Genomic DNA, 115,343 nt, shown 5'->3' with positions numbered 1-115,343 from the left:
CAAATAAGCCAATAAATGGAGCGGTTGCTCCGGTAGACCCCAAGAAGGTCAACCCTTTTTGTAATTTAGCTGCAACCCCGTCAATACTATTCTTTAAGCTTCTCGCCATCCACTCTGAATAGTTTAGGGTTTGCAATAGCTCTCGATGATTGGTTGCTTGACTCTGATGATGGGCGGACGCTGTGGCTGCTGATTTAGCGATTTGATAATAGGGATTGCCGGCATGATCGCTAAATACGTTGAGACCCTGATCATATGAAGTAGCGCGCCAGAATTGATCTAGTTGTGGGCTTAATTTGCGTAGGTTGCGTAGATCCCAGAAGCGACTGAGCAAAATCACCCAAGTAATGATGGAGCAAGTTAATAATGCCAAGGCAACAAAGCGAGTAATAAAGTCGCCTTCAAGCCATAAATTGGCTATACCAAATGGTGTGTTCATGATTAATTGTTCTTTAAGTTAAATTTAATTAAAAGGTTGGTTGAAATTCGGTTTGCTGAGCCATTTACTACAAAAGGTTTAAAGCGATAACGTTGCCCAATTTCCATGGCAGCACGATCTAATCTGGGGTAATTGCTCGACCTCAATAAGGCAACGTCTTCTACGTTGCCGGCTTGATCAATGATGAGTCTGACCACCACTTCACCTTGTTCGCCTGAGCGTTTTGAGAAAGAGGGGTAGTACGCATCCGCATCTGGTTGGTAGACCACGATCAATTTACCGATATCCGTTTGAATAGGTGTGCCACTTGAACCACCGCTACTTGCTGGGGCGACTGCAGCATTTGGCATGGGGGTGCTACTGCTTGATTGTTGGCTCTGTTGTGCAGGAGCTTTTTGACTGGGCTGCTGATTCTTTTCAGTGGGTTGTTGCTCTACCTTCTTCTGTTCTTGCTTTTTGGGCTCAGGTCTTTTTTTGTTCTTCTTGTTTTGGTTTGGGTGGTGGTGCTGCAGGCGGCTGTTGTTGTTGAGCCGATTTGGCAGCATCTGGGCTAACTAAGTTAGCCATTACACGCTCATCATCGGGTTTGGGTGCAGATGGGTTCCAATGCAGTAGCTCAATGATGGCAGGCAGTGCATGGAGCAACACCACAATGGCAATAATGATCCGCTCAGTTTTAGAAAACGGCAGGGATGCGTCAAGACGATGAATGAGATTACTCATTCAAGATCTCGCAATAATTTCGCATCAATGGCATGTGCGTTTAAATCACTACGCATCAATTCTTTAGCCATTTTTAGTAAGGTCTTTTCATCTTTGCTGCTTAAAAAAGTAATCGAACCTGCTTTTACGATTTGATCTTTTTTTTCTGGATTGTTGAGTTGGCGTTTTAGTTGACGAACAACGGCTTCACTAGTGTCTATTAGTGTAATAGATTCACCCAAAATTTGATGAATCGCCTTATTGAGGAAGGGGTAGTGGGTACAGCCCAAGACCAGGGTATCAGCTCCCGCTCTCTGTATCGGCTCTAGGTGCTTAGCCAAGAGGGCCAGGGTCTCGTCCGCATTGGCCTGGCCTGCCTCGATCAAAGGAACTAGACCAGCACCAGCCTGCTTGATTACAGTGCAGTTTGGTGAGATTGCATGCAATAGGGCATTGAACTTATCGCTATTAAGGGTTGCTTCAGTAGCCAACACCCCTAAAACACCATTTTGGGATTGCATGACAGCCGGCTTGATCCCTGGTTCTACTCCCACGATGGGGATGGTGTCCAGTTCGATCCGTATTTGCGCAATTGCTTCTGCTGTGGCGGTATTGCAGGCCACCACGATGGCATCGCATCCTTGTGAAGCCAGATAGGTGCATAAGGCAAGGCTGCGACTGGCAATCCATGCACCTGATCTCTCTCCGTAAGGCGCATGAGCAGAGTCGGCTAAATAAATAAAGTCGTGCTCAGGGAGCTGACGCAGAGCTTCATCCAAAATGGATAAGCCTCCAACGCCAGAATCAAAAACTCCGATGAGTGCCAAGTATTAAGCCGGTAAGAGGGTCGTTAAACGTTTAAGCAATGTGGACTGGAATATTGCCAATCTTTGCTTGCCATTCTTTTGGGCCTGTATCGTGCATTGAGACGCCTGTTGAGCTGACAGCAACCGTCACTGGCATATCTTTCACATCAAACTCATAGATCGCTTCCATGCCAAGATCAGCAAAACCAACTACTTTTGCGGATTGGATGGCTTTGGATACGAGGTAAGCAGCGCCTCCTACCGCCATTAAATAGGCGGATTTGTGCTTCTTGATGGCTTCGATGGCCACTGGACCGCGTTCGGCCTTGCCAATCATGGAGATTAAGCCGGTTTTAGCAAGCATCATTTCAGTGAACTTGTCCATTCTTGTAGCGGTGGTCGGGCCTGCAGGTCCTACGACCTCATTGCCAACTGGGTCAACTGGACCGACGTAGTAGATCACGCGGTTTTTAAAGCTTACCGGTAGTTCTTCACCTTTTGCCTGCATATCTTGGATGCGTTTATGCGCAGCATCACGACCAGTCAAAATTTTGCCATTGAGCAAGAGGGTTTCGCCTTCCTTCCAGCCCGCTACTTCTTCGGCAGTTAAGGTATCCAAATTAACGCGTTTGGATTTTTTAGTATCTGGTGTCCAAGTCACATCCGGCCAGTCTGAGAGAGAAGGGATTTCTAATTTGGCAGGACCATCACCATGTAAGTGGAAGTGGACATGACGCGTGGCTGCGCAGTTTGGAATCATCGCCACTGGCAATGATGCTGCATGGGTTGGGTAGTCCATGATTTTGATATCGAGAACAGTCGTTAGACCGCCTAAACCTTGGGCGCCAATACCGAGTTTGTTGACCTTGTCGTAAATCTCCAGGCGTAATTCTTCGATGCGGTTTTGTGGACCACGAGCAATGAGTTCCTGAATATCTACGGGACCCATTAAAGACTCTTTGGCCATGAGCATGGCTTTTTCCGGGGTGCCGCCAATACCTATACCAAGAATTCCAGGGGGGCACCAACCAGCACCCATCGTAGGCACCGTTTTTAATACCCAATCGACGATCGAATCCGATGGGTTGAGCATCGTCATCTTGGCCTTGTTTTCAGAGCCGCCACCTTTGGCCGCGCAAATCACTTCAACATCATCACCAGGAACGATTTCATAATGAATGACTGCTGGGGTGTTATCGCCCGTATTTTTGCGTTTACCAGCGGGATCACTCAGAACTGAGGCGCGCAACATATTATCGGGATTGAGATAGGCGCGTCGTACACCTTCATTCACCATGTCGCTCACACTCATGGTTGCGTCTGGCCACTGTACATTCATGCCAATTTTTAAAAAGACAACTGCAATACCGGTGTCCTGGCAAAGTGGGCGGTGGCCTTCTGCGCACATTCGACTATTTGTCAGAATTTGGGCGATCGCATCCTTCGCAGCCGGTCCTTGCTCCTGCTCATAAGCCTTACCCATTGCAGAAATAAAGTCCTTGGGATGGTAGTAAGAGATAAATTGGAAGGCATCTGCAACACTTTGAATGAGGTCGTTTTGTTTGATATTTGTCATGGTTTGGACTTTATTAGTAAAGGTTTCCCCTATTTTAAGGGTTTGCCATAGAGCAAATCCCCAGTGTTTTCACTTATCTTCATAACTCTTGAGGGAGCAATCTCGCTATTCTGCTGCAATTTTGCAGAAATAGACCACTGATTATTAGAAAGAGGGCTGTATAGCATGGAACCATCAATGCAAGAAAATCGCGTTTTTAACCCACCGGCAGACTTTGTAAAAAATGCCGCAATTCCCGGCATGGAAGCCTATAAGCAACTTTGCGCCGAAGCTGAAAGAGATTTTGATGGGTTTTGGGGGCGTCTTGCACGTGAAAATATCTACTGGAAAAAGCCATTTACGCAGGTCTTAGATGAATCCAAGGCGCCTTTCTATAAATGGTTTGAAGACGGCACCACTAATGCCTCTTATAACTGTTTAGATCGCAATATTGAAAAAGGCCTTGGATCTAAAACCGCAATTATTTTCGAGGCGGATGATGGTGCCGTTACCAAAGTAAGCTATCAAGAGATGCATGATCGCGTTTGCAAAATGGCAAACGCGCTTCGCAAGATGGGTATCCAGTCTGGCGACCGCGTCATTATTTATATGGCGATGACAATTGAAGGAATTGTTGCCATGCAGGCATGTGCGCGGATCGGTGCCATTCATTCGGTAGTGTTTGGTGGCTTCTCAGCTCAAGCATTGCGCGATCGCATTATCGATGTTGGGGCAGTAGCAGTGATTACTGCAGATGGACAGTTCCGCGGCGGTAAATCATTGCCCTTGAAGGCTATCTGTGATGAAGCCCTCTCAACCGGTGAGTGCGGCAATGTCAAGCATGTCATCGTCAGCAAGCGCACTGGCACTGAGGTTTCCATGACGGCCGGTCGCGATGTATGGATGCAAGAAATTGTTGCTAATGAAGCAACTACTTGTGAACCTGAGTGGGTGAGCGCTGAGCATCCTTTATTTATTCTTTACACCTCTGGCTCAACAGGTAAGCCAAAGGGCGTGCAGCACTCCACCGGCGGTTATCTGCTGTGGGCTATTTTGACAATGAAGTGGACCTTTGATATCAAGCCAGAGGATGTGTTCTGGTGTACAGCGGATATCGGTTGGGTAACTGGCCACTCTTATATTACTTATGGCCCCTTGGCTGTTGGCGCTACTGAGATTGTTTTTGAGGGTGTGCCAACCTATCCAAACGCAGGTCGTTTCTGGGACATGATCCAAAAACACAAAGCAACGATCTTCTATACAGCGCCAACGGCGATTCGTTCTTTGATCAAAGCGTCTAGTAATGATGAGTCTGTTCATCCGAAAAGCTATGATTTATCTTCCTTGCGACTCTTGGGTTCAGTAGGTGAGCCAATCAACCCTGAGGCCTGGATGTGGTATTACGAAAACGTGGGAGGCTCTCACTGCCCCATTGCAGATACCTTCTGGCAAACGGAAACAGGTGGCCATATGATTTCTCCATTGCCTGGTGCAACGCCGATGATTCCTGGTTCATGCACATTGCCATTGCCTGGCATTATGGCGGCGATCGTCGATGAGGCAGGGCATGATGTGCCAAATGGTAATGGCGGTATTTTGGTTGTGAAGCGACCATGGCCTTCCATGATTCGTACGATTTGGAATGATCCGGATCGTTTCGTCAAATCGTATTTCCCGGAAGAATTGGGCGGCAACCTATATCTTGCAGGGGATGGCGCAATTCGGAATAAAGATACTGGTTACTTCACCATCACAGGCCGAATCGATGATGTCTTAAACGTTTCTGGTCACCGCATGGGAACCATGGAAATTGAATCTTGCTTGGTTGCCAATCCTTTGGTTGCTGAGGCGGCGGTAGTAGGGCGCCCAGATGACATGACGGGTGAAGCGATTTGCGTCTTTGTGGTCCTGAAGGGCGGTCGCCCCACTGGTGATGAAGCCAAGAAAATTGCTACTGAGTTGCGTAACTGGGTTGGTAAAGAGATTGGACCGATTGCCAAGCCTAAGGATGTGCGTTTTGGGGATAACCTACCCAAAACCCGCTCTGGAAAGATTATGCGTCGCCTCTTGCGCGTCATCGCTAAAGGCGAGGAGGTTACACAAGACACTTCCACTCTTGAAAATCCAGCGATTTTGGATCAATTGAAAGAGGCGTTGTAAGCATTTACGCTGCCACTCTCCGTTAACCGTATAATCATGGTCTTCACGGAAGGGTGGATGAGCGGTTTAAGTCACACGCCTGGAAAGCGTGCGTAGGTTAATAGCCTACCGCGGGTTCGAATCCCGCCTCTTCCGCCAAGTATCAAGAAAGCCACCTTCGGGTGGTTTTTTCTTTCGCTCACATACTCTGTCGTTAATGATTTAGATTCTTTTAGTTCAATAACTGTGCGCTCTAGCGATCATAAGGATGTAGAATGGCCCGCATAACTTTGAGCTGTCTTTGTATTTCGCTAAGACTACCGCCCTAGATTTCTATCACGGGGCTCAAATGATTCCATTTAAAGCATTACCTATAGCATCTTGCTTGCTTGCAATTGCTAGCTATTCCGCTTTAGCAAATGCGCAACCAGTTTTAACTTCTCTAGTTCCGGAATCGGGGGCTTATATTGGCCTGGGTTTTGATGCAAACTCCACGCAATTTAATGGCCAGCAACTCCAGGCAACAGGCATTTCAGTGGCGACTCCTCCTGGATCTGTTGGAACTGCTGGAGGGCCTCCTGTTGGTATTGCTATGAGCAATACCAACGCAATTGCCCCGGTTATTCAAGCCGGCTATTTTCAGAAGTTTAAAGATTCAAGCTATTTGTGGGGTGCAAAATTTTCATATAGCTACATGGGGGGCTCTAGCTCTACCACTGGCCCAATTCTTATTCCTCAGTTTGGTACATACCCAAATGGAACCACATTTACGGGCAATGCTGTAGCTAGCTCTTATCAAAAAACTATCCAAAATCAAATTTCCTTTATTCCTTACTTTGGACAGTCTTTTGAGAGAAGCACCATTTACTTTGGTGTTGGTCCTACGATTTCGCAATCCAACACAAAGATCAATAACTTGGTTGGATTTGCTGATATCCGCGGTGTTCCACAGACTAATGTGTCAGGGGCCCCTCAAACCTTTTCGCAATCTCAATGGGTTTATGGTGGTGCAGCGATTCTTGGTGGCACTTATTTCCTTGATCAAACTTGGTTCTTAGACTTTAGTTATAAATATGCGATGACCCAAAATAAAACATCTAATTACTATTCAACCTTTAATAATCCCGGAACGCCTTATAGTTATAGCGGCTCCTTAATTGGTAGTAGTACCGGTACGGCCACCACCCAAAGCCTTGGGATCACGATTAATAAGCTGTTTTGATAGGCTAAAGACTGAGTGCAAAAAGGCTGCTGAACCTCGCATCCCTCCACCTTGCCTTAAGAAAACCACCTGCGGGTGGTTTTTTCTTTATGACTTCCCGTAATATCTCGGTATTAACAAAAAACAAAATCAATCAAAAAATGGAGAAAAAATGATCTATGCAATTTTGTTGATGGACAAACCTGGTACAGCAGATTTACGGATTCAAATTCGCCCAGAGCATCGCGCTTATTTGGCTCAAATTTCTGATCGCATGGCTTTTGCTGGGCCCCTCACTTCAGAAGATGGCAAAACTACGCTCGGCAGTTTGATTGCGATTGATTTTCCAAGTAGGGCAGATGTTGATGCTTGGTTAAAGGATGAGCCTTACACTAAGGCTGGTGTTTATGAAAAGCCAATCATTCATGTTTTTAATAATATGTGGGAGCAAAAGGCAGGTTTTCCGCCAGCATCCTGATCTTTTTTTCGTCTAAGGTATTCACCTCTCAATTAATGCAGGCCGATTTGTATGAAGAAAACGTTCCCCAAGCTTTTTATCACCTTGTTCTTTGCTATCGCAATGAAAGGCGCATTGGCTCAACAGGTCTCTGTACAGGCTCAAAGTGCTGAAACTCCTAAAGCTAATAGTTTGGCCCCCATGCCTACTTCAAATGGCAAGCTGACTTTGGATCCGAATAGTGCTGAGAGTAAGGCTGAAATTGCGAAACAATTAGCCAACCCTTTGGCCAATATGATTTCAATGCCCACTCAGTGGGAGTTCAGTCGTGGCATGGGCAAGAACCAAGCGGGTTCGGATCAAACGCTGCTGCTTCAGCCAGTTGCACCTTTTAGCCTTAGCGGTGGCGATATATTTCTTGTGCGCCCCATCATTGCGAGCACTCGTTTAGTCAATGTAGATGGCAATTCAGGCTATGGCGTTTCTGGTGTGACGATTGAATCCTTCTATGCCCCTAATACCGGCTCATCTTGGATTTGGGGTGTTGGACCCTATGCTTCTTCTCCTTCTGGCAATAGTGGTCTATATGGCACTCAGCAAACAGGTGCCGGGGTCACGGCGGTTGTGCTTAATCGTGATGGTGGATTTACTTATGGCTTGCTTGGGTTTCAGTCTTGGAATGTGGGCGGCAATCCAAGCTTTGGAACTCAAAATAACCTATTCGGCCAACCCTTTTTGGTTTATACCAATAGGGAGGCTTGGTCATTTGGCGCAAATATGCAGGCCAATTACAACTATGACGCTCGCAGAACAACAAATCCTTTGAATCTCACAGTAGGTAAGCTCGAGGTATTTGATGGTGTTCCCGTTTCGTTCAGTGCAGGTCCAATCTATTACCTTAGTAACACCCCTGGCGGTCCATCAGGCTGGGGTGCAAGAGCAACTCTCACAATGGTGTTTTTGAAGTAAGGCCGAGTTGCCTTTTTTGCTTGTAGCCCATCTTTTAAATTTGGATCAAATTGAAGTATCACACTTAATAGCAAGTGGCCAGGTCTACAATTTGGATGATCCTGCCCGGTTTTCTGGACGTTACTTTTTAATTTCAGGAGGTATTGATGGAAACAATGGACAGTCTAAACTTAGAAATCAGAATGATGTTTGGGTGCATTTAGGGGGCTAGTCCAATGGGCCGGTGATCCTCTCTCCTGAAGGTGCAGATCTTGAGTTTTCGAAGTAAATTTATTTACAAAAAGGTATAGAAATGATTTATGTAATTTTATTGATGGATCGTCCAGGTACTGCTGACTTACGTGTACAAGTGCGCCCAGAGCATCGGGCCTATCTTGCCCAGTTGGCCGATCGTATGGCATTTGCAGGACCATTGACCTCTGAAGATGGTCAGACAACCGTGGGTAGCTTATTGGCAATTGATTTTCCCAGTCGCGCAGCTGTAGATGCTTGGTTAAAAGATGAGCCATTTACTAAAGCGGGCGTCTACGAGGCACCGGTTGTGCATGTCTTCAATAATATGTGGCCACAAAAAGTCGGTTTTCCACCAACCTAATTGGGTTTGTTTAACAGAACATCAAAATAGCCACCTCGGGGTGGCTATTTTGTTAATTGCGAAGCTAAATTTAAATGGGCTTAATTTGCAACTTCCTGAATTTGATAATCCCACCAGCAGATTGAAGTGCAATTCTGCCTTGTGAGAAGCGCTCATCTTGCCCATCCGCTACAGTAACCACGCCATTGAGTATGACCTTAAAATGCGATCCATTGGCAACGATTTCCATCACGTTCCAATGACCACCCGCATGCGGTACAGGGTTAACCTTGGCAATATCAACGATCGCACCTGTGGCATATTCTTGGCCTGGGCGCGTATCCCAAATATTGACTTCATAAGCATTCTTAGTGGCGATGATCTGGCTTGGATCCTGGCAGCGAATAAAAATGCCGCTATTGGTAGTGGGCTCGACCCAGAATTCAGCGCGAATAATGAAGTTTTTATAAGATTTCGTGCTGACCAAAAACCCAGTTCCTTTATCGCTCATAACCTGCCCATCGGAAATAATCCAATTTGCGTTGCCTACGAAGTTCCAGTTACTGAGATTGACTCCATCAATTAATTCAATAAAGCCATCTTGACTTTGGGCTTGGCAAGTGGCGATACCAAAGCATAAGGCGAGGGCAGCTAGGCTGCGGGTAAGTAATTTCATAAGGGTCTCCTGAGGGTTATTGGTATTTTTCTAGTCTTGATTGTTGCTGATTTCTGGCTAAATAGACAAGCTCACGCTTTCCCTTAAGTAAGGTCAAGACTAAAAATCATCAAAAAGACGGAAACTAGGCATTTCCGAGTGTGGAATCTAGTAGACTTGAGTTATGAATTCATCAAAATTACACCCAATTTTTGTATTTTCCCTGTTTGCAGTGATTAGTTTGACCGCATGCGGCTCGATTCAATCGGCAGCCGAAGACGATTGCAAGAATGTGGGCTGGCAAGCTGGCACTAAAGGCTACAACGATTGCGTCAAGGCTCGTATTTATGAACGCAAGCTAGATTACTCACTTCCGCCAGGCGATCAGCCATCACCCTCATTGCTTTAGGGTTAACCCGAGCCGTAATCACTTGAGCGCCGTCAAGGACTTAGGTCTAGAATTAGCCCAAAATCACCTTTTAGTTGCTTATCAATCTTCTAGTTTTTTGTAAAAAAATTAGAGGTATTTGACTTACCGATCACCGTAGTGATTTGAAAATTACATTACAAGCATTCAATTGCGCCAAAAATTAGAGATATAAGACCATGAATCATCCAAAGCCCTCCGGAGAAATAAAGGCGGTTGCCCTTGCTACAGCGGATGACTTAAGAGAGACCATTCGTCGCAAGAGTAAGTTAAAAGGTCGTCAGGCCGATGACATCTCCTTGGCAGAGGTACGTTTACTAATTGGTGAGGCTCCTCACCGCCGTGATTTATTAATTGAGTACCTGCATCTGTTAAATGACGAATATCGCGCATTGCACGATCGTCATTTGGTGGCGCTAGCTAAAGAGATGAATATTCCGATGGCTGAGGTGTATGAGGTTGCTACTTTCTATCATCACTTTGAGGTGGTGCGTGGCAATGATCCGGTTGCTGATATTCTGATTCGTGTATGCGACGGTATTGCTTGTGAGTTAGCGGGCGCGCAAAATCTCTTGGCTAAATTGCCAGCTATCCTTGGCAACACTAATATCAAAGTCGCAGCAGCCCCATGTGTAGGCCGTTGTGAGCAGGCTCCTGTGGCCGTAGTGCATCAGTATCCAGTCCTGTTTGCTACATTAGATAAGGTGTCGGCTGCGGTTAAAAATAATTTAACCACTCAGCCTATGGCTAAGGATGATGCCGTCTTTGATCCTGTGGCTTTAGCAGAGCAGGGCGTTTCCCCTCAGGGAGAAATGCAAGCGGTATCACCAAACTATGTGGGCTACGAGTCTTATCGCAAACAAGGTGGCTACGCTTTAGCGAAAGAAATCTTTGAGGGCAAGCAAGATGCCGAGAGCATCATCAAAGCAATGGAAAGCTCGGGCCTCCGTGGTTTAGGTGGAGCTGGTTTTCCAGCAGGTCGTAAATGGCGCATCGTAAAAGATCAAGTTGCTCCAAAGTTGATGGCAGTAAACATTGACGAAGGCGAGCCTGGCACATTTAAAGATCGTACCTATTTAGAGCGCGATCCACATCGCTTCTTAGAAGGTCTCCTGATTGCTGCCAGCGTAGTTGGCATTGATGCTTGCTATATCTATTTGCGTGACGAATACCACGGTTGCCGTGAGTTACTAGAAGCAGAGTTGGCAAAGCTTAAAGCCAATCCGCCATTTAAATTACCGAATATTGAATTACGTCGTGGCGCTGGCGCCTACATCTGCGGAGAAGAATCCGCCATGATTGAAAGTATCGAAGGTAAACGTGGTGAGCCACGGATGCGTCCTCCATATATTGCCCAAGTGGGTTTGTTTGGACGTCCAACTTTAGAGCATAACTTTGAGACCTTGTATTGGGTGCGAGATATTGTTCAGCGCGGACCAGAATGGTTCAGTTCATTCGGTCGTCATGATCGCAAGGGCTTGCGAAGCTTTAGCGTGAGCGGGCGCGTGAACAAACCTGGTGTGAAGTTAGCCCCAGCAGGCATCACGATTCAAGAATTGATTGATGAGTACTGTGGTGGCATGCAAGATGGCCACAAGTTCTACGGCTATTTGCCTGGTGGCGCATCGGGCGGTATTTTGCCGGCGACCATGAATGACATCCCGCTCGACTTTGATACTTTGCAACCTTATGGATGCTTTATTGGTTCTGCTGCAGTCATGGTGTTTAGCGACAAAGACAAAGCGCGCGATATGGCATTGAACGTGATGCATTTCTTTGAACATGAGAGCTGCGGTCAATGTACACCTTGCCGTGTTGGCACAGGTAAAGCAGCCAAGTTGATGCAAGCCAAGTCATGGGATCAAGAAACCTTAGAGGACTTAGCCACCGTGATGGTTGATGCTTCTATTTGTGGTCTTGGCCAAGCGGCACCAAACCCTATTCGTTGTATTCATAAATATTTCCCTGAAGAAGTTGCATAAGGAAGTCACTTAAATAATATTCAGGGAATAACGAGACAAACATGAACGCACCCACAAATCCAAAAGAACTCGAATTACAAACCGTTGAGTTCAAGCTAGACGGCAAGACGATCGTTTCGTATGAAGGCGAAACGATTCTCAAGGCTGCCAAACGACACGGTATTGATATTCCACATCTATGCTTTAAAGATGGTTACCGTCCTGACGGTAACTGCCGTGCATGCGTAGTGGAAATTAATGGCGAGCGTACATTAGCGCCAAGCTGCTGTAGAAGTGCTACTCCAGGAATGGAAGTGAAGGCTAATAGCGAGCGTGCTGTTAAGAGCCAGAAGCTGGTTCTGGAGATGTTGCTCTCCGATATGCCTGATGAAGGCTTTAAGTGGGTTGGCGATAGCAAAGAAGAAGAGCAACAGAACCAGCATGGTGAGCTGAGTACTTGGGCTGCCCGCATGGATGTGACTGTTCGTCCGGAACTCAAAGCATTGCGTCGCGAAAAAGTTAGTAGTGATATTTCCCATCCAGCGATGGCTGTGAATTTGGATGCATGTATTCAATGCAATCGTTGCGTGCGCGCTTGTCGTGAAGAGCAAGTTAATGATGTGATCGGTTACGCCATGCGTGGCGGTCATAGTGAGATCGTATTCGATTTAAATGATCCAATGGGTGACAGTACTTGCGTTGCCTGTGGCGAATGTGTACAGGCTTGCCCAACTGGTGCATTGATGCCTAAAGGTTTGATTGGTTCACAGACAGTGGATCGTAAAGTCGATTCTGTTTGCCCGTTCTGTGGCGTAGGTTGTCAAATCACTTATAACGTTAAGGATGAAAAGATCGTCAGCGTTGAAGGTCGTGATGGCCCGGCTAATCACAATCGTCTCTGCGTTAAGGGTCGTTTTGGTATGGACTACATCCATAACCCACAACGCCTTACTAAACCATTAATTCGTAATGCAGGCGTTCCTAAGGATGAGTCCATCCTGGAGGGTAAGCAAGACTGGTCGGATATCTTCCGTGAAGCGACTTGGGAAGAGGCTTTAGAAGTCGCCGGTGGCGGCTTGAAGAAACTCAAAGATCAATACGGCAATAAAGTATTGGCTGGCTTTGGCTCTGCAAAGGGCAGTAACGAAGAAGCTTACTTATTCCAGAAACTGGTTCGTACTGGTTTTGGTAGCAATAACGTAGACCATTGCACACGCCTTTGCCATGCTTCGTCTGTAGCAGCGCTTCTTGAGGGTGTTGGTTCTGGTGCGGTAAGCAACCAAGTGAATGACGTTGAGCACTCAAGCATGATTTTCTTGATTGGATCCAATCCAACTGCAAACCACCCGGTTGCTGCTACCTGGTTTAAGAATGCCGCTAAACGTGGTGCCAAAATTGTCTTGTGTGATCCACGTGCGACTGAAATCAGTAAGCATGCATGGCGCACGATGCAATTTAAGCCAGACACTGATGTGGCGATGCTCAATGCCATGATCTATACGATTATTGAAGAAGGCTTGGTTGATAAAGACTTTATTCAAAATCGCTCGAATAACTTTGAAGCCTTAAAAGAAAACATTAAGGGCTATAGCCCTGAAGCAATGGCGCCAATCTGCGGTATTCCAGCAGAAACCCTGCGTGAAGTAGCAAGGGAGTTTGCAACTACGAAATCAGCCATGATTTTGTGGGGCATGGGCGTAAGTCAACACGTGCATGGCACTGATAATGCGCGCTGCTTAATCGCTCTAGTCAGTATCACCGGTCAAATTGGTAAGCCTGGATCAGGCTTGCATCCATTGCGTGGTCAAAATAACGTACAGGGTGCCAGTGATGCTGGTTTGATTCCGATGATGTTCCCGAACTATCAGCGCGTTGATAATCCAGAAGCGCATGCTTGGTTTGAGAAGTTCTGGGATACGCCATTAGATAAAAAACCTGGATATACCGTGGTAGAGATCATGCATAAGATCACTGCCCCCGATTCCGATCCGGACAAGATTCGGGGCATGTTTGTCGAAGGTGAAAACCCGGCGATGAGTGATCCGGATTTAAATCATGCGCGTCATGCATTAGCGGCTCTTGAGCACTTAGTTGTACAAGATATCTTCATGACTGAGACAGCATTGCTTGCTGACGTAGTCTTGCCTGCAAGTGCTTGGCCTGAAAAGGTTGGTACGGCTAGCAATACTGACCGCATGGTTCAGATGGGCAAGAAAGCAATCAATCCTCCTGGTGATGCAAAACCTGACTTGTGGATTATTCAAGAGATTGCCAAGCGCATGGGTCTGAACTGGAATTACCAAGGTCCTGATGCTGGTGTTGCTGAGGTTTATGATGAAATGCGTCAAGCAATGCATGGTGCGATTAACGGCATTACTTGGGAGCGCTTGGAAAAAGAATCTAGCGTTACCTATCCATGCTTATCTGCCGAAGATCCAGGTCGCCCAATTGTCTTTAATGACAAGTTTGATACCAAAGATGGACGAGTGAAGTTAGTGCCGGCCGATATCATTCCTGCGAATGAACGTCCTGATACTGAATATCCATTTGTATTGATTACTGGTCGTCAGCTAGAGCATTGGCATACCGGCAGTATGACGCGCCGCGCCACTGTGCTGGATGCCATTGAGCCTATGGCTACTGTATCGATGAACGGTGAGGACATGACCCAGCTAGGCGTATCTGCTGGTGACGTCATTACCGTTCAGTCTCGTCGTGGTGAAGTCGGTATCCACGTAAGAAGAGACGACGGAACACCAAGAGGGGTGATCTTTATTCCGTTTGCCTACTATGAGGCTGCTGCTAACTTGATTACCAATTCAGCACTAGATCCATTTGGCAAGATTCCTGAATTTAAGTATTGCGCTGTGAAGCTCGCTAAAGGCGGTGAAGTGGCCAAGATCATGGGATATGGTACGAATGCTCCAGGCGGATCTAAGGAAATGTCTAACGTTTAATTAGGATTTGGCAATTCACAAAAAAGCTCCCAGATGGGAACTTTTTTGTTTAAAGACCTTGTTTTCAGCAGTACTGCTTTTGTAGTAAAAAGGCTTTACGGGGGAAATCATGAGTAGATCAGTCAAAATTAATGATGATTTATATGAGGCGGCAAAAGTTGAGGCTAGAAAAGAACGCCGAACTATTGCGGCTCAAATTGAATTTTGGGTAAAGTTAGGGCGGGGAGTGATTGATAATCCCGACTTACCTACATCCTTCATTGCTGACTCATTGGCATCACTTTCAGAGCCAAGGCCAGCAAAGCAGCCTCAATATAAGTTAGAAGAATTGCTGGCAAATTGGAATCCAGGGGAAAGGCGCTCGAAAGAGGATGATGCATGGCTGGAGATGAAGCCCATGGGTAAAGAGGTTTGGTAGCGTTTTAGGCATATTTGTACCTCGTTTTGCTTGATATCTTCGCAGTTTTTTTTGGTTGCTATGGACTCATTTAAAGTCGTGTGAGAACAAGATTCCTAATGCCCTTTAGAATGTTCCTTCTATGGCCAGTTCCAAACCCTCCCAAAACACCACTGCAAACGCTGAGCTTCCCGTCCTGATTATTGGGGCTGGATTAGCTGGGCTGACTGTCGCCTTACATATGGCCGAATCTCAGCCGGTCATTCTGATGGCGAAGCGGGGCTTAGGTGAGGCTGCTACAGCTTGGGCACAAGGCGGTATTGTTGGGGTTGTAGATAAAGAACATGACAGTATTGATTCTCATGTGGCCGATACCTTGGATGCAGGCGCTGGCCTCGTGGTTGAATCTACAGCACGTTATATCGCTGAAGAAAGCGCTGATGCAATTCGTTGGTTGGTGGATCAAGGCGTTCCATTCACAGAAGATAAATCCGGTCCAATGGGTTTGCACTTAACGCGTGAAGGCGGGCATAGTCATCGCCGTATTGCTCATGCCGCGGATGCTACTGGTAAAGCCATTCATGAAGTGCTGCTTGATAAAGCAAGAGCCCATAAAAATATTCAGATCTTGGAGCATTGGATTGCACTCGATCTCATCACCAATCGTCAGCTAGATGCCAAGACGCAACGCAGCAAACCCAATCGTTGTTATGGTGTGTATGCACTCGATATTAAAAATAATCGTGTAGAAACCATCGAAGCAAAGTCAGTGGTATTGGCTACAGGTGGCGTTGGTAAGGTTTACCGCTACACCAGCAATCCCGATACTGCAACCGGTGACGGTATTGCCATGGCTTGGCGTGCGGGTTGCCGAGTGGGCAATATGGAATTCATTCAGTTTCACCCAACTTGTTTGTATCACCCGAGCGATCGCACCTTCCTGATTACCGAAGCAATGCGCGGTGAGGGTGGTTTACTGAAGTTACCTGATGGCACGCGTTTTATGCCAGAGCATGATGACCGAAATGAATTAGCTCCACGTGACATTGTTGCTAGAGCCATCGACTTTGAAATGAAGAAGCACGGCTTGGACTATGTCCATCTAGATGCCACACATTTAGGCGAAGCATTTATCAAAGAGCATTTCCCGATGATCTATGCGCGTTGCATGAGTCTCGGTTTAGATATCACCAAGGAGCCTATTCCGGTGGTGCCTGCTGCGCATTACACCTGTGGTGGTGTAGTGACTGATCTCAAGGGGCGTACTGATTTGCCAGGACTCTATGCAGTCGGCGAAGCAACCTATACCGGCCTACATGGCGCTAATCGTTTGGCAAGCAACTCCTTATTGGAATGCGTCGTCATTGGTAAGGCTGCTGCAGAAGACATATCTAATCTCAAGACACCAGTAATGCCTGCTCTCCCTTTATGGGATGAGAGTCAGGTTGAGGATGCGGATGAGCAAGTGGTCATTGCCCACAATTGGGATGAGCTGCGTTCTTTGATGTGGAATTACGTAGGTATTGTGAGAACCAATCGCCGCCTTGAGCGAGCCCTACATCGCATTAAGTTGCTGCGTTATGAGGTGCAAGAGTATTACGCTAACTTTAAGGTCACACGTGATCTCATTGAGCTCAGAAACTTATTGGAATGTGCAGAGTTGATCGTACGTTCAGCGCTCATGCGTAGGGAAAGCCGTGGTCTTCATTACAGCCGTGACTACCCCGGCACTTGGGCTGTCTCTTACCCAACCATCCTGACTCCTCAAGCAGAGGGTGCTGAGACGGATTCCGCCTCCTAGGCCTTCAAAGCTATAAAACTTCGTTTTTTGGTGATAAGCTAACCCAACATCACGAGGAATGACATGGCCAGCTTTAAAGAGGAAGTCAGCGAACATATCTCTGCGGTTTATCAAACGGCAGCTGATGAGATCAAAAATTGGGTTAGTGCTTTAAGAGAGGTCTGGCCACTTGTTTTCTTATTAATTCTTGCTCTATTTATTCTAGTTTGGTTTGCAAAGCCTGCACCACCCAATAAAGTATTAATGGCAACTGGTACCGGCGGCTCCTACAAAGTATTGGGTGAAAAATATAGGAGCTATTTTGAGAAAAAAGGTATTGAACTTGAATTAGTAGAGACCCACGGCTCTAAAGAAAATCTTCAACATCTCATTGATCGAAAAGATCCAATCCAAGCAGCCCTTGTTCAGGGTGGAATGATTGCTGTAGACAATCTTTCTGGTGTGGAATCCCTCGGTAGTGTTGACTATGAACCAGTATGGATGTTCTATCGTAAGAATGCCTTTAACGAAAGTATTCACGTATCTGATAGAGATATTGCTAAGCTAAAAATCAATATCGGCCCGGTGGGGAGTGGAACACGTACGCAGGCTCTTGGAATATTTAAACTCAATGGCTTAAAAAGCGATGCCCCTAATTTACTTAGTCTTGGGAATGCTGAAGGTGTTAGTGCTTTGGAGCGTGGCGAAATTGATGCAGTGATTTTGGTAGATGGTTTTGATTCACCAAACGTGCAAAGACTCATTAAAAATCCAGGCATTAAGTTAGCTTCATTTACGCGTGCAGACGCCTATACCCGTTTATTGCCGTATTTCGAGGAGGTATCAGTGCCTATGGGCGGCTTTGATCTCGGGAAAAATATCCCGGATCATCCAATTGAGCTGATTTCGACTACGACCAATCTCTTAATTGATAACCGCCTGCACCCAGCAATTCAGGTCCTATTTCTAGAGGCTGCGCGAGAAATCAACGGTAACAAATCCTATTTTGCTAAAACCGGGGAATTCCCTGCTTACATGAACACTGAGGCCCCTTTAAGTGAGGAGGCTAAATTTTTCTATGAAAAGGGTACCCCTACCTTAATGAAGTATTTGCCATTTTGGCTCGCCGAGTTCTTGGAGCGCATGTTCTTCCTTCTGCTTCCCTTTGCTGCTTTTGCTTATCCGATTATTAAGTCAATTCCAACATATAGAACCAACCTGGCTAAGAAGCAAATTAACTCCATTTATAAAGAGTTGGATAAATTTGAGCAGAACACAATTCAAACCTTTGACCCTAATCGTCGCAGTGAATATATTGAGGTACTCAATGAGATGGAGCGCAGAATACTTAGATCAAAAGCAGCAAAGCTAGCCACTGCTGAATGCTATAGCCTGCGAAGCAATATTGAATTTATTCGTAATGCCCTGGAGAAGCAGATCATTTACAAGGGTAGGGAAGGGTAATTTAGTGCGCTTGCTCGTAAGCGTAGTTAATGTATTAAATCCCAGGACGCCCTGGCCCATTGGGTTCCAGGGTTGCGTCTTGGGCTCTAGCTATATCGTCCAATGCTCTTGCTATAAATTCAACATCTCCATTTGATTCCTCAATGCATGCTTGAAGATAGAGGGCCATCTCCTGGGGTGTGCGCAAATGTTCTGCCACATCATAGGGGCTTGTAGTTTTGTTTTTCATCTTCCCTCTTGCGTTGTAGATACCAGGCTTCTCACATGACGCTCATAGCTTGTGTGATTTAACTCTATAGATTTGCACGGAATTCTTCTATAAAAGCCGGCTACTTGCAACCCTAATTCATTGTCGGATACAATTTTATAGCACTGAGTGCTATACATTAAAATATCGACTATGAAAATAGTCTTAAAAACAAAAACATTCGATCGTTGGGCAAGAAAAATTATTGGAGCTATAGAACTTTGTAATGCTGCTAGAGAGATTGAGCGAGGAGTTTATGAGGCTGACTTAGGTGGTGGGGTATGTAAAAAGAGAATCCCACTTCCAGGTCAGGGCAAAAGTGGGGGCATTCGCACTATTGTTGCCAAGAAAAATAAGGAAGCAATTATTTTTATCGTTGGCAGGGAAAAGAGTTATCCCGGCTCTGACTTTAGTAATGTGGAGCAAGAGGCGGCAACGATTATTGCTAAGTCATTCGAAAAGGCAGATAGAAATAGATTGCGGGTACTAGTTAGGGCTGGGATATTGAAGGAGCTAAATTGCAATGAGTAAAAAATTAAAATCTGAAGATAGAAGGGTGCTTGACGAGTTATTGGAAATGGCGCAGGCATTGGAGGAGCACGGTCTTTTAACTAAGCATGATTATGCAAAAATGAAGACCCTTTGCTTAGAAAAGCCACCTTTATTTACACCTAAAAAAGTGACGGATATACGCATTCATCAAGCAAGAATGAGTCAATCCATTTTTGCCTCACTACTAAATGTAAGCGTCTCTACAGTTCAAAAATGGGAGTCGACAGGTTCTGGAAAACACCCTAGTGGTGCCGCTGCCAAGCTACTTCAGCTAATTGAAACTAAGGGTATTCAAGTGCTATTGGTATAGCCAAATTGCTACAAAATGCGCATTGAGAAATCAACCGCATGTACATCCTTGGTGAGTTTTCCAAGAGAGATGCGGTCAACACCAGTGCCTGCAATAGCGCGCATTTGATCTAAATTAATGCCGCCAGAGGCTTCCAGCAAAGCACGTCCAGCAGTAATAGCAACAGCTTGCTTCATTTGATCGGTATTGAAGTTATCGATCAAGATACTTTTAGCGCCAGCAGCTAAAGCCTCTTCAAGTTCAGCAAAGTTTTCTACTTCAATCTGAATATCCACTCCAGCATTCAGTGCTTGAGCATTCTTTAGGGCTGCCGTAACACTGCCAGCAGCAGCAATATGATTCTCTTTAATCAAAATGCCGTGCCACAGTGCTAAACGTTGATTTTTCCCGCCACCAACGAGCACTGCATACTTCTGAGCCTGACGTAATCCAGGAATAGTCTTGCGTGTATCTAGTACAGCACAACCTTTAGGATTCGGGCTAGCGCCTGCAATTGCATCCACGTGTTGTCGTGTAATGCTTGCTGTCCAAGAAAGTGTTTGTAAGAAATTAATACAAGTACGTTCAGCAGAGAGTAGGGCTTGTGAGTCAGCCTCAATATCGCAAACCTTGGTATCAGGCTTCATCATGTCGCCCTCTAGGTAATGCCAGGTAACTTTCGCATTGGGATCGAGCCTCTTGAGTGTTCCCTCAAACCAGTCAACCCCACATAGAACGGCCTCTTGACGAACGATTAACAGCGCATGAACAGGTTTACTAGGAACGAGTTTGGCTGTCCAATCACCAGTGCCAATATCTTCCATCAGTGCATCATGAATATTGCGTTGGCGAGCTTGCTCTAAGGTTTCGTTATATTCAAACATAATTAAGCTGCACCAATATTCTTTACAAAGCCATGTTGCGCTTTTGCTAAGAGGTCAGGGTGGTTTTTAGTGAAGTCGAGCATGCGCTCTATACAGCCCAATGCTTGAACGCGAATAGGTTCTTCGATGAAGATTTCACCAGAAGCGTTTTCTAGGCAATTCAAAATTCCTTGTAAGCCATTCATGGCCATCCAAGGGCAGTGTGCACAACTCTTGCACGTTGCACTATTGCCAGCAGTTGGCGCTTCAATCAGCTTCTTATTGGGGGCTAGTTGACGCATGCGATGCAAGATGCCGTTATCGGTAGCAACAATGTACTCAGTAGCGGTGCCTTCAACCACAGCTTTAATCATGGCGGAGGTAGAGCCCACAACGTCTGCAAGGTCAACTACTGCTTGCGGAGATTCAGGGTGCACCAAAATCATGGCGTTAGGATGAGCCGCTTTAAGCATCTCTAATTCAACCGCTTTAAATTCATCATGAACAATGCAAGCACCATTCCATAGCAACATATCGGCGCCAGTTTGTTCTTGGATATAGCGACCCAAATGCCGATCGGGTGCCCAGAGAATTTTCTTGCCCTCAATTTTGAGTTGATGCACGATCGCTAATGCACATGAACTGGTCACCATCCAATCTGCTTGCGCTTTGACTGCGGCACTAGTGTTGGCATACACAACGACAACGCGATCAGGATTCGCAGCTCTAAAGGCAGCAAAGTCAGAAGCATCACAACCTAAGTCTAATGAACAAGTAGCATCGAGATCAGGCATGAACACGCGTTTTTCTGGGCTGAGAATCTTTGCAGACTCACCCATGAAGCGCACGCCAGCAACAATCAAATTCTTAGCGGAATGATTTTTACCAAAACGCGCCATCTCTAATGAATCAGCAACGTACCCACCAGTCTCCATCGCCAAATCCTGAATGTCACCATCTACGTAGTAGTGAGCAACAAGGGCAGCGTCTTTCTCAACCAGCAATTTCTTGATGCGAGCAATAACAGCAGCCTTTTCGGAACCATGAAGCTGAGGAGGGGTTTTTGCCCAAGCTTGGGCGGTACAGGTGGCGCCAGCAGCATTTTGCTGTGGGTAATCAAAGGAGATAGGTGAGCTCATAAGCAATTTTAGCTTGCATAAAGAATTGGCAAATATCCTTAAATTGGTGCATTTTAGGGCTGATTTACCCTTAGAAGGCAAGCTTCAAACTGAGCCTGCAATGTCATCAATAAGGTGGTGCAATATCTCAAAAACTACCCTTTTTTTGATATTTTTTTCTGCCCAATTATTAAGCAACAATAAAAACTATATAAATCAATAGCTTAAAGATTTTTAGAGGGGCTATTTCTGAAGCTAAATAGCCATTAAAAGTATCATAAATAGCGCCTATACAGTAAAATCACGCGTATTTATGTACGCGCGCGATCTATAAAGCAAGTATTCCTTGCAGGCACCCTGGGACTCATCCTTGCGGGCATTCTTTTGGCTAGCCCAATGGCTAATGCCCAAACTTCAGCCGGCCAACTATTGCAGCAAAACCGTGAACTCGAACCTTCAGCACCACTCCTTCCAGATGCAACACGCAATGTTGCCCCGTTAGAGGTGAAGCCAAGTGCTCCACCTCCAGGGCAAATGACTTTTGACTAAAGGGCTAAAACCTTCGAAAAGCCGATTAATAGCAGCTATTAGAATGATCTCCACTTATCGAGAGGTAAGCATTCTTCTTCAGTAATTCGATTGTATTCACTGATAAATTTTGCATTCTCTAATTTCCAGAGGCGCTCTTTCTCCTGTTTAACAAGCGACTCCAAAAAAGCATCACATGCTTTAGAAATATTGATGCCTCGTTTTTTACCCTCTGCAAGCACAATCACATTTAAAGATAGGCTTGTTGCCTTGTTGTTGGCCTTGTGCCGACCTTTCCTTGAGTCATTGTTAAACATGACTAAATCATACGCATAATTTACTCGCAATCAATAGGCGCATAAATTATGTTGGCATTACATTAGGAGCCTAAAACGGTAGCTTTGCACCTGGCTTGGCTGCCAATAATACGGCCTTAAACTCCCCCTGAATACGTTTAATCGCCTCTTCACTATCAGCCTCAAAACGCATCACCACTACTGGTGTTGTGTTTGAAGGTCTAGCCAAGCCAAATCCATCAGCATATTCCACGCGCACACCATCAATGGTGTTGATCGATTCAGAAGTAGGGAACTTGGCATTTGCCTTAATAGTCTCTAACAAAGCAAATGGTTCGCCTTCTGCGCAAGCTAATTGCAATTCTGGTGTGCAGATCGCATTTGGTAAGTCATTGAGTGTCTGATTGGGATCTTTTTCTTTAGAGAGGATTTCCAATAAACGAGCGCCTGTATAAAGACCGTCATCAAAACCAAACCAACGGTCCTTAAAGAAGATGTGACCAGACATTTCACCGGCTAATGGTGCGCCAGTTTCTTTAAGTTTGGCCTTCACCAAGGAGTGACCGGTTTTCCACATCAAAGGCTCGCCCCCATGCTGTTTCACATAGGTTGCAAGATTGCGGGTGCACTTAACGTCATAAATAATCTGTCCGCCAGGATTTCTGGAGAGAACATCTTTAGCAAAGAGCATCATTTGACGGTCTGGGAAAATCACCTGACCATCTTTAGTGACTACACCCAAGCGATCTGCGTCACCATCAAAAGCAAGACCCAATTCATTATCAGTAGTCTGAAGGTTCTTAATGAGATCTTGCAAGTTCTCAATATGCGCTGGATCTGGATGGTGGTTCGGAAAATGACCATCAACCTCACAGAAGAGCTCTTGTACTTCGCAGCCTAAGGCCCTGAAAAGTTTGCCAGCAAAGGCGCCACCAACACCATTGCCACAATCCACCACAATCTTCATCGGACGAGCTAACTTAACGTCGTTCACAATGCGCTCTAAGTACATTGGGAAGATGTCAAAGGTGTTTCTAGTGCCTTGGCCAGTAGCAAATTGCTTGGCTTCAATGCGTTTACGCAGCGCCTGAATTTGATCGCCGTAAATGGCTGCGCCACCCAGAACCATCTTGAAGCCGTTGTAGTTCGGTGGGTTATGGCTGCCGGTAATCATGATGCCGGATTTTGGCTTCTTGCCATTGAGTGTTTGATTGGCTCCAAAGTACACCATGGGTGTAGCAACCATCCCTAGATCAATCACATTGATGCCGGTAGATAACAGGCCTTCGGTCAATGCTTCAATGAGGCTAGGGCCTGATAAACGACCGTCACGACCGATCACAATTTCAGTTTCACCAAGTTCACGCATCTCCGTGCCAAAAGCTTGACCAATCAGTTTAGCTATCGATGGATCTACAGTCTCATCAATAATGCCGCGAATGTCATAAGCTTTGAAAATAGATGGAGAGAGTTGCATGAGTCTTCTTTCGATGTCTAGGCTGAAGCTAGAGCTAATAAAACTATTGATTAAATAAATTAATGCGGGCTGCAGTTACTTCATCAATACCAGAATCCGCATGAACAGAGCCACCATTCTTTAAGGCGGCTTCAATTGGTTTGGCAAGGACTTTGCCAAGCTCTACACCCGGTTGATCAAAGCTATTAATGTTCCACAAAGCACCGAGTGCAGCAGTGCGATTTTCATACAGCGCTAAAAGAGCTCCTAAATAGAAGGCATTGAGCTTAGGCAATATCAGTAGGTTGCTAGGGCGTTTGCCTGGGTAAGTGTTGTTTGGGTTATCCGTCTTCTTGCCATTAGCCAGCGCCTGGGCTTGAGCCAAGCAGTTAGACAAGAGGATGCGGTGATGTTCTTTTGCCTCTGGCAAATGACTCATCGGCTCACGAACCGCAATAAAATCTATTGGAATGATTTCTGTACCTTGATGTAATAGTTGGAAGTAGGAATGCTGCGCATTACTGCCGGAGCTACCAAACACTACAGGACAAGAAAACTTGACTGGCTTGCCATCGCGATCGACGCTCTTGCCATTGCTTTCCATATCTAGCTGTTGTAACCACTTCGGAAACCAATCCAAGGCATCAGCATACGGAATGACTGCATAGGACTTGATGTTGTGCTTCTCCTGCTGATAAAGCAAGCTCAACGCCATGATTACTGGAATATTGTCTTCCAGAGGAGCAGACTTAAAGTGCTGATCCATTGCTTGGGCACCAGCTAGGAACTTCTTGAAAGTATCAAATCCATATTGCAAGGCAATTGGTAATCCAACTGCAGACCAAACGGAGTAACGACCGCCTACCCAATCCCAAAAGGGATAAATATGGTCTTGGTCAATGCCAAATGCTTCTGCAGCAGGAACGTTGGCTGTTACAGCAAAAAGTGATTTGCTTACTTGACTATTAGTAAGGCCGTTATTTTTAAGCCACTTCACCACAGCTTGTGCATTCATGGTGGTTTCCAGTGTTGTAAAGGACTTGGAAACAATGATGACCTTGGTGCTGTGCGGTAAAGCGCGTTGCAATATGCGATTCAGTTCTGCGGTATCAATATTGGCCAAGAAATGCATGCGCATGCCACGACTCTCAATGTCGGGAACATGTGCTAAGGCCTCAATCGCTAAACGGGGACCAAAGTCAGATCCACCAATACCAATGTGAATGACATCAGTAACACCGACCCATTTATTGCATAAAGCTTCAATGCGATGCCAAACTTGCGCAACATCTGGCATGACATCTTTGCCATTTACCAAAACCGGAGTTTTATCTAGGTTACGCAGGGCAGAGTGAAGGGCGGGGCGATTCTCAGAATTATTCACTGGCTTACCAGCGAATAGATCAGCAATAAATTGCTCTAAATGAGCTTCTTTAGCCTGCTTGAAGAGGGATTTCCAGCTAGCAGCATCAATGCCTTGATACGCGCTATCTAAAACGATATCTTGGGTGCTAAATAGGGTTTTCGGGTTATCTGCAGCTGGTTTTGAAGACATCTATAGATTTTATCAAGAAGTGCCCCAAAACCCACTAAAACACTGAAAATGTTACGATTTCAGGATGCAGATAACAAAAATTCAAGGCTTGGGCATATAAATGGATCAAGTCGACTGTGTCGTCATCGGAGCCGGGGTAGTTGGATTGGCCGTTGCCAGAGAAATGGCACTTCAAGGCAGTGAAACGATTTTGCTCGAGCGCGAAGCTTCTTTTGGCACGATTAGTAGCGCGCGTAATAGTGAAGTCATTCATGCGGGGATTTATTACCCCAAAGATTCACTCAAAGCCAAACTTTGCGTTGAAGGCAATCGCATGCTCTACGAGTATTGCCGCACTCACCATGTTGCCACTCAACCTTATGGAAAATTGATCGTAGCCAGTGATGACTCTCAATTAGATGATCTCCAGGCAATTCTGTATAAAGCACAGCAAAACCAAGTGCCAGAGATCAAGATGATTACTGGGGAAGAGGCTAAGCAATTAGAGCCACAGCTTAATTGTGTAGCAGCCATTCTGTCGTCAAGTACAGGGATCGTCGATAGCCATGGATTCATGCTTTCCCTCTTGGGTGGCTTTGAGGATGCGGGTGGCATGGTGGCTTATCAGTCACCGCTGATCAGTGCAAAGCCTATCGGTGAAAACGCCAAAGAGGGCTTTGAATTAGAAATTGGTGGCGCTGATGGAATGAAGATTCAAACAAAGCTTCTCATTAATTGCGCAGGTATGAGTGCTCCAGCAGTGGCACAAAAAATTGCATCATTAAGCAAAGATCAAATTCCAAAAGCCTATTTTGCTAAAGGCAATTATTTTTCTCTTTCCGGAAAATCACCATTTAATCATTTGATTTATCCCATTCCAGAGCCTGGTGGTCTAGGAGTGCATCTCACTTTAGATATGGGCGGACAAGCTAAATTTGGCCCCGATGTGGAATGGCTTGAAATCGATGAAGAAAGCCAAATTGATTACACGGTCAACCCCAAAAGAGGTGAGGGCTTTTATGAAGCAGTAAGGCGCTATTGGCCAGAACTTAAAGACCAGGCATTACAGCCCGATTATTCAGGTGTCAGAGCCAAAATAGTCCCACCAAATGCCCCGGCAGGTGACTTTTGCTTTAACACCCCTAATGACCATAGACTCCAGGGCCTCTTTAATCTATATGGCTTTGAGTCCCCCGGGTTAACCTCTAGCCTTGCAATTGCCAAGCATTTAGAAGGCTTAATTAAGGGGTCTTAATCTGCCTGGGATAGATATTCGAATGGGTTCAGTAAATTAATCTTAAATCGTTTGAAGTCTTTTATATTTCTACTGACTACGATGAGCTTCTGATCAATAGCTGTCGCTGCGATCATGGCATCTTCCCAGACGGTATTACTTTCTTTATGCATGAGCTTTGCCCACAACCTAAAGGTTGACCCTGTCATCGGTAAGACATGATGTGCATTTGAAACTTGTTGCAACCAACTTTCTAAAGACTCTGCTTTATTTTTATCTTGCTCGCGAGTCAACTCAATGCCCGCTTGAATTTCACCGATCGAGACTGCGGATATATAAAGGTCATTATCTGAAATATTGTCATACCACTCTAATACTGCTCCATGCGGTTTTGGTTTACGTAGTTCTGAAATAATATTGGTGTCTAGTAAGTACATGAGTTGTCTTACAGTTTGATGGATTTGCGAAATGCACCTTGGCCACGCTTTGGCAGTACTAGGTCACCCTTAGCTTGCTCTGAAAGCAAAAGCGATTTAAGAGAAGGTTTAGCTAACTTTTTCAATGTATTCCACTCCTGGATGGTGATTAATACGGCTGCTTCATGCCCCCGCTTAGTAACCACTTGAGGGCCTTCTTCAAGGCAGGCGTTTAGTAACTCGCTAAATTTTGCTTTGGCATCTTGAACTGCCCAGTGCTTATTCATCACCCTTGCTCCTGACTAGTTATCTGACTAGTTTATCAGAGAAAAGGCTATATCGGTTGGTGCACATAGAGTATTTAAGCCAATGGAAGCAATCTTTAGAAGGGTGCTTATTGCATTTTTACGTAGGGGTTCACCGAATTCCTTATAATCTAGGACTCAATTCGCAAAGGAAGAGTGGCAGAGCGGTTGAATGCACCAGTCTTGAAAACTGGCGAGGATGAAAGTCCTCCGTGAGTTCGAATCTCACCTCTTCCGCCAAAGTCAATGGTTTTATAAGGGTTTGCAGAGATACAACACCCTTGTTACCAAAAGTGTTACCAAAAAGCCATCCCGCAGGATGGCTTTTTACTTGGCGTCAACCGTCTGCTATCTAAACTGGAGCAGCCCTTCAAGACCGTTTATTTTCGGGGTTCTAGGGGGCAGAGAACGGCCAATAAGAGGCTTTTGTTCTGATGGTGATTTAGAAGTGTTGTATTTCAGGCGATTACTTATGAAATCTGTATGCACCAGCTTGGTGAGAAGGCATAATGCGAGTTGCTAAAAATTAGCCCTAAAGCTGATTTACATAACCCACCTGTAAAGATTTATGAAATTACTTAATATTAAAAAAATCGCATTTGCTTCCGCTTTAGTTGCTGGAAGCGTGTTTTCTGTAAACGCTAGCGCACAATCAGTCAATGTTACCGTTGGGGGCATTAACTATACGGTTACTGAAACAGCACTACAGCCCGTCCTAACCAGCCTTGCGAACCCTGCATATGCGTTAACTAGCCAGCCTTGGTACGGTCAATCGGCGATAGCGTCCCAATTTGCGCAACAAGTTCAATATAGGTTGGGAAATTTTAATGGCGTAACAAGTTCCACGTCACCTAGCGTTATATTTATAACATCAACAACCCCTCCTGTTGGAGCTCCTCCTGGCGATCTCAATACTGTTACTTTTTGGAATAATGGGGCTGTCGTGAGTAATACGGGAGGACCTCCAAACATAATGAATTCCATATATGCTTACATTTCTGGTTATATTCCAGCCCCAACAGGACCATCCCTAGCCAACACTCAAGCCTCCGTACAAAACACCGCCCAAGCATTGCAAGGCACTTACACATTGCAAAACTCTGTATTAGCTAATAGCTTCTCTTATGACTGTACAGTCTTTGGTGAGAATGATGTGTGCGTATCAGCGGGTGGTCGCAATACTGCTGTGTCTGCTGCTAATGGCTTGAACAACACTAGCGCATTGTTAATTGCCGCATATCGTGCAATGGCAAATGTGCGTGTTGGTGCTTATGCTGACCAGAACTTATCCGTTAATAACGGTGGTTCTACTGTGAACTTGGGCAACAACACACCATTGCTTGGTTTGTTTACTGCTTGGAATGAAAACTTAGATGGCACTGGTACAGAAGTTAAAGCGACTATTGCTTATGGTCAAAAGAACACAACAATGAATCGCTCTGTAGTTGGTACTGGTGCTACCGCATCCGAAGCGGGTTCAGGCAGCTCTACATTGAACAGTCAAGGCGCACAAGTTACCGCTAAGTATGGCTTTGGTATTGCTGATCAAGTCATCGTTTCACCATATGTCGGTATTCGTTATACGCAGAACAATATGGGCGGCTATACAGAAGCGACTTCTACTTCTGTAACAACCCCATTGTCCTACTCAGCACTCAATACCAATGCCACAACAGCATTAGCTGGTGTTGGTGTTAGTTACAGCGGTATTCCGCAAACTAACTTGTTTGCTAGTGCTGGTGTAGAAACTGATACCAATACAGCTAATGGTTCATACAATGCAACTGGCTTGACTGGTTTAACGCCTGTTAACTTCAACCCTAATCCTGTAAAAACTCGTCCAACAGCAATGCTTGGCGCATCTTACGATGTTGAGAAGAATCAGCGTTTAGGTGTAACTGGTATTTACAGACAAGAAGCGTATCAAGCAACAGCAAGTACCACTGTGATGGCAACATATACGGTTGGTTTCTAATACAAGCCAATGCTGTCTTACGCAATTAACCCGCCTGGTGCGGGTTTTTTGTTGCCTCGATAGTCTGCTATGGGTCGATATTTGCCTGCGGTGACTAAGCTGTATTAACGTCTGCTTTGGGTTCGTTAGCTGCCGTTGATTGCGGAGGTATCCGCCAATGGCTCTTGCTTTACGACTCTATGCGGCGAGTATTTGGGCGGTTATTAATAAAAGTTACCAAAAGGTTAGTTTAAATTGGGCTAATTTCTTGATATTTTCTGATTACTTCAATAGCAGCTTCTAATTCATCATCTGTTAAAGCTCTAAATTCACTTGCCCCATTGAATCCCTTGTACTGCGGATTGGTTCCTAGCTGTAGTAGCTTAGATTCCAATTCACTTGCGTGCACTGTTACTTTAATCAATATAACAATATCGAAATCCATGCCAGCAAACCGCGCTACTTCGCTAATGCGCCTATCTTCTAGTCGTGCAGAAGTTGTTCCAAATTTATATACCTGTAGGCCATTGAATACATGACCAATAGCTTTCCAAATGTAGACTGCATCACTATCGCTTGAAGGGTTGAAATCCATATGGCTACAAATTTCATCTAACCACCCATTCACATCTGCCCCATGATATGCGCTTGAGTTTGCTAACGAAAATGCACGGCGATTCATATATTTCCGTGCCTCAGCAGCGCAATTATCTTTGTTTAGCCAATGACCGTTAGGTAATTTGCCAGCTTCCATATGACTGCATATTTGATCTAACAATCCTCTTCGTGAGGCGGTGAGAAATGCTGGATTAGATCTTTGACGAAAATCAACTTTATTATTGTATTTGAGCGCTTCAGCATGGAGTGTTTCAGGAGTCCAATATCCTTTGGGGTTCTTGAGTTTAATCATATGTCCACATATGGCATCACGCAGTTTTAGTAATCCAGCCGCTTTGTATGCTGCACCGTTCTTTTGCTGAAATTCTTGGCGTGTTTGGTATTTGAGCGCCTCAACTCGCAGCGTCTCAAGATTCCAATATCCGTTGGGGCGTTTAGCTTGTTTCATCGTCAATAATTTAAATTTAACACTTGCTGTGTGACTGTGATTAAATTAATGTGGAGGAGGCACCGTCCGCCAAGGGGCGTTGAATACTATTGCTCGCAGCGCATTTGCTCTATTGTTACCAAAGAAGTTACCAATTGTGTAGTTTGGAGTACATCGGTTTGCGGAACTAATTTCAGATCAATTGAGATAGCGGGGTAGGCCCCCACCTTCTTTATAAGTCGATACCCCATTTTTACTCGAAGGGCTTACCTCCCCTAGATGGTACCTATGAAAGCAAGCCCGTTTCTTTTTAGTCAAATACACCTAAATGCTCTGCAATTCGTTCAGTTGACTCCTTTGTAATGAACGCGTTTGGTTGCGGCGCATTTAATTCCTCTCCTAATGATTTCGCTTGGTTTAGCATCCATTGCACATGCCTTGCAATTTGCAATCTATAGGCGGCGGGTAGGTTAATTTGAGAGATTGTTAACCTGAGGCGGTTTGCTGATATGTGAAACACGTAGGCAAGCTCTGCAATTTCGGCATTAGTTGTCAACTTGTTGCGTTTCTTAGTTCTTTTTTCCATCATTTCCTACCTTTTTATTAAGTTTTTGCCAGTTTTAGGTTGTTTTTGAACCATTTTTTATCTGACAATTTTTATTTTTTAAAACATAACCACCAAACCCAATGAACTTTTGAGAACATTGTTGGGTTGGTGATGTGCCTATTTGTTAACTATTGAGACAAGGGCCTAAAAATCATGTCCAAACCTGACCTAGACCCTCACGCGCGCGTAGCACTAAGAGTTCAGGTCCGGAAAGATCTCATACGCCTCTTCTATTCCCGCATCTAATGCATCCAGAACAAAGCGGGTACCTGCCAGCATTCCGCTATTGAATCCGTGCTGCCAATTGCCGAATAATGGTGAATTCAGGGATGTCACCTCTTCGGGGTAGTCTCTAGTCACTTCATCGGCTGCAATACGCACACCTTCGATTGTTGCAATTTGCTGCTCTGATTTTCTGGCGTACCAGACAAGCATTTCGTACTTGCGCTCGAGTAGTTTGATCTCATTAATAAGTTGTTGTTTTGTTGCTTTCATTCTGATTTCTTTCAATTGGTAAAATTAGTTATTTGGTGTCGACGGTGTCGAAATAAGGGTTGTTTCCTAAAAGTGCCTCATGAGAAATTTACTTAGAAGACTTTTGGGAAATGATTGTTAAATCGTCACCATCGTCACCGCTAGAGCTATCCGTTATTTACAGATCAAAGTCGGGCCATCTGGCCTTCGATGCCTGAGTGAGGGAGAGCCCCAAATAGAACCGCTTCGTATCACCATTTGTCTTAACTCTTTTGGTATCGATACCCCGACTACCAAGTTGGCGAGTTAAAGACTTTTGGGTCACAGAGTGAATTCCGTTTGATGCCGCCCATTGTCTGTAGGTGTGATAGGTCGTCTTTTGAGTTTCAGACTTTCCAGCTCCCACTTCGCAGCAGTCTTCCAAGAACTCGCCCAGCATGTCAGACTCCTCTCGGTAGACCTTGCTAGCATCCTCAATACGTTTACAGGCTCTTAGACGTTCCTGTTGCCAGCGATGACAGCCATCGACCATCCAAGCCAAAATCCCTTCCTTTTCAGTCAGTAGTTTTGTTTCAAGGTCATGATCGGTTTTCTCTGGGGCAATCTGGTTTTCAAAAGGAACTAGACGCATTCGTCGCCACGCACCTTCACTGCAATCAGTAATAATGGGTTTGTAGTTACCTCTAAGCCAAATCTTGAACTGGGGCCAGAACTCAAAAAACTCAGCGTACATAAACCGTGCTGCAATCTTCTCGGTCGATACAAGCGCCTTGAGCTTTTGGTCGTCTAGGCGCTGGTTTTCGCGAGTTTCATTCGCCATGACTAAGCGAGCTCCAGCCAGACGGGCAATATCGTTTGTAGCGCCAGATTCCTTTTGGGCTAGCAGGTCAAAGTTTGCTGTTTGAACGTAATCACCCATTATCTTGACGATCACATTAGCCATAACTGATTTGCCGTTCTTCCCATGTCCATAGCAAAAATGGAGAACTTCTTCACTAACGTCCCCAGTTAATGAGTAACCCAAGGCTTTTTGAATGTAGTCAATGAGATCTTGATCGCCCAAAAACGTTTCATTCAAGAACTTGAGCCAAAGAGGGCAGGTAGCTGCAGTGTTGAACTCGGCGTTGACTTGGCGGCTTACTAATAGCTTTGGATCGGCGGGTAGTAAAACCATTTTCTGGAGGTCTAGGACACCATTACGAACTCCCAGAAGCATGGGATGACTGTCAAGCTCGCTTATATCCGCAATATTCATGCCATGCTCACTAGTGGCCAGATCTAGCATCGCTAAAATACGACCATTGCTACGTATAGCCTTGGCATGAGAGAGCCATGCTTTTGATACCGCGCTGCTTGGATCAATTTTCAGTAGCTCTACAGCCTTATCCATGATCTGTTGAGCAACTAGCTTCGCCGCTCCAATTTCCTCGCCTTTCTGGCACCATTCCCAGCGCATACCTGTAAAACGAAGCCATTTGCGATTAGATCGGCAGTAAAGCAATTCACCCTCGAACATGGATGCAAAGTGCCGGGCGTTATCAAGGTCACCCAAGATGTGGTTATCCCGTTGCGTAATCTGCTGGCGTACTAAATATAGAAGCCATCTAAAGGTTTTATTCAGGCGCTTTGGATCCCGTTTAATACTTTTCCACAAATCTTCAACTTCTTTGGGGTTATACATTTCAGGAATTCGTGCACTGTATTCGTGCGCTAGTTCAAGACCCTCCTCATTACCATTGGTTTGGTGGTGCAAGGCAAATAGCACATCCCGCCAGTTATCCCGATCCTCAAAATCCTTTAGCCTAGGAAATAGTTCTGCCCTTATGCGTTGTACATCCCATCCGGCTACAGGCAAATTGTGGTCAAACGGAATATCTTGATTGATAAAGCTCGTACTATTTTCGGTACCACTTAGTAGCTCACGCCATTTGTGTAGAGTAGAAAAGTCTTGCTCCTCGCTAATGGTGTATGAAGCCTCATCTATGATGTCACCCGTGACCATCACAAAGGTTCCATTGCATAAAACATCAATGCCAGACCCATCTGCGAACTTACCCCTTTTTGTTCCTATACTCCAACCATGCTCTTTTACAAAAATATGTAAACCGGTTTTGCTTATAGACTTTTCAACAAACCCATGAAGGCTTGTCAATATATCTTTAGCAAATGGCTTGAGACCCTCATCATCAAACGCCCTATCCAGATCGACACAAAGGTAACCTGTTTCATTAAGAACGAAGCCAACTCCGTGAAAGCGCCTTTGATTGGGCTCTAGTCGTTGTTCCTCATCCCATAGGGATTTAACTGTTTCATAGGACGATAAGTTAGAGGGTTTGCTCCATCCTAGTTTGTTTGCGCTGCCTTGATGAAGACGAACTGGTACCTTATCGAACTTCCCATCGCCCTTGGGTTCCAGCTTTACAAGTACCCAGTTATTAATTGTCTTGAGTTCTTGTGGCATGTTATCTAAGTTCATGCTGCCTCCTTATGAGAAGAAGGGTTGCAAAAACTCTCAATCCACGCATCCACATCAGACTCTTTCCAGACGCTAATAGCTGGGGAAATCTTTATTGGCTTTGGAAACTGCCCCTTGGATATTTTGATCCAAAGGGTACTTTTAGCGAGGGTTGTTTTATTTGCTACGTCGCTAATCCGTAGCAGTTTGATGCTTGACTCCATTTATGTTTACTCCTGTTTGGTTGAACATAAATAGATTTTCAAGTTCACATACTGTTTGCGGCCCTCATCACTTAAGTGATGATTATTTCTTCAAGGTTGTTGCTATAGCCCCACTAAATTTCCTAAAAGCTGCTCTCACTGTTGCATCACTCCATGTATATCTAGCCTTCAGATCCCTATCTTCATTTTGAATTTGTATTGATTGCTGCTTTTCTTTTGCGGTTAATCTAGCTTCAGGAATAAAAGGTGGGTGAGGGTAGAGCTTCAATAAAAATCTCTTATACGCTGGATAATCAATTGGACGCACGGAAGCTTCTAGCGTCTTAGAAAAGGCTTTATAACACTGCTCGAGACAGTCATTATTGCTTTTATATGTTTTTTCTTTGCCCTTTTGCTTACTTTTATTTTTCTCGATCCTTCCTCGTTGATGCTTATCGTAAAACTCATCAAGTACAGTAATTTTTTGTTTTTGAACGCGGATTCTTAGCTCATGTCCCTCAATGAGGAGTCGTGCTTTTACGAGCTCCTCTATTAACTCTGCTTTATTGAATTTTGAATAGTGATCATTTATTTGTTTGATTTTTCTCTCTTGTGTTTCCGGATTGATAAGCTCTCTAAATAAACTTAATTCATCAGTTATTAATTTGCTGTATGACATCATTTTCTGCTGAGTTTCAGCAATGTCCTCCAATAGGCTTGGCCCTTTTTTCTTTTTATTCTTTTTAATATATTCAACGAGTTTGTCCATAAGTTGCTGAACCTCCTCAACACCTTTAACCCCCTCGGCTAAGTCGTCGATTTTGTAGTTTTTCATCTTCAAGCCACTTTCAATTCAAGAACATTTTGATTTGTCGTATTGCAATACTCTTCCCAGTCATTTAATAACAAACGACGTTTATCAAGCAAGTCCTTTCTTCTATATGCCCTTTCTACCGTATTGGCTATGGTGTGAGCTAATGCCATTTCAGCTACCTCAGAGGGGTGATTAGTTTCTTCGCTCACCCAGTCTCTAAAAGATGAGCGGAATCCATGTACGGTTGCCTCAAGATCAAATTTCCTAAGCGCCATAGGCATAGCCATATTGCTAAGCTTCTTTCCTTTGTGTGAGAACAAGTATTGACTACCCTCATCTTTGACCTTCGCGATTGCCAGTATTTCTATAGATCTTGTGCAAAGCGGTACCCGATGTTCCTTTTTAGCTTTCATGCGATTCCCGGGGATGACCCAAACGTCATCATGAATTTCATTTCTTAATCCGCCAATGACCTCACCTGTTCTTGAGGCATTCAAGATAGTAAATTCCAAAGCCAAGGCGCCAATTGTGTCCATCCCTCGCAGTTGGGCTATTAAGTCTGGCACTTGGCGATAGGGAAGGGCTTTGTGATGTTCAACTGTTTTGATCTTATTAGGAGCCGGCAGAATAGTTTGTAAAAAGCCTCTCCAAAGGGCTGGATTAATCCCAGAGCGTAACTTTCTTGTTGTTGCGGATGCCAAAATCCATTCGAGTCGTCCGCGCAGTCTTGATGCCGTCTCAGTTTTGGTTGTCCAAATCGGCGTCAGGATTTCAAGCACATCTTCCATAGTGATTTGATCCAGATGTTTATCGCCAATGACGGGATAGGCAAACTCTTCTAACGTGTATTCCCATTGATCACCATGCTTCTGATTTGTCCATTCAGCTCGCTTGGTCTGGATGCAGGAGTGGGCAAATTCTTTGAAACGGATCTTTTCAGTTTTTGGAGCTTCTTTAAGTGTCTTAGAGGTATTTTTAGTTGCTACTGGGTTCACGCCTTTATCAAGCTCATCCCGGGCTTTTTGAGCCTTAATACGGGCCTCCGCTATGGTTAGGGCCGGGAAGGGTCCTAGACTAATGTTGTGCTGTTTACCTTGGTGTGTGTATCGAAAGATCCAATACTTATTGAGGTTTGGTTTTACCCAGATATGTAGGCCTTTTACCAATGCGTCGGTATACCGGCCAGCAGCTTTGATATTCTTGACTGTTTGATAGTCGAGCTTGATTGTCATTTAATACTCCATTAGTTACCAAAGTTTGTTACCAAGATTTGCCTCTGTAATGAGGTAAACCGCTTTAGATTCCAATGTATGACTTCAAGCCTTTTTAGGGCATTCATCACTTAAGTGATGAATATTTCTTTATTTAAAACAATGCGATACGTTGTCTATTACAATCTAAGATAGTCCGATAGGGTTTAAAGCCATACACCCCTAGGCTAAGCCACCTCTTCCGCCAATCGAATCGCAGTTGGCCTATTTGCTAATCTGCGTGATCTTGTTTCCCTGAATCCCTATTCCCGCCATCAACCCTTGTTGGTTGAAAATAAAAGCATAAATATCTTTTTGGTAGTTCATTGAAGTCAGGCTTGTACCTGCGCCTTGGTCTAACACCACTACGCTTGGGCCAGTTCCAACTTCAAAGCCTTGGGTTGAGTAGAGCGCTTCCAGCGCACTTTCTTTCATGAAAAACATGGCGTAACCATACTGCTGTGCTCCAGCCTGAAAGCCAAACGATCCACCGGCATTGTTAAAGTAAGCACTTGGCCTACCCTCCTTAAAAAGCACTCCCTCTCCATATTGGCCTGCGACCATAAAGCCGGCCTTAGTAATGCTAGGGAAAACCAGTATAGCGACTGCCTTTTTACTTAACTCTCTTGCTTGCTCGTTAGTGTCCAATAGCTTCTTCAAAACTTGCTGCGCATTTTGGTTTAACTCCGCTTTGCTATCAGCACGGCAGATAGTGGAGAAAAGGAGTGTTGACAGAACAACTAAGAAGAGGGGGGCTAACTTTTTGGAAAATAATGACATAGTGAATTAATCAGTGGTTAAATAATCGTTATTAATACTAATACAGTTTCGGCCTAATTGAAGTTTTTCTGTTTTATCGGAATCCTATGCACACCAAACTACCCCTTGTTGCACTCACTTTAATTTTTATCCTTGCAAACTCTGCAATCGCTGCAGGTGGCGGTGGGGTAGTTGCGGATCCTGGTGCAATGGAAGGAAAACATTTTGACCCAAAAGGAAACTCTCCTTCGCAATTCACCATTGAACTGCAAAACGGCTTACGCAAAACTCTGCCATTTGAGGATAAGCGTGATTTTGAGGAAGCTCAGCGAGGCTTTATAGCCGCTCCAGCCTATAAACAAATCATGGCTGATGCCGGTAATGTAGCTTGGGATATGGGTAGCTATGAATTTTTATTACAAGGCAAGGACTTTGATAGCATCAACCCTTCATTGCAACGCCAGGCTATTCTGAATATGGCCTATGGTTTATATGAAGTTGTGCCAGGGGAAATCTATCAAGTACGTGGTTTTGATTTGGCCAATATTAGTTTTATTAAAACCAATACCGGTTGGATCATATTTGATCCCTTAACCTCAAAAGAAACGGCACGTGCCGCCCTTGAACTCGTCAATGAAAAATTAGGCAAGCGTCCTGTTGTGGCGGTAGTGTATTCACATTCGCACGGTGATCACTTTGGTGGTGTACGTGGTGTAGTGGACGAAGCCGATGTGAAGAGTGGTAAGGTAAAAATTATTGCTCCCGCTGGCTTTATGGAGCATGCCATCGCAGAAAATGTTTACGCTGGTAATGCCATGACGCGACGGATGTATTTTCAGTATGGAGTATTGCTACCGCGCAGTCCATTCGGACATGTTGATCAATCCATTGGTAAAAATACCGCGGCTGGTAATTTGGGTTTGATTGAACCCAATGTCTATATCACTGAACCATTTGAAAAAATGACAGTCGATGGCGTTGAAATGGAGTTTCAAAATACCCCTGGTACAGAAGCGCCTGCTGAGATGAATACCTATTTTCCTCAATACAAGGCTTTTTGGGCAGCTGAAAATATTACCGGCACCATTCACAACATCTACACCTTGCGGGGCGCATTAGTGCGCGATCCTTTGGCTTGGTCTAAGAATATTAATAATGCTTTGTATCGTTATGGTAATAATGCGCAGGTGATGTTTGCATCTCATTCATGGCCACGTTGGGGCAATGAGCGCATTCAGGAGGTGATGCGAACCCAGCGTGATGCCTATGCACACTTAAATAACGAAGTACTGCATTTGGCTAATAATGGCGTAACCATTAACGAGATTCAAAACGTATATCAGTTGCCCGATAGTTTAAAGAAGCAGTGGGCAGCCCATAGCTACCACGGGTCTGAAGAGCACAATAGTCGTGCGGTGATCAATCGCTACTTAGGCTATTGGGATGCAAATCCCGCTACCTTGATACCTTTGTCCCCTAAAGATTCTGCGCCTTTATATGTTGAGATGATGGGGGGCTCGTCCAAGATTCTTGCTAAAGGTAGGCAACTTTATAAGCAAGGAAAATATCGCGAAGCAATGGAAATCGTGAATAAGCTGGTCTACGCCCAACCTGACAATACGGCTGCCAAGGATTTGCTTGCCGATATTTTTGAGCAAATAGGCTATCAAAAAGAAAGCCCGAGTGTGCGCAATAGTTTTTTAGGGGCAGCTTACGAATTGCGCCATGGTATGCCTACGGGGGCTTCACCAAAGTCTAATGGCCCCGACATAATTCGGGCGATGACCACTGAGCTTTGGTTGAACTCCTTGGCAATCAGCATGGATAGTAAGAAAGCTGCTGGTATGCATTTTGTAATCAACTTATCAACACCCGATAACGGTGAAAAGTTTGTTGTTGAGATGAGTAATTCTGCTTTAACCAATATCAAGGGTCAGCAAGCTGCTAATCCCACCCTTGCAATCACCATCAATCGTAGTGATTTAGAGCAAGTGATGGGTGGTCAAACTACTTTTGACCAGCTATTAGCTCAAGGCAAGGCTCAGTTTGATGGCGATCGCAAGGCCTTTGACCAACTCAAAAGCACCTTAACGGTATTTAAGCCTGACTTTGAATTAATGCCAGGTACCAAGCCAAAGGTAGACGTGCCAATGAAGCCCCGCGATCCATTTGAGGTGCAGGATTTAGCCGTGACTGGTGGCGAGTAAAGCGCTAGTTTAAAAAAAGTTCTTGCAGATTATTGAGGTAGCGCAGACCCAGTTCGCTCGCTTTCAAGCTTGCCGGATTGGGATCGAGTAAGCCTTTATTGCTGGCCATATCGAGATTTTTTGAAATAGTGCTTAAGGCTAGGCCGGTACGCTCTGAAAAGGTGTTGGTGGCCACCCCGTTGGTTAGGCGCAAGGTATTGAGCATGAACTCAAAAGGCAAATCACTTGCAGGAATCTCTTTAGACTCAATGAGTGCATTGCCTTTGGTCTCGATTGCTTGCATATACGCGTCAGGATGGCGTTCTCGAATCTGACGTGTAATTTTGTCTGGGAAAGAAATCTTCCCATGGGCCCCGGCACCAATGCCAATGTAATCGCCAAAACGCCAGTAGTTCAGGTTATGTTTACATTCCTGATCTTTTTTGGCATACGCTGAAACCTCATACCGTTTGTAGCCGGCTTCGCTAAGGAGTTTGAGGTTCTGCTCAAAGATGGCGTCGATCGTATCCTCATCGGGGAGCTTTGGTGGAAAACTGGCAAAGTAGGTATTGGGCTCTAAAGTCAGGTTGTAAAACGAGAGATGGGGTGTTTTAAACGACAGCGCTGTTTGAACATCCGTTCTAGCATCTTCAAGGCTTTGATTGGGCAAGCCATACATCAAATCAAGGTTCACGGATTTGAAATGCTTTAGGGCAATTTCCACAGCCTGCTTGGCTTCCTCGCCATTGTGAATTCTTCCTAAAATTTTCAGTTTTTCATTATCAAAACTTTGAATGCCTAAGGAAACACGATTAATTCCGGATGTTGCAAAGGCGGCAAATTTATCGGCCTCTACTGATCCCGGATTGGCTTCCATCGTGATTTCAGCATCAGGCTCTAGGTTCACGCGCGCCCGCACTGCGCAAAGCAATTGATCCATACCTTCGGGCGATAGAAGGCTGGGCGTACCACCTCCAATAAAGATGCTATGGACTTGTCGACCCCACACACGAGGTAGCTCTGTTTCTAAATCTGTGATGAGTGCATTAATGTAGCGCTGCTCATCAAAACCATTCGTACCAATAGTTGAGCCATCAAGCAACTTCGGTTTAATCTGATGGGAGTTGAAGTCACAATAGGGGCATTTCTTTTCGCACCAGGGAAAATGGATATACAAAGACAGCGGAGGCAAGGCGGTTAACTGCGGCTTACTGGCAAGTGCGGTAATTGGATTAGACACTTTGATTTGCTTGGCTTTGAAGTTGTGCAATCAGCTCGCGCAAGGCTTGACCTCGGTGACTCACTTGATTTTTATGGGAGGAGTCTAATTGAGCTGCTGTTTGATTTAATTCGGGTAAGTAAAAGTAGGGGTCATAACCAAAACCATTGCTACCCTGGGCTTCTTTCAGTATTTGCCCATACCAGCGTGTTTGCACAATGATAGGCTCTGGATCATTTGGGCTTTTGACAAATGCCAAGGCACACACGTAATGTGCCGAACGATTTGGATTTTCACCAAGCTCTAAAATTAGTTTTTGATTATTGGCCGCATCATTACTATGTTCACCAGCATAGCGAGCTGAGTACACTCCAGGCGCACCCGCCAAGGCATCAACACAAATCCCTGAGTCATCCGCTAAAGCTGGTAAGCCAGTGGCCTCGCTAGCATGTCTTGCTTTAGCAAGGGCATTTTCAATAAAGGTATGGTGCGGCTCTTCAGCCGCTGGAATACCAAGCTCACCTTGAGAGATGACCTCAAAATGTAAAGGTGCCAGTAAGGCCTTAAATTCTCGGACCTTACCGACATTATTGGAGGCAAGAACTAGTTTTTGCATCTGCTTAAATGATGGATTGATTGATCAGTGCAGCGTACTGAGCTTGAGTGCATCTATTTGGAGGGCGGTGAGCTCTTGAATACCTTGTTCGGCTAAGTTCAATAAGGAGTTCAGCTCCTCGCGCGAGAAAGCCGCACCTTCGGCGGTGCCTTGTAGTTCGATCATGCCGCCTTTCCCAGTCATCACCACATTCATGTCCGTATCGCATGAAGAGTCTTCGGGGTAATCCAAGTCAAGTACTGGAACTCCTTCATAGATGCCCACTGAAATCGCTGCCACACTATCTATGATGGGATCTTTGTTTAAGGCGCCACTTTTTAGTAGGCCGTTCACTGCATCGCGCGCTGCAATATAGGCACCAGTAATAGCAGCCGTACGCGTTCCACCATCTGCTTGCAATACATCGCAATCTAAATGAATCGTGCGCTCACCTAATGCGGCTAAGTTAAAGACACTGCGCAACGCACGCCCAATTAAGCGTTGAATTTCTTGGGTACGTCCTGTTTGTTTGCCACGCGCTGCTTCACGATCGCTGCGGGTATGGGTAGAGCGGGGCAGCATGCCATATTCGGCGGTTACCCAGCCCTCACCAGAGCCTTTTTTATGGGGCGGTACTTTTTCTAAAACACTAGCTGTGCAGAGCACCTTGGTATCCCCGAAAGAGATTAGCACTGAGCCTTCTGCATGCTTGGTAAAGGAGCGGGTAATGCTGACGGGGCGTAATTGATTCGGGCTGCGGCCGCTAGGGCGATTTACGGAGGGGGTGCTCATTGGGTTTATTCCTAAGGGTTGAGTATCAATCTACAATATCCATATGATATCGAGCATGACTGGTTATGGCAGCGCTTCTCGCCAAGTCTCCCTAGGAGGCGGGGTGGTTGCAGATCTGCAGGTGGAGTGTCGGGCGGTCAATAGCCGCTTTTTGGACTTGGGCTTTCGCTTGCCAGATGAGTGCCGCGGTGCTGAGCCAGCCTTGCGCGAGATGGCGAGCCAAAGTCTCTCGCGCGGAAAAGTGGAGTTTCGGGCAGCCTGGCGTGTCAATGCCAACGCTGCTGGCGCTGCCAAAGCCAATCCCCATGCGCTTGGCGCTCTTAATGCAGATCGCCTGGATGCTTTGTATACGCTTCAAGAAAAAGCCCAAGCAGCCTTTCCTAAGGCCGATCCTTTGCGAATTGCAGATATTTTGCGCTGGCCCGGCATTGTTTCTGAACCACGCGGTGAAGAAGAGGGTTGGATTACAGCGACAGTGGAGGCAGGGCGGGCAGCTTTGGCGGCCTTAATGGATAGTCGCCAAGCCGAAGGTAAGGCCTTAGTAGGCGTGTTGACGGCCATTACAAGCAAAATGCGCGACATCGTGGGCGTAATCGAACCCAAGGTTCCAGGTTATGTATCCCAATATCAAGAAAAGCTGACAGAGCGCCTTTCTGAAGCGTTGGCCAGTCAAGAGCAGTCAAGGGGTGGTGCCGAGCTGATGGAGCGTATTCGTCAAGAGGTAGTGCTCTACGCAGTGCGCATCGATATTGCCGAAGAATTTGCACGTCTCAAAACACATCTGCAAGCAGTCGATAAGGCCCTGGCTGGAAATGGCCCTGTCGGTAAGCGCCTGGATTTCTTGATGCAAGAGCTCGGTCGTGAAGCGAACACCTTGGGCTCTAAATCGGTTTCCGAAGAATGCACTCAGGCCGCTTTGGAATTGAAGTTGCTCATTGAGCAACTGCGTGAACAAGTGCAAAATTTAGAGTAATCAGTCACATCTAGATGAATACACCGACTCTCTCCTCTCCATATCAAGGCAGCATGTTCATGATTGTGGCGCCATCTGGTGCTGGTAAGTCATCCTTGGTTAACGCTCTATTACAAGGTGATAAGGGTTTGCGCCTTTCTTTATCAACCACCACCCGTGCGCCCAGACCCGGTGAAGTTGATGGTAAAGATTATCGCTTTACCAGTCCTGAGGAGTTTATTGCTGAACGTGATCAGGGGTTTTTTCTGGAATGGGCGCAAGTGCATGGTCATTTTTATGGAACTTCGCGTGCTTGGATAGAGGCGCAAATGAAGGTTGGGTGCGATGTCATGCTTGAGATCGATTGGCAGGGTGCGCAGCAGATTCGTAAGCTCATTCCTGAAGTGCAGTGGATCTTTATCTTTCCACCTTCAATTGAAGCGCTTGAAGAGCGTTTGCGTAAGCGTGGTCAGGATAGTGAAGAGACAATCGTGCGCCGTTTAGCCGCAGCCCACGACGAATTGGCTCATGCCCATGAAGCTGATTTTATTGTGATCAATGATGATTTTGACCAAGCTCTTGCCGACCTAAGGCATGTTGTAGCAGCAAGTCGCCTGCGTTCAGGCCCCATCATGGCGCGCAATCCAGCGCTTTTAAGGCGTCTTGGGGTCTAATCAGTTATCCTATAGGTATTAAACCTAAATGAAGTGAGTTCAGCATGGCCCGTATTACTGTAGAAGATTGCCTTAAAACCATCCCAAATCGTTTTGAACTAGTGTTGGCTGCGACTTATCGCGCACGTCAATTGGTTCAAGGTCACTCCCCACGTGTTGAGTCCAGAGATAAAGCAACGGTAGTTGCTTTGCGCGAAGTTGCAGCTGGCGTAACCGACCGTGATATGTTGACCAAGGTACCTCTTTAATTTAGGAGTTCCGGTGTGGAGCTCCCCTTAAGCGCTTCAAGTTCGTCGGATGCTTCAGGAGAGGTCTCGTCTAAAGCGGCCTCTAGTATTAAAAAACCAGCTTCACAAAATGATTTGCTTCATGAGTCGGCATCTGATGCATCGACGAAGCAATCCATCATTGCGACCCTATTGGCGCAATCGAGCCGTCATTTATTTGGCCCAACCTCAGCACCCAGTCTTCCCTTAAAGCATCAGGTCGTATCCATTGAGGCATTAATTTCTAAGCTGAGTTATCTCAAGCCAGAAGAAATTGCCCAAATTAAGAAGGCCTTTCAATTCTCTGATGAGGCGCACTTAGGTCAGTATCGCCATAGTGGCGAGCCCTACATTACTCATCCTGTTGCAGTTGCTGAGTTGTGCGCAACCTGGCGCCTCGATGCACCATCCATCATGGCCGCTTTATTGCATGATGTGATTGAAGACACCGGCTGCACTAAAGCAGATTTAGTTAGTAAATTTGGCCCTAAGGTAGCTGAACTTGTTGAGGGCCTCACTAAGCTTGATAAGCTCGAGTTTCAAAGCCATGCAGAAGCGCAGGCCGAGAGCTTTCGTAAAATGTTTATGGCGATGGCGCGGGATGTGCGCGTTATTTTGGTGAAGCTAGCAGATCGCACGCACAATATGCGGACCTTGGATGCGGTGCCAATGGAAAAGCGTCGTCGAGTCGCTGCTGAGACCATTGAAATTTATGCGCCCATTGCCCATCGCTTGGGCCTGAATATTATTTATCGAGATCTTCAAGACCTCAGTTTCCGCTACTCCATGCCAATGCGATTTAGGGTCATTGAGACTGCGGTGAAGCGTGCACGTGGCAACCGGAAAGAAATGGTTGAGAAGATTTTGCAGTCGACTCGCATGGCTTTTGCAAAAAGCAATCTAGAGGTTGATCTGCAAGGCCGTGAAAAGACCCTTTTTAGTATTTATACAAAGATGCGCTCCAAGCACTTGAGTTTTTCTCAGGTGCTCGATGTTTATGCTTTCCGGGTCACGGTCCATTCGATTGATGATTGCTATCGCGCATTGGGGATCTTGCACTCCTTATTCAAGCCGATGCCAGGAAAGTTTAAAGATTACATTGCTATTCCTAAGCTCAATGGTTATCAATCCCTGCACACGACGCTACTCGGTCCTTCAGGCGTGCCGGTTGAGTTCCAGATTCGTACGAGTGATATGCATGCGGTTGCTGAGGCTGGAGTAGCGGCTCATTGGGCTTATAAGGACGGGACCCCAGATATGAGTGAGGTGCAAAGCCGTGCCCATCAGTGGCTGCAATCATTAATTGATATTCAGGATAGCAGTGGTGATTCTCAAGAATTCTTAGAGCACGTCAAGATTGATCTGTTTCCAGATGCTGTTTACGTTTTTACTCCTAAAGGGCAAATTCGTGCACTTCCAAGAGGTGCAACTGCACTTGATTTTGCTTACTCTATTCATAGTGACCTCGGTAACACCTGTGTTGCGGTGAAGATCAATGGCTTGCAGTTGCCATTGCGTAGCGAGTTAAAAAAATGGCGACATCATTGAGGTGGTTACTTCAGTAAATTCGCAACCAAATCCAGGTTGGCTAGCCTTTGTACGAACCGGTAAAGCCCGTGCATCGATTCGTCATTCCTTAAAAACAAAGCACTATGCAGAGTCCTTACAGCTAGGTGAGCGGCTCTTGGCTAGCGCTTTGCGTCAGCAAGGAGTAGATGCCGGCCTGATGACCCCTATGATTTGGGAGAAGCTGCTGCATTGGACTGGTGATAAAACCCGTGAAGAGGCATGCGTCAATATTGCCCTGGGTCGTCGCTCCGCTCAAGAACTAGCGATTCGTTTAAAAATCTTGTTAGACGAGGAGGGCGGGTCCGAACAGATGCGCTTAGGCGCTGCTGACTGGGTCTCTCCTTCACAAGAAAATAGTCATTCCTTACAGCGTCAAGCCATTTTGGTTGATGGGCGCGAGGGCGGGTCGATTAGTTTTCAAACTTGCTGTCACCCCATACCGGGCGATAACATCATTGGCTATCTGGGCAAGGGTGAAGGTCTTCAGGTGCATACGAATGACTGTCCCGTGGCCCTGAGAATGCTTTCAAAAGATGGCGATAAATGGGTTGAGGTTGAGTGGGCCAAAGAGGTCAATCGAGAGTTTGAGGTGGATTTAGCCATCGATACACGCCAAGGCAAGGGCGTGCTGGCGCGTGTTGCTAGCAGTGTTACAGGAGCAGATTCCAATATCTTGAATGTTTCGATGGATGATCGCTATAAGGAAGACTCTGTCACCATTCGCTTTACAATTCAGGTGGCCGATCGTCTCCACTTATCTAAGGTAATGCGTAGCTTGCGTGCTAACCCCGATGTAATGAGGGTGACTAGGACGCGATCGCTTTAACGGACTCTCAGTAGTATTGAACTTCTAGGATTTCAATTTCAGTTGGCCCGGTAGGCGTCTGGATGCGTACACAATCACCCAAACGGGCCTTTATTAAGGCTTTAGCAATGGGCGAGACCCAACTCACGTGACCTTTCTCTAAATCAACCTCATCCACGCCCACAATGGTGATGGTGGTCTCTTGGCCCGCATTCACCCCTTCTAGGTTGCTGTAAGTCACTGTAGCCCCAAAAAAGATCTGCTCAGCGTCAGCTTCACCTGTTTTTCGGGCTAAATTATCGACAACAACTGCACATTCAAGCCGTTTATTGAGGAAGCGTATGCGACGATCGATCTCTCTTAAACGCTTTTTTCCGTAAATATAGTCCCCATTTTCTGAGCGATCGCCATTGGATGCGGCCCAGTGAACTACCCTTACAACCTCCGGTCTATCAAGGTTTAGCAGCTGTAGGAGCTCGCTTTTAATCCGCTCATGTCCAGCAGGTGTGATGTAGTTTTTCTCTTCCATGGCATAATTATGGCTGTTGCGGCTGTAGCTCAGCTGGATAGAGTACTTGGCTACGAACCAAGGGGTCGTGGGTTCAATTCCTGCCAGCCGCACCAAACCTTTTGAGGGCCTAGTTGAAAGACTAGGCCCTTTCCCTTTTTTGGGTTTCACATTCTGTTCTTGTGGATCCCGTATAGTTTGCATATGAGCATTTCTGACGCCTCCCCATCCGTTACCAGGCCAATTAATCTGGCGCCTGTAGCAAGCTGGACGCAAGTCAACAACATGACCGCAAAAGTAGTAATGAGCGGTCATGTCAATGTCTACACTTTGGAGGGTGTTTGGACGCAGATACGGCAAGAGCAAGATGCTTGGCTTGCTGCCGGGGTGAGTAGTCAGAATCATTCGCTGACATTAGATGCTAGCCAAGTCACTTCTTTGGATGGCTCGGGCTTTGCTTTTTTAATTGACCTTGAACAAGCTCAACTCAAAGCCGGCGCTCATTTCGCGATCGATGGCTTAGATACCCGCTATCAACCGCTTTTGCGTGAATTTGAGCCAATCGCTAATTTATTCCCAGTGCCAGTAATCAAGCCCAAGCGTAGCTTTGTTGTCAGTACTGGTATGGCTACAGATAACTTTTTAAAAGATGGCGCGGGACTGATTATTTTTACCGGCCACCTTGCATCAGACTTATTTTGGTCAATCCGCAATATCAGGCAAGTGCGATGGAGTGATTTTGTCAATGCCGCTGTAGAAGCCGGTATTAATGCCTTGCCTATCGTTGGATTGGTTGCCTTTTTAATTGGTGTGATTTTGTCTTTTCAGGCTGCCATTGGTATGAAGCAATTTGGTGCTGTTTCCTTTGTGGGGCCATTAGCTGCGCTTGGGATCGTACGTGAAATGGGGCCCTTAATCACGGCAATCCTATTGGCCGGCCGCTCATCTGCAGCCTTTGCTGCTGAAATCGGCACGATGACGGTCAATAGTGAAGTAGATGCCTTGATTACTGGCGGTTTAAGCCCCATGCGTTTTTTAGTCGTACCACGCGTTTTGGCTGGTGTACTGGTTGCGCCAATATTGACACTGTATGCCGACATAGTGAGTATTGGCGCTTCGATGGTAACGATGCTTGCCTACGGCATTCCCTTTTCAAACTTTTACAACGGCATGCTCAATGCGGTCGATTTAGAAGATATTGGCTCTGGCTTAATTAAGGCAACATTATTTGGTATTGTGGTTTCTGCGGTTGGATGTTTGCGCGGAATGCAGACTGGTGATGGTGCAGCAGCGGTGGGCATATCGGCAACGCGTGCAGTGGTAAGCAGTATCGTTTTAATTGTGCTGGTTGACGGCATCTTCGCCTATATCTCTTATAAGACAGGTTTCTAATGAGTGATATCAAGAATGATATTGCGATAGACGTTCAGAATCTGAGCATTGGTTATGAATCCAGAGTGCTACTGCAGAATCTGAATTTCTCAGTAAACAGTGGAGAAATTTTCGTCATTCTGGGTGGTTCTGGTTGCGGCAAATCCAGTTTGCTAAAAAATCTCTTTGGCCTATATCAACCACTAGCGGGTGATGTTTTTATTGAAGGTCAAAATATTACTAAAGCCATTGGGGTTGATCGGCAAAAAATCATGACCAGTTTTGGCGTCATGTACCAAGAAGGCGCCTTATTTGGGTCGATGAATTTGCTGGACAATGTCACTCTCTTTATGGAGGAATACACTAAGCTGACAAAGCAGCAAATGCAATTATTGGCACGCTGCAAATTAGATTTGGTCGGTCTTCTTCCTTACGAAAGTTATATGCCCAGTGAAATCAGTGGCGGCATGCAAAAACGCGCAGCAATTGCAAGGGCAATGGCGCTTGATCCCAAAATCTTATTTTTAGATGAGCCATCTGCCGGCTTGGACCCGATTACTTCGGCTGATTTGGATAGCACTATTTTGGATTTATCCAGAAATTTAGGATTTACCTTTGTGATTGTTTCTCATGAACTCGCAAGTATCTATGCCATAGCGGACAAAGTCATTATGCTGGATAAAGATACCAAGGGCATTATTGCAGAAGGTGATCCTAAGGTATTGCGCGATACCAGTACCAATCCTCAGGTACATCAATTCTTTAATCGCATTATGAGTAAGGAAGCAGCATGAGCAATAACTCCAACCCAAATTATTTCCGACTTGGCCTGTTTGTCCTTGCTGCCATAGGGGTTCTCATAGCCGTGATATTAATTTTTGGTTCCGGCCAATTATTTAAGCGATCATTTACGATAGAAACCTATATTAAGCAATCGGTTACTGGTTTAGATACCGGTGCAGCAGTGCGCTTTCGTGGCGTAGCCATCGGGCAGGTTACCTCTATTGGGCTTTCAGGCGATATTTATGAAAAAGATCTTCCCATAGAAAATCGACGTGAATATGTCGTTGTCAGAATGCAAATATTTGGCGATAAGATTGAAGACTCTGCGCTGGAAACTTTCATCAAGGATAATTTACGTGCTCGGGTCAAATCCATGGGCATTACCGGGGTCAACTACATAGAATTCGATTTTGTAAACAGCGCCTCATTAGTTCCTCCCTTGGCTTATTCATGGAAACCCACTTATCCAGTCATTCCATCCTTGCCAAATCAAGCTGATGAAATTATTTCAGGAATACAAAAACTCATTAGCTCTTTAAATGAGATGAATATTGATCAAACTGAAAAGAAGTTTGATGCATTGCTTGGTAATCTCAATGTCTTATTGGCGGGTGATGCCAAAAATAACTCAGGTGTGATTACTGCGGTGAGGGATCTGAATGTATTGCTTGATCGCATTGCTAAGGTTACAGATAAAGGTGAATTAGACGTATTGATGCGTGAGCTAGTTGGTACCATGGTGACATTACGTCAAACATTGGCCAGCGTTCAGGGTGATACTTCTGTAACCATGGAGAACCTGAGGCAAACCAGTGAACAGCTCAATGAATTTAGCCGCATTGCGAGCCAATCCCCATCCTCACTGATTTGGAGCTCACCTCCGCCACGCATTATGCTTCCAATGAATGGCACCGAAGATGCATCAGGAGCTCAAAAATGAGAATCAATTCAAAAATAACCTCTTTTATATTTAGATTGCTTATTTGCGGACTGGCTATAGTTGGTCTAAGTGCTTGCTCATTACCTACTCAGCCAGCTATTCAGGCCACTAGTTGGATGGTGGCCCCTGAGCGGTCAGGTGCCCCCAGAGTCCCACGTACAGACTATTGGCTCAAGATTGGGACTGTTTCAGTGGCGCAACCTTTTGCAGGCCGTTCTTTGGTTTACCGCTTGGGAGATCAGCGTTACGAAAAAGATTTTTATAACATCTATTCTGTAATGCCTTCAGAGATGATTTCATCTTCTGAGCGTCAATGGATTAATAAGGCGGATATCTTCGCTATGGCTGTTGGAGAAAGCAATACTTTTTTTCCTTATTACACCTTACAGGCTAGCGTAGATGAGTTTTATGGTGACTATCGCACCAAACCCGAAGCAGTGGTGACGGTCGAATTTTTCCTGTCTGCTAGCAATGGTGGCAAAACCAATCCCATTATTGGAAATAATCGCTATAGCAAGCGTGTTGGACTCAAAGACAATACTCCGGCTGCTTTGGTTGCCGGCCAGCAGCAAGCGTTGGCAGAGATTTTTAAAGAATATGAAGCTGACCTATATAAATACGCCGGCAATCTTCCAAAGCCATTTGGACAGTAAGTTGGCCTATTTGTTAGAAAAGTTCTTGGTTTGTTTGAGTCGCTAGCGGTTTTTATAAGGGGTTTACGAAGAGATCTTCGGTCTCGTGAGCTCGCTCAGCTATTACTAGCGCTCACTTTATCTATCACTGCGTTAAGTAGTGTCGGTTTTTTAGCAGACCGTTTGCAGCGCTCCTTTCAATCAGATGCAAAGCAGTTATTGGCGGCTGACCTCTTGCTAGTTGCCGATGAGCCGCTACCCCAACGATTTATTGAGTATGCGCATTCTCACAATCTGCAGTTAGCGCAAACGGTAGTGTTTCCTAGTATGGCATCCGCACAGTCAGTAACCAAGCTGGCTTCATTAAAAGCGGTTAGTGCAAACTACCCATTAAGAGGCAATCTCAAGGTATCTCCCTCAGATCAATCTGATCTGAGTGTGCAAGAAAAGGGTATGCCAAAGTCGGGTGTGGTTTGGCTTGAGCCTGGCATGCTGGCTGGTTTGCATAGTCGGGTCGGTGATTTTATCCAGTTAGGAAACCGCCAGTTTGAAATTGGTGGAATCCTATTGCAAGAAACTGATCGTGGCGCTGGATTTATGAATTTTTCACCGCGCATCATGATGTCCTTAGAGGATTTGCCATCAACTGGTTTGCTCGGCTTTGGTAGTCGGGTCACTTATCGTCTTCTATTGGCTGGGTCTGATGACTCCATTGCCGCCTATCAAAAATGGGCTGCTGACGATATTGCATCAGCTCATTTACACGGTGTGCGAATTGAAACCCTGGAAAATGCTCAGCCCATAATGCGTAAGACTTTAGATAGGGCGCAGCGTTTTTTATCCCTGGTTGCACTATTAACTGCCATTGTTGCTAGCGTAGCGATCGCGCTAGCGGCGCGACGTTATGCCCTGAAACAAACCGATGTATGCGCTATTAATAAATGTTTTGGAGCCACACAATCAATCATTTTCATGCAACAGTGCAAAACGCTTGCTGGTATTGCCTTGATTGCTTCCTTTTGTGGGGTTGCTTGTGCAGACCTTACACAAATTATTTTGCTCCATTTTTTTAGGAGGCTTGCTCCCCAGTCCATTGCCTGCAAGTAGTCTATTGCCAGCCATTTCAAGTATTTGCTTGGCGTGTTTACTGTTGCTTGGATTTGCTGGGCCCCCCTTGTATGGTTTGGCCAAAGTATCCCCAATTCGGTTAGTGCGTAGCGATGTCAATAGCATAGGGAATGCACAGCTTTGGCTGGCGCTGGGCTGTTTTTCCAGCTGTGCCTTTGTCATACTGTTGGTGGCCGATGATTGGAGGTTGGCTGCTTGGGTTGCGTCTAGTTTTGGAGCTTCATTACTGTTATTTTCAATGTTGGCATATGGAGCACTCCGACTGCTGGCCCATCTCAAGACCTCTTATTTTGTGGTGCGTTTTGCACTGACCATGCACATTCGTCGCCCCGCCTTTGCGGTAATACAAATTACTGCACTTGGGTTGGCTTTAATGGCGCTGCTGATGGTGTTGTTATTGCGCCATGATTTATTACCAAGTTGGCAAAGCGCAATACCCCCCAATGCACCGAATCGTTTCATGACCAATATCATGGAAGACCAAAAGATTGCGATTGCTCAATTGCTAGAGGATGCTGGGTTGGATAGGCCGGCTTTCTATCCCATGGTCAGAGGCCGACTTACTGAGGTGAATGGACAGCCAATTACTGCTGACACTTATCAGGATGAGAATGCACGACGTTTGGTGGATCGTGAATTCAATTTATCCTATACCGATCAATTGCCGCAAGGTAATCGCATAACCAGTGGTCATTGGATTGAGGGGGATGCCCCACAAATTTCCATGGAAGCAGGAATTGCTAAAACGCTCCACTTAAAGATTGGCGATCAACTGAGTTTTGAAGTGGCCGGTGAGCGTGTTGAAGCACCCATTACCTCTTTGCGCAAGCTAGATTGGAGTTCTATGCGAGTTAATTTTTTTGTGATTATGCCGCCTGCCCAATTGAGGGATATGCCCCAATCATGGATTACATCTTATTACCAATCACCCCAACATGAATCCCTCGACTTTGACTTGACCCAGGCGTACCCAAACTTAACTGTGGTGGATGTTCAAAATACATTGCAGCAGCTCCAGTCTGTTTTGGATCAACTTAGTAATGCTTTGGGCTTTTTGTTTGCCTTTACGATCGCAGCTGCAGTCTTGGTATTGATTTCAGCAATTGCAGCAACTCAAGATGAGCGCTATCGAAGCGCCGCCATACTGAAAGCCTTGGGCGCCTCTCGTCAAGCTTTAGCCAAAATTGCCTTGATTGAGTTGCTAGCGATTGGCAGTATTGCCGGTCTTTTGGCTGGTTTATTTTCAGGAATGGCAGCATGGGCCCTTGGAAGATACGTCTTAGAGATTGAATTTAATGCTTTTGCTCAATCTCTCATGATGGGTCTAGTTTTTGGTATTACAGTTTGCCTGCTGGCCGGTTTGCGATTTATGCAAAGAATACAAAGTGCTAGTGCGATTGAATGTCTGAGAGAAGCGCAGACATAAGTTCTCGATTGATTAAGAGAGCGTAACCATTCCTTTAGGCAATTCTACTAGGCGAGTGCGTGCAAATCGGTCTGGAATGCTTTGGTGATCCATTGGATCAATGAGAGTGCTTAAGGGCCATAAAAACAATGAGACCGTGAAAAGCATCTCAATAATTTGCCAATGGTGAAACTCAAAAATATATTGCAATAATATGCAGGGCAAAAGCCATAAAGAGGCATAAACATAACGCCACCATGCTTGACGCTTGCTTAATTCATAGCCGGCTTGATTGATGAGTCTCACTCGCCAAGTTTGCATCGCCAAGGTTTGACCGGATTTGCACCAATACCAAACAAAGTAAATACCAAGAACTGCATACAGATAAAAAAAGGTTAACCAGCTCGGTAGAGAAATGCCAAAGAGCATTCCCAAAGCTAAATTGGGAACTAAGAAGGTGATTGCAATTACCCCAAGCAGTACCAATTGCTCATAAAGAGAGCAGCACACACGGCGCCAAAAGGAGGGCGGCTGCAGCTGACTTAATTCGGCCGGTGTCATTAATTTGAACTACCGCTAGTCTCGAGAGGATTCGATTCGCTAGCGCTAGGAATTGTCTCTGAAGGTGTCACAGTCACCCTAATGGGCGCTGCGGGTGGCAGGATAGCTTTTGGCGTTAGGGGATGTTGTTGTAGGGTTGGAGCGCTGGCGACACTCGGTGTCTTTTTGACACCCTGAGATTGGGAGAGTTTGAGCTTTTCTTCCTGGCTCAATTTTTGGTAAGCACTCCAAGCTTCGGCTTTTTTATCTGCAGGGAATTTGAGACTGCTTAAATAGTTTTCTCGTGCTAGGCGTCGATCACGTTGCGAGAGATTGGACCAGCTGCCCATTCGGGATTGCAGACGTTGCTGATCCTGCTCGCTCATTTTTGGATAGATGTTGGCTACCTGTATCCAGCGCTTGTGATTATCTGGGGTCATATAGTTCCAGTCATCTTCAAGGGGCTGAAGGATTTTCTGCTGACTGGAATTGAGGCTATCCCAACTACCATCCACCTTTTTTTCGGGAGCGCTGACGGCTTTAGCTTGAGTGTTCGGTGAATTTTGGGCAAAACTCAATCCAGGGCAGTTCAATGCCAGAAACGCTGCAATACTGAGCGATGCGGTCCTGAGGTTTCTGTGCATTCTGTTAAAGGCTTTTGTTATCTGGTTGTGGCTGATTCAAGATGATCGGCTGTGGCAGCGCCATTCTTGAGGAAGGCCATAAAACCGCTATCAGCGTAAGCATCTGGTGGGACGTCGTCTGTTAATAGGGCAGCATCCACTTGAGCCATGTCATTAATGCGTGAGTCATCTTGCCATTGTGCGATACCAATTAAGCCAAAAACCAAGACGACGAGTGGGGCGACCCAGCCGAGGGTTTCCCAAATAGATTTAGAGCCAGAACGCGAGTGACTTGACCAGTTGCCGGTAATTGTTGCCAAAACTTCTTTATGTTGGTGAACTTTCTCCGGTTTTCTGACAGATAAAGCCTTCATACGAGCTGCATGCAGTCGATTATTGATGGCACTAGGCAGGGTAGTAGAGCCATCACGAAGGAGAGCGGCGCTAGCCCTAGCAAAATGGTCTTGCGCTACTGGGTCTAAATGGTCTCGGGCACGGTTCACAGGGTAATTCCTTTTAATTTCAAAGCTTTAGCTAAGGCTTGTGTTGCTCTGGAGCAGTGTGTTTTCACACTTCCCTCGCTACAACTCATGGCCTTTGCTGTATCAGTAATGCTGAGCTCATCCCAATAACGCATCAGGAAGGCTTCTCGTTGACGGGCTGGCAATTTTGATATTTCTGCCTCGAGTACCTGCAAAAGCTGGCTTCTCTCTAATTTTTGCGACCCATCTTGATGAATTTCACTATCTTCTGGGGCAGAGATTGACTCTAGGGGGTCAAAATCATCACCTTCCTCAGTTTTCTTGCCCATGCTCGAGAATAGGGAAACCCAGGCATTTCTGACCTTTTGACGCCTAAACCAGTCATGAATGCGGTTTTGGAGAATTCTTGTAAATACCAGAGGGAGCTCAGCAGCGGGTCTGTCCCCATATTTTTCAGCAAGCTTAATCATGGCATCCTGGACAATATCTAGGGCGGCGTCGTCATCCCTTACAGCATAGACAGCCTGCTTAAATGCACGCTGTTCAACGCTACTCAGAAAGTCAGATAGTTCTTGCGCGGATGCCATGCAGAGGATTGGGCCTCATTAAGAAAGAATTGAGTCATTTTAGGGTATTGCTATAGAATACTAGGCTTACTACCTAGAATCTCATTCAAGAAGTGGTTTTTTCTGGTAGCAGCGCCGTTCGAACTCAGGCCAAAAGCAAGGGACAGAACAGACCAAACAATTTTTTGCCGAAAATTGCAAAGGACGAAAGAAAATGAATACAAGCAGCGCCGAATTTTTAGCTACTAAAGCTAAAGACACATCAAATACAAACTCCCTGACCGCGCCACCTGAAATGATTGGTGCTGAAATGCTGGTGCATGCTTTGCACGCAGAGGGGGTTGAGTTCGTTTGGGGTTATCCCGGCGGCTCGGTGTTATTTATCTACGACGAAATTTTTAAACAGAATAAGTTTGAACATATTCTGGTTCGCCATGAGCAAGCAGCAGTGCATGCTGCTGATGGCTATGCCCGTGCAACTGGCAAGGTAGGTGTCGCCTTAGTTACCTCTGGACCGGGTGTCACTAATGCAGTAACGGGTATTGCAACTGCCTATACCGATTCAATTCCAATGGTCATCATTAGTGGCAACGTGCCTACCTATGCCATTGGTGAGGATGCCTTCCAAGAGGCCGATACGGTTGGTATTACGCGTCCAGTGGTTAAGCATAACTTCCTAGTAAAGGACGTTAAAGATTTACCTTTGGTACTAAAGAAGGCATTTCATATTGCTCAGACAGGACGGCCTGGCCCTGTATTGATAGACATTCCTAAAGACGTTTCTGCAGCGAAGGGTCCTTTTGTTTATCCTGAGACCCTCGAAATGCGCTCTTACAATCCGGTTGTAAAAGGTCACAGCGGGCAGATTCGTAAGGCGGTTTCTTTGTTGCAAGAAGCCGAGCGCCCATATATTTACACCGGTGGCGGCGTGATCTTGGCTGATGCAGCCCCAGAGTTAAAAGAATTTGCTGATTTGCTTGGCTATCCCGTAACCAATACCCTGATGGGTTTAGGTGGCTTTCCTGGTACTAGCCCGCAATTCTTAGGCATGCTTGGTATGCATGGCACCTACGAGGCAAATATGGCCATGCAGCACAGTGATGTGTTGATTGCTATTGGCGCACGTTTTGATGACCGTGTGATTGGTAATACGCAGCACTTTGCTAGCCATCCTCGCAAAATTATTCATATCGATATCGATCCTTCCGTAATCTCTAAGCGTGTAAAGGTGGATGTTCCTATCGTTGGTAACCTCAAAGAGGTTCTGCAAGAGATGACTACTCAGCTCAAAGCTGCTGGGCCACGTAAAAATGATGCGAAATTAGCAGCCTGGTGGGAGCAAATCAACGAATGGCGCAAAAAGGATTGCTTAAAGTACGATGAGCAATCGCAAATTGTGAAGCCGCAGTACGTAGTCCAGAAGTTGTGGGAGCTAACCAAAGGCGATGCAATTATTACCTCAGACGTAGGTCAACATCAAATGTGGGCTGCTCAGTTTTATAAATTTGATAAACCACGTCGCTGGATTAATTCTGGTGGCTTGGGCACGATGGGAGTTGGCTTGCCATATGCCATGGGCATCAAGAAGGCATTTCCTGAAACGGATGTTTTCGCGATTACTGGCGAAGGTTCGATCCAAATGTGCATTCAAGAGCTTTCTACTTGTAAACAGTACAACACGCCGGTCAAGATCGTTTCTCTGAATAATCGTTACCTAGGCATGGTTCGCCAGTGGCAGGAACTGACTTATAACAAACGCTACTCCAGTTCCTACATGGACTCTTTGCCAGATTTTGTAAAGCTGGCAGAAGCTTATGGTCATGTAGGTATGCGCATTGAGAAAAAATCTGACGTTGAAGATGCTTTGAAAGAAGCGATACGCCTCAAAGACCGCACTGTATTTATGGACTTCCAAACTGATCCCGAGGAAAACGTATGGCCAATGGTTCAGGCTGGTAAAGGTATTACTGAAATGCTTTTGGGTAGTGAGGATCTCTAATGAGGCATATTATTTCTGTTTTGATAGAGAACGAGCCGGGCGCTTTATCCCGAGTGGTTGGTCTGTTTTCAGCTCGTGGCTATAACATTGAAACCCTGAGCGTTGCACCTACGGAAGATTCATCTTTGTCACGTATGACCATTGTGACCATTGGTTCAGAGGATGTGATTGAGCAAATTACAAAACACCTTAATCGTCTGGTTGAGGTGGTTAAGGTTTTTGACTTAACCGAGGGACCACACATTGAGCGTGAACTTATGATGATCAAAGTGCGCGCTGTTGGTAAAGAGCGTGAAGAACTCAAGCGTACAACCGATATTTTCCGCGGACGCATCATCGATGTTACGGATAAGAGTTACACCATTGAATTAACCGGCGACGGCACCAAATTGGATGCCTTTATTGACTCGATTGATCGTGGATCGATTCTGGAAACCGTTCGTTCGGGCGGTTCTGGTATCGGGCGCGGCGAGAGAATTCTCAAGGTTTAATTTTTTTATTTATTACTGCATTACAAAATACTTCAACACAAGGAAATAGCATGAAAGTTTTTTACGATAAAGACGCTGATTTGTCACTCATTAAAGGCAAAAAAGTCACCATCATTGGTTACGGTTCACAGGGCCATGCGCATGCGTTGAACCTCAAAGATTCAGGTGTAAACGTGACTGTTGGTTTGCGTAAGGACGGAGCTTCTTGGAGCAAAGCTGCTAATGCTGGTTTGCTAGTTAAAGAAGTGGCTGAAGCAGTTAAAGATGCAGACGTTGTCATGATGCTTTTGCCAGATGAGCAAATTGCCGATGTGTACAACAAAGAAGTGCATGCCAATATCAAACAAGGTGCGGCTTTGGCTTTTGCACATGGCTTTAATGTCCATTATGGTCAAGTACAACCACGCTCTGATTTGGATGTCATCATGATTGCTCCTAAAGCGCCAGGTCACACAGTACGTGGCACATACGCACAAGGTGGCGGCGTTCCTCATTTGATCGCTGTGTATCAAGATAAAACCGGCTCTGCACGTGATGTAGCTTTGTCATATGCCACAGCCAATGGCGGCGGTCGTGCCGGCATTATTGAAACCAACTTCCGTGAAGAGACTGAAACTGATTTATTCGGTGAGCAGGCAGTGCTTTGTGGTGGTGCCGTAGAGTTGATTAAGGCTGGTTTTGAAACTCTAGTTGAAGCTGGTTATGCCCCCGAAATGGCTTACTTTGAGTGCTTGCATGAGCTCAAGTTGATTGTGGACTTGATCTATGAAGGCGGTATTGCAAATATGAACTACTCCATCTCCAATAATGCAGAGTATGGTGAGTACGTTACTGGCCCACGCGTTGTAACTGAAGATACTAAAAATGCAATGCGTCAGTGCTTGAAGGATATTCAGACTGGTGAGTATGCTAAGAGCTTTATCTTGGAAAACAAGGCAGGAGCACCTACTTTGATCTCACGTCGTCGTTTGAATGCTGAACATGACATCGAGGTTGTTGGTGCTAAATTGCGCGCCATGATGCCTTGGATTGCTAAAAACAAACTAGTTGATCAAACTAAGAACTAAGTCTTGGCTTTAGTAGAAAATAATCCGTAATCACAAAGGCTTAGAACAAAGATGATGTATCCGCACCCCATTATTGCAAAAGAAGGTTGGCCGTATTTGGCACTAGTGGGGGGCGTTGCTTTGCTAGTTCACTATCTCGGTGGCATTGTATGGTCATGGCCGCTGTGGATTATTTTTATCTTTGTTCTGCAATTTTTCCGCGATCCTCAGCGTATCGCAGCTTTGGGTCGTGATTTGGTTTTGTCGCCTGCCGATGGTCGCATTGTTGTAGTAGAAAAGACGATGGATCCATATGCTGAGCGTGAGGCATTAAAGATTAGCGTTTTCATGAACGTGTTCAACGTTCACTCAAACCGAAGTGCCGTAAATGGTTTGGTAAAAGAGATTCAGTATTTCCCGGGTAAATTTGTAAATGCTGATTTAGATAAAGCATCTACAGAAAATGAACGCAATGCCGTTGTGATTGACGCTAATGGACAAGTGATCACATTGGTTCAGGTCGCAGGCTTGATAGCGCGCCGGATTCTTTGTTATATCCATGTGGGTGATCGCTTAAAGGCTGGCGAGCGCTATGGTTTTATTCGTTTTGGTTCCCGTGTTGATGTGTATTTGCCACTGAGCGCTGAGCCTTTAGTCAGTGTTGGCGATAAAGTATTTGCAACTAATACCGCCTTGGCCCGTGTGCCGGGGCTGGATTAATCTACATCCCCAGTTAGGACACTCTTTTGAGTACATTTCGTAGTCGTGGCCGCATCCATCGTAGTCGCATAACGAATGCTCGTATAGCACGCTCAAAAAATGATTGGGAAGTAGAGCAGCTTGAGTCGGGTGACTTTGATGTTGAAGGTCATCATGATGAAAAACCTCGGCCACGCAATAAAGGTATCTACCTTTTGCCAAATGCATTCACAACAGCTGCTTTATTTAGCGGTTTTTTCGCCATTGTGAATGCCATGAACCACCAGTTTGAAACGGCTGCGATCGCGGTCTTTGCCTCAATGGTTTTGGATGGGATGGATGGCCGCATTGCTCGCATGACCAATACGCAGAGTGCTTTTGGTGAACAATACGACTCTTTGGCAGATATGGTTTCCTTTGGGGTTGCTCCAGCATTGGTTGCTTATGAGTGGGTTCTAAAAGACTTGGGTAAGTGGGGTTGGTTGGCTGCTTTTACCTATTGTGCAGGCGCCGCTCTGCGTTTAGCCCGCTTTAACGTCAATACGACTGTGGTTGATAAGAAGTTCTTTCAGGGTCTGCCAAGTCCTGCAGCTGGCGCTTTGCTTGCTGGATTTATCTGGTTGGCTGATGACAATAAGATTCCTGTAACAACGCTTGCAATTCCATGGGTTACCTTTTTTATTACTGTTTATGCAGGCCTAACCATGGTCTCTAATGCACGTTTTTATAGTGGCAAAGCATTAGATGTGCGATACCGGGTTCCTTTTGGCGTCATGGTTCTCATGATCCTGACCTTTGTGCTGATCTCATCAAATCCGCCTTTAGCCTTGTTCGGATTGTTTGTGGTGTATTCAATTTCAGGCTATGTGATTTGGGCTTGGGAGCGCTATAGCGGTCGCCGATTTGGCTAATTAGGGATATTTAGGTTATATTTAAACCATGTTGATGAATTTCTCACTTCTAACGAGTCTTCCCCTTGCACTAGGCCTAAAGCTTGGGGCGGGTAAGGCCTGAGTTGATGAGATTAAATTAAATCATTAACAAAGACATACCAGCCCCAGCACATTGCTGGGGTTTTTCTTTTTCAGAATGCAGTAATTAATTGATTTATCAATACAGTAATTAAGAACCGGAGAGTAGTGATGAGTGACAAAGTAATCATTTTTGATACCACTTTACGTGATGGTGAGCAATCGCCTGGTGCTTCAATGACTAAAGATGAGAAGGTTCGCATAGCTCGCCAGTTAGAACGCCTTAAGGTGGATGTGATTGAAGCTGGTTTTGCCGCTAGCTCTGAGGGCGACTTTGCTGCGATCTCGGCGGTAGCTGCTGCAGTTAAGGATTCCATTGTCTGTTCTCTTGCCAGAGCAAATGACAAGGACATTACCCGCGCCGCGGATGCGCTGAAGGCTGCTAATGCAAAACGCATTCATGCATTTTTAGCCACCAGTCCTTTACACATGGCTGTGAAATTGCGTATGTCTCCAGAGGAAGTGTTGGAACAGGCCAAACGCTCGATTCGCTTTGCACGCAATTTAGCGAGTGATATTGAGTTCTCAGCTGAAGATGGTTATCGTTCAGAGCCTGATTTCTTGTGTAGAGTAATTGAAGCGGTGATTAATGAGGGAGCTACCACTATCAATATTCCGGATACCGTAGGTTATGCGATTCCCGCTTTATATGGTGAATTTATAGCAAATCTTCGTGAACGTGTTCCCAATTCCGATAAGGCAATTTGGTCAGTCCATTGCCATAATGATTTAGGTATGGCTGTTGCTAATTCTCTTGCTGGGGTGAAGTATGGAGGAGCGCGTCAAATTGAGTGCACCATCAATGGCTTGGGTGAGCGCGCTGGCAATACTGCATTAGAGGAAATTGTGATGGCCTTACGCACTCGTAAGGACTATTTTGATATGGTCTGTGGAATTGATGCGGCGCAGATTGTGCCGGCCTCTAAATTGGTTTCTCAGATCACTGGCTTTGTAGTGCAACCCAACAAAGCGGTAGTTGGAGCCAATGCATTTGCTCATACCTCCGGTATCCATCAAGATGGTATTTTGAAAAATCGCGATACCTACGAGATTATGCGTGCAGAAGATGTGGGTTGGTCGGCCAATAAGATCGTTTTGGGTAAATTGTCTGGGCGCAATGCATTCAAACAGCGCTTACATGAGTTGGGGATTGCCATTGATGCAGAGGCTGATCTGAATGATGCTTTTGTACGCTTTAAAGCCTTGGCTGATCAAAAATCAGAAATCTTTGACGAGGACATTATTGCCATCATGTCCGATTCCGCGGCCGCTGAAGAGGCGGAGTTTTATCAATTTCTATCCCTTAGCCAGCATTCTGAAACCGGTGAGCGCCCTAAATCTAGGGTGACTTTCCGCATGGGTGACAAAGAGGTGAGCTCCGAAGCTGAGGGTAACGGTCCTGTGGATGCCAGCTTAAACGCAATTGAGGCACTTGCAAAGAGTGGCTCAGAACAGCTGTTGTACTCAGTGAATGCAATCACATCGGGCACACAATCCCAAGGCGAGGTCACGGTTCGGCTCGCAAAGGGTGGTCGGATAGTCAACGGTGTTGGCACCGATCCCGACATCATTGCAGCTTCTGCAAAAGCCTACTTATCTGCTTTGAATAAGTTACATGATCCCAGCCAACTCAAGTTAAATGCACAAATGACGCCATAAACTATTGCATTTAAAGGTAAATTTGTATTTTTATTGCGTTAGCAGATAGGTGCCCCCTTTTATGGCTTTTTAAGCTGCCATTCAATCATTGGCTCATCTGCTACAATTCGAGTGCTTTGATTTTTAAAGCTTTTTTGTTTTATTTTTATTAATAGCACGACACAGATTGGGTGAAAGCTCAGGTGTTCGCAAGTAAGGAGCATTAAAAAATGGCAGTTGCAGATATTAAAACAGCGGAAATCGTTAAAGATAACGCTCGCAGTGCAAACGACACAGGTAGCCCTGAAGTTCAAGTTTCATTGCTCACAGCCCGCATTAACGAATTAACCCCCCATTTCAAGGCTAACGCCAAGGATCATCACAGCCGCCGTGGTTTGTTGAAGATGGTTTCTCGTCGTCGTCGCCTGTTGGATTACCTCAAAGGTAAGGATTTGGATCGTTATCGTGCCTTGATTGAGAAATTAGGTCTGCGTAAGTAATTCTTTTTTGGTTTTATCGATGCCATCTATCTTAGGGTTGTTTCTTAATTGATTCAGTCTTAAGCGGGTGGCATGTTTTTTGAGCGGTTCAAGATTATTTGTGCAGGGAATCGTGTCATTCCAATGAGTTTCTGATGTAGATTCAGTGCCTCTCTGGAATGGCATCCCTTGTGATCTTTAAGCGCTCCAGTGTTTGTTGTGACACTGCTTTATCCCACAACAAGCGTGTTCTTCATGTGAAGTGCACGTGAACAATTTGGAGAAGATCAGAATGACTATGTTTAAAAAAGCAGTAAAAAGTTTTCAATGGGGTAATCATCAGGTAACAATGGAAACAGGCGAGATTGCTCGTCAAGCTGGTGGTGCCGTGATCGTTAACGTGGACGACACTGTAGTAATGGGTACTGTTGTTGCCTCTAAGTCTGCAAAGCCAGGCCAATCCTTTTTCCCATTAACAGTTGATTATTTAGAAAAAACCTACGCTGCCGGTAAGATTCCTGGCGGCTTTTTCCGCCGCGAAGGTCGCCCATCTGAAGGTGAAACATTGATCTCTCGTTTGATCGATCGTCCACTGCGCCCTTTGTTTCCAGAAGGCTTCTTAAATGAAGTGCAGGTTGTAGTGCATGTGTTGTCTATCAACCCAGATGTACCTGCAGATATTCCTGCTTTAATCGCCGCCTCCGCTGCTTTAGCGGTATCTGGCATTCCTTTTGCCGGCCCTGTTGGCGCAGCCCGTGTTGGTTATGCGAATGGCCAATACCTTTTGAATCCCACTCGTTCAGAGCAGACTACCAGTGAGCTCGATTTAATCGTTGCCGGTACTCAGGCTGCGGTATTAATGGTGGAATCAGAAGCCAATCAATTATCAGAAGAAGTCATGTTGGGCGCAGTTGTATATGGTCACGACCAAATGCAAACAGCCATCAATGCAATCAATGATTTGGTTCGTGAAGCAGGTAAGCCAGAGTGGGATTGGACAGCAGCCCCTAAGGATGAGCCATTTATCGCTAAGGTCACCGCTTTAGCTGAAGCTCCATTGCGTGAGGCGTACCAAATTCGTCAGAAGGGCGCACGCTCAGACAAGTTGAAAGAAATTAACAAAGAAGTCATGGCAAAGCTTGAAGCTGATGGCGATGTTGATGCTGTTGCTGTAAGCGATATCATTTTTGAAATCGAAGCAAAAATTGTTCGTAGCCAAATTTTGAATGGTGAGCCACGTATTGATGGTCGTGACACACGTACTGTTCGCCCAATTGAGATTCGCAATGGCGTATTGCCCCGCACTCACGGCTCAGCATTGTTTACTCGCGGTGAAACGCAGGCTCTCGTTGTTGCCACCCTTGGTACTGCACGTGATGAGCAGATCATTGATGCGCTCGAAGGTGAATACCGTGACCGCTTCATGTTCCACTACAACATGCCTCCGTTTGCTACTGGTGAAACTGGACGTGTTGGCAGCCCAAAGCGTCGTGAAATTGGTCACGGTCGCCTAGCTAAACGTGCTTTGATCCCAGTATTGCCTAGTGCGGAAGACTTTGCTTACAGTATTCGCGTTGTTTCAGAAATTACTGAATCAAATGGCTCATCATCAATGGCTTCTGTTTGTGGCGGTTGCTTGGCAATGATGGATGCTGGTGTCCCTGTTAAGGCGCACGTTGCTGGTGTAGCAATGGGCTTGATTTTGGATGGCAATCGCTTTGCTGTTTTGACCGATATCTTGGGTGATGAAGATCACTTGGGCGATATGGACTTTAAAGTAGCGGGTACAGCAAACGGTATTACCGCTTTACAAATGGATATTAAGGTTCAGGGCATTACCAAAGAAATTATGCAAGTTGCTTTGGCACAAGCCAAAGAAGGCCGTCTGCATATTTTGAGCAAAATGCAAGAAGCAATGGGTTCTGTGCGTACTGAATTGTCGGCACATGCACCGCGTATGGTTTCTTTCAAGATCCATCCAGACAAGATTCGTGAAGTCATCGGTAAGGGCGGCGCAACTATCCAAGCTTTGACCAAAGAAACTGGTTGCAGCATTGATATTAAAGATGATGGCACTGTAACAATAGCCTCAACTAGCGCAGAAGGCATGGCAGAAGCAAAAGCCCGTATTGAGGGCATCACTGCTGAAGCTGAAGTAGGTAAGATCTACGAAGGTCCGGTTGTGAAGTTGCTTGAATTCGGTGCTTTGGTAAATATTCTTCCTGGTAAAGATGGGCTCTTGCACATTTCAGAGATCTCTACTGAGCGGGTTAAGGAAGTAAAAGATTACCTGCAAGAAGGTCAAGTGGTACGCGTGAAGTTGTTGGCTGCTGATGAGCGTGGTCGTTTGCGTTTATCACTCAAGGCAGCCATGGCTGATGAGGGTGGAACAATTGAGCCTTTAGCTGCCTCCACCCAAGCAGTTGCTGAAGAAGTAGTTGCTCCTGGCGAATCTGCTTAAGTTTTAGATCGTCCAAAAACGGGAGTTTTCAGATGCGTGTGATGGAAATCAAAGAGTTTGGAGCGCCAGAGATGTTGGTGCCCAATACTCGCCCCGATCCGGTGGCTCCAGCCGCTGGAAGTGGTGAGGTTTTGATCAAAGTAATTGCAGCAGGAATTAATCGTCCTGATGTGTTGCAGCGTAAAGGCCATTATCCAGTTCCAGCTGGTGCATCTGATATTCCTGGTTTGGAGGTTGCTGGTGAAATTATTGGCGGGGATTTAGCCCATGCTGATAATGCCTTTGGCCTAAAACTAGGTGACAAGGTCTGTGCCTTAGTGCAGGGTGGTGGTTATGCAGAATTAGCAACCGCTCCTATTGCCCAATGCCTACCATATCCAACTGGATTTACGGATCAAGAAGCTGCTGCTTTACCGGAAACTTTTTATACAGTATGGAGTAATGTCTTCATGCGCGGCGAGTTGTCTGAAGGCGAAACTTTATTAGTGCAAGGTGGCTCAAGTGGCATCGGCGTAACTGCTATTTTGATTGCCAAGGCTTTGGGTCACCGGGTATTTGTTACCGCTGGTACGGATGAGAAATGTGCTGCATGTTTGGAGTTGGGTGCTGATTTAGCAATTAACTACAAGACGCAAGATTTTGTAGAAGAGATCAAAAAGGTAACCGACGGCAAAGGTGTAAATGTCATACTTGATATGGTGACTGGCGCCTACGTGCAACGTGAAATTGACTGCCTAGCTGATGATGGCCGCATTGTGATTATTGCCATCATGGGTGGCTCCAAAGCCGAAGTGAACACCGGTCAAATTTTGCGTCGTCGTTTAACCATTACTGGCTCAACTTTACGTCCAAGGCCGGTCTCATTCAAAAAGCAGATCACTGCCCAATTGTATGAATATGTTTGGCCCTTACTGAATGCTGGCAAATTAAAGCCGGTGATATATAAAACATTTGCGCTTGAGCAGGCGGCTGATGCACATCGATTGATGGAGTCTTCAGAGCATGTTGGCAAGATAGTATTGACGGTTTAATTTAGATCTATGCGACCGCTAACCATCATTGGCAACTGGAAACTCAACGGCAACTTGGCTAGCAATGAAGTTTGGGTGAAAGCTGTATGCCAGGGCATGGAAAAGGGGATGCCTGCGGGTCGTAAGTATGCTGTTTGCGCTCCCTTTCCGTATCTGTCTCAATGTGATCAGTTGATTAAGCAGTGCTCCTTGGCTTTCTTGAGGTTGGGTGCTCAGGACGTGTCAGCCCATTTGTCTGGGGCCTACACAGGCGAAGTGAGTGCGCAGATGCTCAAGGAGTTGGGTTGTGCTTATGTCATAGTTGGCCATTCAGAGCGCCGTCAAATGCACCATGAAACGGATGAGTTGATTGCTGAAAAAGCACTCCAGGCACTAGATCAAGGTATTACGCCAATCATCTGCGTAGGTGAATCAGCTGATGAGCGTAATTCTGGCAGGGAAGTGGAAGTCGTGCGCGGGCAAATCGCAAAGCAAGTTTCTGTTTTACAAGACAGGCTGGCTGATTGTTTGATTGCTTACGAGCCAATTTGGGCTATTGGGACTGGCAAAGTCGCCAGCGCTCAAGTGGCGCAAGATATGCATCGCGCGATTCGTTTGCAACTGGCAGAATTTGATGAAGACGTCGCTTCACATGTTGGTATTTTGTACGGCGGAAGTGTTAAGCCTGATAATGCCGTTGAACTTTTTGCAATGCCTGATATTGATGGTGGATTGATAGGGGGTGCATCACTAAATCCCCAGGATTTTCTAGCCATCTGTCAGGCCTAATTATTTTTAATTGGAGATAAGCCATGGAATGGTTTAAGACTTTGTTGATCGTATTACAAGTAATTTCTGCCTTGGGAGTAATTTTGTTGGTATTGCTCCAACAGGGTAAGGGCGCTGATATGGGTGCAGCTTTTGGTTCTGGCGCATCTGGCAGCTTATTTGGCGCTAGTGGATCTGCTAATTTTCTTTCGCATACAACCGCTATTTTTGCAGCCATCTTCTTTATTTGTACTTTGGGAATTACCTGGATTGGCAATAAAAAGGAAGTTAGCCCAGGAATTTTATCTGGAACAGTTGCCCCATCAGCAACGCCAGCGGCTGCTCCGCCCGCACCAGTTCAGGATCCGAGCAAGCCTGCGGTTCCAAAGTAAGTTATTGAATGATTTAAGAGCAATTTTTTAGTCGCATTTTTGGACTTTTTGCTTGTGCAATGCAGTAGAATTGATACGTTTTATAAGATGCCGACGTGGTGAAATTGGTAGACACGCTATCTTGAGGGGGTAGTGGCTTAGGCTGTGCGAGTTCGAGTCTCGCCGTCGGCACCAATAAAATGCACATATTGCATTTGAAGTTGCATGAAGGATGTAGGAATTGTTGATAATTTAAAGTGTTTAAGATTTACCAGACGAATAACTCAGGGCTATTTTGAATCTCGCTAATTACTTTCCTGTTCTGCTTTTTATCCTCGTAGGTATTGGGGTTGGTTTAGTACCCATGTTCCTCGGAAAAGTGTTGGCTCCTTCGAAGCCAGATGCTGAAAAACTCTCCCCATATGAGTGTGGCTTTGAGGCCTTTGAAGATGCTCGTATGAAATTTGATGTGCGTTACTACTTAATCGCCATCCTCTTTATTTTGTTTGATCTTGAAACCGCATTTCTATTTCCTTGGGGTGTTGCCCTTCGTGATATTGGATGGCTCGGCTACGCCTCTATGGTGATTTTCCTGTTGGAATTCATTGTGGGATTTGTATATATCTGGAAAAAGGGCGCTCTCGACTGGGAGTGATAGATATGGCATTAGAAGGCGTTCTCAAAGAAGGTTTTGTAACAACTACCGCGGATCAGTTGATTAACTGGACCCGTAACGGTTCCCTCTGGCCGATGACCTTTGGGTTGGCCTGTTGTGCCGTTGAGATGATGCACGCAGGCGCATCACGGTACGACCTGGATCGTTTTGGTGTGGTTTTCCGCCCATCTCCACGTCAATCTGACTTAATGATTGTTGCTGGTACCCTCACCAATAAAATGGCTCCTGCATTACGCAAGGTCTACGACCAGATGCCAGAGCCTCGTTGGGTAATCTCCATGGGATCTTGTGCTAACGGTGGTGGTTACTACCATAACTCCTATTCAGTAGTGCGCGGTTGCGACCGGATTGTGCCAGTAGATATTTATGTTCCCGGTTGTCCTCCTACTGCAGAAGCATTGATCTACGGCATTATTCAATTGCAATCAAAGATCGCTCGTACTAGTACTATTGCGCGGAAGGCTTGAGATGTCTGAACGTTTGAATCAACTTGCTGCCAATATCGATAAAGTTCTCGGTAAAAGAGTGCAATCAATCGAAATTGCACTTGATGAAGTGACTGTGATTGTCAACGCCGAAACATACTATGAGTCAGCTCTGCTTTTGCGTGATGACCCATTGTTGGCATTTGAGCAACTCATTGATCTTTGTGGTGTTGATTACCAAGATTTTCGAGAAGGGAAACACACTGGCAAGCGCTTTGGTGTGGTAGCCCATCTATTATCGCTGGCTCACAATTGGCGTTTACGGGTACACGTGTTTGCTCCCGATGATAGCTATCCTGTCGTAGCTTCGATTACTCCAGTATGGAATAGCGCCAACTGGTTCGAGCGTGAAGCATTTGACCTCTATGGCATTTTGTTTGATGGTCATGATGATTTGCGTCGCATACTCACTGACTATGGATTTATCGGCCATCCTTTCCGTAAAGATTTTCCAATTTCCGGCAACGTCGAAATGCGTTATGACCCAGAGTTAAAGCGTGTTGTTTATCAACCCGTCACGATTGAACCGCGTGAGATCACTCCGCGTATCGTTCGGGAAGAGCAGTATGGAGGTTCGGTTTAAGCCATGGCGGAAATTAAGAACTACACACTCAATTTTGGACCTCAACATCCTGCGGCTCACGGCGTTTTACGTCTAGTACTAGAGCTTGATGGTGAAGTGATTCAGCGTGCTGACCCACATATTGGTTTATTGCATCGTGCTACTGAAAAATTAGCCGAGACTCGTACATGGATTCAAAACGTTCCATATATGGATCGTTTGGACTATGTATCCATGATGTCGAACGAGCATGCTTACGTTTTAGCGATTGAAAAATTGCTGCAAGTGGATGTCCCTTTGCGTGCACAGTACATTCGAGTGATGTTTGATGAGTTAACTCGCTTGCTCAATCACTTGTTATGGATTGGCTGTCATGGTCTCGATGTCGGTGCAATGGCTGTTTTCCTCTACGCATTTCGTGACCGCGAAGATATTTTTGATATGTATGAAGCCGTTTCTGGGGCCCGTATGCACGCAGCGTACTATCGTCCTGGCGGTGTGTATCGCGACTTGCCGGAGAAGATGGCTCAGTACTCTAAATCGAAAATTCGCAGCGCATCAGCTATCAAGCGTTTAAATGAAAACCGCAGTGGGTCCTTGCTTGATTTCATTGAAGAATTCTCTAGTCGCTTTGATGCCAATGTGGATGAATATTGCAATCTGTTAACTGATAACCGAATTTGGAAGCAGCGTTTGGTAGGTATTGGCGTTGTCACTCCTGAGCGTGCATTGCAGTTGGGTTTCACTGGGCCAATGCTACGTGGTTCGGGTATTGAATGGGATTTGCGTAAGAAGCAGCCCTATGAGACTTATGACAAATTGGAATTTGATATTCCTGTCGGTGTGAATGGCGACTCCTACGATCGTTATTTGATTCGCATGGAAGAGATGTATCAATCTAACCGGATTATTAAACAGTGCGTTGCTTGGCTAAAAGCAAATCCTGGTCCGGTGATGAGCGATAACCATAAGGTTGCCCCTCCTAAACGGGTTGATATGAAGACCAATATGGAAGAGTTGATTCATCACTTCAAACTCTTTACTGAGGGTTTGCATGTTCCTGATGGTGAAGCCTATTCAGCGGTAGAGCACCCTAAAGGTGAGTTCGGGATTTATCTCATTTCCGATGGTGCTAACAAACCATATCGCATGAAGATTCGCGCACCTGGATTTGTGCATCTCTCCGCAATGGATGAAATGTCTAGAGGGCATATGCTTGCTGACGCTGTAACTATTATTGGTACCCAAGATATTGTTTTCGGGGAGATTGACCGCTAATTTTGCGGGCCAAGGATTATTTAATGACAACAACTCTTCATCTATCCGAAAAGACCTTAGCTGATATTGCGCGTAATATTGCTAAATATCCCCCAGAGCAGAAGCAATCTGCGGTGATGGCTTCATTGATTGCAGCGCAAACTGAAGTGGGTTGGGTCTCGCCCGAGGTGATTGAAACAGTTGCCGACATTCTTGAAATGCCGACGATAGCAGTTGAAGAGGTAGCCACTTTTTACAACATGTATGACACCAAGCCAGTTGGTAAGTACAAGTTAGTTATTTGTACCAATCTACCATGCCAATTAACGCATGGCGAAACCGCCGCTAACCACCTCAAAGAGACCCTTGGTATTGGCTTTAATGAAACCACCCCCTGTGGCACATTCACCCTCAAAGAAGGTGAATGTATGGGAGCTTGCGGCGATTCCCCAGTGATGCTGGTTAATAACAAGCGGATGTGTAGCTTCATGAGTAAAGAAAAGATTGACGCACTCTTAAATGAGTTACGTGCAGAAGGGAAAGCAGTATGACTAGCTTGCACGATCGTCATATCAAGCCATTAATTCTTGCTGGGTTAAATGGCGATAACTGGCGTTTAAAAGATTATGAAAATCGTGGTGGTTATCAGCAATTGCGTCGCATCATTAATGACAAGCTTGCTCCTGATGCCATCATTGCGGAGCTGAAAGCTTCATCATTACGCGGTCGTGGAGGCGCAGGGTTTCCAACTGGACTGAAGTGGAGTTTTATGCCACGCCAGTTTCCTGGCCAAAAATACTTAGTCTGTAATAGTGATGAAGGTGAGCCAGGCACGTTTAAAGATCGTGACATCATGCGTTACAACCCGCATGCTCTGATTGAAGGCATGATTATTGGTGCCTACACCATGGGTATTGGTACGGGTTATAACTATATTCACGGAGAAATCTGGGAAACCTACGCCCGCTTCGAAGAGGCTTTGGAAGAGGCTCGCACAGCTGGTTATTTAGGCGATCAGATCTTGGGAAGTGATTTCAATTTCCAATTACACGCTGCTCCTGGCTGGGGCGCCTATATTTGCGGTGAAGAAACTGCTTTGCTTGAATCCTTAGAAGGTAAAAAAGGTCAGCCTCGCTTCAAACCACCTTTCCCTGCAAGCTTTGGTTTGTACGGCAAACCAACAACCATCAACAACACTGAGACTTTTGCAGCCGTGCCCTTCATCATGGCTATAGGCGGCCAAGCGTACCTCGAATTGGGTAAGCCCAATAACGGTGGCACAAAGATTTTCTCTGTGTCAGGTGATGTTGTTCATCCAGGCAATTACGAGATTCCCTTGGGCACGCCATTTTCCGAGCTATTGAAGCTTGCTGGCGGTATGCGTGATGGCAGAGCTTTAAAGGCTGTTATACCTGGCGGCTCATCCGCTCCTGTTGTTCCTGGTGCACAAATGATGGATTTAACAATGGACTACGACAGCATTGCTAAAGCTGGTTCGATGTTGGGTTCTGGTGCGGTGATCGTGATGAACGATACACGTTGCATGGTACGTGCTTTACTTCGCCTATCTTATTTCTATCATGAAGAGTCCTGTGGACAGTGCACGCCATGTCGTGAGGGTACCGGCTGGTTATGGCGAATTGTTAATCGCATTGAGCATGGCCAGGGTCGTCCAGAGGATTTAGATTTGCTAAATGATGTTGCAGCAAATATCCAGGGCCGTACCATTTGCGCCCTAGGTGATGCTGCTGCAATGCCTGTAAGAGGGATGTTGAAGCATTACATGGATGAATTTGCGTACCACGTAGAACACAAGCGCTGCTTAGATTCTGCGCAACCTTTATAAAAGATATTGAGCACGGGACTTCATAAAGTGAGCATGGTTGAAATCGAATTAGATGGCAAGGCAGTAGAGGTTCCTCAAGGTTCGATGGTGATGCACGCCGCGAACAAAATTGGTACTTACATTCCCCATTTCTGCTACCACAAGAAATTATCAATTGCAGCTAATTGCCGTATGTGCCTTGTTGAGGTTGAAAAAGCACCTAAACCATTGCCGGCCTGCGCAACACCTGTTACACAGGGCATGAAAGTGTTTACGCATTCTGCCAAAGCAGTTGAAGCGCAACGCTCTGTAATGGAGTTCTTACTTATTAATCACCCATTAGATTGCCCAATTTGCGATCAAGGTGGCGAATGTCAACTGCAAGATTTGGCTGTTGGTTACGGCAAGTCTAACTCGCGTTACGACGAAGAGAAGCGCGTTGTTTTCCATAAGAATGTAGGGCCCCTAATCTCGATGCAAGAGATGTCACGTTGTATTCATTGCACCCGCTGCGTTCGCTTTGGCCAGGAAGTGGCTGGCGTAATGGAGTTGGGCATGATTAATCGCGGCGAACATTCCGAGATTACAACCTTTGTTGGTCAAACGGTTGACTCAGAGCTTTCTGGAAACATGATCGATATATGCCCAGTCGGCGCTTTGACGAGCAAACCATTCCGTTATGCAGCGCGAACCTGGGAGTTGGCACGTAAGCGCTCAGTAAGTCCTCATGATAGTTTGGGTGCGAACACTACTGTTCAAACTAAAGCAAATAAAGTGATGCGTGTCGTTGCTCTTGAGAATGAAGCTATCAATGAATGCTGGATTAGCGATCGCGATCGTTTCTCATACGAAGGTTTGAATTCTGCTGAACGGGTCACTACACCAATGGTGAAGCAGGGTGGTCAATGGTTGGAGACCGATTGGGAGTCTGCGCTGGACTATGTGGCGCGTTCAATTAAATCCATTTCTGCCGAGAGTGGTCCCGATGCAATTGCTGCCTTGGCTCACCCGATATCCAGCACAGAAGAATTGCATTTATTGCAAAAAATAATTCGTGGACTGGGTTCATCTCAAATCGAAACTCGCTTGCGCCAAACGGATGTTGCTGGTGCACCCAAAGCTCCCTGGCTTGGTTTGCCTGTGAGTAAATTAAGTGAGTTGGATCGCGCCTTGATAATCGGTAGCTTCTTGCGCAAAGATCAACCTGTTTTAGCTGCGCGTATTCGTACTGCAACTAAACGTGGCCTCCTGGTATCCCGCATTGATGCTGGTGGTGATGACTGGCTCATCCCAGCGGTTGAAAGTATCTCTGCGGCGCCAAGCGCCTGGCTCAATGCCTTGAGTGAGGTAGCCTTGGCTGTCGCCAAAGCTAAATCAAGTAGCGTCCCTGCTGGCACATTTAACTTGCCAGTTTCAGCTGCGGCCCAAGCAATTGCGGATAGCTTGATCTCCGGTGCTACTACTGCAGTGCTTTTGGGGTCTGCCGCGCAAGCGCACCCCCATAGCACCGACTTAACCGTCTTGGCTCAATTTATTGCTGAACAAACAGGCGCTACTCTAGGTTTCTTGCCGGTTGGCGGCAATGCCGTTGGCGCTTCCCTAGTTAATGCAAATGGTGCGGGCGTTCAATCCGTTTTATCCGGTGATCGTCGCGCTGTATTGCTAATGAATTTGGATCCTTTAGCTGATTTGCCTAATCCAATTCAGGCACGCACTGCTTTAGCTAACACAAACACGGTTATTGCATTGACTGCATATAAGAGTGCTGATATTTTAGAGACGGCAGATGTGATTTTGCCCATTACAACTTTTACTGAAACTGTCGCAACTTATATTAACGCTGAGGGCAGGGCGCAAACGATTCAACCTGCTGTTAAGCCCCTGGGCGACTCTAGGCCGGCCTGGAAGGTGTTGCGTGTCCTTGGTGGTTTATTGGAGCTTGATGGCTTCTTGCTCAATACACCAGAAGAAATATTAGATGAGGCATTAAGCGAGACTTATTGCAATCTTCTCAGTAACCAAGCTCAGGTCAGTCATTTATCAAACGGTAACTTGGCTCCGTTAAATGGGCTGGAGCGTGTTGCTGATGTCAACATTTATGCTGTCGATCAAATCGTACGTCGCGCTGGAGCGTTGCAGTCAACCCATGATGCAAAGCGAGGTAACCAAGTTGGTTTGAACCAGTTTCTGTTTAACTCCCTTGGCCTGACAGAAGGTGATCTCGTATCGATTGAGCAAGAGGGTAAAACTGTGATCATGCCTGCAACTTTGGAGGCGGCTTTGGCGCCCAATGCAGTGCGCATCTCTGCTGGCACTTCATTTAGCTCCCAGTTGGGACCGATGTTTGGCCCTGTGACGGTAACTAAAGTTTAGGAGGTGGGATGGATAATTTCTTAAACCTCATTAATACAAATGGCGAAGCTATTTTCGGTTCGCTTTGGCCAGCGATTTGGGCTTTAGTGCGTATTGTCATTATTGTATTGCCTATGTTTGGTTGCGTTGCATACCTTACCCTCTGGGAAAGAAAGCTGATTGGCTGGATGCACATTCGTCTTGGACCAAATCGCGTAGGACCTTTGGGTCTTTTGCAGCCGATTGCAGATGCATTAAAGCTCTTGATGAAGGAGATTATTTCTCCAGCTAAAGCAAGTAAGGTTTTGTATTTCATTGCACCAGTCATGGTGATCATGCCGGCTTTTGCAGCATGGGCTGTGATTCCGTTTCAGGCCAAGATGGTATTGGCTGATGTTAACGCTGGCCTGCTTTATGTCATGGCAATTTCATCTATTGGTGTTTATGGTGTGATTTTGGCGGGCTGGTCTTCCAATTCAAAATATCCATTTCTGGGTGCAATGCGCGCATCAGCTCAAATGATTTCTTATGAAATTGCAATGGGTTTTGCTTTGGTCACCGTTCTTCTTACATCCGGTACCTTGAATTTGAGCGCTATTGTGATTTCACAGAATCATGGTTATTTTGCCAATATGGGTCTCAATTTCCTCTCTTGGAATTGGTTGCCCTTGTTGCCAATGTTCCTCATTTACTTTATCTCTGGCGTCGCAGAAACCAACCGTCATCCTTTTGACGTAGTTGAAGGGGAGTCTGAGATTGTTGCTGGTCACATGGTTGAGTATTCAGGCATGTCGTTTGCTATGTTCTTTTTGGCTGAATACGCCAATATGATTTTGATTGCAGCTCTGGCTTCAATCATGTTTTTAGGTGGTTGGTTGCCGATTGTAGATCTCCCAATCTTGCGTGATATTCCAGGATTCTTTTGGCTGTTTGCAAAGACATTCTTCCTCTTATCTTGCGTAATTTGGCTGCGAGCCACTCTTCCTCGCTATCGTTACGACCAAATTATGCGTTTGGGATGGAAGATCTTTATTCCAATTTCTGTATTTTGGGTAGTTGTTATTGGTGCTTGGGTTGTTTCACCATGGAATATTTGGAAATAAGCTGATCAATTATGTTTAAAAAAATCCAACAATTCCTCGACAGTTTGATGCTCAAAGATATTTTGACTGGTATGTCTATTACCGGTCGTTATCTCTTTAAGCCAAAGATCACCATTCAATACCCTGAAGAGAAGACTCCTCTCTCACCTCGTTTTCGCGGTTTGCATGCATTACGTCGCTACGAGAGTGGCGAAGAGCGTTGCATTGGTTGCAAGCTATGTGAAGCAGTTTGTCCGGCATATGCGATTACGATTGAAACGGCCGAACGTGATGATGGTACACGTCGCACCAGCCGCTACGATATTGATTTAACAAAATGTATTTTTTGCGGCTTTTGTGAAGAAGCTTGTCCAGTTGATGCTATCGTGGAAACCAATATCTTTGAATATTTTGGCGACAAGCGGGGAGATTTGTATTTCACTAAAGAGATGTTGTTGGCTGTTGGCGATCGCTATGAAAAAGACATTGCTGCAAATCGTGCTGCCGATGCTCCTTACCGTTAATCGAATTTAGCGAACACTGATATGACATTCGATCCATCCACTATTTTTGCTTTCTTCTTTTATGCCTTTGCAGGCCTTTTAGTATTGTCTGCCGTTCGCGTTATTACAGCGCGCAACCCGGTCCATGCAGCACTCTTCTTAGTTTTGGCCTTCTTCTGTGCATCTGGTTTATGGATGCTATTAAAGGCGGAGTTTTTGAGTCTGGCACTCATATTGGTTTATGTTGGCGCCGTCATGGTGCTCTTCTTGTTTGTAGTGATGATGTTGGATTTGGATATCGAGCATCTGCGTCGTGACTTCAAAAAATTCCTTCCCCTGGCCTTTTTAATGGGCGTTGTTATTGTCCTTGAGTTGTCGATTGTTTTGATACGCAGCTTCATAGGCACGAATACGCCGGTTCAAGCTTTACCACCCGAGGTTTCAGCAAACAACACACTTGCATTAGGTAAGCTCATTTTTGTGGACTATGTCTATGCATTTGAAGTTGCTGGCGTCATTTTGCTTGTGGCAATCATTGCTGCTGTGGCCTTGACGCTTCGTAACCGCAAGGACTCCAAATCGCAAAATATCGCGCAACAAGTGAGTGTGAATGCTGCCGATCGTATGCGTATCGTACAAATGGACTCAGATATGGCGGCCAAGCAAGATGTTAGAGGAGAGAGAAAATGAATATCACCCTCGCGCATTACTTAGTGCTCAGCGCAATCTTGTTTGCGACCAGCGTGATTGGTATCTTCTTAAATCGTAAGAATGTAATTGTTCTGTTGATGGCAATCGAACTCATGCTTCTCTCGGTAAATATGAATTTCATAGCCTTTTCTCATTATTTGGGTGACATGGCTGGTCAGGTTTTCGTATTCTTTATTTTGACCGTGGCTGCTGCTGAGGCAGCGATCGGCTTGGCAATTCTGGTTGTCCTATTCCGTAAGGTAGACACCATTAACGCTGATGACCTTGACCACCTAAAAGGCTAGTCATGAATTTGACCTTAACACTCCCCATCCTCTGCGCTATACCGCTGGCCCCTTTATTTGGCTCCGCTATTGCTGGATTTTTTGGAACCAAATTGGGTGGAAATCGCATTGGACATGGTGCCTGTCAGTTTGTAACTATCCTGGGCGTAACAATCGCTTTCGTTCTTTCTTGCAATGTTTTAGTGCAAGTGATGGATGGTTTTTACTTCAATGGCACTGTGTATCGCTGGATGCAATTGGGGGAATTAAATCTCGATATTGGGTTCTTAATTGATCCCTTAACAGCCACGATGATGTGTGTAGTTACCTTTGTATCTTTGATGGTTCACATTTACACCATTGGATATATGCAGGGTGAAGAGGGCTATAACCGCTTTTTCTCCTACATTTCTTTATTTACCTTTGCGATGTTGATGCTGGTGATGAGCAATAATCTATTGCAACTCTTCTTTGGCTGGGAAGCAGTCGGCGTAGTTTCTTATCTCTTAATTGGTTTCTATTTCGAGCGTCAGTCTGCTGTTTTTGCCAATATGAAAGCGTTCTTAGTCAATCGCGTAGGCGATTTTGGCTTCATCCTGGGTATTGGCTTGTTATTGGCAAGTACTGGTTCTATGAACTACGACGTGATCTTTGCGCAAAACAATGCATTGGCAGCACAGTTACTGCCGGGAACAAGTTGGAATTTACTTACAGTTGCTTGTATCTGCTTGTTTATTGGCGCGATGGGTAAATCTGCGCAATTTCCATTACATGTATGGCTGCCCGATTCTATGGAGGGTCCGACTCCTATATCCGCTTTAATTCATGCTGCAACAATGGTTACCGCAGGTATCTTTATGGTGGCTCGTATGTCACCAATTTTCGAGCTTTCAGATACTGCATTAAGTTTTATCTTGGTGATCGGCTCCATTACTGCTCTCTTTATGGGCTTTTTGGGTATTGTCCAAAACGATATCAAGCGCGTGGTTGCATACTCTACCTTGTCACAATTGGGTTATATGACGGTGGCCTTGGGTGTCTCGGCATATCCTGTTGCAATCTTTCATTTAATGACGCACGCCTTCTTTAAGGCACTCCTATTTCTTGCGGCAGGAAGCGTTATTCTAGGTATGCATCACGAGCAAGATATGCGTAAGATGGGTGGCTTGTGGAAATACATGCCTATCACTTGCTTAATGATGTTGCTAGGCAATCTGGCTCTTATCGGCACACCATTCTTCTCGGGCTTCTATTCAAAAGACTCCATCATCGAAGCTGTTGCTGCTAGCCACATTCCAGGATCTGGATTTGCATACTTTGCTGTGATGGCCAGTGTTTATGTGACGGCGCTGTATTCATTCCGTCTGTATTTTTATGTATTTCATGGAAAAGCACGTTGGGGTCATGCCGATGCTCATTCGCACGATCATCATGAGCATGCAGTGCAGGGTGATGATCATGCCCATCATGGATTAGGTCCAGGACAAAAACCACACGAGTCTCCTTTTGTGGTGACTCTACCTTTGGTATTGCTTGCCATTCCATCGGTGATCATTGGTTTTTACGCTATCGAACCGCTATTATTTGGTACTTATTTTGGCGACTCTATATTTGTAGATATCAGCAGACATCCCGCTATGGTTAAGCTTGCCGAGGAGTTTCATGGGCCAGTTGAAATGGCATTGCATGCTTTTACTTCTCCTGTTTTGCTTCTGGTTGTATTGGGTGTTTTATCTGCTGCAATCGGCTATCTTTGGATGCCAAAATTACCAGGCAAAGTTGCAGAAGCTTTCGCTCCCCTGAAAAAGCTCTTGGATAACAAGTATTACTTAGATGATTTAAACCAAGCAATCTTCGCTAAAGGTCTTTTGTGGATAGGTCGCTTCTTGTGGCATCGTGGCGATCAACAAGTTATCGACGGTTTTGTAGTTAACGGCAGTGCGCATGCAGTAGGGCGCTTTGCTGGTGTGATTCGTCATTTGCAATCCGGTTATCTATATCACTATGCCTTCGCTATGATTGCGGGCTTAGCGTTATTGCTAGCCTGGGTTTTGTACGCTTACCTGCCTTTTGTTCGCTAGGCCTTTGTTACCTAAGTAGCCATCATGATTCTCTCTTACGCCATCTGGATTCCGATTTTCTTTGGACTCATTATTTTGTTTTATGGGTCAGAAAAGCCGTCTGCGGGCGTCCGCTGGTTGGCGCTGTTTGGGGCCATCCTCGGATTTGTTGCGACTTTACCTTTAGTCATTCACTTTGACCTTGCCAATACTGGCATGCAATTTGTTGAAAATGTCCGCTGGATCCCTCGTTATGACATCAATTACCACTTGGGTATCGATGGCATATCAGTCTGGTTCATTGTGCTCACGGCTTTCATTAATATTTTTGTTGTGATAGCCGCTTGGGAAGTGATTGATACCAAGGTATCCCAATACATGGCTTCGTTCATGATCCTTTCCGGTCTGATGATTGGCGTGTTTGCTGCGCTCGATGCATTGTTGTTCTATGTTTTCTTTGAGGCAACCTTGATACCGATGTACATCATTATTGGTGTGTGGGGTGGCCATAATCGCATCTATGCAGCATTTAAATTCTTTTTGTATACGTTGTTGGGTTCCTTGCTGACTTTGGTTGCAATGCTATACCTCTATAACGTGACTAATACTTTTGATATTGCAGCTTGGCAAAATGCACGTCTAGACATTGTTGAACAAGTTTTATTGTTCTTCGCATTCTTCATGGCCTTTGCTGTCAAGGTACCGATGTGGCCTTTGCATACTTGGTTGCCAGATGTCCACGTAGAGGCACCTACTGGCGGCTCCGTAGTATTGGCTGCCATCATGTTAAAACTTGGTGCTTATGGCTTTCTGCGTTTTTCCTTGCCAATTGCCCCTGACGCAAGCCAATACCTTGGACCCTTCGTTATTTTCCTATCTTTAGTGGCAGTCATTTATGTAGGTGCCGTAGCTTTAGTGCAAAAAGATATGAAAAAGCTAGTAGCTTACTCATCTGTAGCGCATATGGGTTTTGTCACTCTTGGGTTCTTCCTCTTTAGTCCTTTGGGCATTGAAGGCGGTATTGTCCAGATGATTTCTCATGGCTTTGTTGCTGGTGCCATGTTCTTATCGATTGGTGTTTTATATGATCGCATGCATACAAGGCAGATAGCCGATTATGGTGGCGTAGTGCATCGTATGCCTGCCTTTACTGCCTTTGCTGTATTAATGGCTATGGCGAACTGTGGATTACCGGCTACATCAGGTTTCGTTGGTGAGTTTATGGTTATCTTGGCCGCAGTTGATTACGATTTTGTGATCGGTATCTTGGCCGCCACAGCTTTAATACTTGGGGCCGCTTACTCTTTATGGATGGTCAAGCGAGTATTTTTTGGTGCTGTGGGCAATCAGCACGTAGAAGAGCTAAAAGATCTCAATGGCCGCGAGTACTTCATGATGGCAGTTCTTACTATTTGCGTAATTGGCATGGGCATTTATCCCAAGCCATTTACTGACATCATTCATCCGGCTGTAATTAATCTGCTGCAGCATGTTGCTGTTAGCAAACTCTGAGTAAAAGCTAATGCAAGCATTCGACCTATACGCCATCCTGCCTGAACTCGTTTTACTGATCACCACCTGCTTATTGCTGGTTGCCAGTGTATATGTTCGCGAGCGTCAACCTGCCACTCCGGGGGTAGAGCAGGATATCTTTCATACTCCGCGCGGTGTTGGATTTGTTTACTTCTTTGCTCTGCTTTTGTTGGCTTATTTATTTTTTGCATTCTTTGGTCGCCTCGGCGATGTCTCACTACTTGCCATGAATGGCATGTTTCAATCAGATCCCCTCTCAAACCTGCTCAAAGCTTGTTCTTGTGCAGCTATTTTTGTGACGCTGGTTTATTCAAAGCAGTACTTAAAAGATCGTTCCTTATTTCGCCCCGACTTCATTGTCTTGGCATTGTTGGCCCTATTGGGTCAGTTTGTACTCATTTCAGGCGCTAACTTATTGACTCTCTATCTCGGTTTAGAGTTGATGGCATTGCCTACTTATGCATTGGTTGCAATGCGTCACAGCAGCGAGAAGAGTGTTGAGGCTGGTATCAAGTACTTTATATTAGGTGCTCTGGCTTCTGGTTTCTTGCTTTACGGCATGTCGATGCTCTACGGGATCACTGGATCATTAGATCTCCTGGAGATCTTTAAAACAGTTGCTGACCCACGCGTAAATCATTTAGTAATGGCTTTTGGGTTGGTTTTCATTGTTGCTGGCCTAGCATTTAAATTGGGTGTGGTGCCATTCCATATGTGGGTTCCAGATGTGTATCAGGGCGCACCAACAGCTGTTACTTTGATGATTGCTGGAGCTCCTAAGCTAGCCGCATTTGCTTTGCTGTTCCGTTTATTGGTAAATACACTGCTTCCATTGCTTGGCGACTGGCAGCCAATGTTGGTCTTGCTAGCATTGCTATCGCTAGTCGTTGGAAACGTTACTGCAATAGCTCAAACCAATCTAAAGCGTATGCTGGCGTATTCAGCGATCGCGCAAATGGGATTTGTCATTCTCGGGATGCTTTCTGTATTTGATGATCATGCCTTTAGCGCCTCTTTGTTCTATGTAGTTACTTACGTTATGACTACCCTAGGAAGCTTTGGCTTGCTAATGGTTTTATCTCGCCATGGTTATGACTGTGAAACGCTTGAGAGTCTGAAGGGGCTGAATAAAAAACACCCTTGGTATGCATTTATTGGTCTTGTGATGATGTTCTCCTTGGCGGGTATTCCCCCTACGGTTGGCTTTGCTGCAAAGCTGGGTGTGCTTGAGGCCTTGGTTGATGCCGAGCATACCTTCATTGCTCTTATTGCTGTGATTGCTTCTTTAATAGGCGCTTTTTACTATTTACGGGTCGTGAAGGTAATGTACTTTGATGAGCCAACGCACGAAATTACCGTTACTGGATCTGGTTTTGCAAGAGCACTGCTAGGTCTGAATGCCATTTTGGTGCTTGTCATTGGGATGTTCCCGGCGACATTGATGACAATGTGCTTAGATGCAATGCGTCGCACTTTGCTTGGCTCTTAAGCCCAATATGCTGTCAAGATTTAAAAGGCTCCGTAAGGGGCCTTTTTTCTTTGTGTCATCTGATTTTTGTAAGATAAACAATCAACTTTTCTTTTGAGCAAACAAAATGACGGAAAAATTTTTTGAAGAGCTTCCTGATGGCGATTCACATCTGCGCGAGGTGAAAATCTTGGCTGAGGATCTATGCAATGGTATTTTCCTAAAGATGAAGCGAGATCAAGTGCGGATGCCAGATGGCAAGGTTGCAATCCGCGAATATCTTACCCATCCTGGTGCAGTTGCTATTTTGGCAATACTTGATGATGGTCGGATTTTATTGGAGCGGCAATTTCGTTACCCTATCGCCAAGACATGTATTGAAATTCCGGCAGGTAAATTGGATCTTAGCGAGGATCCATTGGCCTGTGCCAAGAGGGAACTATCTGAAGAGACGGGTTATACCGCTACAAAATGGAGTTATATCCGGCGAATACACCCAGTTATATCGTACTCCACAGAATTTATTGATATCTATTTGGCGGAAGGCCTGAGCTCTGGGAAAAGCCATCTTGATGAGGAAGAGTTTTTAGATGTGTTTGCGGCGCCTTTAGAGCAATTAATTGAATGGGTGGAGCAGGGTGTCATAACAGATGTTAAAACCACTATTTCGGTATATTGGCTGGATCGTTACCGGCGCGGCTTAGTAAGCCCCAGTCTCATTGAGTAGGCCACTGCAATGAATGGAGGTGATAAATCCCTTAAAATAGATCTATTGAATTTGGCACTTTTGCCTATATATAGGTCTCATGAAAGTTTATAACCTCGCTTGTCCGTTAGATCATCGCTTTGAGGGATGGTTTGCTTCTGAAGAAGATTGTCTCTCACAACAGGAGAGGGGTATGCTTGCTTGCCCTCTTTGTGACAGCACTGAAATAACCAGAATGCCGTCGGCACCGCATATCGCTAAATCTTCATCCATCAAAACAGAGCCCTCTACCGCCCTAAGCAATGGCAGTGTTGATCTTAGTTCTTTGAATGGTGATGTGGTTGCCCTAACGGGTAGGGATCACTCCGAGCTTGAGGCTAAGGTTCAGGCCGCTTTTCTGAAAGGCATGCGTGAATTAATGGGCCGTTCTGAGGACGTAGGCAATTCTTTTGCAGATGAAGCCCGTAAGATCCATTACAAGGAGTCTCCAGAGCGGAGTATTCGTGGGCAAACCACCCTAGATGAAGCAGAAGCCTTAAGGGATGAGGGTATAGAGGTATTGGCTGTGCCGCTAATGCCTGCTCTGAAAAATACCCTGCAGTAACTCTTACTCAAGGCGATAAAAAGGGCGCAATCGCGCCCTTATTTATTTGAAGCTTAGAAGAGCTTATTCCCTATTGTTGCCACCAAAAATACCGAGCAATGCCAAAAGGTTGGTAAAGACGTTGTATACATCAAGATAGATCGCTAGGGTTGCCATGATGTAATTGGTTTCACCACCATTAATAACCCGCTGAACGTCCACCAAAATAAATGCGGAAAATATGGCGATAGCCAAAACCATTACCGTCAACATCAAGGCCGGGAGTTGCATCCAAATATTTGCTAAAGAGGCAACAATGAGGAGTAACACACCAACCATGAGCCATTTTCCCAGTCCGGAGAAATCACTCTTGCTGACGGTTGCAATCGTTGCCATTACGCCAAAAATCGCCGCAGTGCCGCCAAATGCAAGCATGATCAGGTAGGGGCCATTCGTGTAACGGCTCAGCGTCAAACTTAAAAGGCCTGTGAGCATGATTCCCATGAAGAAGGTGAATCCAAGCAGAAGGAGTACGCCTATTCCACTGTCTTTATTCTTTTCAATTGCCCAGAAAAAACCAAAGGCGACTGCCATAAAAATAATGAAGCCCATGAAGGGATTTCCGGCATATAGATTCAAGCCCATTGCTACCCCAAGCCATGCTCCAATTACTGTTGGAATCATGGAGAGAGCTAAAAGTGCATAGGTGTTACGTAGTACACGATTGCGTATTTGGGTGGTGCTAATTGAGCCTGATTGCCCAAAGCCGTACGAGTTAAGATCGCTCATATTGACTCCTTCTTTAGAGTAAGTTCACAAGCCCAAAAAGGGGCTGTTACTTATAAGTATAGACAAATGGGTGTCAATTCAAGGTTATATAGAAAAACTGTTTAATGCCTATGTTCAAACAAGGGCTTATGCCTAGTAAATTCAATAGCTTAGGGCTTGCCAACTAGGGGTAAATACGGTTACCCGATGTATAATTTGCGGGTCGTTGAAAGTAGGGTGTCTAGTGGGGTTTCTTGAAGAGGTTTTTCTGGGGCGCCGCCATCCCCGCGCTCAACTAATACTTTTGAAATTACTACTGGAGTTTTGCATGGCAATCGAACGCACCCTTTCTATTATCAAACCTGACGCTGTTGCTAAGAATGTAATTGGCAAGATCTATGATCGATTTGAATCAGCTGGTTTGAAAATTATCGCCTCCAAAATGGCCCATTTGTCACAATCCGAAGCCGAGCAGTTTTATGCCGTTCATGCTGCGCGTCCTTTCTTTAAAGATCTAGTGAGTTTTATGATTTCTGGCCCGGTAATGATTCAGGTTTTGCAAGGCGAAGGCGCGATTGCTAAAAACCGTGACTTAATGGGTGCTACCGATCCTAAGAAGGCAGATGCCGGAACTATCCGCGCTGATTTTGCTGACAGCATTGATGCGAATGCCGTTCATGGTTCTGACGCTCCTGAAACAGCTGCTGTGGAAATTGCCTTTTTCTTCCCTGGCATGAATGTTTTCGCACGTTAATCATTTAGCTATTTAATAAGTAGGCGCATTGACAACCCCGCGCATCAATCTCTTAGATTTTGACGCTGACCAAATGGCGGCGTATGTCGCGGGGTTAAACGAAAAGCCCTTCAGGGCGAAGCAACTCATGCAATGGATACACCAACGTGGTGTATCGAACATCAATGAGATGAGTGATCTGGCAAAAAGCTTTCGAGCCAATTTGATTGATAAGGCTGAAATAGCGCCTTTGCCAGTTATCAAAGACGAGCTAGCAAACGATGGCACCCGCAAGTGGCTTTTAGATGTGGGTGCTGGTAATGCGGTTGAGTCCGTTTTCATTCCGGAAGATGATCGCGGCACTCTCTGTATTTCATCTCAAGCTGGATGCGCTGTGAACTGCCGCTTTTGCTCGACTGGACATCAGGGCTTTTCACGCAACCTCACATCCGGTGAAATTATTGGTCAACTTTGGTTTGCCGAACATTTACTGCGTAATGAGCCTGGGGCAGTTCGACGTATCGAGACTTATCCCACCCCAGGTTGGGAGCATACTGGCCGCGTAATTTCGAATGTTGTCATGATGGGTATGGGCGAACCATTACTGAACTATGACAACGTAGTTTCAGCCTTACGATTGATGTTGGACGATAGGGCGTACGGTTTATCACGTCGTCGGGTGACCGTCTCCACCTCTGGCGTGGTACCAATGATTGATCGTTTAGCGCAAGATTGTCCGGTTGCTTTAGCTGTTTCGCTACATGCATCCAATGATGCCTTGCGCGATCAATTGGTTCCGCTGAACCAGAAATATCCCTTAAGAGAATTATTGGCTGCTTGTGAGCGCTATTTACCTTTTGCGCCAAGGGATTTTTTAACCTTTGAATATTGCATGCTCGATGGCGTGAATGATTCTGATGTTCAGGCTAAAGAATTGGTGCGTTTACTTGCAAACATTAAATGTAAGATTAATTTAATCCCATTTAATCCCTTTCCTGAATCCGGTCTCAAGCGTTCACCACCGCAGCGTGTGCAAGCTTTTGCCAATATCCTGCTGGATTCTGGCATGGTGGCTACTGTGCGTAAAACCCGCGGCGATGATATTGCTGCAGCCTGCGGTCAACTTGCTGGTGATGTGATTGATCGCACTAGAGTGCGCGAGCGCGCAGTTCACGATAATGAAATCATTCAGCCCATAACATGGTTGAATCGTCTCGATGATTAAACGCTGATGACTACTTTAAATCATTCACCATTCATATTGCCTTTGGGCCCATCCCCCAAAAGAGCAACACGTCAAGCGAAGATAGTTTGGAAATCGAACTGTATTACCGTTGGGGGTGATGCACCAGTGCGTGTTCAGTCAATGACTAACACCGATACTGCTGATGCGATAGCTACTGCAATTCAAATTAAAGAACTCGCCCGCGCTGGTTCGGAGATGGTTCGCATCACCGTGAATACTCCAGAGGCAGCTGCCGCTGTTCCTTATATTCGCGAACAGCTTGATAAGATGGATGTGTTGGTTCCTTTAATCGGTGATTTCCATTACAACGGCCATACCTTATTAAATGATTTCCCTGATTGTGCAAAAGCACTTTCTAAGTACCGCATTAACCCAGGTAATGTTGGAAAAGGGGCTAAACGCGACCCTCAATTCGCGCAAATGATTGAAGCCGCTTGCAAGTATGACAAGCCCATTCGGATTGGCGTGAATTGGGGTAGCCTTGATCAAGATCTATTAGCAAGCATTATGGATAGCAATGCTGCCCTAGTAACTCCAAAGACCGCTCAAGAGGTCATGATTGAAGCATTGATTCAATCTGCCTTGCAGTCGGCCGAAAAAGCCGTGGAGTTGGGTATGAATCCTGATCAAATTTTGCTGTCATGCAAAGTAAGCAATGTTCAAGATTTAGTTGCGGTGTATCGCGATTTATCCCGCCGCTCTGACTATCCACTCCATCTGGGTCTTACTGAGGCTGGTATGGGCAGTAAAGGTATAGTTTCATCGACGGCAGCGATGAGTATTCTCTTGCAAGAGGGTATTGGTGACACCATCCGAGTTTCTTTAACGCCCGATCCTGGCGCGCCCCGAGAGAATGAGGTGATTGTTGCCCAAGAAATTTTACAAACCATGGGTTTACGTAACTTTACCCCGATGGTGATTGCTTGTCCTGGTTGCGGTAGGACCACTAGCACCACCTTCCAAGAGCTGGCGGCAAATATCCAATCCTATTTGCGCCAACAAATGCCTTTATGGAAGAAAACCCATCCAGGTGTTGAGAATATGAATGTGGCAGTAATGGGTTGTATTGTGAATGGTCCTGGCGAAAGCAAGCATGCCAATATTGGCATCTCATTACCCGGAACTGGTGAAACCCCAGCCGCCCCAGTATTCGTTGATGGCGTAAAAGTTCAAACCTTGCGTGGCGAGAATATTGCACGCGATTTTCAAGTGATTGTTAATAATTACGTTGAGCAGAATTACGCTCGCGCATCTAAATAATCGATTACACCAGAGAACATGAGCGATAAATCTTCAGAGCAGTCAAATCAAAAGCCTAAAAAGGTTGAGCAGATCAGGGGCGTACGAGGCATGAATGATCTTCTGCCCGCAGAAGCTCCCTTGTGGGCTCATCTCGAACATGTTCTGCGCGACCTTACTAGAGCCTATGGCTATGAATATTTACGCACGCCTATCGTAGAGGCTACTGCTGTATTTCAGCGTGGCATTGGTGAGGTAACGGATATTGTTGAAAAGGAAATGTATTCCTTTGAAGACCGCTTAAATGGTGAGCAATTAACTTTGCGTCCTGAAGGAACTGCTGCTTTAGTGCGCTCTGTTATAGAAAATAATTTGCTTTACGATGGCCCAAAGCGTCTTTGGTACACCGGCCCCATGTTTAGGCATGAGCGTCCTCAGCGTGGTCGCTATCGCCAGTTTCATCAATTCGGCATTGAAGCTCTTGGTTTTGCTGGTCCCGATATTGATGCTGAAATTATTTTGATGGGTCAACGACTCTGGGATGAGCTTGGCCTCAAGGGTGTTCGGCTGGAAATTAATTCCCTGGGACAAGCAAATGAGCGTGCCGAGCATCGTGCAGCCTTAGTCAATTATTTTGAGCAGCATGTTGACCAGCTTGATGAGGATTCCAAACGTCGTCTCCTCAGCAATCCTTTGCGTATTCTCGACTCTAAGAATCCAACCATGCAAGAATTGATTGAAAGTGCCCCCAAGTTGTTGGATTTTCTGGGCACTCAATCACTGGCTCATTTTGAGGCTGTTCAAAAACTACTAAAGTCGAACAACATCCCCTGCAAAATTAATCCTCGCTTAGTAAGGGGTTTGGATTATTACAATTTGACCGTATTTGAGTGGATAACCGACGAACTTGGTGCTCAGGGTACGATTGCCGGTGGCGGCCGTTATGATCCTTTGATTGAGAGAATGGGTGGCAAGGCTGCGCCAGCTTGCGGTTGGGCTATGGGCATGGAGCGCGTTCTAGAGCTAATGAAGGTATCCGAGAGTGCCCCCGACGCTCAGGCGCAATGTGATATTTTTGTTCTTCATCAGGGTGGCGATACTTTAACTACCGCGATGATTGTTGCGGAGCGCTTGCGTAGTGCTGGTATAGATACCATCCTTTTTTGCCCACCTGATGGCCAATCATCTAGTTTTAAGTCTCAGATGAAGAAGGCGGATGCCAGTGGAGCGGCTTATGCGGTGATTATTGGGTCGGACGAGCTCGCAAATAATGAGGCTCAACTCAAGGATTTGCGATCCAGTGGTGCACAACAGGCAATACCCCTAGAATCTATATTGGAGGCGGTAATTGATGCTTTGGTAGGCGCATCCGAATAGAATGACTGATTCATTGACCAAATATTGTATTTATTAGCTTGGATTGATATGCCATTAGATTTAGAAGAACAAGAACAATTAGACCAATTTAAAGCGTTTTGGCATAAATACCGAAACCTGATTACTGGCGTCCTCACGGCAGCCCTATTAGTGTATGCGATTTATAGCGGTTATCAGTGGTGGCGCAATAGTCAAGCGGCTTCAGCAGCACAACTGTATGAAACAATGATCTCTGCAGTAGTCAAGGGCGATAAAGAGCAAAGTTTTCAAGCTGCTGATGATCTGCAAAAGCAGTACGCACGCACCCCTTATTCAGCTATGGCAAGTTTAGTGGCCGCAAAAATTGCTTCTGACTCTGGGGATGCAGCCAAGGCAATTATGTATTTGCGCTGGGCCGCTGCCCATGCTTCGAATGATGGTTATCTTGCTTTGGCAAAAATGCGCTTAGTGTCCCAATTAATTGAAGACGGTTCAACTCAAGACTCTGCAGAGGCAGACCAAATTCTGAAAGAAACTCCTGTCAAGGGTTATGAGGTTTTATGGTACGAACGCCGTGGTGATTGGTATCTTGCGCAAAAAAATACGGCCCAAGCGAGATCAAGTTATGAGGCAGCATGGAAGCAACTGGATCAAGCAAAAGAATTTCCTGAGGAGGCGCGCCGTTTGCTAAAAGTGAAATTAGATGCGGTTGGAGGGTTGGCAAAGTGAAGACAGAATTAAAGCGCTCAATCACTCGATTCGGTACTGGTTTACTTTTTGCTGGCGCTCTAGTAATGCTGGCCGCTTGCTCAGGCAATGATCGTGCTCACAAGCCCGCAGAACTCGCTCCTATCACCAATAAATTTGATTTAGCGCCAACTTGGTCTGTTAATGTTGGATCTTCAGAGCCATTTAACTTTCACCCATTAGTCGCAGGCGATGCTGTCTACACCTCATCTAAAAATGGAAATCTGTATAAGATTGATTTACAAACTGGGGTTACTGTATGGAAGGTGAGTGTTCCCGAGGATTTATCCGTAGGACCTGGATCAGATGGTCAGACTACCGTAGTGGTCAGCACCAAAGGTACTGTTTATGCTTATGATCAGGCTGGTGCACCAATCTGGAATCTCAATCTTGGCAGCGAAGTTCTTACAGAGCCCGTCGTTGCCTCAGGTGTGGTTGTTATCCGCACACTTGATAGCCGTTTTATAGGTCTTGATGCCCTTACTGGAGCTCGACGTTGGAATTATCAGCGTCAACAATCCACGCTTTCTTTAAGGGTGGGTTACGGTATGCTCCCAATCAACAATGAGGTCATTGTCACTGGTTTTACTGGTGGACGTTTTGGCATGCTTGCAATTGCGAATGGTGGCTTGATCTGGGAAACACCCGTTTCTTTTCCAAAAGGTTTTTCTGAAATCGAGCGTCTTAATGATGTTACCGCAAGGCCAAGTATCGATGGTGAGGCCCTCTGCGCTGTTTCATATCAAGGTAGGATTGGTTGCGGTCTAGCTCGAACTGGCGCACTGATGTGGTTTAAAGATTTTTCAAGCTATACAGGTACCGCCCAGAGCACGGAAATGGTTTTTGCTGCGAATGAAAAATCTCAAGTAAGCGCCTTTGCAACGAAGGATGGCAGTTTGATCTGGGAAAGCACCAAGTTGATGTATCGCAATCTAGGTGAGCCCCTGGCAATTGGTCGCGCTGTATTTATGGGCGACTCTGAGGGTTTCGTTCATGCAATTTCACAGTCCAATGGTGAGATACTTGCGCGAATTCGACATGATAGTAGTCCAATTTCTGCTGCGCCAATTGCGGCGGGCGGTCTTATCTTGATTCAATCTCAAGGTGGGAAATTAGCGGCGTATAGTCCAAAATGAATCCAGTCATCACCATCGTTGGGCGTCCGAATGTCGGAAAGTCTACCCTCTTTAATCGCCTAACACGATCGCGTGATGCTTTAGTTGCAGATTTCTCCGGATTAACTCGGGATCGTCACTATGGAAAAGGGCGTATTGGTGAGCGCGCATTTATTTGCGTGGACACCGGTGGTTTTGAGCCGGTAGCTAAAACGGGCATTGTTGCTGAGATGGCTAAACAGACCAAGCAAGCGGTTGCTGAGTCTGACATCATTATTTTTTTAGTCGATGGTCGTTTGGGTATGGCGCCCCAAGACCGGGTGATTGCTGATTTCCTTCGTAAAGCCGGTAGGCCAGTCATATTGGCCGTGAATAAAACGGAGGGTATGCAAGCGGGTGTAGTTACTGCTGACTTCCATGAGCTCGGTTTAGGTGAGCCATTTCCAATATCTTCGGCTCATGGTGATGGTGTGCGTGGCCTGATTGATGATGCGCTAGATTCTTTAGGGATTGCAGAGCCTGAACCTGAAGATTTGCAATCCGACCCCAATCGCCCAATGAAGATCGCAGTTGTTGGTCGTCCAAATGTCGGTAAGTCCACTTTAATTAATAAGCTTATTGGTGAAGAGCGTGTTATTGCTTTTGATATGCCGGGTACCACTCGCGATGCAATTGAAGTTCCCTTTGAGAGAAATGGTAAGCCATATATCTTGATAGATACTGCTGGTTTGCGACGTCGTGGAAAAGTGTTTGAAGCGATCGAAAAGTTTTCGGTAGTTAAAACCTTGCAAGCCATTGCAGATTGCAATGTAGTGATATTGATGCTTGATGCACAGCAGGATATTTCGGAACAAGATGCCCATATTGCTGGCTTCATTGTCGAGGCGGGTAGAGCATTAGTAGTTGCCGTTAATAAATGGGATGGCATTGACTCATACGTCAAAGAGCGTGCCAGACTCGAGATTGCTCAAAAGCTTCGGTTTTTGGATTTTGCTAACGTGCACCCAATTTCAGCTAAAAAAGGCACTGGCCTAAAAGAACTGTTTAAGGATGTTGATTCTGCTTATGCTGCAGCAATGGCCAAGTTGCCTACGCCTAAATTGACGCGTATCTTGCAAGAGGCAATTGAGCATCAGCAGCCAAAACGGGTTGGCATGGGCCGGCCTAAATTACGTTATGCACACCAGGGTGGTATGAATCCCCCTATAGTGGTTATTCACGGAACCTCTTTAAGTGGTGTTACGGATAGCTATAAGCGCTATTTAGAGGGTCGCTTTAGAGATGTCTTTAAATTGCGCGGTACGCCTTTACGAATACAGATGAACACCGCTAAAAACCCGTATGTTGATTCCGATCCCAAAAAGGGTAAAAAGAAATAATTCGAAATGAGCGGCCTTGAAATTTGAATTTCTTGCCCCTTATAAAGTTTGTAGCAATCAGTAGTGTGCAGGTGGTTTATTAAAAGCAAGACTCCATAATAAAAAATGAAGAAGGAGCAGTATGAACATTAACAAAATTCAATTACTACAGGATCCATTCCTCAATGCATTGCGCAAAGAGCATGTACCTGTTTCTATCTATTTAGTGAACGGTATCAAGCTACAGGGCAATATTGAGTCCTTTGATCAATACGTAGTTCTTTTGCGCAATACCGTTACTCAAATGGTATATAAGCATGCAATCTCTACCATTGTCCCTGCGCGCGCAATCGATTTTCGTTTAGAAGAAGCCGGCTCTGTATAAAACAGGAGTAGATGCAGCTCGCGCTGTTCTGGTTGGGGTAGATACCGGACGCGAGGATTTTGCTGATAGTATGGCCGAACTCAGTCTTTTGGCTGAGAGTGCTGGTTCTGTGCACATATCCAGTGTGATTGCTCGCAAAGGCAAAACTGATCCAGCTTTATTTATTGGCTCTGGAAAAGCAAATGAACTAAAAAGAGCTATGGAGGAGGGGGGTGCCGAATTGGCGATTTTTAATCATCCTCTTTCGCCGACCCAACAGCGCAATCTTGAGCGGCACATAGGTTTTCATGTGATGGATCGTACTGGATTGATCTTGGATATCTTCAGTCAGCGAGCTCAAAGTCATATTGGTAAAACTCAGGTTGAACTAGCTCAAGTCCGCTACCGAATGTCTAGACTCGTAAGGGCTTGGAGTCACTTGGAGCGTCAACGAGGTGGCATTGGTGTTCGTGGCGGTCCGGGTGAAACTCAAATGGAGCTTGATCGCCGTATGCTTGCCACAAAGGCAAAGCGTCTTGAGTCTGAGCTCGAAAAACTTCAGCGTCAACAGAGGACGCAGCGCCGAGCGCGTAACCGAAAAGATGTATTTTCAGTATCTTTGGTGGGTTATACCAATGCTGGAAAATCTACTCTATTTAATGCCCTTACAAAGGCAGGTACTTACGCTGCCGACCAGCTTTTCGCTACCCTAGATACAACCTCAAGACGTGTACATTTGGAGGATATTGGTTCAATTGTCGTTTCCGATACGGTTGGCTTTATTCGCGAGCTACCTCATCAGCTCGTGGAGGCTTTTAGAGCCACATTAGATGAAACAATTCATGCTGATCTCATATTGCATGTCATTGATGCTTGTAGCCCCGTTTCGCGGGAACAAAAAGCAGAAGTAGAGGCGGTCTTACGTGAAATAGGTGCAGATGACATTCCTCGGATTGAGGTTTTCAATAAGATTGATCTTATGCCTCAGACTTTTACCCGTGGCGCTGTTATAGAGCGAGACTCGGAGGGGCTTCCAAGCCAGGTTTTCATATCGGCACAGACTGGGATGGGCTTAGATTTATTGAGGATAGCGCTGGGTGAGTACTCTCAAATGACTGATAGAATAAGGATTCAACACAACCGCGCCAAATCCCAGATGGCTGCAGATGAGTTTTTAGAGCCCTTAGCCGAACGACCAGAAACTGCTGAATTTAACCCTATACCAAATCGTAAATATTCACCTAATGATGCGTAAATTTCTAGGCCTTTTTTCGGTCAACTCTACTGGTGATTCGCCTAAAGATCCCAAAGATGGGCAGGGTTTAGAGCAATCACCGGCTGATCAAGCAAAAAATCCAGGAAATACGCCGCAAAGCACCAAGCCTGAAGGGCCACCTGATTTAGATGACTTGTGGCGTGACTTCAATGATCGGCTTGGTAATTTATTTGGTGGAAAAAAGAGGCCACCAGCAGTCAATTTCCCTTCAAATGGAGCTCAAAGCAAACCCCGTTCCAGTGATATTTTGCCTCCCTCCGAAAGGAAGGCTCCTCCCGGTAATGGTGGTAATGGCGATGGAATGGGTGGCCCGGATTTTAATTTCACCAATCCATTTGGCTCTAAGGCCAGCATTCTGGTAGCTGTTGTTGCCGTGTTGATTTTTTGGTTATTTAGCGGATTTTTCATTATTCAAGAAGGCCAGGCCGGCGTCATACTTACTTTTGGTAAATATGATTACACGGCAAAACCAGGAATCAATTGGCATATGCCCTGGCCTATTCAGACTGAAGAAACTGTTAACTTGTCAGGCGTTCGCTCTGTTGAGGTAGGTCGCCCTATCCTGATCAAGGCAACCAATCAAAAAGATTCTTCCATGCTCACCGAAGATGAAAACATCATTGACGTGCAATTTGCAGTTCAATACCGCTTAAAAGATCCAACTGACTATTTATTTAATAATCGCGATCCAGATACGGCCGTAGTTCAGGCTGCTGAAACTGCTGTCAGAGAGATTGTTGCCCGCAGCAAAATGGACACTGTTTTATATGAAGGACGAGAAAAGATTGCCCTTGACTTGGCGGCATCTATTCAAAAAATATTAGATAGCTATCAAGCAGGGATTTTTGTAACCAGCGTTACCGTTCAAAATGTGCAACCTCCTGAGCAAGTTCAGGCAGCGTTTGATGATGCTGTCAAAGCTGGTCAAGATGAGGAGCGCTTGAAGAGTGAAGGGCAGGCATATGCTAATGACATTATTCCTCGCGCTAAAGGAACGGCTGCTCGATTGATACAAGAAGCAGAAGGATATAAGTCTAGAGTCGTATCTACTGCTGAAGGTGATGCTGCTCGCTTTAAGCAAATTTATGTTGAATATGCTAAAGCACCCCAAGTTACCCGAGATCGTATGTACATCGATACGATGCGCGATATGTATTCGAACGTCAGTAAAGTATTGGTGGATGTCTCAAAAAGCAATAGCTTGCTCTATTTACCTTTGGACAAAATGATTGCCCAAGTGAACGCCGAGAGTTCGCAAGTTGCTACCCCAACTGGCTCTGTGACTGTTGGCGGTCCAAGCGGTTCTTTGCCACAGCCGGCAGGGCAATCTTCGCCACCCTCTGCAAATCCAACGGCTCCGGTACCGGGTACTCAAATGCCTGCAAACAATGCTTCAGTTGATAAGCGGGACAGCTTACGTAGTCGCGACCGGGATTCTCGATAATGAATCTCAATCGATTGATTGCATCTTCAATTGCGCTAGTTGCTCTTGCCTATGTGCTCTCATCTAGCATCTTCATTGTTGATCAGCGTAAGTTCGCGGTGGTTTTTTCTTTCGGTCAAATTGTTCGGGTGATTGAACATCCTGGTTTGCAGTTTAAATATCCTGCACCCTTTGAAAATGTGCGTTTCTTTGATCGCCGCATACTAACGATTGATAACCCAGAGGCTGAGCGATTCATAACAGCCGAAAAAAAGAACTTATTAGTCGACTCTTACGTGAAATGGCGCATAGTTGATCCGCGTAAATTTTTTATCAGCTTTAAGGGTGATGAGCGTTTAGCGCAAGATCGTTTAACCCAACTAGTGCGATCTGCTCTGAATGAAGAATTTACCAAACGCACCGTGCGCGAATTGATCTCCGATCAACGTGAAGCGGTGATGCAGGGGATTCGAAAGAAGGTGGCTGATGACTCTAGTGATATTGGGGTTGAGATCGTTGATGTTCGTCTCAAGCGTGTAGATCTCTTAGCTGAAATCAGCGATTCTGTATATCGTCGTATGGAAGCCGAGCGCAAGCGAGTCGCCAATGAATTGCGCTCTACTGGCGCTGCTGAATCAGACAAAATTCGAGCCAATGCTGAACGTCAACGCGATACGATATTGGCTGAAGCTTATCGCGATGCGCAGAAGATCAAAGGCGCAGGTGATGCAAAAGCTACTGCACTTTATGCCGAGGCGTTTTCGCGTGATCCTCAATTTGCTCAGTTTTATCAAAGTCTAGAGGCCTATAGGAGCTCCTTTAAGGATAAAAAAGACTTGGTGATTGTTGAGCCAAGTGGCGATTTCTTTAAGTTCTTGCACAAAAAATAACGAAAGTACATCCTGATCATGAATCGTTGGTTGCTTCCTGAAGATATTGCCGATGTTTTGCCATCCGAGGCTCGAAAGGTAGAGGCATTGCGTCGTGCAATTCTGGATTTGTATCGATCCTATGGTTACGAGCTGGTTTCTCCCCCGATTCTGGAGTTTCTAGATTCCCTATTAACCGGCACGGGTTCCGACCTCAATCTTCAAACATTTAAGTTGGTTGATCAGTTATCTGGTCGCACCCTTGGTTTGCGGGCAGACATAACCCCTCAAGTTGCGCGTATTGACGCCCATTTACTCAATAGATCTGGTGTCACGCGTCTTTGTTATGCCGGTACTGTTGCCCATGCTCGTACCCCTGTTGGTCGTTCTGCTCGCGAAGAGCTGTTACTTGGTGCTGAAATATATGGTTGCGCAGGTTGGGAGGCTGATTTTGAGGCCATCACTTTGCTTCTTAAATCCATTCGCTTGACTGGTTTATCAAAGATCTATCTCGATTTATCTCACGCTGGTGTTTTGGCTGGAATTCTTGAGGAAGTGTCAATTTCTGAATCAAACGTCGAGATTCTCTATGGCCTACTGCAAACTAAAGATCTCTCGGGCCTGGCTCAGTGGACAAGCTTTCTCCCCGAATCTATAGCTAAAGCATTGCAAGTCTTGATGGATTTAAATGGACCCCCGGGTAAGGTAATTGAAAATGCCAAACGTCTGCTTCCCAAAAATAAAACTATTGAACAATCAATTGCTGATCTTGAGCGCTTAGTTATCGCCTCTGGAGGTCTGGGTGAGGGTCTGGAAATTAGCCTAGATTTGGCTGATTTACGAGGTTTTCAGTATCACAGTGGAGTGATGTTCTCGGCCTATGTTGATAACTTGCCACAGCCCATTGCTCGCGGCGGACGCTATGACCATGTCGGCCAGGCTTTTGGTCGATCAAGACCAGCAACGGGTTTTTCATTCGACTTATTAACACTGGCTGGCCTATCCTTGCCAAGTCAGCCTGAGACTGCTATTTTCGCTCCATGGGTGGATGACGCCGATTTACAGACCACAATAGATGGTCTACGAAGTAAGGGTAGGGTGGTCATTCAGCTGATGCCGCAAGATCTGGAATATCTCTCCGAATATCAATGTACGCATCAATTGACCAAGAATGGTAACTCTTGGGAAGTGATCCTACTAAAATAGCTTAAATATTGGTATTCCCCCATTTTTGTAATTATTTTCTGGATTTAGATATGTCTTCACAGCAACAATCACACGGTCGTAATGTCGTTGTCATCGGCACCCAATGGGGTGATGAAGGGAAGGGCAAGGTCGTTGATTGGTTAACTGATCATGCTCAAGCAGTTGTTCGCTTTCAAGGCGGACATAATGCTGGACACACATTAATTATTGGCGACAAAAAAACGATCTTGCGCTTAATTCCTTCAGGAATTATGCATAAGGATGTTGTTTGCTACATCGGAAATGGAGTTGTACTTTCACCTGAAGCACTCTTTAAGGAGATTGGTGAATTAGAGGCGGCAGGATTGGATGTGCGCTCCCGATTGAAGATTTCTGAAGCAACGACCTTAATTCTTCCTTATCACGTTGCAATCGATCAAGCTCGAGAGCGCAAACGCGGTGAAGCAAAGATTGGAACAACTGGACGCGGTATTGGCCCGGCCTATGAAGATAAGGTAGCGCGTCGTGCACTTCGCGTTCAAGATTTATTCTACCCAGAAAAATTTGCCGAACAGCTGCGTGAAAATTTGGAATATCACAATTTCATGCTTACAAACTACTATGGCGCAGATCCAGTCAGTTTTGAAAAGACCTTGCAAGACGCAATGTCATATGCTGAACAAATTAAGCCTATGGTGGTTGATGTTTCAAGCGCTCTTTATGCCGCAGAACAAGCCGGAAAAAATTTATTGTTTGAGGGTGCGCAAGGGACCTTGCTTGATATTGATCACGGCACCTATCCATATGTGACTTCAAGTAATTGTGTTGCGGGTAATGCCGCCGCTGGATCGGGAGTTGGACCAGATTCTCTCCAATACATTCTTGGTATAACAAAGGCCTATTGCACTCGTGTTGGTGCTGGACCATTCCCAAGTGAGTTATATGATCATGACAATCCTGCGAAACAAGATCCAATTGGCGTGCGCCTCGCTGAGGTTGGTAAAGAATTTGGTTCAGTGACCGGTCGCCCCCGTAGAACGGGCTGGCTTGATGCTGCAGCTCTTAAGCGCTCCATTCAAATTAATGGCTTATCCGGACTTTGTATTACCAAGTTAGACGTGCTAGATGGACTTGAAACGATTCGCCTTTGTGTCGGCTATGACTTGGATGGCAAGAAATTAGACGTATTGCCTCGTGGCGCTGAAGCAGTCGCCCGGTGTCAGCCAATTTATGAAGATTTTCCTGGATGGAAGGGCACCACCTTCGGCATCCGTGAATGGGATAGATTGCCTGTGGAGGCACAAAAATTCCTACGTAGAATTGAGGAAGTTGCTGGTAAACCAATCGCAATGGTTTCAACTGGACCTGAGCGCGATGAAACCATCTTGCTTCAGCACCCATTTCAGAAATAATGGAAAATAATTACACAACTTATTTAAACACCAATCAATGGAATCAAAGGCTTACAAAATGACTGCACGCACAACCTGTAATGGTCTCCAAGTAGCAACTCCTCTTTATCGCTTCATTGAAGATAAGGTCCTCCCGGGTACCGGCATTAAAAGTGCTGATTTCTGGAAAGGATTTGATGCGATTGTTAAGGATTTAAGCCCTAAGAATGAAGCGTTACTGCTTAAGCGTGATCGCATACAGGCTGAGCTCGATCAATGGCACAAAAGTAATCCTGGTCCCATTACAGACATGCCTGCTTATCGTCAATTTCTGAAAGAAATTGATTACCTCGATGAGGTCCCAGGAAAGGTGGTGGCAGACACCAAAAATGTGGATGATGAGTTAGCTCTCCAAGCTGGACCACAGTTAGTTGTGCCGGTATTAAATGCACGCTATGCATTGAATGCGGCTAATGCACGCTGGGGCTCTTTGTATGATGCCCTTTATGGCACAGATGTTATTTCTGAGGATGATGGTGCCACCAAAGCTGGTACTTACAACCCGATTCGTGGCGCAAAAGTCGTTGCATATGCACGTAATTTTTTAGACCAAGCAGCGCCATTAGCCAAAGGATCGCATCGTGATTCAGTAGCGTACACGGTTGATGGTAATAAATTGGCAGTTCAATTAAAGGATGGTAGCTCTACTGGTCTTGCTGATGAAAAACAATTCGTAGGCTATCAAGGCAATGCAGATGCTCCCTCATCTATTCTCTTGCGCAACAACGGTATTCATATTGATATTGAGATTGATAAATCTAAAACCATTGGCGCAACCGATCCCGCTGGAGTAAATGATGTTGTTCTTGAGGCTGCACTTTCGACCATTTTAGATTTGGAAGATTCTATTGCGGCCGTGGATGCTGATGACAAGGTATTGGCCTATGAAAATTGGCTTGGCATTCTCAAGGGGACTTTGGTTGAAGAGGTAAATAAGGGTGGAAAGACCTTCACTCGGACCCTCAATCCAGATCGCCAATACAAAGCTGGCATTGGCGCCGTTGCTGCAAAAGATGGTGTGGTGACCTTACACGGGCGCTCACTATTATTTCTTCGTAACGTTGGCCATTTAATGACCAACCCCGCCATCTTGACTGAAGGCGATAAAGAAATTTATGAAGGCATCCTTGATGCGGTAGTTACCGTATTAATTGCCCTGCATGACATTAATCGACCTGCTGCACAACAGATTGGTAATACTCGCAAGGGCTCCGTGTACATTGTGAAGCCAAAAATGCATAGTCCTGAAGAGGTTGCGTTTGCAGCTGAGCTATTTGCTCGTGTTGAACGGTTGCTTGGGCTTCCAGCTGACACTGTGAAGTTGGGGATTATGGATGAAGAGCGACGTATGAGTGCCAACATCAAGGCGGCTATTGCTGCGGCTGGTGCACGTGTGGCATTCATCAATACTGGCTTTCTAGATCGTACCGGTGATGAAATGCACACCTCCATGCATGCTGGCCCAATGATGCGTAAGGGTGATATGAAGACCAGTAAATGGTTATCTGCCTATGAGCGCCGTAATGTATTGGCCGGTCTTGATTGCGGTTTACGTGGTCGGGCGCAAATTGGTAAGGGTATGTGGGCTATGCCTGATTTAATGAAGGCTATGGTGGAGCAAAAAATTGTTCATCCTAAGGCTGGCGCAAACACTGCATGGGTTCCATCGCCCACCGCAGCAACCTTACATGCCTTGCATTACCATCAAGTCAATGTTGCTGAGATTCAAAAAGAAATGGAGAAGTTGGATACGGCTGCACAAGCAGAATCTTTGCTGGATGAGCTATTAACTATTCCTGTTGTAGAGAAACCAAACTGGTCCAAAGAAGAAATTCAACAAGAGTTGGACAACAATTGCCAAGGTATTCTTGGGTATGTGGTTCGTTGGATCGATCAAGGTGTTGGATGTTCTAAGGTGCCAGATATTCACAATATTGGACTTATGGAAGATCGCGCAACTTTACGAATTTCGAGTCAACATATTGCAAACTGGTTACTTCATGGCATTGTTACCGAAGCTCAGGTAAATGAGACTCTGCAGCGTATGGCTAAGGTGGTAGATGGGCAGAATGCTGGTGATGCTTTATACAGGTCAATGATGCCTAATTACCAGGATTCCTATGCGTATAAAGCGGCTAGCGATTTAATATTCAAAGGCCTTGAGCAACCCAATGGCTATACAGAGCCCTTGTTGCATGAATGGCGTCAGGTAGTCAAACAAGCAAACGCAAATTAAATTACATAGCTAGCATTTGCAATAAAGGTGGATTTGTCGAGAGGCAAGTCCATTTTTATTTATTCAATGCATCTTACATGTTCTCATTCTTTAATCCCTTCTCAAAAAGTTGCTCTACATTTGGCTTCCAATTAAATGATGGTGGCCGCCTGGAGGCGGGTTTTAGTGGTGGGGCTGGAGATTGTGTGGTTCGATCTATCGCTATTGCTACTAAGCTGCCATATTTGCGGGTGTATGAAGACCTTCGTCAGGCCAATGAGCAATATGCTCAAAATCGCAATGACCGACTGGCAAAACGATTAAGCGCGACTGGAGCAACTCCTCGCAATGGCAATCACCGCAATGTGTTTCACGACTATATTCTTGCACAAGGATTTATGTGGGTGCCGACCATGAAAATTGGCGGTGGGTGTCGTGTTCACTTGAGGCCAGATGAGTTACCAAAAGGTATCTTGATTGTGAGGGTATCTAAACATCTTACGGCTGTGATAGATGGTGTTATTCAAGATACCCATGATCCATCTAGGTCAGGTAATCGCTGCGTTTACGGTTACTATATTAAAAATTAAATGAATTAAATAATCAAAAAAAGAGGCTATACATGATTCAATTTGAAAGGCCTGATGGGCTGCCTGTAAATGCTTATCTAGCAGAACCAAAGGATCGTGCAAACGCGCCTGGCATCGTTGTCATTCAAGAGTGGTGGGGTCTTAATGATCAAATTAAAGGCGTTGCAGATACTTTGGCTAGTGCGGGCTATAGAGCTTTGGTGCCTGATCTGTATAGGGGTAAATCTGCCCTGGATGCGCATGAGGCCGAACACTTGATGAATGAATTGAATTTTGCTGATGCTGCCGGGCAAGATATTCGGGGTGCTGTTCAGTACCTAAAGGCTACAGGAAGTCAAAAGGTGGCAGTCACTGGATTTTGTATGGGTGGAGCGCTCACTGTTTTATCTTCGTGTAATGTTCCTGAATTAGATGCCACAGTAGTTTGGTACGGATGCCCGCCACTAGAGTATGTTGATGCATCTAAGATCAATACCCCAATGATGGGTCATTGGGCTTTGCATGATGATGCATTTCCAATCAAAGACGTGGACCTTCTTGAAGCCAAGCTAAAAGAGGCGAGGGTAAATTTCAACTTTTATCGCTATGATGCAAAGCATGCTTTTGCCAATGAGGAGGCTGATTCTAAAAACCTTTCCTTCTTAAAGTATGACAAGGCAGCCGCTGTTTTAGCGTGGCATCGCACAATGGAATTCCTCAAACTGCAATTACTGCAATAACCTTAATAGTTACCTTTATTTATTCGTATGCATCTATTTGCTGAAAATCTTGCCGTAGAAATCGGCATTTATTATCGAAACTTGGCTCTAGCCCATGGTGTCATTCCCAAGGTCTTTTCCTTGGTTAATGCGCAAGGCGATCAGTATTTATTCTTTATAGATGATTTGCCTCTAGATGAGCAGGATCAAAATGCATTTTTAGCTTATATAGTTCAGGATCATGATGCCATTTGCTACGCTCGGGGTACGCTGGTTATTTTAGATAACAAGCAACGGTTAATTGAGTATGCCGTTATTGATAAGGACGATCCAGAGGCTATTGTTTGTTCTGCCGAATTAACCCTTGATCTAGATGAAAAGCCTATTGTTTTAAGTGAGTTTGATAAGGCTCTGGCCCCTAAGAAGACTATTTTTTTTAACGGTTTATTTGAGCCAATTTCTCTGTCCCATGACAAGTTGGAGGATTTTCAGGGTCTATGGGAGGAAATGAAGTCGAAAATCCTACATAGAATGATGGATTTGTAATGGAATAACTTCGTATTGGTTTGATTTAGCCCCTGCAAATCTATAAAATGATCATTGCGGTTCTAAAAGCAGTAATTTGGTGCCCAGAAGAGGACTCGAACCTCCACAACCTTTCGATCGCCAGCACCTGAAGCTGGTGCGTCTACCAATTTCGCCATCTGGGCATTCCATCATTATAAGGGGTGGGGCGTTCCGATCTCTTTTTTATACCCTCAATTCGGCTTTTTCCCTTCAGACTCAACGGTTTGATACAGTAGCCTTAGTGAATAACAAAAATATGGATATAAGGCATGTATTGCCGAAGGAATTAAATGCGTAAAGCAAAAAGTTTGGTACCTCGTGAGGCTGACCGTTTAGGAACAGTTCAAGGCCACCGAGATGGATTTGGATTTGTCATTCCGGATGACGGCGGTGAGGATATCTTCCTTTCAGAAAAGGAAATGTCTCGAGTCATGCATGGCGACAAAGTAAATGTAAGGGTATTGGGTACTGATAGGCGTGGCAGGCCTGAAGGTCAGATTGTGGATGTGATCATTCATGCCAACAAGGTGGTAATTGGTCGTTTGCTGAATGAAAATGGTGTATTGATTGTTGCGCCAGAAGACAAACGCATTGGCCATGACATTTTGATACCGCCCAAAGCGCAAGGTAACGCAAAACTGGGTCAGGTTGTTAGTGCTGAAATCATTGACTATCCAGACAGCTATCGTCAAGCAGTGGGACGTGTAGTCGAAGTGCTTGGTGAAATTGATGATCCCGGCATGGAAATTGAAATTGCCGTACGTAAATATGGCGTTCCACACATCTTTTCTCCAGCTGCCATGAAGGAGGCTAATGCACTTCCGGACACTGTGCAGCAATCTGATTTAGAAGGTCGAGTAGATTTGCGAGACGTACCGCTCGTTACTATTGACGGTGCAGATGCACGAGATTTTGATGACGCCGTATATTGCGAGCCAGTCACGTATGGAAAATCAAAAGCATGGCGTTTAATTGTTGCGATTGCTGATGTGTCTCATTACGTTAAGCCTGGACACCCCCTCGATGACGAAGGCTTACTGCGAGCTACCTCAGTTTATTTTCCAAGGCGTGTGATCCCCATGCTGCCTGAAAAAATCTCCAATGGGCTTTGCTCTTTAAATCCTGGGGTGGATCGTCTCTGCATGGTTTGTGACTCAGTGGTTGATGGCAATGGAGTGGTTCTAGCTTATCAATTTTATCCAGCAGTGATGCATTCTGCCCAGCGCTTTACGTATGACACTGTTTGGGAGATTCTTTCAAACAGCAAGGGTCCTGAGGCGGCCCGTTTTGCAGAATTTAGACCGCTACTCACAAACTTATTTTCCCTGTATAAAATCTTACTTGAGGCCCGTCAAAAACGTGGCGCAATTGAGTTTGAGACTACTGAAACGCAAATCATTAGCAATGAGCTCGGTAAGATCTTAAGAATCGAACCACGCATTCGTAATGAAGCGCATCGTCTTATCGAAGAATGCATGCTTACTGCAAACGTTTGCGCTGCGGATTTTATTGCCAAGAATAAGCATCTCAGCCTTTATCGTGTTCATGGTGAACCCTCTGATGAAAAATTAGTCACATTGCGTCAAGTTCTACGTACATCCGGACTATCCCTTGATGGTGGTGACAAGCCTAAACCTAGAGATTTTGCAAAATTAATGCGTGAAATTAAGGATAGGCCTGATGCAAATATGCTTCAGTCTGTTGTCCTACGGGCAATGCAGCAGGCAATGTATCAGCCAGACAATGAGGGGCACTTTGGTTTAGCCTATCCCGCTTACTCTCATTTCACTAGCCCTATAAGACGCTATCCTGACTTGCTTACCCATCGCGTCATTAAATCCATTCTGCAAAAAAAGCCCTATGTGCCAGTTTTACCTCCCAAGGTGCCACTGAATCTGACTTTACCTCGCAAAGGTAAGGGGCGAGAAAATGCTGTGAATGCCAAAAAATCACATACTGACCGCAAAGAGGCCGCTGCAAAAGGGGTTCGTTTACCAAAAGGGGCAAATGCTTCATTGCCGATTTGGGGTCAACTTGGTGTCCACTGCTCATCCAATGAACGTAGGGCGGATGAAGCATCGCGCGATGTAGAAGCTTGGCTTAAATGCTATTACATGCGCGATCATCTTGGTCAAGAATATTCTGGTACTGTCACTGGTGTAGCAACATTCGGTTTATTTGTGCAGCTAGAGAATCTTTTTGTAGAAGGAATGATTCACGTTACTGAATTAGGCGGTGATTATTTTCAATATGATGAAGCCCGCCAAGAGCTTCGTGGTGAGCGCACCGGCATTCGTTATCGCTTGGGTGATCGAGTTCATGTCTTGGTCAGTCGCGTCGATCTAGATGCCCGAAAAATTGAATTTAGTTTAGTCAAGTCGGTAGGTGCTGAGCCGGGGAGTAGCGCGGGAAGACGACAGCTTATTCTTGCTAGTGACCCCGCTCGGTCTAATAAAAAGCAAATACCAAAAAAAGGCCGAGTAACCAACAAAGAACCTCAAAAACATGGCGGCGTCAATGTAAATGCCGCTAAGTCAGCAGGTAATTTAGGTGCGACCCAATCGAAAGCTCGGGCTAGGTAAAAAAACAAATAAAGCAGGTGGCAAGTTGATTAGCCCAAGTAGAACTCCGGGAAAGCCAGCCGGTTCTAAACCACCAGTTCGCAATACAAAAGCAAGACGTAAGTAACTATAGATTGGCGATGGGAAATTAATGAAGCAAATATTGGTAGGATTTCATGCAGTTCAAGCGCGCTTACGTGTTGATCCCGAAAGTCTTAAATCGGTGTATTTTGATCCGAGCCGCCGTGACAGGCGTATGGGAGATTTTTTAAAGCAGGCGGAAGAAACTTTAGGGGAAAGACTTCATGCTGCAGATGCCGAAAGACTGCATAAGTTAGCCGGTCATGATCGTCATCAGGGTGTTGTCGCTTTGGCAGAAAAAATGACTATTGCGCGCACTATTACCGAGGTAATTGAGGATGTGGAAGGTGCAAAGGAAAAGCCTTTATTCCTTATTTTGGATGGTGTAACCGATCCCCATAACTTTGGCGCCTGTTTAAGAGTTGCCGATGGTGCTGGTGTGAACGCGGTAGTGATCCCCAAAGACCGTTCAGCTTCAATCAATGCTACAGTGAGTAAAGTATCTAGCGGCGCCTCTGAAGTGATGCCAGTTATCACAGTGACCAATCTGGTTCGCAGCATGAAAGAGATGCAAGAGTCGGGTGTGTGGATTATCGGCACAGATGATGAGGCTGAGAAATCCATTTACGACATTGACCTGACGGGTTCAATTGCCATCGTGATGGGTGCGGAAGGTGAGGGTATGCGTCGCTTGACTAAAGAAACCTGTGATGAGCTTGTCCACATACCGATGCAAGGCGTGGTCTCCAGCTTAAATGTTTCAGTAGCAAGCGGCGTTTGCTTGTATGAGGCATTAAGGCAGCGTTTAGCAAAGCCAGCAAAGTGATCTGCACATAATTTCCTTCAACTAAGTCAGTCTGATGCAATGCATTAAAAGAGGGCTGTTGCCCTTTTTTATTGCCCTAGAAAAGCTTTTAGTTTTTCTGTATCAACACAAAAATTACGGATTCCTTCCGCTAATTTTTCTGTTGCCATTGCATCATTATTTAACTGTAGTCGAAAGGAAGATTCATCCAACTGAAGGGGGATTAAATTGCTAATTGATTTATTTGCATCCAACTTTCTTAAAACTGTTTGATCACTTGCAGATAGCTCTTCCAAAAGCTCCGGACTGATTGTGAGTAAATCGCAGCCCGCCAATTCCAGGATTTGACTGGTATTTCGAAAACTCGCCCCCATAATTTCAGTTTGAATACCAAAGTGCTTGTAGTAATGAAAAATATTTTTAACCGAAATTACTCCAGGATCATTGGCCCCGCCATTGTTGACATCACTCCAATTGCTTCCTAATTTAGATTTATGCCAATCGGTAATACGCCCAACAAACGGAGAGATTAGTTTTGCATTAACGGCCCCACAAGCTGCAGCCTGTACGAGTGAAAAGAGCAGCGTCATATTGCAATGAATACCCGATATTTCAAGTTCTTTTGCGGCTTGTATACCTTCCCAGGTGCCGGCAAGTTTAATGAGTACACGTTTTCGATCAATTCCATTGGCTTCGTAAAGGCTAATGAGATGTTTTGCTTTTTTAACTGTAGCTTTGGTGTCAAATGATAGGCGGGCATCTACCTCAGTGGAGACGCGTCCGGGTACGATGTTGAGGATTTCCATTCCAAAGGCTACTAAAATATGGTCTACCAGATCAACAGGGCTAAATCCAGAGTGCTCCCTTTTGACTCTTAAAACTAAATTTTGATAGTTTGCCTGCAGGACCGCCTTCAATATCAAAGAGGGGTTTGTGGTTGCATCTTGAGGCTTGTAGGCCTCCATTCGTTCAAAGTCACCAGTATCGGCAACAACGGTTGTGAAGGCTTTTAATTGGCTCAGTGCGCTATTAGTCATATCTATTGAATTGCTCTAAAAGTGATGTATCTTGCAATATCATATGATAGTTAATCTAAGCCGAATTCTTTTGGAAATGTACTGGGAAAAAATATGAATCAGGATCAGCTCAAGTTGCTGGTAGGGCAGGCGGCTTGCGAGGAAGTACTACGTCTCCCAAGGGGTCAAATCCTAGGCATTGGAACTGGTTCAACAGCCAACTGCTTTATTGATGCTTTGGCCCCCTACAAGGATCACTTTGCTGGAACAGTTTCTAGCTCCAATGCCACTACTGGACGACTTTTAAAACATGGCTTCAAGGTACTTGATCCAAATGAGGTATCAACCTTACCGGCATATGTTGATGGTGCCGATGAAATTGACGGCAGCGGAAACATGATTAAGGGTGGAGGTGGCGCCCTGACACGTGAAAAGATTATTGCTTCAATGGCTCAGCAATTTATTTGCATCTGTGATTCTTCTAAACAAGTTGAGTCGCTTGGAGGCTTTGCCTTGCCTGTTGAAGTTATTCCACTTGCAAAAGGGGCGGTTCAGCGCGAATTAGAAAAATTAGGTGGAACTGTCAGTTTGCGACTTGCAAAAGCAACTCGCGAAGATTTAGATCAAACCCCAAGCGCACCGTTCGTTACCGATAATGGTGGCTGGATATTGGATATCTCCGGATTGAAAATCACCAACCCACTCAAGCTTGAATCTGAAATTAATCAGATTGCTGGGGTCATTACTGTGGGATTATTTGCTAAAGAAAAGGCTGATATATTACTTGTCAGCAATGAGTCAGGCGTTAGCCGCCTGACTTTTTAAGGCATTGATCAATCTGGAAGTTCTGTTGGCGGTACGTAACCTTGCGCCATGTCTGCGCCGCCTTCAAAAAAAATACTTTTCCACTTGCTTTAACAAATATTGACGCGCACGAGGGTCGGCCATATTGAGTCGGTTTTCATTGATAAGCATTGTTTGGTGTTTTAACCAGCCGGCCCAAGCCTCCTTGGATACCTGATTCCAGATTTTCTTGCCTAACTCGCCAGGCAAAGGAGCAAAATCTAATCCTTCGCCCTCTTTATTGAGTTTGATGCATTGAACTGTGCGTGCCATTTTTGAAAGCCTTTCAAATTGCCTAATTTATTAGTGGGAACCTTGAGATTTTATAGGTCTTTTGTAAGAACCATTGATTTACGATCCCAGTTATAAATCTGTTTTCTTTCTTCTGGCAAATCATCCACTGATGCACGTTTAAAGCCACGCTTTAAAAACCAATGCTCGGTTCGGGTTGTGAGAACAAAGAGGCTCTTAATACCCTCTTGTTTGGCCCTCATTTCAATGCGCTTTAATAAGCGCTCTCCATCTCCTGAACCTTGAACATCTGGATCAACGGCGAGGCATGCAAGTTCACCAACCCCATTGGGGAATGGAAAAAGAGCTGCACAACCGAATAAAACCCGATCATGTTCAATGACAGAAAAGCGGTGAATATCACGCTCAATAACGTCTTGCCCGCGTGCCGCCAAAATTCCCTCTTCCTCTAGAGGCATCGTTAGCTGCAAAATACCGCCAACGTCATCTTGATTGGCTTCACGCAGATTTTCAATATCAGATGAGGCCAACATCATGCCAATACCATCATGAGTAAACAATTCTTCGAGCAGTGCACCATCTTGATTTGCTGGCAAGAAGTGGACACGACTCACCCCGGCGCGGATGGCACGGCTGGATATATTGAGTAAGCTCTTCATACCAAAGTCAATATCTTTGTGCGCAGAAATATATTCTTGCAGCTGCGGTAAAGAAAGCTCGGTAATGTAATTGCCTTCATCATCTTTAAGGCCGCTATAGGGACTTAGAAAAATCAATTTATCGGCTTTTAAAGCAGCAGCAGCAGATGCAGCAACATCTTCATATGCCAGATTAAAGGCTTGTCCAGTAGGGGAGAAGCCCAAAGGGGATAACAAGACGATTTTGTTGCTATCTAGTGAAAGCTTAATTGAGGTCGAGTCCACTTTTCTAACCAAGCCGGTATGGATGTAATCAACCCCCTCTACTACGCCAACTGGCATGGCTGTAATGAAATTGCCTGAGATAACTGATATACGAGAACCGGCCATAGGGGTGTTTGGTAAGCCGCGACTAAATGCCGCCTCAATATCGAGGCGAAGTTCGCCAGCGGCCTCCTTAACACACTCTAGAGCAGCAGCATCAGTAATTCGATAGCTATGAAGGGCACTTTTGCCAAACTTGCTTGTAATATTCCTCAGCATGAGCTGTTCTTCAATTTGCGGGCGGATTCCATGAACTAAGACGATGCGCATCCCCATCGCATGGAGCATGGCAATATCTTCAATCAGATTTTCCAATCCAATCTCTTGGGCCAATTCGCCTGCAAATGCAATGACAAAGGTCTTTTCCCGAAAACTATGTATATATGGGGCAACATCGCGCAACCAACCCACAAACGGGAAGTTTGAGCTCGATTCGGGGCTATTGTCTGGTGTGTTTGGCGCGTTTGTAGGCATAGTGAGAAAATTATAGGGTGCATAAGCCTATAAACCAACAAAAACCCGATGCGATGCCAGTTATCGTGCCTCCATCCAACACCTCACGCAGCTTGTCTATTCGCTTTCCAGAGGAGTTGCCTGTCTCTGGTCAGCGTCAAATCATTCAAGATGCGCTTACAAACCATCAAGTGGTAATCATTTGCGGTGAAACTGGTTCAGGCAAAACGACTCAATTACCTAAAATTTGTCTAGATTTAGGCAGGGGTACTGTAAATGGTGGGAAGTTAATAGGCCATACCCAACCTCGCCGCATAGCCGCAACCACTACAGCAAAAAGGATTGCTCAAGAGCTTGGAAGCCCTATTGGGGTGGATGTTGGTTATCAGGTTCGATTTTCAGATAAAACCAGTCAGAGCGCATCGATAAAGTTGATGACCGATGGCATCTTGCTTGCGGAAACGCAAAGAGACTCCTATCTGCGCTCCTATGACACCCTAATCATTGATGAGGCACATGAACGAAGTTTAAATATTGATTTCTTATTGGGTTANCTNTNTAAGTCAGTTATTACCAAAGAGGCCTGATCTTAAATTAATCATCACTTCAGCAACAATAGATGCTAAGAGATTTTCTGAGCATTTTTCAGTAAATGGCAAGCTTGCGCCAGTAATCGAAGTCAGTGGACGGCTATTTCCCGTTGAGCAACGCTATGAACCTTTGGAGCCCGACTCTAAGCTGGAGGATAAAAAATTTGCCAAAGAGGCTAAAGAAATACCGGAGTGTGTCACTAATGCAATCGCAAAAATTTGGGGTGAAGGAGCCAGCGGCTCTGGCGATGTTTTAGTCTTTTTGCCTGGAGAGCGTGAGATAAGGGATTGTGCCGAAGCATTACGTAAAGATCATGTTTTGCAACAACGCTTTCATCCAGAAATATTAAGTCTTTTTGCCCGTCAGTCGGTTGCTGAGCAAGAGCGTGTTTTTACCCCAGGAAATGGTCGTCGCATCATATTGACAACCAATGTTGCAGAAACATCATTGACCGTACCAAATATTCGTTATGTGATTGATAGCGGACTTGCAAGGGTAAAGCGCTACTCTTATCGTAATAAGGTAGAGCAACTTCAAGTGGAGCCAATTTCTCAGGCTGCAGCCAACCAAAGGGCTGGTCGATGTGGTCGTGTATCGGATGGTATTTGTATACGCCTGTATAGCGAACAAGATTATTTGGCACGCCCTAAGTTCACTGACCCAGAAATTCTGCGAAGTTCGCTTGCAGCGGTGATATTGAGAATGACCTCTCTTAAGTTAGCGAGAGTTCAAGATTTTCCGTTTATTGACAAACCATTAGGCAGGGCAATTACGGACGGCGTTCAACTCCTGGACGAATTAGGGGCAATCGATTTTGAAAATAGCAAGCTGGAGGATGCCTCTGATTCATCCGGCCAATTTACATTATCAGCAATTGGTAGGCAGTTGGCGGATTTGCCTCTGGATCCGCGTATCGGCAGAATGCTTTTAGCTGCTAGAGAGAACAATGCTTTGAGGGAGGTTGTCATCATTGCTTCGGCATTGGCGACCCAGGATCCACGAGAAAGACCAATCGATCAAGCGGGGGCAGCCGATCAAGCTCACTTACAATTTGCCGATGAGCGCTCTGAATTTCTCAGTTTTATTAAACTCTGGGATTGGTATCAAGATGCTTTAAAGCATAAGAATAGCAATCGTCAACTCGAATCTTTGTGCAGAAGTAAATTTCTTTCGCCTCGCCGCATGCGTGAGTGGCGCGATATTCATGGTCAATTGCACGCAATGCTTGGAGAGAAGGGGTGGAAAGAAAATCAATTACCAGCCACTTATGAGCAAGTTCATATCTCCTTGCTTACTGGCTTACTTGGCTATGTAGCAAAAAAAGAAGAGGATGAAAAATCCCAAGAGCGAGGAAGTAAAACAGGTAACTATATTGGAGCACGTGGAATTCGTCCATTTATTTGGCCAGGCTCAACCTTGGGTAAAAAGGCTGGCGCCTGGATTATGGCCGGGGAATTGCAGGAAACCAATCGGATGTATGCTCGGACCATTGCAAAAATTGAACCCCAATGGATTGAACGAGTAGCAGGACACCGCTTAATTAAATCTTTGAGTGACCCCTTTTGGGATAATCGCCAAGGTGAGGTCATGGCATTTGAGCGGGCTACCTTGTATGGATTGCCGATTTATCACGGTCGCAAAGTTCGATATGAAAAATATGACCCCAAGTTGGCCAGAGAGTTATTTATAAGACAAGCGCTCGTCCAACAAGAACTATTTGGGCGCATGGATAGCCCTGGACTTGCTCGCGAAACTGAATCTGATGCTCGTAAGAAATATCCTGAATTTGATTTCTTCTGGCATAACCGACGTCTAGCTAAAGAGATTGAAGCTTTGGAACACCGTTCTCGACGCCCGGATGTTCTGGTCGACGATGAATTGCTCTATGTCTTTTATAACGCACGCCTTCCCCAGGAGATTCTTAATCGTAAAGACTTACAAGAGTACTTAAGAAAAAAACAGGGCGATGAATCAACCAACCTTGATCAGCTTTTACGACTATCTAAAAATGATTTGATGCGGCATGAGGCAGCAGGCATCACGATTGATCGCTATCCTAAAAAAATGAATGTAGGTGGCATGGATTTGGCATTGACGTATCACTTTGAACCTGGCAGTCCAAAAGACGGCGTCACCTTGGTCGTACCCTTAAGCTCTCTTAATCAGGTGGATGGCCGCAGATGCGAATGGCTGGTGCCGGGGATGTGTGAAGAAAAAACGTTATTGCTCCTAAAGTCCTTGCCACAAAAATTACGTCGTCACTGCGTTCCATTGCCAGATTATGCAAAGTCATTTTTAGAGCGCTCTTTAGAATCGAATCGATTTGGAGTGGGTGATTATTTAGATAGCTTGATAAGCGATATTCGCAAAGAGCGCGGGCTGGAAATTAAGCGCACTGATTTCAGGATGGAGTCTCTTCCGGCACATACATCAATGAACTTTAGATTAATTGATGAGCATGGTCGTCAACTGGATGTTGAGCGAAATATTGCACGCCTTCGTGCTCAGTATAGTGAAAGTGCCCGTCATGCTTTTCAAGCAATAGCTCAGGATGTTGTTGAAACTGAGTTAGGGATAAGATCACCGTCGTCCAATGTTGCTCAATCAAGCAAATCCAGCTCGGCAGCCATCAGGCAAGTTGAGCAGGGGGGCTACCGAACATGGGAATTTGGAGGGCTACCAGAGACTCTTGAAATTCAAAAAGGATCCAAAACTTTGTTCGGTTATCCGGCGCTTGTTGACCGTGGAGAGTATTGTGATTTAGAGGTTTTCGATGATATACAAGAGGCTCGTAAATTTCATTGGCAGGGAATAAGGAAATTATTTAGCTTAGCCAATCGAGAAACTCTGAAATCTTTGCAAAAGCAGTTACCTGGAATTCGTGACATTGGCTTGCTCTTCATCCATATTGGCGCCATTGATGATCTAACCGAGCAAATATTGAATCTCGCTATAGAGCGCGCCTTCATGATTGACCCCTTGCCAATCAACGCAGCGCAATTTACGGAGCGCATGCAGGCCGGCAAACCAAGGCTCGCATTAATCGCCCAAGAAATTGCAAGGCACTCACTATCTGCATTACAGGCTTATGCAGATTTGCAGAAGAAATTAGCGCAAGCTAAGGCAGTCTCTCCAAGTGCCCATGTAGATATTCAGGGTCAAATTGCTGGTCTTATCTTCCCCAAATTTGTGTTAGATATCCCATATGCTCAATTAGTGCATTTGCCCAGATATCTGAAGGCAATCGCCATGCGGATTGATAAAATGCGTTTAAATCCGCCTCGTGATGCCCAGTGCCAAAGGGATTGGGAATCGGTTGCTCGGCCTTGGCAAAAGCTTATACAGGGTTTAAAAGGAGCTGGATCCTATGCTGTTGGTGAGGATCCAGCTTTGCAAGATTTTCGCTGGCAATTGGAGGAATTAAGGGTTGCGCTCTATGCCCAGGAGCTTAAAACCCCAAGCCCTATGTCTGTAAAGCGTCTTGAAAAGGTTTTATCAAGCTTGCGCTAGATCAAACAATGGCATAGAACAGGGCTGTTTTATGCCTTTAATGCTTACAATATGCGTATGTATACGATTTCCCAAATGAAGCGCATTTTTAGTAATTTTTTGATCGCATTAGTGGCACCCTTAATTGGCGTTGCGATTGTTCATGCACAGGCACCAATGAGCTCGACGATTGAGCCAAAAGTTGCTGTAGTACTCAATTCAGGGGATGCCAGTGTTAGCTTGATCGATATGCCAAGCCGGGAAGTGGTTAAAACAATCCCCGTTGGTAAAGAACCCCATCATTTGATGATGACCCCAGATCAGAAAACATTGCTGATAGCCAATGCTGCAGGTAATGATGTTGTTTTAATGAACCCTGTAAGCGGCGAACTGACTGGGCGTATACCAAATATTATCGATCCATATCAGGTTGGCTATTCACCAAATCACAAGTGGTTTGTAGCAAACGGCAATCGTCTCAATCGTGTAGATATTTATGCTGCTGATGGAACCAGCTTGAAGTTGGCTAAATCCATCAAACTCAAAAAGACTCCTAGTCACATTGCATTTACTTCCGACAGCAAACTTGGCTTTGTCACACTTCAGGATTCTAGTGAATTGGCTGCAATTGATCTAGAGACCCAAACTGTTGTCTGGAAAATCCCAACGGGCCATGTACCTGCCGGTCTATGGATGACTCCAGGCGATCAGTATTTGCTCATCGGTATTACTGGCGAAGACAATGTCCAAGTGATTGATTGGAAAAATCAAAAGGAAGTAAAGCGAATTTTTACTGGCAAAGGAGCCCATAACTTTCGACCACTTGGAGATAAAAAACATGTCTTTGTTGGTAATCGTATAGCATCGACGATTAGCTTAATTAATATGCAAACACTTCAAAAAGAAGCTGAGATCACAGGCCTTCCTGCCGGGCCCGATGACATGGAAATTACTCCGGATGGAAAAACGATGTGGGTAACATTTCGTTTTGCCAAAAAAGTTGGTGTGATTGATATTCCTTCAATGAAATTAATCTCAACCATACCGGTTGGGCGCTCTCCTCATGGCATCTTCTTTTATCCACGAGCCTCATGGGAGTAGGTTGCATATGATTGGGAGACACATTGCTTTCCTCATCGCAACGGGCATTTTATTTATAAGCTGGAGTTCAAGCGCCTTATCTCAAAATGGAGGGTGCTCTAAAACGGTATACCTAACATTTGATACTGGCAATATGTCCGTTGCACAAACGGTTGCCGATATTTTGAATCGCCAAAAAGTGAGGGCCACCTTTTTTTTGGCAAATGAAAAAACATTCCGAGGTGATTATGCCCTTGATGATTCCTGGAAAACCTATTGGCAGGAGCGCGTTCGAGAGGGGCATCACTTTGGGAGTCATACATTCGATCATGATTATTTTGTAAAAAATGGCCCATCAAATCAAGTATTTATAAAACCTCAGTTTGGTCCAAAAGCAGGCATGACAGTACTTGAAAATGAGGCAACATTTTGTAGGCAGATTAGAAAAGTGGATGAACGCTTTATTCAGTTGACGGGGCAGCCTATTCAGAAAATCTGGCGCGCTCCAGGGGGTAAAACATCCCCTCGCTTAATTAACATGGGTAACGAATGCGGCTATCACAATACCTCCTGGGCTTCAGCAGGTTTTCTCGGTGATGAATTAAATTCCAAAACCTATCCCAATGCGCTCTTGTTAGAAAAGGCAAGTAGGGAAATACAAGATGGCGACATCACCATGGCTCATTTAGGCATTTGGTCAAGAAAGGACCCTTGGGCTCCTGAAGTGCTTGAGCCACTCATTGTGAATCTGAAAAGCCGTGGCTTTTGTTTTGCCACTTTACCAAAGACTGGCACCCCTGAAGCCCACTAATTTATGACTTTAAATACAGTCTCCTCGTTTTTTGGTCTACTCTATGGAAGTATTCAGGAGTTTATTTTTACCAATCTCGCTGGACCTATTTTGTATCGTCTTGACTTAATGAGCTGGGCAGAAGATGTATATGACGGCATTGACTGGTTTTTATTTTGGCTGTATCCAAANNTTNTTNTTTGTATTGTTTTTTGGTTCTTCAGAACATGGGAGCGTCTACAA

Annotated in this window: 108 protein-coding genes, 5 tRNA genes and 3 pseudogenes (1 of these 116 running past the window's edge); 81 read left to right on the top strand and 35 right to left on the bottom strand. The window is 45.4% G+C overall.

Annotation, left to right across the window (positions count from 1 at the left end; genetic code table 11):
• The 5 genes from BOQ04_RS07750 to BOQ04_RS07735 all read right to left on the bottom strand — a co-directional run.
• Positions 1 to 439, bottom strand: the 5' portion of a protein-coding gene (locus tag BOQ04_RS07750) for a MotA/TolQ/ExbB proton channel family protein (RefSeq protein ID WP_076024180.1). The gene continues 254 nt to the left of window position 1, outside the view; only the first 439 of its 693 coding nucleotides appear in the window; its start codon is at positions 437 to 439; its stop codon lies beyond the left edge, outside the window.
• Positions 440 to 441: 2 nt separating this feature from the next.
• Positions 442 to 789, bottom strand: coding sequence for an energy transducer TonB (locus tag BOQ04_RS10855; RefSeq protein WP_198929310.1), 348 nt, complete (start codon positions 787 to 789; stop codon positions 442 to 444).
• A 112-nt stretch (positions 790 to 901) separates the two neighbouring features.
• Complete coding sequence (locus tag BOQ04_RS10850; protein ID WP_198929309.1) at positions 902 to 1,162, bottom strand: hypothetical protein; 261 nt, start codon at positions 1,160 to 1,162, stop codon at positions 902 to 904.
• Entirely contained in the window at positions 1,159 to 1,968 is an 810-nt protein-coding gene (gene murI, locus BOQ04_RS07740; protein WP_076024179.1) for a glutamate racemase, read from the bottom strand. Before murI ends, BOQ04_RS10850 begins: the two co-directional genes overlap by 4 nt.
• Before the next feature lie 31 nt (positions 1,969 to 1,999).
• Complete coding sequence (locus BOQ04_RS07735) at positions 2,000 to 3,523, bottom strand: fumarate hydratase (RefSeq protein ID WP_076024178.1); 1,524 nt, start codon at positions 3,521 to 3,523, stop codon at positions 2,000 to 2,002.
• Positions 3,524 to 3,700: 177 nt separating this feature from the next.
• On the opposite strand from BOQ04_RS07735, the gene acs reads away from it, so the two are divergent.
• From acs to BOQ04_RS07700, 6 genes are all read left to right on the top strand, one after another.
• Entirely contained in the window at positions 3,701 to 5,662 is a 1,962-nt protein-coding gene (gene acs, locus BOQ04_RS07730) for an acetate--CoA ligase (RefSeq protein ID WP_425338954.1), read from the top strand.
• 47 nt (positions 5,663 to 5,709) lie between these two features.
• Positions 5,710 to 5,800: transfer RNA gene (locus BOQ04_RS07725), tRNA-Ser, on the top strand.
• A 190-nt stretch (positions 5,801 to 5,990) separates the two neighbouring features.
• Positions 5,991 to 6,863, top strand: a complete 873-nt coding sequence (locus BOQ04_RS07720) for a hypothetical protein (RefSeq protein WP_076024176.1) — start codon at positions 5,991 to 5,993, stop codon at positions 6,861 to 6,863.
• A 151-nt stretch (positions 6,864 to 7,014) separates the two neighbouring features.
• Positions 7,015 to 7,320 (top strand): YciI family protein, encoded by a 306-nt coding sequence (locus BOQ04_RS07715; protein WP_076024175.1) that lies wholly within the window; start codon positions 7,015 to 7,017, stop codon positions 7,318 to 7,320.
• A 51-nt stretch (positions 7,321 to 7,371) separates the two neighbouring features.
• Positions 7,372 to 8,268, top strand: a complete 897-nt coding sequence (locus BOQ04_RS07710; protein WP_076024174.1) for a hypothetical protein — start codon at positions 7,372 to 7,374, stop codon at positions 8,266 to 8,268.
• Positions 8,269 to 8,560: 292 nt separating this feature from the next.
• Entirely contained in the window at positions 8,561 to 8,863 is a 303-nt protein-coding gene (locus BOQ04_RS07700) for a YciI family protein (protein ID WP_076024172.1), read from the top strand.
• Between the two features lie 70 nt (positions 8,864 to 8,933).
• Here the strand turns inward: BOQ04_RS07700 and BOQ04_RS07695 are convergent, their stop codons facing one another.
• Positions 8,934 to 9,518: a 3-keto-disaccharide hydrolase gene (locus BOQ04_RS07695; RefSeq protein ID WP_076024171.1), complete on the bottom strand. Its 585-nt coding sequence runs from the start codon at positions 9,516 to 9,518 to the stop codon at positions 8,934 to 8,936.
• Positions 9,519 to 9,681: 163 nt separating this feature from the next.
• Between BOQ04_RS07695 and BOQ04_RS07690 the strand changes: the two genes are divergently transcribed.
• From BOQ04_RS07690 to BOQ04_RS07665, 6 genes are all read left to right on the top strand, one after another.
• Positions 9,682 to 9,906 (top strand): hypothetical protein, encoded by a 225-nt coding sequence (locus tag BOQ04_RS07690; protein ID WP_076024170.1) that lies wholly within the window; start codon positions 9,682 to 9,684, stop codon positions 9,904 to 9,906.
• Positions 9,907 to 10,103: 197 nt separating this feature from the next.
• The gene (locus BOQ04_RS07685) at positions 10,104 to 11,906 is read left to right on the top strand and encodes an NAD(P)H-dependent oxidoreductase subunit E (protein WP_076024169.1); all 1,803 of its coding nucleotides are present in this window, start codon (positions 10,104 to 10,106) and stop codon (positions 11,904 to 11,906) included.
• 41 nt (positions 11,907 to 11,947) lie between these two features.
• Complete coding sequence (fdhF, locus tag BOQ04_RS07680) at positions 11,948 to 14,842, top strand: formate dehydrogenase subunit alpha (protein ID WP_076024168.1); 2,895 nt, start codon at positions 11,948 to 11,950, stop codon at positions 14,840 to 14,842.
• Positions 14,843 to 14,951: 109 nt separating this feature from the next.
• A complete protein-coding gene (locus BOQ04_RS07675) occupies positions 14,952 to 15,260 on the top strand; it encodes a TA system antitoxin ParD family protein (RefSeq protein WP_076024167.1) in 309 nt (102 codons plus the stop codon).
• A 121-nt stretch (positions 15,261 to 15,381) separates the two neighbouring features.
• Positions 15,382 to 17,040 (top strand): L-aspartate oxidase, encoded by a 1,659-nt coding sequence (nadB, locus tag BOQ04_RS07670; protein WP_076024166.1) that lies wholly within the window; start codon positions 15,382 to 15,384, stop codon positions 17,038 to 17,040.
• Between the two features lie 63 nt (positions 17,041 to 17,103).
• Entirely contained in the window at positions 17,104 to 18,483 is a 1,380-nt protein-coding gene (locus BOQ04_RS07665) for a TAXI family TRAP transporter solute-binding subunit (protein WP_076024165.1), read from the top strand.
• 34 nt (positions 18,484 to 18,517) lie between these two features.
• Here the strand turns inward: BOQ04_RS07665 and BOQ04_RS07660 are convergent, their stop codons facing one another.
• Positions 18,518 to 18,712: a helix-turn-helix domain-containing transcriptional regulator gene (locus BOQ04_RS07660; RefSeq protein ID WP_076024164.1), complete on the bottom strand. Its 195-nt coding sequence runs from the start codon at positions 18,710 to 18,712 to the stop codon at positions 18,518 to 18,520.
• Between the two features lie 171 nt (positions 18,713 to 18,883).
• Here BOQ04_RS07660 and BOQ04_RS07655 point away from each other — a divergent pair, with 171 nt between their 5' ends.
• The gene (locus BOQ04_RS07655; protein WP_072583586.1) at positions 18,884 to 19,261 is read left to right on the top strand and encodes a type II toxin-antitoxin system RelE/ParE family toxin; all 378 of its coding nucleotides are present in this window, start codon (positions 18,884 to 18,886) and stop codon (positions 19,259 to 19,261) included.
• Complete coding sequence (locus tag BOQ04_RS07650; protein ID WP_076024163.1) at positions 19,254 to 19,592, top strand: helix-turn-helix domain-containing protein; 339 nt, start codon at positions 19,254 to 19,256, stop codon at positions 19,590 to 19,592. The genes BOQ04_RS07655 and BOQ04_RS07650 overlap by 8 nt, the downstream gene beginning before the upstream one ends.
• 8 nt (positions 19,593 to 19,600) lie before the next feature.
• On the opposite strand, the gene nadC is transcribed toward BOQ04_RS07650, so the two are convergent.
• On the bottom strand, positions 19,601 to 20,455 hold the full coding sequence (gene nadC / locus BOQ04_RS07645; RefSeq protein ID WP_076024162.1) for a carboxylating nicotinate-nucleotide diphosphorylase: 855 nt from the start codon (positions 20,453 to 20,455) through the stop codon (positions 19,601 to 19,603).
• A gap of 2 nt (positions 20,456 to 20,457) precedes the next feature.
• Entirely contained in the window at positions 20,458 to 21,573 is a 1,116-nt protein-coding gene (gene nadA / locus BOQ04_RS07640; protein WP_076024161.1) for a quinolinate synthase NadA, read from the bottom strand.
• Positions 21,574 to 21,936: 363 nt separating this feature from the next.
• Here nadA and BOQ04_RS10725 point away from each other — a divergent pair, with 363 nt between their 5' ends.
• Positions 21,937 to 22,101 (top strand): hypothetical protein, encoded by a 165-nt coding sequence (locus BOQ04_RS10725; protein WP_158025486.1) that lies wholly within the window; start codon positions 21,937 to 21,939, stop codon positions 22,099 to 22,101.
• Between the two features lie 38 nt (positions 22,102 to 22,139).
• Here BOQ04_RS10725 and BOQ04_RS07630 read toward each other — a convergent pair whose 3' ends face one another.
• The 3 genes from BOQ04_RS07630 to pgi form a co-directional block, all read right to left on the bottom strand.
• Entirely contained in the window at positions 22,140 to 22,397 is a 258-nt protein-coding gene (locus BOQ04_RS07630; RefSeq protein WP_076024159.1) for a type II toxin-antitoxin system CcdA family antitoxin, read from the bottom strand.
• 70 nt (positions 22,398 to 22,467) lie between these two features.
• A complete protein-coding gene (locus tag BOQ04_RS07625; RefSeq protein ID WP_076024158.1) occupies positions 22,468 to 23,853 on the bottom strand; it encodes a phosphomannomutase/phosphoglucomutase in 1,386 nt (461 codons plus the stop codon).
• A gap of 43 nt (positions 23,854 to 23,896) precedes the next feature.
• On the bottom strand, positions 23,897 to 25,387 hold the full coding sequence (gene pgi / locus BOQ04_RS07620) for a glucose-6-phosphate isomerase (protein WP_076024157.1): 1,491 nt from the start codon (positions 25,385 to 25,387) through the stop codon (positions 23,897 to 23,899).
• A gap of 100 nt (positions 25,388 to 25,487) precedes the next feature.
• Here pgi and BOQ04_RS07615 point away from each other — a divergent pair, with 100 nt between their 5' ends.
• Positions 25,488 to 26,621 carry an NAD(P)/FAD-dependent oxidoreductase gene (locus BOQ04_RS07615; RefSeq protein ID WP_076024156.1) on the top strand — a complete coding sequence of 378 codons (1,134 nt, stop codon included), beginning with the start codon at positions 25,488 to 25,490 and terminating at the stop codon, positions 26,619 to 26,621.
• On the opposite strand, the gene BOQ04_RS07610 is transcribed toward BOQ04_RS07615, so the two are convergent.
• Together BOQ04_RS07610 and BOQ04_RS07605 are read right to left on the bottom strand one after the other, a co-directional pair.
• On the bottom strand, positions 26,618 to 27,037 hold the full coding sequence (locus BOQ04_RS07610; RefSeq protein WP_076024155.1) for a type II toxin-antitoxin system VapC family toxin: 420 nt from the start codon (positions 27,035 to 27,037) through the stop codon (positions 26,618 to 26,620). The genes BOQ04_RS07615 and BOQ04_RS07610 overlap by 4 nt on opposite strands.
• 8 nt (positions 27,038 to 27,045) lie before the next feature.
• A complete protein-coding gene (locus BOQ04_RS07605) occupies positions 27,046 to 27,303 on the bottom strand; it encodes a type II toxin-antitoxin system Phd/YefM family antitoxin (RefSeq protein ID WP_072582527.1) in 258 nt (85 codons plus the stop codon).
• Between the two features lie 168 nt (positions 27,304 to 27,471).
• Between BOQ04_RS07605 and BOQ04_RS07600 the strand changes: the two genes are divergently transcribed.
• A tRNA-Ser gene (locus tag BOQ04_RS07600) sits at positions 27,472 to 27,561 on the top strand.
• 328 nt (positions 27,562 to 27,889) lie between these two features.
• Entirely contained in the window at positions 27,890 to 29,296 is a 1,407-nt protein-coding gene (locus BOQ04_RS07595) for an autotransporter outer membrane beta-barrel domain-containing protein (protein ID WP_076024154.1), read from the top strand.
• A 229-nt stretch (positions 29,297 to 29,525) separates the two neighbouring features.
• Here the strand turns inward: BOQ04_RS07595 and BOQ04_RS07590 are convergent, their stop codons facing one another.
• The 8 genes from BOQ04_RS07590 to BOQ04_RS07555 form a co-directional block, all read right to left on the bottom strand.
• Positions 29,526 to 30,341 (bottom strand): hypothetical protein, encoded by an 816-nt coding sequence (locus BOQ04_RS07590; RefSeq protein WP_076024153.1) that lies wholly within the window; start codon positions 30,339 to 30,341, stop codon positions 29,526 to 29,528.
• A gap of 289 nt (positions 30,342 to 30,630) precedes the next feature.
• Complete coding sequence (locus BOQ04_RS07585; RefSeq protein ID WP_076024152.1) at positions 30,631 to 30,906, bottom strand: hypothetical protein; 276 nt, start codon at positions 30,904 to 30,906, stop codon at positions 30,631 to 30,633.
• Positions 30,907 to 31,119: 213 nt separating this feature from the next.
• On the bottom strand, positions 31,120 to 31,422 hold the full coding sequence (locus BOQ04_RS07580; RefSeq protein WP_076024151.1) for a hypothetical protein: 303 nt from the start codon (positions 31,420 to 31,422) through the stop codon (positions 31,120 to 31,122).
• 157 nt (positions 31,423 to 31,579) lie between these two features.
• A complete protein-coding gene (locus BOQ04_RS07575) occupies positions 31,580 to 33,877 on the bottom strand; it encodes a phage/plasmid primase, P4 family (protein ID WP_076024150.1) in 2,298 nt (765 codons plus the stop codon).
• Complete coding sequence (locus BOQ04_RS11060) at positions 33,874 to 34,080, bottom strand: helix-turn-helix transcriptional regulator (protein ID WP_076024149.1); 207 nt, start codon at positions 34,078 to 34,080, stop codon at positions 33,874 to 33,876. Before BOQ04_RS11060 ends, BOQ04_RS07575 begins: the two co-directional genes overlap by 4 nt.
• Positions 34,081 to 34,162: 82 nt before the next feature.
• On the bottom strand, positions 34,163 to 34,894 hold the full coding sequence (locus BOQ04_RS07565) for a hypothetical protein (RefSeq protein ID WP_076024148.1): 732 nt from the start codon (positions 34,892 to 34,894) through the stop codon (positions 34,163 to 34,165).
• A gap of 2 nt (positions 34,895 to 34,896) precedes the next feature.
• Complete coding sequence (locus BOQ04_RS07560) at positions 34,897 to 36,105, bottom strand: tyrosine-type recombinase/integrase (protein WP_076024147.1); 1,209 nt, start codon at positions 36,103 to 36,105, stop codon at positions 34,897 to 34,899.
• A 243-nt stretch (positions 36,106 to 36,348) separates the two neighbouring features.
• Positions 36,349 to 36,903: a lipid-binding SYLF domain-containing protein gene (locus tag BOQ04_RS07555; RefSeq protein ID WP_076024146.1), complete on the bottom strand. Its 555-nt coding sequence runs from the start codon at positions 36,901 to 36,903 to the stop codon at positions 36,349 to 36,351.
• An 86-nt stretch (positions 36,904 to 36,989) separates the two neighbouring features.
• Here BOQ04_RS07555 and BOQ04_RS07550 point away from each other — a divergent pair, with 86 nt between their 5' ends.
• Positions 36,990 to 39,089 (top strand): alkyl/aryl-sulfatase, encoded by a 2,100-nt coding sequence (locus BOQ04_RS07550; protein ID WP_076024145.1) that lies wholly within the window; start codon positions 36,990 to 36,992, stop codon positions 39,087 to 39,089.
• Between the two features lie 4 nt (positions 39,090 to 39,093).
• On the opposite strand, the gene hemW is transcribed toward BOQ04_RS07550, so the two are convergent.
• The 3 genes from hemW to rph are packed head-to-tail and all read right to left on the bottom strand — an operon-like array spanning position 39,094 to position 41,674.
• Entirely contained in the window at positions 39,094 to 40,308 is a 1,215-nt protein-coding gene (hemW, locus tag BOQ04_RS07545) for a radical SAM family heme chaperone HemW (RefSeq protein WP_143742167.1), read from the bottom strand.
• Positions 40,301 to 40,903, bottom strand: a complete 603-nt coding sequence (gene rdgB, locus BOQ04_RS07540) for an RdgB/HAM1 family non-canonical purine NTP pyrophosphatase (protein ID WP_076024144.1) — start codon at positions 40,901 to 40,903, stop codon at positions 40,301 to 40,303. The genes hemW and rdgB overlap by 8 nt, the downstream gene beginning before the upstream one ends.
• 24 nt (positions 40,904 to 40,927) lie before the next feature.
• Positions 40,928 to 41,674 (bottom strand): ribonuclease PH, encoded by a 747-nt coding sequence (gene rph / locus BOQ04_RS07535; RefSeq protein ID WP_076024143.1) that lies wholly within the window; start codon positions 41,672 to 41,674, stop codon positions 40,928 to 40,930.
• Positions 41,675 to 41,717: 43 nt separating this feature from the next.
• Between rph and BOQ04_RS07530 the strand changes: the two genes are divergently transcribed.
• From BOQ04_RS07530 to BOQ04_RS07515, 4 genes and pseudogenes are all read left to right on the top strand, one after another.
• The gene (locus BOQ04_RS07530; protein WP_076024142.1) at positions 41,718 to 42,647 is read left to right on the top strand and encodes a YicC/YloC family endoribonuclease; all 930 of its coding nucleotides are present in this window, start codon (positions 41,718 to 41,720) and stop codon (positions 42,645 to 42,647) included.
• A gap of 14 nt (positions 42,648 to 42,661) precedes the next feature.
• Positions 42,662 to 43,300 carry a guanylate kinase gene (gmk, locus tag BOQ04_RS07525; RefSeq protein WP_076024141.1) on the top strand — a complete coding sequence of 213 codons (639 nt, stop codon included), beginning with the start codon at positions 42,662 to 42,664 and terminating at the stop codon, positions 43,298 to 43,300.
• 44 nt (positions 43,301 to 43,344) lie between these two features.
• Positions 43,345 to 43,548, top strand: a complete 204-nt coding sequence (gene rpoZ / locus BOQ04_RS07520) for a DNA-directed RNA polymerase subunit omega (protein WP_011902918.1) — start codon at positions 43,345 to 43,347, stop codon at positions 43,546 to 43,548.
• A 15-nt stretch (positions 43,549 to 43,563) separates the two neighbouring features.
• Positions 43,564 to 45,961: pseudogene (locus tag BOQ04_RS07515) on the top strand (RelA/SpoT family protein).
• A gap of 7 nt (positions 45,962 to 45,968) precedes the next feature.
• Here BOQ04_RS07515 and greB read toward each other — a convergent pair.
• On the bottom strand, positions 45,969 to 46,469 hold the full coding sequence (gene greB / locus BOQ04_RS07510; protein WP_076024140.1) for a transcription elongation factor GreB: 501 nt from the start codon (positions 46,467 to 46,469) through the stop codon (positions 45,969 to 45,971).
• Positions 46,470 to 46,487: 18 nt separating this feature from the next.
• Between greB and BOQ04_RS07505 the strand changes: the two genes are divergently transcribed.
• The 7 genes from BOQ04_RS07505 (at position 46,488) to BOQ04_RS10635 (ending at position 52,728) form a co-directional block, all read left to right on the top strand.
• Positions 46,488 to 46,564: transfer RNA gene (locus BOQ04_RS07505), tRNA-Arg, on the top strand.
• Positions 46,565 to 46,652: 88 nt separating this feature from the next.
• Positions 46,653 to 47,840, top strand: a complete 1,188-nt coding sequence (locus tag BOQ04_RS07500; protein WP_076024139.1) for an ABC transporter permease — start codon at positions 46,653 to 46,655, stop codon at positions 47,838 to 47,840.
• Positions 47,840 to 48,613 (top strand): ABC transporter ATP-binding protein, encoded by a 774-nt coding sequence (locus BOQ04_RS07495; protein ID WP_076024138.1) that lies wholly within the window; start codon positions 47,840 to 47,842, stop codon positions 48,611 to 48,613. The genes BOQ04_RS07500 and BOQ04_RS07495 overlap by 1 nt, the downstream gene beginning before the upstream one ends.
• Positions 48,610 to 49,542 carry an MlaD family protein gene (locus tag BOQ04_RS07490; protein WP_076024137.1) on the top strand — a complete coding sequence of 311 codons (933 nt, stop codon included), beginning with the start codon at positions 48,610 to 48,612 and terminating at the stop codon, positions 49,540 to 49,542. The genes BOQ04_RS07495 and BOQ04_RS07490 overlap by 4 nt, the downstream gene beginning before the upstream one ends.
• A complete protein-coding gene (locus BOQ04_RS07485; RefSeq protein WP_143742166.1) occupies positions 49,539 to 50,195 on the top strand; it encodes a PqiC family protein in 657 nt (218 codons plus the stop codon). Before BOQ04_RS07490 ends, BOQ04_RS07485 begins: the two co-directional genes overlap by 4 nt.
• Before the next feature lie 162 nt (positions 50,196 to 50,357).
• Positions 50,358 to 51,281: an ABC transporter permease gene (locus BOQ04_RS10640; RefSeq protein ID WP_083657557.1), complete on the top strand. Its 924-nt coding sequence runs from the start codon at positions 50,358 to 50,360 to the stop codon at positions 51,279 to 51,281.
• Between the two features lie 28 nt (positions 51,282 to 51,309).
• Complete coding sequence (locus BOQ04_RS10635) at positions 51,310 to 52,728, top strand: ABC transporter permease (protein WP_158025485.1); 1,419 nt, start codon at positions 51,310 to 51,312, stop codon at positions 52,726 to 52,728.
• A 12-nt stretch (positions 52,729 to 52,740) separates the two neighbouring features.
• On the opposite strand, the gene BOQ04_RS07475 is transcribed toward BOQ04_RS10635, so the two are convergent.
• Genes BOQ04_RS07475 through BOQ04_RS07460 form a run of 4 tightly spaced genes read right to left on the bottom strand, consistent with a single transcriptional unit; the run spans position 52,741 to position 54,939 of the window.
• Entirely contained in the window at positions 52,741 to 53,268 is a 528-nt protein-coding gene (locus BOQ04_RS07475) for an RDD family protein (RefSeq protein ID WP_076024136.1), read from the bottom strand.
• Positions 53,268 to 53,891, bottom strand: a complete 624-nt coding sequence (locus BOQ04_RS07470; protein ID WP_076024135.1) for a DUF3106 domain-containing protein — start codon at positions 53,889 to 53,891, stop codon at positions 53,268 to 53,270. Before BOQ04_RS07470 ends, BOQ04_RS07475 begins: the two co-directional genes overlap by 1 nt.
• Positions 53,892 to 53,908: 17 nt before the next feature.
• A complete protein-coding gene (locus BOQ04_RS07465; RefSeq protein ID WP_076024134.1) occupies positions 53,909 to 54,373 on the bottom strand; it encodes a DUF3619 family protein in 465 nt (154 codons plus the stop codon).
• A complete protein-coding gene (locus tag BOQ04_RS07460; protein WP_076024133.1) occupies positions 54,370 to 54,939 on the bottom strand; it encodes an RNA polymerase sigma factor in 570 nt (189 codons plus the stop codon). Before BOQ04_RS07460 ends, BOQ04_RS07465 begins: the two co-directional genes overlap by 4 nt.
• Positions 54,940 to 55,132: 193 nt before the next feature.
• On the opposite strand from BOQ04_RS07460, the gene BOQ04_RS07455 reads away from it, so the two are divergent.
• The 28 genes from BOQ04_RS07455 (at position 55,133) to BOQ04_RS07320 (ending at position 82,998) form a co-directional block, all read left to right on the top strand.
• Positions 55,133 to 56,917, top strand: coding sequence for an acetolactate synthase 3 catalytic subunit (locus BOQ04_RS07455; RefSeq protein WP_076024132.1), 1,785 nt, complete (start codon positions 55,133 to 55,135; stop codon positions 56,915 to 56,917).
• The gene (gene ilvN / locus BOQ04_RS07450) at positions 56,917 to 57,408 is read left to right on the top strand and encodes an acetolactate synthase small subunit (RefSeq protein ID WP_076024131.1); all 492 of its coding nucleotides are present in this window, start codon (positions 56,917 to 56,919) and stop codon (positions 57,406 to 57,408) included. The genes BOQ04_RS07455 and ilvN overlap by 1 nt, the downstream gene beginning before the upstream one ends.
• A 50-nt stretch (positions 57,409 to 57,458) precedes the next feature.
• Positions 57,459 to 58,475 (top strand): ketol-acid reductoisomerase, encoded by a 1,017-nt coding sequence (gene ilvC, locus BOQ04_RS07445; protein WP_076024130.1) that lies wholly within the window; start codon positions 57,459 to 57,461, stop codon positions 58,473 to 58,475.
• A gap of 51 nt (positions 58,476 to 58,526) precedes the next feature.
• Entirely contained in the window at positions 58,527 to 59,174 is a 648-nt protein-coding gene (locus BOQ04_RS07440) for a phosphatidylserine decarboxylase (protein ID WP_076024129.1), read from the top strand.
• Between the two features lie 83 nt (positions 59,175 to 59,257).
• Complete coding sequence (gene pssA / locus BOQ04_RS07435) at positions 59,258 to 60,064, top strand: CDP-diacylglycerol--serine O-phosphatidyltransferase (RefSeq protein WP_420875835.1); 807 nt, start codon at positions 59,258 to 59,260, stop codon at positions 60,062 to 60,064.
• A 231-nt stretch (positions 60,065 to 60,295) separates the two neighbouring features.
• The gene (locus BOQ04_RS07430) at positions 60,296 to 61,843 is read left to right on the top strand and encodes a 2-isopropylmalate synthase (RefSeq protein ID WP_076024128.1); all 1,548 of its coding nucleotides are present in this window, start codon (positions 60,296 to 60,298) and stop codon (positions 61,841 to 61,843) included.
• Positions 61,844 to 62,052: 209 nt separating this feature from the next.
• Complete coding sequence (gene rpsO / locus BOQ04_RS07425; RefSeq protein WP_011902897.1) at positions 62,053 to 62,322, top strand: 30S ribosomal protein S15; 270 nt, start codon at positions 62,053 to 62,055, stop codon at positions 62,320 to 62,322.
• 271 nt (positions 62,323 to 62,593) lie between these two features.
• Entirely contained in the window at positions 62,594 to 64,762 is a 2,169-nt protein-coding gene (pnp, locus tag BOQ04_RS07420; protein WP_076024127.1) for a polyribonucleotide nucleotidyltransferase, read from the top strand.
• A 32-nt stretch (positions 64,763 to 64,794) separates the two neighbouring features.
• The gene (locus tag BOQ04_RS07415) at positions 64,795 to 65,793 is read left to right on the top strand and encodes an NAD(P)H-quinone oxidoreductase (RefSeq protein WP_076024126.1); all 999 of its coding nucleotides are present in this window, start codon (positions 64,795 to 64,797) and stop codon (positions 65,791 to 65,793) included.
• 9 nt (positions 65,794 to 65,802) lie between these two features.
• The gene (gene tpiA / locus BOQ04_RS07410) at positions 65,803 to 66,561 is read left to right on the top strand and encodes a triose-phosphate isomerase (protein ID WP_076024125.1); all 759 of its coding nucleotides are present in this window, start codon (positions 65,803 to 65,805) and stop codon (positions 66,559 to 66,561) included.
• Positions 66,562 to 66,584: 23 nt separating this feature from the next.
• Complete coding sequence (gene secG, locus BOQ04_RS07405) at positions 66,585 to 66,932, top strand: preprotein translocase subunit SecG (RefSeq protein WP_076024124.1); 348 nt, start codon at positions 66,585 to 66,587, stop codon at positions 66,930 to 66,932.
• Between the two features lie 89 nt (positions 66,933 to 67,021).
• Positions 67,022 to 67,106, top strand: a tRNA-Leu gene (locus BOQ04_RS07400).
• A 100-nt stretch (positions 67,107 to 67,206) separates the two neighbouring features.
• Positions 67,207 to 67,566: an NADH-quinone oxidoreductase subunit A gene (locus BOQ04_RS07395; RefSeq protein WP_076024123.1), complete on the top strand. Its 360-nt coding sequence runs from the start codon at positions 67,207 to 67,209 to the stop codon at positions 67,564 to 67,566.
• A 5-nt stretch (positions 67,567 to 67,571) separates the two neighbouring features.
• Positions 67,572 to 68,054, top strand: a complete 483-nt coding sequence (locus BOQ04_RS07390) for a NuoB/complex I 20 kDa subunit family protein (RefSeq protein ID WP_076024122.1) — start codon at positions 67,572 to 67,574, stop codon at positions 68,052 to 68,054.
• 1 nt (position 68,055) lies between these two features.
• Entirely contained in the window at positions 68,056 to 68,655 is a 600-nt protein-coding gene (locus tag BOQ04_RS07385; RefSeq protein WP_076024121.1) for an NADH-quinone oxidoreductase subunit C, read from the top strand.
• 3 nt (positions 68,656 to 68,658) lie between these two features.
• Positions 68,659 to 69,912 (top strand): NADH-quinone oxidoreductase subunit D, encoded by a 1,254-nt coding sequence (locus BOQ04_RS07380; RefSeq protein ID WP_076024120.1) that lies wholly within the window; start codon positions 68,659 to 68,661, stop codon positions 69,910 to 69,912.
• 23 nt (positions 69,913 to 69,935) lie between these two features.
• A complete protein-coding gene (gene nuoE, locus BOQ04_RS07375; protein WP_076024119.1) occupies positions 69,936 to 70,442 on the top strand; it encodes an NADH-quinone oxidoreductase subunit NuoE in 507 nt (168 codons plus the stop codon).
• Positions 70,439 to 71,737, top strand: a complete 1,299-nt coding sequence (gene nuoF, locus BOQ04_RS07370) for an NADH-quinone oxidoreductase subunit NuoF (protein ID WP_076024118.1) — start codon at positions 70,439 to 70,441, stop codon at positions 71,735 to 71,737. The genes nuoE and nuoF overlap by 4 nt, the downstream gene beginning before the upstream one ends.
• Positions 71,738 to 71,770: 33 nt before the next feature.
• Positions 71,771 to 74,089 carry an NADH-quinone oxidoreductase subunit NuoG gene (gene nuoG, locus BOQ04_RS07365; protein WP_076024117.1) on the top strand — a complete coding sequence of 773 codons (2,319 nt, stop codon included), beginning with the start codon at positions 71,771 to 71,773 and terminating at the stop codon, positions 74,087 to 74,089.
• A gap of 8 nt (positions 74,090 to 74,097) precedes the next feature.
• The gene (gene nuoH / locus BOQ04_RS07360) at positions 74,098 to 75,171 is read left to right on the top strand and encodes an NADH-quinone oxidoreductase subunit NuoH (protein ID WP_076024116.1); all 1,074 of its coding nucleotides are present in this window, start codon (positions 74,098 to 74,100) and stop codon (positions 75,169 to 75,171) included.
• A gap of 11 nt (positions 75,172 to 75,182) precedes the next feature.
• Positions 75,183 to 75,674 (top strand): NADH-quinone oxidoreductase subunit NuoI, encoded by a 492-nt coding sequence (gene nuoI / locus BOQ04_RS07355; RefSeq protein WP_076024115.1) that lies wholly within the window; start codon positions 75,183 to 75,185, stop codon positions 75,672 to 75,674.
• Between the two features lie 21 nt (positions 75,675 to 75,695).
• Positions 75,696 to 76,343: an NADH-quinone oxidoreductase subunit J gene (locus tag BOQ04_RS07350; protein ID WP_076024114.1), complete on the top strand. Its 648-nt coding sequence runs from the start codon at positions 75,696 to 75,698 to the stop codon at positions 76,341 to 76,343.
• A complete protein-coding gene (gene nuoK / locus BOQ04_RS07345; protein ID WP_076024113.1) occupies positions 76,340 to 76,648 on the top strand; it encodes an NADH-quinone oxidoreductase subunit NuoK in 309 nt (102 codons plus the stop codon). The genes BOQ04_RS07350 and nuoK overlap by 4 nt, the downstream gene beginning before the upstream one ends.
• 2 nt (positions 76,649 to 76,650) lie before the next feature.
• Positions 76,651 to 78,708 carry an NADH-quinone oxidoreductase subunit L gene (nuoL, locus tag BOQ04_RS07340; RefSeq protein ID WP_076024112.1) on the top strand — a complete coding sequence of 686 codons (2,058 nt, stop codon included), beginning with the start codon at positions 76,651 to 76,653 and terminating at the stop codon, positions 78,706 to 78,708.
• Positions 78,709 to 78,732: 24 nt separating this feature from the next.
• Positions 78,733 to 80,199, top strand: coding sequence for an NADH-quinone oxidoreductase subunit M (locus BOQ04_RS07335; RefSeq protein WP_076024111.1), 1,467 nt, complete (start codon positions 78,733 to 78,735; stop codon positions 80,197 to 80,199).
• Positions 80,200 to 80,209: 10 nt separating this feature from the next.
• Entirely contained in the window at positions 80,210 to 81,709 is a 1,500-nt protein-coding gene (gene nuoN, locus BOQ04_RS07330; protein ID WP_076024110.1) for an NADH-quinone oxidoreductase subunit NuoN, read from the top strand.
• A 106-nt stretch (positions 81,710 to 81,815) separates the two neighbouring features.
• The gene (locus tag BOQ04_RS07325; RefSeq protein ID WP_076024109.1) at positions 81,816 to 82,415 is read left to right on the top strand and encodes an NUDIX domain-containing protein; all 600 of its coding nucleotides are present in this window, start codon (positions 81,816 to 81,818) and stop codon (positions 82,413 to 82,415) included.
• Positions 82,416 to 82,494: 79 nt separating this feature from the next.
• Complete coding sequence (locus BOQ04_RS07320) at positions 82,495 to 82,998, top strand: DUF1178 family protein (protein ID WP_076024108.1); 504 nt, start codon at positions 82,495 to 82,497, stop codon at positions 82,996 to 82,998.
• A 63-nt stretch (positions 82,999 to 83,061) separates the two neighbouring features.
• On the opposite strand, the gene BOQ04_RS07315 is transcribed toward BOQ04_RS07320, so the two are convergent.
• A complete protein-coding gene (locus BOQ04_RS07315; protein ID WP_076024107.1) occupies positions 83,062 to 83,766 on the bottom strand; it encodes a Bax inhibitor-1 family protein in 705 nt (234 codons plus the stop codon).
• Between the two features lie 307 nt (positions 83,767 to 84,073).
• On the opposite strand from BOQ04_RS07315, the gene ndk reads away from it, so the two are divergent.
• The 17 genes from ndk to BOQ04_RS07230 all read left to right on the top strand — a co-directional run bounded on the left by ndk (position 84,074) and on the right by BOQ04_RS07230 (position 102,156).
• A complete protein-coding gene (ndk, locus tag BOQ04_RS07310) occupies positions 84,074 to 84,499 on the top strand; it encodes a nucleoside-diphosphate kinase (RefSeq protein ID WP_076024106.1) in 426 nt (141 codons plus the stop codon).
• 73 nt (positions 84,500 to 84,572) lie between these two features.
• Positions 84,573 to 85,703 (top strand): dual-specificity RNA methyltransferase RlmN, encoded by a 1,131-nt coding sequence (rlmN, locus tag BOQ04_RS07305; protein WP_233126736.1) that lies wholly within the window; start codon positions 84,573 to 84,575, stop codon positions 85,701 to 85,703.
• Positions 85,704 to 85,709: 6 nt separating this feature from the next.
• Positions 85,710 to 86,984 (top strand): flavodoxin-dependent (E)-4-hydroxy-3-methylbut-2-enyl-diphosphate synthase, encoded by a 1,275-nt coding sequence (gene ispG / locus BOQ04_RS07300; RefSeq protein WP_076024104.1) that lies wholly within the window; start codon positions 85,710 to 85,712, stop codon positions 86,982 to 86,984.
• A gap of 18 nt (positions 86,985 to 87,002) precedes the next feature.
• The gene (hisS, locus tag BOQ04_RS07295) at positions 87,003 to 88,340 is read left to right on the top strand and encodes a histidine--tRNA ligase (RefSeq protein WP_076024103.1); all 1,338 of its coding nucleotides are present in this window, start codon (positions 87,003 to 87,005) and stop codon (positions 88,338 to 88,340) included.
• Positions 88,341 to 88,388: 48 nt separating this feature from the next.
• Positions 88,389 to 89,048 (top strand): YfgM family protein, encoded by a 660-nt coding sequence (locus tag BOQ04_RS07290; protein WP_076024102.1) that lies wholly within the window; start codon positions 88,389 to 88,391, stop codon positions 89,046 to 89,048.
• Positions 89,045 to 90,202 carry an outer membrane protein assembly factor BamB gene (gene bamB, locus BOQ04_RS07285; RefSeq protein WP_233126720.1) on the top strand — a complete coding sequence of 386 codons (1,158 nt, stop codon included), beginning with the start codon at positions 89,045 to 89,047 and terminating at the stop codon, positions 90,200 to 90,202. Before BOQ04_RS07290 ends, bamB begins: the two co-directional genes overlap by 4 nt.
• A complete protein-coding gene (gene der, locus BOQ04_RS07280) occupies positions 90,199 to 91,560 on the top strand; it encodes a ribosome biogenesis GTPase Der (RefSeq protein WP_076024101.1) in 1,362 nt (453 codons plus the stop codon). The genes bamB and der overlap by 4 nt, the downstream gene beginning before the upstream one ends.
• Positions 91,561 to 91,681: 121 nt before the next feature.
• Positions 91,682 to 91,924, top strand: a complete 243-nt coding sequence (gene hfq / locus BOQ04_RS07275) for an RNA chaperone Hfq (RefSeq protein WP_076024100.1) — start codon at positions 91,682 to 91,684, stop codon at positions 91,922 to 91,924.
• The gene (gene hflX / locus BOQ04_RS07270; protein WP_269844394.1) at positions 91,917 to 93,158 is read left to right on the top strand and encodes a GTPase HflX; all 1,242 of its coding nucleotides are present in this window, start codon (positions 91,917 to 91,919) and stop codon (positions 93,156 to 93,158) included. Before hfq ends, hflX begins: the two co-directional genes overlap by 8 nt.
• Complete coding sequence (gene hflK, locus BOQ04_RS07265) at positions 93,148 to 94,623, top strand: FtsH protease activity modulator HflK (RefSeq protein ID WP_076024098.1); 1,476 nt, start codon at positions 93,148 to 93,150, stop codon at positions 94,621 to 94,623. The genes hflX and hflK overlap by 11 nt, the downstream gene beginning before the upstream one ends.
• Positions 94,623 to 95,492 carry a protease modulator HflC gene (hflC, locus tag BOQ04_RS07260; RefSeq protein ID WP_076024097.1) on the top strand — a complete coding sequence of 290 codons (870 nt, stop codon included), beginning with the start codon at positions 94,623 to 94,625 and terminating at the stop codon, positions 95,490 to 95,492. Before hflK ends, hflC begins: the two co-directional genes overlap by 1 nt.
• 18 nt (positions 95,493 to 95,510) lie before the next feature.
• Positions 95,511 to 96,677 (top strand): ATP phosphoribosyltransferase regulatory subunit, encoded by a 1,167-nt coding sequence (locus BOQ04_RS07255; protein ID WP_083657555.1) that lies wholly within the window; start codon positions 95,511 to 95,513, stop codon positions 96,675 to 96,677.
• A 50-nt stretch (positions 96,678 to 96,727) separates the two neighbouring features.
• Positions 96,728 to 98,068 (top strand): adenylosuccinate synthase, encoded by a 1,341-nt coding sequence (locus BOQ04_RS07250; protein ID WP_076024095.1) that lies wholly within the window; start codon positions 96,728 to 96,730, stop codon positions 98,066 to 98,068.
• A gap of 58 nt (positions 98,069 to 98,126) precedes the next feature.
• Positions 98,127 to 100,343, top strand: a complete 2,217-nt coding sequence (locus BOQ04_RS07245; protein WP_076024250.1) for a malate synthase G — start codon at positions 98,127 to 98,129, stop codon at positions 100,341 to 100,343.
• 77 nt (positions 100,344 to 100,420) lie between these two features.
• A complete protein-coding gene (locus BOQ04_RS07240; protein WP_076024094.1) occupies positions 100,421 to 100,912 on the top strand; it encodes a hypothetical protein in 492 nt (163 codons plus the stop codon).
• Between the two features lie 32 nt (positions 100,913 to 100,944).
• Positions 100,945 to 101,631 (top strand): dienelactone hydrolase family protein, encoded by a 687-nt coding sequence (locus BOQ04_RS07235; RefSeq protein WP_076024093.1) that lies wholly within the window; start codon positions 100,945 to 100,947, stop codon positions 101,629 to 101,631.
• Positions 101,632 to 101,658: 27 nt separating this feature from the next.
• Positions 101,659 to 102,156, top strand: a complete 498-nt coding sequence (locus BOQ04_RS07230; RefSeq protein ID WP_076024092.1) for a hypothetical protein — start codon at positions 101,659 to 101,661, stop codon at positions 102,154 to 102,156.
• Between the two features lie 77 nt (positions 102,157 to 102,233).
• Here BOQ04_RS07230 and BOQ04_RS07225 read toward each other — a convergent pair.
• A tRNA-Leu gene (locus BOQ04_RS07225) sits at positions 102,234 to 102,320 on the bottom strand.
• Positions 102,321 to 102,467: 147 nt separating this feature from the next.
• On the opposite strand from BOQ04_RS07225, the gene rnr reads away from it, so the two are divergent.
• Positions 102,468 to 104,759, top strand: coding sequence for a ribonuclease R (rnr, locus tag BOQ04_RS07220; protein WP_233126718.1), 2,292 nt, complete (start codon positions 102,468 to 102,470; stop codon positions 104,757 to 104,759).
• Positions 104,760 to 104,889: 130 nt separating this feature from the next.
• Positions 104,890 to 105,645: a 23S rRNA (guanosine(2251)-2'-O)-methyltransferase RlmB gene (gene rlmB, locus BOQ04_RS07215; RefSeq protein WP_076024091.1), complete on the top strand. Its 756-nt coding sequence runs from the start codon at positions 104,890 to 104,892 to the stop codon at positions 105,643 to 105,645.
• Between the two features lie 68 nt (positions 105,646 to 105,713).
• Here the strand turns inward: rlmB and tal are convergent, their stop codons facing one another.
• Positions 105,714 to 106,661 (bottom strand): transaldolase, encoded by a 948-nt coding sequence (gene tal, locus BOQ04_RS07210; protein WP_076024090.1) that lies wholly within the window; start codon positions 106,659 to 106,661, stop codon positions 105,714 to 105,716.
• A 93-nt stretch (positions 106,662 to 106,754) separates the two neighbouring features.
• Here tal and rpiA point away from each other — a divergent pair, with 93 nt between their 5' ends.
• Positions 106,755 to 107,465, top strand: coding sequence for a ribose-5-phosphate isomerase RpiA (rpiA, locus tag BOQ04_RS07205; RefSeq protein WP_076024089.1), 711 nt, complete (start codon positions 106,755 to 106,757; stop codon positions 107,463 to 107,465).
• A gap of 8 nt (positions 107,466 to 107,473) precedes the next feature.
• On the opposite strand, the pseudogene BOQ04_RS07200 reads toward rpiA, so the two are convergent.
• Together BOQ04_RS07200 and argA are read right to left on the bottom strand one after the other, a co-directional pair.
• Positions 107,474 to 107,756 (bottom strand): annotated as a pseudogene (locus BOQ04_RS07200) (oxidative damage protection protein).
• A 50-nt stretch (positions 107,757 to 107,806) separates the two neighbouring features.
• Positions 107,807 to 109,171, bottom strand: a complete 1,365-nt coding sequence (gene argA / locus BOQ04_RS07195; protein WP_076024088.1) for an amino-acid N-acetyltransferase — start codon at positions 109,169 to 109,171, stop codon at positions 107,807 to 107,809.
• 53 nt (positions 109,172 to 109,224) lie between these two features.
• Here argA and hrpA point away from each other — a divergent pair.
• From hrpA to BOQ04_RS07180, 3 genes and pseudogenes are all read left to right on the top strand, one after another.
• Positions 109,225 to 113,251, top strand: a pseudogene (hrpA, locus tag BOQ04_RS07190) (ATP-dependent RNA helicase HrpA).
• Between the two features lie 75 nt (positions 113,252 to 113,326).
• Complete coding sequence (locus BOQ04_RS07185) at positions 113,327 to 114,331, top strand: YVTN family beta-propeller repeat protein (RefSeq protein ID WP_425338955.1); 1,005 nt, start codon at positions 113,327 to 113,329, stop codon at positions 114,329 to 114,331.
• Positions 114,294 to 115,121: a polysaccharide deacetylase family protein gene (locus BOQ04_RS07180; protein WP_198929307.1), complete on the top strand. Its 828-nt coding sequence runs from the start codon at positions 114,294 to 114,296 to the stop codon at positions 115,119 to 115,121. Before BOQ04_RS07185 ends, BOQ04_RS07180 begins: the two co-directional genes overlap by 38 nt.
• The last annotated feature ends 222 nt before the right edge of the window (positions 115,122 to 115,343 follow it).

The sequence above is a fragment of the Polynucleobacter sphagniphilus genome (genome assembly GCF_001953355.1).
Classification (GTDB): domain Bacteria; phylum Pseudomonadota; class Gammaproteobacteria; order Burkholderiales; family Burkholderiaceae; genus Polynucleobacter; species Polynucleobacter sphagniphilus.
This window is presented reverse-complemented; position numbering and strand designations above follow the sequence as displayed.

Coding starts and splice junctions, on each gene's coding strand:
- BOQ04_RS10855 (WP_198929310.1), bottom strand. CDS start 789: ATGCCAAATGCTGCAGTCGCCCCAGCAAGTAGCGGTGGTTCAAGTGGC.
- BOQ04_RS10850 (WP_198929309.1), bottom strand. CDS start 1,162: ATGAGTAATCTCATTCATCGTCTTGACGCATCCCTGCCGTTTTCTAAA.
- BOQ04_RS07735 (WP_076024178.1), bottom strand. CDS start 3,523: ATGACAAATATCAAACAAAACGACCTCATTCAAAGTGTTGCAGATGCC.
- acs (WP_425338954.1), top strand. CDS start 3,701: ATGCAAGAAAATCGCGTTTTTAACCCACCGGCAGACTTTGTAAAAAAT.
- BOQ04_RS07720 (WP_076024176.1), top strand. CDS start 5,991: ATGATTCCATTTAAAGCATTACCTATAGCATCTTGCTTGCTTGCAATT.
- BOQ04_RS07715 (WP_076024175.1), top strand. CDS start 7,015: ATGATCTATGCAATTTTGTTGATGGACAAACCTGGTACAGCAGATTTA.
- BOQ04_RS07710 (WP_076024174.1), top strand. CDS start 7,372: ATGAAGAAAACGTTCCCCAAGCTTTTTATCACCTTGTTCTTTGCTATC.
- BOQ04_RS07700 (WP_076024172.1), top strand. CDS start 8,561: ATGATTTATGTAATTTTATTGATGGATCGTCCAGGTACTGCTGACTTA.
- BOQ04_RS07695 (WP_076024171.1), bottom strand. CDS start 9,518: ATGAAATTACTTACCCGCAGCCTAGCTGCCCTCGCCTTATGCTTTGGT.
- BOQ04_RS07690 (WP_076024170.1), top strand. CDS start 9,682: ATGAATTCATCAAAATTACACCCAATTTTTGTATTTTCCCTGTTTGCA.
- BOQ04_RS07685 (WP_076024169.1), top strand. CDS start 10,104: ATGAATCATCCAAAGCCCTCCGGAGAAATAAAGGCGGTTGCCCTTGCT.
- fdhF (WP_076024168.1), top strand. CDS start 11,948: ATGAACGCACCCACAAATCCAAAAGAACTCGAATTACAAACCGTTGAG.
- BOQ04_RS07675 (WP_076024167.1), top strand. CDS start 14,952: ATGAGTAGATCAGTCAAAATTAATGATGATTTATATGAGGCGGCAAAA.
- nadB (WP_076024166.1), top strand. CDS start 15,382: ATGGCCAGTTCCAAACCCTCCCAAAACACCACTGCAAACGCTGAGCTT.
- BOQ04_RS07665 (WP_076024165.1), top strand. CDS start 17,104: ATGGCCAGCTTTAAAGAGGAAGTCAGCGAACATATCTCTGCGGTTTAT.
- BOQ04_RS07660 (WP_076024164.1), bottom strand. CDS start 18,712: ATGAAAAACAAAACTACAAGCCCCTATGATGTGGCAGAACATTTGCGC.
- BOQ04_RS07655 (WP_072583586.1), top strand. CDS start 18,884: ATGAAAATAGTCTTAAAAACAAAAACATTCGATCGTTGGGCAAGAAAA.
- BOQ04_RS07650 (WP_076024163.1), top strand. CDS start 19,254: ATGAGTAAAAAATTAAAATCTGAAGATAGAAGGGTGCTTGACGAGTTA.
- nadC (WP_076024162.1), bottom strand. CDS start 20,455: ATGTTTGAATATAACGAAACCTTAGAGCAAGCTCGCCAACGCAATATT.
- nadA (WP_076024161.1), bottom strand. CDS start 21,573: ATGAGCTCACCTATCTCCTTTGATTACCCACAGCAAAATGCTGCTGGC.
- BOQ04_RS07630 (WP_076024159.1), bottom strand. CDS start 22,397: ATGTTTAACAATGACTCAAGGAAAGGTCGGCACAAGGCCAACAACAAG.
- BOQ04_RS07625 (WP_076024158.1), bottom strand. CDS start 23,853: ATGCAACTCTCTCCATCTATTTTCAAAGCTTATGACATTCGCGGCATT.
- pgi (WP_076024157.1), bottom strand. CDS start 25,387: ATGTCTTCAAAACCAGCTGCAGATAACCCGAAAACCCTATTTAGCACC.
- BOQ04_RS07615 (WP_076024156.1), top strand. CDS start 25,488: ATGGATCAAGTCGACTGTGTCGTCATCGGAGCCGGGGTAGTTGGATTG.
- BOQ04_RS07610 (WP_076024155.1), bottom strand. CDS start 27,037: ATGTACTTACTAGACACCAATATTATTTCAGAACTACGTAAACCAAAA.
- BOQ04_RS07605 (WP_072582527.1), bottom strand. CDS start 27,303: ATGAATAAGCACTGGGCAGTTCAAGATGCCAAAGCAAAATTTAGCGAG.
- BOQ04_RS07595 (WP_076024154.1), top strand. CDS start 27,890: ATGAAATTACTTAATATTAAAAAAATCGCATTTGCTTCCGCTTTAGTT.
- BOQ04_RS07590 (WP_076024153.1), bottom strand. CDS start 30,341: ATGAAACAAGCTAAACGCCCCAACGGATATTGGAATCTTGAGACGCTG.
- BOQ04_RS07585 (WP_076024152.1), bottom strand. CDS start 30,906: ATGGAAAAAAGAACTAAGAAACGCAACAAGTTGACAACTAATGCCGAA.
- BOQ04_RS07580 (WP_076024151.1), bottom strand. CDS start 31,422: ATGAAAGCAACAAAACAACAACTTATTAATGAGATCAAACTACTCGAG.
- BOQ04_RS07575 (WP_076024150.1), bottom strand. CDS start 33,877: ATGAACTTAGATAACATGCCACAAGAACTCAAGACAATTAATAACTGG.
- BOQ04_RS11060 (WP_076024149.1), bottom strand. CDS start 34,080: ATGGAGTCAAGCATCAAACTGCTACGGATTAGCGACGTAGCAAATAAA.
- BOQ04_RS07565 (WP_076024148.1), bottom strand. CDS start 34,894: ATGAAAAACTACAAAATCGACGACTTAGCCGAGGGGGTTAAAGGTGTT.
- BOQ04_RS07560 (WP_076024147.1), bottom strand. CDS start 36,105: ATGACAATCAAGCTCGACTATCAAACAGTCAAGAATATCAAAGCTGCT.
- BOQ04_RS07555 (WP_076024146.1), bottom strand. CDS start 36,903: ATGTCATTATTTTCCAAAAAGTTAGCCCCCCTCTTCTTAGTTGTTCTG.
- BOQ04_RS07550 (WP_076024145.1), top strand. CDS start 36,990: ATGCACACCAAACTACCCCTTGTTGCACTCACTTTAATTTTTATCCTT.
- rdgB (WP_076024144.1), bottom strand. CDS start 40,903: ATGCAAAAACTAGTTCTTGCCTCCAATAATGTCGGTAAGGTCCGAGAA.
- rph (WP_076024143.1), bottom strand. CDS start 41,674: ATGAGCACCCCCTCCGTAAATCGCCCTAGCGGCCGCAGCCCGAATCAA.
- BOQ04_RS07530 (WP_076024142.1), top strand. CDS start 41,718: ATGATATCGAGCATGACTGGTTATGGCAGCGCTTCTCGCCAAGTCTCC.
- gmk (WP_076024141.1), top strand. CDS start 42,662: ATGAATACACCGACTCTCTCCTCTCCATATCAAGGCAGCATGTTCATG.
- rpoZ (WP_011902918.1), top strand. CDS start 43,345: ATGGCCCGTATTACTGTAGAAGATTGCCTTAAAACCATCCCAAATCGT.
- greB (WP_076024140.1), bottom strand. CDS start 46,469: ATGGAAGAGAAAAACTACATCACACCTGCTGGACATGAGCGGATTAAA.
- BOQ04_RS07500 (WP_076024139.1), top strand. CDS start 46,653: ATGAGCATTTCTGACGCCTCCCCATCCGTTACCAGGCCAATTAATCTG.
- BOQ04_RS07495 (WP_076024138.1), top strand. CDS start 47,840: ATGAGTGATATCAAGAATGATATTGCGATAGACGTTCAGAATCTGAGC.
- BOQ04_RS07490 (WP_076024137.1), top strand. CDS start 48,610: ATGAGCAATAACTCCAACCCAAATTATTTCCGACTTGGCCTGTTTGTC.
- BOQ04_RS07485 (WP_143742166.1), top strand. CDS start 49,539: ATGAGAATCAATTCAAAAATAACCTCTTTTATATTTAGATTGCTTATT.
- BOQ04_RS07475 (WP_076024136.1), bottom strand. CDS start 53,268: ATGACACCGGCCGAATTAAGTCAGCTGCAGCCGCCCTCCTTTTGGCGC.
- BOQ04_RS07470 (WP_076024135.1), bottom strand. CDS start 53,891: ATGCACAGAAACCTCAGGACCGCATCGCTCAGTATTGCAGCGTTTCTG.
- BOQ04_RS07460 (WP_076024133.1), bottom strand. CDS start 54,939: ATGGCATCCGCGCAAGAACTATCTGACTTTCTGAGTAGCGTTGAACAG.
- BOQ04_RS07455 (WP_076024132.1), top strand. CDS start 55,133: ATGAATACAAGCAGCGCCGAATTTTTAGCTACTAAAGCTAAAGACACA.
- ilvN (WP_076024131.1), top strand. CDS start 56,917: ATGAGGCATATTATTTCTGTTTTGATAGAGAACGAGCCGGGCGCTTTA.
- ilvC (WP_076024130.1), top strand. CDS start 57,459: ATGAAAGTTTTTTACGATAAAGACGCTGATTTGTCACTCATTAAAGGC.
- BOQ04_RS07440 (WP_076024129.1), top strand. CDS start 58,527: ATGATGTATCCGCACCCCATTATTGCAAAAGAAGGTTGGCCGTATTTG.
- BOQ04_RS07430 (WP_076024128.1), top strand. CDS start 60,296: ATGAGTGACAAAGTAATCATTTTTGATACCACTTTACGTGATGGTGAG.
- rpsO (WP_011902897.1), top strand. CDS start 62,053: ATGGCAGTTGCAGATATTAAAACAGCGGAAATCGTTAAAGATAACGCT.
- pnp (WP_076024127.1), top strand. CDS start 62,594: ATGACTATGTTTAAAAAAGCAGTAAAAAGTTTTCAATGGGGTAATCAT.
- BOQ04_RS07415 (WP_076024126.1), top strand. CDS start 64,795: ATGCGTGTGATGGAAATCAAAGAGTTTGGAGCGCCAGAGATGTTGGTG.
- tpiA (WP_076024125.1), top strand. CDS start 65,803: ATGCGACCGCTAACCATCATTGGCAACTGGAAACTCAACGGCAACTTG.
- secG (WP_076024124.1), top strand. CDS start 66,585: ATGGAATGGTTTAAGACTTTGTTGATCGTATTACAAGTAATTTCTGCC.
- BOQ04_RS07390 (WP_076024122.1), top strand. CDS start 67,572: ATGGCATTAGAAGGCGTTCTCAAAGAAGGTTTTGTAACAACTACCGCG.
- BOQ04_RS07385 (WP_076024121.1), top strand. CDS start 68,056: ATGTCTGAACGTTTGAATCAACTTGCTGCCAATATCGATAAAGTTCTC.
- BOQ04_RS07380 (WP_076024120.1), top strand. CDS start 68,659: ATGGCGGAAATTAAGAACTACACACTCAATTTTGGACCTCAACATCCT.
- nuoE (WP_076024119.1), top strand. CDS start 69,936: ATGACAACAACTCTTCATCTATCCGAAAAGACCTTAGCTGATATTGCG.
- nuoF (WP_076024118.1), top strand. CDS start 70,439: ATGACTAGCTTGCACGATCGTCATATCAAGCCATTAATTCTTGCTGGG.
- nuoG (WP_076024117.1), top strand. CDS start 71,771: ATGGTTGAAATCGAATTAGATGGCAAGGCAGTAGAGGTTCCTCAAGGT.
- nuoH (WP_076024116.1), top strand. CDS start 74,098: ATGGATAATTTCTTAAACCTCATTAATACAAATGGCGAAGCTATTTTC.
- nuoI (WP_076024115.1), top strand. CDS start 75,183: ATGTTTAAAAAAATCCAACAATTCCTCGACAGTTTGATGCTCAAAGAT.
- BOQ04_RS07350 (WP_076024114.1), top strand. CDS start 75,696: ATGACATTCGATCCATCCACTATTTTTGCTTTCTTCTTTTATGCCTTT.
- nuoK (WP_076024113.1), top strand. CDS start 76,340: ATGAATATCACCCTCGCGCATTACTTAGTGCTCAGCGCAATCTTGTTT.
- nuoL (WP_076024112.1), top strand. CDS start 76,651: ATGAATTTGACCTTAACACTCCCCATCCTCTGCGCTATACCGCTGGCC.
- BOQ04_RS07335 (WP_076024111.1), top strand. CDS start 78,733: ATGATTCTCTCTTACGCCATCTGGATTCCGATTTTCTTTGGACTCATT.
- nuoN (WP_076024110.1), top strand. CDS start 80,210: ATGCAAGCATTCGACCTATACGCCATCCTGCCTGAACTCGTTTTACTG.
- BOQ04_RS07325 (WP_076024109.1), top strand. CDS start 81,816: ATGACGGAAAAATTTTTTGAAGAGCTTCCTGATGGCGATTCACATCTG.
- BOQ04_RS07320 (WP_076024108.1), top strand. CDS start 82,495: ATGAAAGTTTATAACCTCGCTTGTCCGTTAGATCATCGCTTTGAGGGA.
- BOQ04_RS07315 (WP_076024107.1), bottom strand. CDS start 83,766: ATGAGCGATCTTAACTCGTACGGCTTTGGGCAATCAGGCTCAATTAGC.
- ndk (WP_076024106.1), top strand. CDS start 84,074: ATGGCAATCGAACGCACCCTTTCTATTATCAAACCTGACGCTGTTGCT.
- rlmN (WP_233126736.1), top strand. CDS start 84,573: ATGGCGGCGTATGTCGCGGGGTTAAACGAAAAGCCCTTCAGGGCGAAG.
- ispG (WP_076024104.1), top strand. CDS start 85,710: ATGACTACTTTAAATCATTCACCATTCATATTGCCTTTGGGCCCATCC.
- hisS (WP_076024103.1), top strand. CDS start 87,003: ATGAGCGATAAATCTTCAGAGCAGTCAAATCAAAAGCCTAAAAAGGTT.
- BOQ04_RS07290 (WP_076024102.1), top strand. CDS start 88,389: ATGCCATTAGATTTAGAAGAACAAGAACAATTAGACCAATTTAAAGCG.
- der (WP_076024101.1), top strand. CDS start 90,199: ATGAATCCAGTCATCACCATCGTTGGGCGTCCGAATGTCGGAAAGTCT.
- hfq (WP_076024100.1), top strand. CDS start 91,682: ATGAACATTAACAAAATTCAATTACTACAGGATCCATTCCTCAATGCA.
- hflK (WP_076024098.1), top strand. CDS start 93,148: ATGATGCGTAAATTTCTAGGCCTTTTTTCGGTCAACTCTACTGGTGAT.
- hflC (WP_076024097.1), top strand. CDS start 94,623: ATGAATCTCAATCGATTGATTGCATCTTCAATTGCGCTAGTTGCTCTT.
- BOQ04_RS07255 (WP_083657555.1), top strand. CDS start 95,511: ATGAATCGTTGGTTGCTTCCTGAAGATATTGCCGATGTTTTGCCATCC.
- BOQ04_RS07250 (WP_076024095.1), top strand. CDS start 96,728: ATGTCTTCACAGCAACAATCACACGGTCGTAATGTCGTTGTCATCGGC.
- BOQ04_RS07245 (WP_076024250.1), top strand. CDS start 98,127: ATGACTGCACGCACAACCTGTAATGGTCTCCAAGTAGCAACTCCTCTT.
- BOQ04_RS07240 (WP_076024094.1), top strand. CDS start 100,421: ATGTTCTCATTCTTTAATCCCTTCTCAAAAAGTTGCTCTACATTTGGC.
- BOQ04_RS07235 (WP_076024093.1), top strand. CDS start 100,945: ATGATTCAATTTGAAAGGCCTGATGGGCTGCCTGTAAATGCTTATCTA.
- BOQ04_RS07230 (WP_076024092.1), top strand. CDS start 101,659: ATGCATCTATTTGCTGAAAATCTTGCCGTAGAAATCGGCATTTATTAT.
- rnr (WP_233126718.1), top strand. CDS start 102,468: ATGCGTAAAGCAAAAAGTTTGGTACCTCGTGAGGCTGACCGTTTAGGA.
- rlmB (WP_076024091.1), top strand. CDS start 104,890: ATGAAGCAAATATTGGTAGGATTTCATGCAGTTCAAGCGCGCTTACGT.
- tal (WP_076024090.1), bottom strand. CDS start 106,661: ATGACTAATAGCGCACTGAGCCAATTAAAAGCCTTCACAACCGTTGTT.
- rpiA (WP_076024089.1), top strand. CDS start 106,755: ATGAATCAGGATCAGCTCAAGTTGCTGGTAGGGCAGGCGGCTTGCGAG.
- argA (WP_076024088.1), bottom strand. CDS start 109,171: ATGCCTACAAACGCGCCAAACACACCAGACAATAGCCCCGAATCGAGC.
- BOQ04_RS07185 (WP_425338955.1), top strand. CDS start 113,327: ATGAAGCGCATTTTTAGTAATTTTTTGATCGCATTAGTGGCACCCTTA.
- BOQ04_RS07180 (WP_198929307.1), top strand. CDS start 114,294: ATGGCATCTTCTTTTATCCACGAGCCTCATGGGAGTAGGTTGCATATG.